The following is an 89,402-nucleotide window of genomic DNA, read 5'->3' on the forward strand; positions in this document are numbered from 1 at the left end:
TCTCGATTAGTGCGCAAAAGCTTATCCTTTTCCAAGTCACTGGAGAATCACATTAGTGCGATTTGGTACTTCATCCATCACTACAATGCATCATTACCTGTGTAGCACTACCATGAACTTTACTCTTCTATCATTACATCTTGAGCACTACCTGGACTTGTTTTTATGGCTTCTGACTGGGGAGATCGCGAGAAATCTGCTACACCGTAATAAAGAGGTAGGGCATAGCAACCCAACTCCTCTGATGCTGTTCTTGAGGATTTCGCCTTATGTTAGGAAAATTTTTTCAAAAACCAGGCTCAGAGTACAGCGATCGCGTTCCTCCCGGTCAGCACCTCACCAATGGCTTTCCGGTATTGACCTATGGCCAAACGCCGGAAGTGAATCGAGAAACGTGGCAGTTTCGTGTGTGGGGCTTTGCCCAAGAAGTGACTTTCACTTGGGAAGACTTCATGGCCATGCCCCAAAGTGACTTCACGGCTGACTTCCACTGTGTGACTACTTGGTCGAAGCTGGATGTGCAGTGGACAGGGGTGAAGGTGTTGGACTTTATGAAACAGGTAGAGGTAGACCCCAAAGCCGCTCACATTATGGAGCATTGCTATGGCGGCTATACGACGAACATTGCAATAGAAGACTTTCTGCGAGAAGAAAACTTCTTTGCCCACACCTTGTTTGGTGAACCCTTGCCTGCTGATCATGGGGGGCCATTACGCTTGGTCGTGCCTCACCTCTATGCCTGGAAGAGTGCTAAATGGATTAATGGTCTAGAGTTCCTAGACAAAGAGGAGTTGGGCTTCTGGGAACGCAACGGCTACCATAGGCGCGGCGAACCTTGGGCAGTGGAGCGTTATAGCGATCGCTAGTTGTAGCTTTTGCAACGACAGGAACTTGAGCACTGCCTTTAGCCTAAGTAAACTGGGGCAAGGTTTTCCCACTGCCCCTCAACCAAATTGCTATCCAACGTTTTGCTGGAAAGAATACGGTGAGTTATCGAATGATCTGCTTGATCCAGCGCAGCTTATCTTTGTAGGGGGCGTAGCGTAACTTCAAGTCTAGGAAGAAAGGCTTCTTCAGAATGCTGCGCTCATGGGAGAAGGTGTCGAAGCTAGCCTTACCGTGATAGCGGCCCATACCGCTAGGGCCAACTCCGCCAAAGGGTAAATTTGGGATGCCAACTTGCAAGATGGTGTCATTGATGCAAACCCCTCCGGAACTGGTAGCTTGCAAAACTTGAGCTTGGCGTTGTTGGTTTTGGGAGAAAAAGTATAGGGCTAAGGGTTTGGGACGCTGATTGATCTGCGCGATCGCCTCATTCAAGTCTTCATATTCTAGAACGGGCAGGATGGGACCAAAAATTTCCTCCTGCATCACAGGGTCTTGCCAACTGACGCCATCAATCACAGTAGGGGCAATGTAGTGCTCGGTGGGGTTACTGTCTCCGCCAACGACAACTTGCCCCGATTGTAGGAGTGGGGCTAGGCGCTCAAAGTGCTTTTGATTGACGATTCTGCCGTAGTCGGGGCTGCTAGCTGGGTTGTCGCCGTAAAACGCTTGGATATTTTGAGCGATCGCCTGCAAGAGCTGAGGCTTGATTGAGCGATGGACTAACAAATAGTCGGGAGCAATACAAGTTTGGCCCGCGTTTGTGAACTTGCCCCAGGTAATTCTGCGAGCGGCCACATCAATCGGCACGTCGGCATCTACCAAGCAAGGACTTTTGCCGCCTAATTCCAGGGTGACGGGGGTGAGGTGTTCTGCTGCTGCTGCCATCACCCGCTTGCCAATCGCAGTGCCGCCCGTAAAGAAGATGTGGTCAAATCTTTCGGCTAACAGTTGCTGACTGGTTTCTACGCCACCTTCAATCACCGTAATGAAAGCTGGATCAAAGTGTTGGCGAATTAAGTTAGCGATGACTTGAGAAGTATGAGGAGTTAGCTCCGAGGGCTTGAGGATGGTGCAGTTTCCCGCTGCGATCGCCCCGATTAAAGGAGCGATGCATAACTGAAATGGGTAGTTCCAAGGGGCAATAATCAGAACCACGCCCAAAGGTTGCGGGCAAATTTGAGCGGTAGCGGGCAAAACTGTGACGGGGGTTGCCACTTTGCGCGGTTTCGTCCAAGCACGCAAATTTTTGATCGCGTAGTTCAGCTCATCTATGATGCCGATTTCGGTGAGATAGGCTTCAAAGACGGGTTTGTGTAAGTCTGCTTTTAATGCATCCACAATGCTGGTTTGCGCTTCCAGAATCGCTTGCTTCAGCCGCTTGAGTTGCTCCAACCGGAAATCAACCGATTGGGTTTGGCCAGACCTGAAAAAAGTGCGCTGCTTTTCTAAAGCGTCAGGAATTAGCATCAGGAATTGCCTGCATAACAGGATTAAGGTTGTTTGGCTGGCAGACGGACGATAAAGGTACTACCTTTGCCTAACTCCGATTCTAGGTCAACAGTACCTTGATGAGTCTCAATAATGCGGCGTGACAAGTAAAGACCCAAGCCGCTGCCAGAACGTCGATGCTGACCTTGGCGAAAACGCTCGAACAGCATCGCCTGGTCTTCTGGGGAAATCCCAGTACCTGTGTCCTTGACTGTAATCACCGCCCAAGTTGGAGCCGAGGCAGTAGCCGTTCCGGGTGGTGGCGTAGAAGACAATCCGATAGTGATAAATCCACTGTCTGTGAACTTGATGGCGTTGCCTACCAAGTTGGTCAAGACCCGATGGATCTCCAAGCGATCGCCCGAAACATGGGAGGCGACAGGATAGCCTAGGTGGTCACCTACATCCACTTTCAACGCGATGTTTTTGTCAGCAGCTAGCGGTGCCAGTTCTTGAGCAACTTCTGTAACTAGATCTCGTAAATCTACGGGGCTAAACGAAAAGCTTTTCCGCCCTGCTTCCAATCGGTACACCTCTAAGAGTGTGTTGACCATTTGGAGTAGGTTTTGATTGCTCCGAGCCATCGTCACGATCGCGTCGTTCATGTCTGGAGAGAGTTCTCCTAAAGCGCCTTGGCGAAACAAGCCCATCATGCGATCGGCGGCGACGAGAGGAGTGCGGAGGTCGTGGGCTAAGCGGGAAACAAAGTCTTCGCGCTGGCGGGCAATATGATCGCGCTCGTCCACGCTGTGTTTTAGGCGGAGCAGCGATCGCACCCGAGCCAGCAGTTCGTCAAACTCTACAGGTTTGCGAATAAAATCATCAGCTCCTGTGTCCAAGCCTTTGGCCACGCTGGGCTGGTCGTAGGCTGTGATCAGCAAGATAGGAATAAAAGGTAATTTCTGGTTGTCTCGAACCCGCCGTGTCACTTCATAGCCATCCATTCCGGGCATCATGACATCCAGCAAAATCAAGTCGGGAGGAAATTCATCAATTTTGGCTAAAGCTGCCATACCGCTATCGGCAATGTCAACCTTGTAATCCTCTTCCTCTAAAATTGCCTGGATTAGAAATGAGTTGTCAGCGGAATCATCTACAACAAGAATTCGATCAATTCTTGGAGACTGGGCAAAGGGCGAATTGTTCATGAAGTGTAGAAATGCAAATAATGAGAGTTATTAAAAATTAGTTAAATTCTCTCAATTGGCTAGAGAAACACCTCTTTCGAGAGGGGGATTCTGTTTAATTTAGCCACAAATGCAAGAAAATAACGTCTATCCAAGTAGAGAACTTGAGTCTGACGCTTGAACCAATTCGATTCAACGGCAAACTCCTCCGATCAGGAGCAAACTATTAAGATCTAACTTAAGTTAGATCCTGACGCCTCACCCTATCCTGCTTTACTGACAGCGATCGCAGTTGTACAGGAGTCATGGACAGAAGTGGTAGCAGGCTCCTTGTTGTTATCCTACGGCAACGAGTGCCCTGAGCGATCCCTAAGCAATCGAGGGCTAATTCTAACGCAAAACAAGTTCGATGCTACCGACTGAGGCTGTCGCGATCGCCTCTCACCCTGAGTCAGCGAACTGGTTTAGAACAAACTGGCTTAGAACAAAAAGTAGCGCTGAGCCATTGGCAGGACCGTCGCAGGTTCACAAGTTAGCAACTCACCATCGGCTCGGACTTCGTAGGTTTCCGGATCAACTTCCATGTGCGGCAACAAGTCATTGAGCTTGAGGTCACGCTTGCTGAGTTGGCGGGTATCGGAAACTGCCACAGCAGGTTTTTGCAGCTTGAGCTGAGCGGGAATGCCTTGCGTAAGAGCAGCTTGTGAGACAAAGGTGAGGGAAGTGGCCGCGATCGCCCCGCCAAAGCTGCCAAACATCGGACGCATGTGGACAGGTTGTGGAGTCGGGATGCTGGCATTGGCATCGCCCATTTGAGCCCAGGCAATCAGGCCACCTTTAACCACGACTTCTGGTTTGACGCCGAAGAAAGCGGGCCGCCAGAGACAGAGATCTGCTAGCTTGCCTGCTTCAATAGAGCCGACATGAGCCGCAACCCCGTGAGTAATGGCGGGATTGATCGTGTACTTGGCAATGTAACGCTTTGCCCGCAAATTATCGTTGCGATCGCTGTCGCCATCGAGCGGTCCCCGCTGCACTTTCATCTTATGCGCTGTTTGCCAAGTACGGATGATTACCTCCCCTACGCGACCCATTGCCTGAGAGTCGGAAGAGATCATGCTGAAAGCTCCCAAGTCATGCAAAATATCTTCAGCCGCGATCGTTTCTCGGCGAATCCGCGATTCAGCAAAAGCAACGTCTTCGGGAATGCTGGGGTCGAGGTGATGGCAAACCATCAACATATCCAAATGCTCGTCTAAGGTATTGAGCGTATAGGGACGAGTGGGATTGGTGGAAGACGGTAGCACATTGGCTTCACCACATACTTTAATGATGTCTGGAGCATGCCCACCCCCTGCGCCCTCGGTGTGGTAGGTGTGAATCACCCGATTTTGAAAGGCCGCGATCGTATCTTCAACGCAGCCCGCTTCGTTGAGGGTGTCTGTATGGATGGCAACCTGCACATCATATTCATCCGCTACGCTCAGGCAAGTGTCGATGGTGGCAGGAGTGGTGCCCCAGTCTTCGTGCAGCTTTAGCCCCATTACCCCCGCTTCCACCTGTTCCCGCAAGCTTTCTGGTTTGCTGCTGTTACCTTTGCCCAGAAAGCCCAAATTCATCGGGAAGGCATCGGCGGCTTGCAACATGCGGTAGATGTTCCAGGGGCCAGGAGTACAAGTGGTGGCGTTGGTACCCGTCGCAGGCCCAGTGCCACCACCAATCATGGTCGTGATGCCAGATGCGATCGCGGTTTCAATTTGTTGGGGGCAAATGAAATGAATGTGGCTGTCGATGCCGCCTGCGGTGAGGATCATGCCTTCTCCCGCGAGCACCTCGGTTCCGGGGCCAATGATGATGTCTACGTGGTCTTGGATGTAGGGGTTGCCTGCTTTGCCAATTTTGGCGATACGCCCATCTTTAATTCCCACATCGGCTTTGACAATGCCCCACCAATCCAGAATTAGTGCGTTAGTAATGACTAAATCCACGGCTCCATCGGCATTAGTAATGGGAGATTGCCCCATGCCATCCCGAATGACTTTGCCACCTCCAAACTTAACTTCGTCTCCGTAGGTAGTGAAGTCTCGCTCTACTTCAATGATCAGCTCGGTATCTGCCAATCGCACGCGATCGCCCACGGTAGGCCCAAAGGTCTCGGCATAAGCCCGACGATTCATGCGATAGCTCATAATTCTAATCCTTGAAGTTAAACATGAAATTTAAGCAAGCTAATTCTAGCTTTTGAGAATTTCAAAGATAGTCAAAATACTTTGCCATAACTAATTTTGCAAAAACTCGTCATGCCACTGTTGAGCTACTTGATCCCAACCCCAAAATGGTTTTAATGCTGTAACATTTTGGCGCATCGACTCTTGCTTCTCAGGATGTTTGAGTAAATCAATCACTGCTGCCACAAAGGCTTTGTTAACATCTGGCTCCCCGCCACAGCCATCAATCTTAATTCCCGACTGGATCGTTTCAGCAAGAGCTGCATAATTGGTAACAACCGGAAGACAACCACAGGCTTGTGCTTTTAACCCTGAAATACAGAAAACTTCAGGAAAATGACAGGGATAAACATAAATTCCTGATTTGTACAGCTCCGAGATTAGTTGAGTATGTCCTATCCTGCCATGCTCATACACATTTTCTTGTTGTAGTAGTGGTAGTATTTGCTCTTTTTTACCTTTTAATTGTGGGAATCTCTCGATGAGTGGTGATTGAACTAAGGCATCATAGGTTTGCCAGCCATAAAAGAGATGTAGTTCCGCATCAGGAACTTCCTTTAGGATATCTGGCCACTGAGTTAAAAGATGCTCAATGCCGCGCAAATAATCACTAATATATATCAATCGCTTAGGATTTCTTGGGGGCTGATCGACATTAAAATCAGGTAGATTAATGCCATTCTTGGTAATAAAAATTTTATCTTTAGGAATCCAATCTGGCAGAAGAGATTGATGAAAATGAGACAACACAAATAATTTATCGAAGCTAGCTAAGAACTCACTATGCTTTATCTCATCTACCTGAGGCAGAATGTGAGGATTATCATGCATCCAAACGGCGGTTTTATTTGCCTGAGCTTTCATCATCATGGGTTGGAGCCAATTCCGATGAAAAATTAAGACGTTAAAGTGATCGTGAGGATTAAACTTTTCAACAGCTTGGTAGAGCACACCATTATGCTCTCCCTCCATATCACCGCAGGAGTTGAAAACAGTTACTTGATATCCTAATTTTGCAAGTTCTTGCCCTAGGTAAATGACTGCCTCCTCACTACCGCCAACCCCTGTCTTCACAGAGGGAGGAGCCCAACTCTCAATACGAATTGGCAAGTTGGAATAAATTACAAGCGAATTGTCTGGCCATTTCATAGCAATGCTCTTACATGGTGATGATTAAGCAGGGGAATCGTTGCTGCGTTGATATACATCCTGTCTAAAGAGAGAAAAGTTAAACTTTTGCCTATCTCTCCCCTCCGTGAAGGAAAAGGGCTGGGAGTTAGGTTCTATCTAGGGGACCGTTGATTTTGGCGTTAAAGCCGTAGACTTGGCGACTGCCCACGAAAGGGACAAGCTCTACTTCTCGCTCATCTCCGGGTTCAAAGCGCACAGCGGTTCCGGCGGGAATATTTAGGCGCATCCCTCTGGCCTGTTCGCGATCGCAACTCAGGGCAGGATTGACTTCATAAAAGTGGAAGTGAGATCCTATTTGGATGGGGCGATCGCCTGTGTTGGCGACTTTAAGCTTAATGGTAGGACGACCCGCGTTCAGCTCGATGTCTCCGTCTTCTACAAACAGTTCTCCTGGAATCATCTTGCTCTCCTTTTGTCTCAGCGAACCCGATTTAGCGGATGGGATTGTGGACGGTGACGAGTTTGGTGCCGTCGGGGAAGGTAGCTTCTACTTGTACTTCGTGAATCATTTCGGGTACGCCTTCCATGACCTCTTCTGTAGTCAGGAGGGTGGCCCCGTAGCTCATTAGATCAGCCACGCTGCGACCGTCACGCGCTCCTTCTAGGATGGCGGCTGAGATGTAGGCAACTGCTTCCGGGTGGTTTAGCTTTAAGCCTCTGGCTTTGCGGCGTTCTGCGAGCAAAGCAGCAGTAAAAATCAGTAGTTTATCTTTTTCTTGTGGTGACAGTTGCATGCGATCTCCGTTTCAGATTTGCCAAACTCGCGGTGGACAAGCGGAACGGCCTAAGTAAAGTTGGCGTAGAAGTTGCCACACTTGCATAAACCAGCTACGGGCCGCTTGGCTAGAAGGCCCGCGATAACGGCAGAGTAAGCCTTCGGTGAGGCTGGTGACTCCTGCTTCGCCAGGATACCCGCCTGCTTGCCACAGCGATCGCGCCTGGGTAATTAGCTCTAGTTCTACCGCTTTTCCTACTAAAGCAAAACTGGCAATCACCGGATGTCCTGCTAGGCCATGCGGACTGTTCACGATCACTGGACTGCCTGGAATCCATTGGGGGTCAATCCATAAGGGTTGGTCTTGCCGCCAAACTTCGGTGCGCGATCGCCAGTTGCCGCTGAGAAATTGTTCGCCCCTAGCGCTGCGGCCTAGGCGGGTGATTTCCCAGCCGATCCAGGTGGCGTTGGGTTCTAGTTCCACTCGGAGATTTTGTTGGTAGTTTGCGCCATCAAACACAATCGTTTCTTGCGGTAGCCATTCACAGCAAGCGCCCTCGGCAATTTGGACTTGAGCCGTTTGTTGCGCGACTAAGCCATTACTTCGATAAACCTTGGTGGCAGCGGCACTGGTGATTAAGGCATGGGCTTGGGGTTGCAGGCGGAGATTTAGGCTGAGGCGATCGTCCCCCACGACACCTCCAGCTGTGTGCAACAGGATGCAATGACAAACCTCTGGCCCTTCCGGATAGAAGGGGCGTTGCAGCTTCAAAGGGGCTTGACTGCGGCTATAGCTGAGATGGGTAGCGCGATCGCGAAAGGCAAATTCTAACTCCAGGCTGCCCTGCCATCCTGCACTCAAATTCAATTGTCCTGGGGCAGCATCAGCAGTCATGAGGGGCCAAATCGAAACGGCTTAGCGAAAATCATACCGCTATCGGCAAGGATGTGGCTGCCTGGGGTAGATCAATCGTCACTTCTGTACCTGCTCCAGGAGTCGAGATGACGTGAATTTGGCCTTGGTGCCGCTCCAAAATTTGATAAGCCACAGTCAAGCCCAGACCTGTACCTTTGCCCACAGGTTTGGTGGTAAAGAAGGGGTCAAATAGCTTCTCTTGGATTTCTGTCGGAATACCAGGGCCATTGTCGCGGATGCTCACCTGTACCTGATTATCGGGACACATTTGCGTCTGAATCACAATTTGCTTGTCTGCGCGAGAGCAGCTTTCCAGCGCATCGATCGCATTGCTCAAGAGATTCATAAAAACTTGGTTGAGCTGTCGGGGATAGCACTCAACTGGCGGTAGCGGGCCGTATTGCTTAATCACTTGAATCGAGCTAAAGTTATGCGCTTCCTCATTCAGGCGATGCTGCAAAATTAGCAAGGTGCTGTCAATGCCTTCGTGAAGATTGGCTGGTTTCATCTCCGCTTCGTCCAGCCGCGAGAAGTTGCGTAAAGACAGAATAATTTGGCGAATGCGATCGGCTCCGGTTTCCATTGAAGTGAGGATCTTGGGCAGATCCGTGGTGATGAAATTAAACTCGATCGCGTCTTTGCGTTGTTGAATTTCTGGATCGTGGCCGTAGCGCTGGGTGTATTGTTGCACCAGATCGAGTAAATCGCGGCTGTAACGGCTGATGTAAGGTAGGTTGCCGTAGATGAAATTGATCGGGTTGTTGATTTCGTGGGCGACTCCTGCCACCAACTGCCCCAAACTAGACATCTTCTCCGTTTGAATTAACTGGGCTTGGGCTTTTTGCAAATTGCGTAACGCGATGCTGAGTTGCTCAGCTTTGGCGGTGACTTCAGTGTTCAACCGCTGCAATTCGTCATGGGCTTGCTGCAATTGTTGATGTTGTTGTCGCACTTCTTCGGTGCGTTCTTGTACTCGTTCTTCTAAAGTTTGCCGCGCCAGTTCCAATTCTTCGGTGCGTTCGGCTACCCGGTGCTCTAGGTCATTAATCAAGGTTTTGAGCGAGCCAGCCATCTCCTGGTAAGAACAGGCGAGTTGGCCGATTTCACCGCCTGCGGTCATGCCTGGAATGGGACTGCTTAAGTCTCCAGCGGCTAGGGTTTGGCTGCGTTCTGCTAGTTGCTTGATCGGTTGGCTGATTTGTTTGGCCAGGAAATGAGCGATCGCAATCGAGAGCAATGTTGCCAGCCCTAAACCACCCCAAAGCAATTGGCTGAGGGCCGTGAGGGCTTGGCTAAAGTAACCAGAAACGATCTGAATTTTGGCGATCGCCACAGGCCGATTGCTCGACATCAGCGGTGCATAAACCGTGTTGAGTCCTGATTGAGGCTCGATGCGATAGACAGATTGACCCTGACGAATTTTGGGCAAAACTTCGGTGCTGAAATGATTGGCTTCCCAAACATCTAGCTTCAGATCGCTATGACTCGCGACGACAGGCTGACCTTGCAGCGAGAAAATCTTCAGCTTGGTGGTTGGTTGAGAATACGTGAGAAATTTCTGTAACCAAGCCGCATCCAGAACTTGCCCCACAATGAGCGTGCCAGGTGAAGCTCCCTTGCCATCACTTTGATAAATAGGCGCGACAGATAGCATCAACACTTGACGTTGAGGGCCTAGCTTTGCAGCAGAATTGCTCTGGGTCTGAGGCGCTACATCAGTCTGAATTAAGTCTTGGGTGGTTTTTCCAGTTTTAACCAAACGACTGATGCGCTCTTGCACCGCAGGCAACTGTAACTCTGCCCCCCGACTGCCTAAAACATCCCCAGCTTGACTTGTAACTTTTACCGCATCTACGTCCGTGGAGAAAACCAATTGATCGCTGACTTCCTTAGTGATCCAAGCTCGGTTGCGCTGTTGTACCGCATCGTACAAGTCAGTCCAGAAGGCATAACCTGCGGATAAATCTTGTAATCCTTTTTCGCTAGCGGCGGTATAACCTCGAAAGGCTTGGACTTGATCATTCAACCGCACTTTCTCTAAATCCTTGAGTGGCTGATGCCCAAATTGCCAAGCAGCACCCACTAGAAAGATGACGGGAACTAGCGAGGCTCCAAAGGTAAACACCAAAATTTTGGGTTGGAGGTGATGCAGTCTCTCCACCCATCTGGATTCAGCTTGTTTGAGTCGAGAAAATAGCAACTTACTTAAATGTGTTGAAGAATACGGCTGACAAACTGTTAATAAAATCCCACGACTCACACCCTGTACCTACAAATTCACCCTGTGGAGCATCTGACCACGTAAGTCCTTGATGTTTCAGAACTTTCCGTCCACACTGTACTCCTACTGATCAGCCCGCAACTCACGAAAAAGGGTGAAAGCTAAGCCAAGCCTAAAGTCAAATCTTGGAATGAGTCAAGGCCAATTCAGTAAGTTGATGGCTTTTAGGATTCGTAGCGAATTTTCAAAATCAAATTAATTGATGACAAAACAAAAGTGACCGAGTTAGCAATAATCACAGGCAAAGACTGGATATAAACACCATAGATCAACCAAAGAAAAACTCCGGTGGAAAACGTAATCAGCATCCATAGCGAAACATCTTTGGCAGATTTAGAGCGCCAAGTTTTGAGCAATTGTGGCAGAAAAGCGGTAGTCGTTAAGGCGGCAGCTACGAGACCCAGCAATGTCACAGCATCCATCGGGCTTTTTCCCTCAAACACATGAATTCTCCCCATGCCTGATCATGCCAGCCTGAGGAGAATCTGCGTCGTCTAGATTGAGGAGCTTAGCTTACACGGCCAAAAATTGTTGAATTACGTCGTTGCTGAGTTCTTGCGTAGAACCAGAAGCGACAATGCCACCTTTTTGCATGGCGTAGTACCAATCGGCTTGGCGGACAAAGTGGAGATGTTGCTCAACTAGCAGCACCGAGATCCCCGTTTCCGCTATGATCCGCCGTACTGCCGCTTCGATTTCCAAAATGATCGAGGGTTGGATGCCTTCAGTGGGTTCATCTAAGACGAGTAAGCGGGGTTTGCCCATCAAGGCACGGGCGATCGCCAGTTGTTGTTGTTGACCGCCGCTTAAATCTCCTCCTTGTCGAGAGAGCATGGTCTTAAGCACTGGAAACAGCTCAAAGATTTCGGCAGGAATTTCTGCTTGCTGCCGAGTTTTGCGATCGCTACAAGCTTCCAGACCCAACAACAAGTTCTCTTTCACGGTCAAGCGAGGAATAATCTCCCGCCCTTGTGGCACATAACCAATACCGAGTCTGGCTCTTTGGTCGGGGGATTTGGAGTTAATCACATTTCCTGCCAAATAAATGTTGCCACTACGTGGTGGCAGCAAACCCATGATAGTCTTGAGCAGGGTGGTTTTGCCCACACCATTGCGCCCAATCAAGCAAACCATCTTGCCCACCGGAACACTAAGATCAACCTGGCGCAGAATGTGGCTCTCGCCGTAGTAGACGTTAAGGCCCGCAACCTGAAGCATGGGAGACGGAGTTGTGGCGATTTCTGGGGCGATCGCGGTGTTAGCTGAATTCATCATGTAGCGCTGATCTCCTCTTTAACCGCTGCAGCAGGCATCTCTGACTGTTGACCTAGATACACTTCAATCACACGCGGATCGCTCTGTACTTCTTCGATGGTGCCTTCGCAGAGCACCGACCCCTCGTGCAGAACGGTGACCTGCCGAGCAATCTGGCGCACAAATTCCATGTCGTGCTCGATCACCAAAATCGAATGACTTTCAGCCAATGCCAACAGTAGATCCCCAATATTGGCAGTTTCTTCGTCGGTCAGACCTGCCACAGGCTCGTCTACCAACAACAAATCGGGAGATTGCGCCACGAGCATGCCAATTTCTAGGCGCTGCTTTTCACCGTGGGAGAGCAACCCCGCCAAGCCATCGGCCTTGGTTGCTAAGCCAATGGTTTCTAGCAACCCGCCAATTCTACGCCGCTCTGCCGTAGAGGCTCGCCCCCACAAAGTCGAGAAGACAGATTTGGCCCGACTGCCCGCGATTGCTAAGTTATCTCGCACCGACAGATTGAGGTAGATGCGGGGAGTTTGGAACTTGCGGCCTACACCGAAACGGGCAATCTGATGCTCCGAGAGCGATCGCAGGTTGCGGCCCTTAAACAGTACTCGCCCTTCAGTGGGTTTGACTTTACCTGTAATGACATCCAGAAAGGTGGTTTTACCTGCACCGTTGGGGCCAATCACCACTCGGAGTTCGCCAGTGTCCATGCTGAAGTTAAGCTGCTTCAGAGCTTTGAAGCCATCAAAGCTAACGGTGAGATTCTCAATTTCCAGAATTTTGCTGTTCATGGAAGGGTTGGGTGGGAGATAGGGAAGGAGGCTGGGGGGTAGGTCTAGATGGATAGCGCCTAATCATGTTTGCTAAGCTTTTGACGTTCTTGCTCAACGTCGGGATCGGTTTCGAGACTGGGATAGGTCATGACAGCGGGGCGGCGGCCTAAGAGCGATCGCAGTTGTTGCATGCCTTGGTGGCGCAACCAACCGACCAAACCGTTGGGCAACACCATCACCACCAGGAGAAACAAAGCTCCTTGGAAAAAGAGCCAAATATCCGGAAAGCGTTCGCTCAATAAGCTTTTGCCGTAGTTAACGAGGAGAGCACCCAGTACAGCACCGACTAGAGAAGCGCGGCCTCCTACGGCAACCCAAATCACCATCTCAATCGAGAAGGCAATATCCATAGCTTTGGGTGAGATGATGCCTGTTTGCAGGGTAAACATAGCTCCCGCCAAACCTGCCAGACCTGCGGAAACTGCAAAAACCAAAACCTTGAACCCGGTGGGATCATAGCCAGAGAAGCGCACCCGGCTCTCGTCATCTCGAATCGCCACCAACAAGTTACCGAAGCGACCTGTAGTGAGCCAACGGCAGAGGGCGTAAGCGGTCACCAATAGGAGAACCGTCAGGACGTAAAAGACAAACTGAGTTTGTGGAGCGCTAACCGTGGCTCCAAACAAAGTGCGGAAGTCTGTGAGGCCGTTGGTGCCATTAATAAACTTCTGCTGGCCGTTGAAGAGATTGAAAAAGATAATCGTGGCAGCTTGGGTGAGGATCGAGAAATAAACCCCCCGGATGCGATTGCGAAACACTAAATATCCCAGTACCGCTGCCAGCAACCCCGGAATCAGCACGATCGCGAATGCTGTAAAGGGAAATGAATAAAAGGGTTGCCAAAACACAGGAAGCTTGGTGACGCCATACAAACTCATGAATTCGGGTAACTGAATGCTGGCATCGGGTGGAATTTGCAACTTTAAGTGCATGGCTAAGGCATAGCCACCTAAAGCAAAAAATACTCCATGCCCCAAGCTCAGCAAGCCTGTGTAGCCCCAGATTAGGTCAATTCCCAAAGCCGCGATCGCCAGCGCTAGAAATCGCCCTAACAAATTCAACCGGAAACCAGTCAGTAAAAGCGGCATCACTAAAATGAGGCCCAGTGCGATCGCGCCCACAATGCCAATTTCCATCAACAGCTTGCGATGCCTGCGCCAATCTATCCTTCGATTCCCAATTGCTGTCTCCACAACCCCAAGCCTCTCACGTCACCCAGCCAAGCTCAATCCAAAATCTAAAATCGGTAATCCAAAATTGCTATGCATCCACCGTTCGTCCCTTCTGCGGAAACAACCCTGCCGGACGCACTTGCAGAAATACCACAATCAATGCGAAGACCATCACCTTCGCCATACTGGTGCTAGAGAAGAAAGTGAAAAAGTCAGCCAACGGGGGCACCGCCGTCAACAAAGGACGAAACGCATCGGAGCCGATCAGATAAGTTAAGGTGCCGATCGCCATTGCCGCCACAATGCTGCCGACCAACTTGCCAACACCACCCACAACGACCACCATGAAAGTATCCACAATGTAATTCTGTCCAGTGTTGGGGCCAACGGAACCAAGTAAGCTCAGGGCACAGCCCGCGACACCTGCCAGCCCAGACCCCAGCGCAAAGGTGAGCGCATCTACCTTCTGAGTGGGGATGCCCAAGCAAGCACTCATGCTGCGGTTTTGCGTTACAGCTCGGATGCGTAGACCCCAAGGCGATCGCTGCAAGAACAGATAAATGGCAACGACGCAGAAAATAGTCAAGGCCACAATAAAGAGACGCACCGAGGAGACTTGAAAGCTCCCCAAAGAGAAGCCACTGCGAAGCCACTTAGGCGCGGTGACATCTACGTTTTGTGCCCCAAACCAAGGTTTAGTTACAGCCAGCTTATAAGTTTGGCTGAGGATATTGCCTGTGACCGCCGCAATGCCAAAAGAGAGCGGTAAAAGTAGCGCGATCGCCCAACCCCGCAGACGGTGCCAATCCGCACGACGAGACAGCAGCCACATTCCACCGAAAAAGAAGAGGCAAAAGAGAGCTAGACCAATCACCAGCACCCAATTCACACTCCGCACAAACTGCTGCAAGATCAGGCTCACGCCCCAGGTAGCCAGCAAAGTTTCTAGAGGACGGCCATATAAATACCGCACCACCCCTCGTTCCAAAATTAGCCCCATTAAAGCCGCGACTAAAAAGGCTAAAGGGAGAGCAAAGAGAATGTAGGTTTCTAGCCAGTCACCCCCCAGGCTCTTGAACACATTCTGAACTACGAAGGTGGTGTAAGCCCCCAACATCATCAATTCCCCGTGGGCCATGTTGATCACACCCATGAGGCCGAACACAATGGCGAGTCCCAGTGCTGCTAGCAACAACACCGAACCGATGCCAATGCCACCCAAAATCCCATCTACCAATCCCGTCAGCAAATCTCTCCCTCCTGCGAGCTGGGATTCTGAAGAAGAACTTGGTTAATTCAGCTCCAGAATCCTTTAGCGAAGTGGCACGTAGTGCTATCTAAAATCTCAATCTCTAGGTGGTCTTGTACTTGCCACCCTTGGCTGGGTCAGACCAATCACAAGCGAAGCCCTTGGTTTCAGCTACATACTGGTTCCAAGGCACAGGAGCTACGGCTTTGTCAGTAGAGGAGACAATCTCAAACAGACCATCGTCCCGCACCTCACCAATCCGCACCACTTTAGACAAGTGATGGTTGGCAGCCAAGCTGACCTGTCCTTGCGGAGCATCAAAGGTTTGGCCGATCGCAGCAGCCCGTACCTTCTCCATGTCATCTGCTGTAGCGGCCTTCTCAACCGCTTGCTTCCAGATGTAAACCATGATGTATGCTGCTTCCATCGGGTCGTTGGTGACGCGATCGCTGCCATACTTGGCTTTGAACGCCTCCACAAACTTCTTGTTGGCAGGAGTGTCCACGGTTTGGAAATAGTTCCAAGCGGCATAATGACCTTTGAGATATTCCGGTCCGATCGCCTTCACTTCTTCTTCCGCAATGCTGACGGACATAGAGGGATATTTGTCTGGTCCCATCCCTGCGCCCTGCAACTGCTTGAAGAAAGCTACGTTACTGTCTCCGTTCAGCGTGTTGTAGATCACGCCACCGTTGGGTAAAGCTTGCTTGATTTTGGCAATAATTGGCGTAACTTCAGTGCTACCTAGCGGCAGGTAGTCTTCCCCGACAACTTTGGCACCTTTGGCTTCTAGCTGGGCCTTGATGATGGTGTTGGCGGTGCGAGGGAAGACATAGTCAGATCCCACCAAGAAAAATTCTTTGCCCTTGTTTTCCAGCAGCCAATCGACCGAGGGTTCAATTTGTTGGTTGGGAGCGGCTCCGGTGTAGAAGATGTTTTTGGAACATTCTTGCCCTTCATACTGCACTGGATACCAGAGCATATGATTCTTCTGCTCAAAGACAGGCAAAACTGCTTTGCGGCTGGCAGAAGTCCAGCAGCCAAAGATAGTCGCGACCTTATCTTGGTCAATTAGTTTAGTTGCTTTCTCAGCGAAGGTAGGCCAGTCAGAAGCACCATCTTCTACAATCGCTTCAATTTGTTTGCCTAAAACACCACCTGCTTGATTAATTTCTGTGATCGCTAATTGTTCAGCATCTACCACGCTCTTTTCACTAATGGCCATGGTGCCGCTTAGCGAATGGAGAATCCCAACCTTGATGGTGTTGCCGCTACCAGCGGCGGCAGGGGATGCTGCTGTCGTAGGGGAAGCACTCTCGCCTGCTTGAGGGGTGGGATTATTGGCGCAAGCTTTTAGCAGAATGCTAGTACCAAAAGTGGCTGAGCCGTAAATCAGAAACTTGCGCCGCCCAAACTGCCTTGCCATGTTGTTATTATTCTCCTCACTCAATCTGCTAACCGGTGTCGGAAGTTACATGATTAAAGTGAGATATTATGGCGGAGCTTCTGAGGCTAATTGTATTAGCTTATACAAAATTCCGATGGCAATAAATGTTCTTAGTCTCAAACCCTAATCTTTGCGTGGGTTAAGTCAAAATAACCCCATGATGGAAAGTTCAAGGCGATCGCCAAACTCTACATACTTCTACATATTCTCTGTAATAAAATTAATCACCTGGTCTAACCCGGTCTGAGTTTTCAGATTGGTGAAAACAAAGGGCTTCTGACCTCGCATTTTTGTGGCGTCTCGCTCCATGACGCCTAGGTCAGCCCCGACGAAGGGAGCCAAATCAATTTTATTAATCACCAATAAATCTGATTTGGTGATTCCTGGTCCTCCCTTGCGAGGAATTTTGTCTCCTGCGGCCACATCAATTACGTAAATGGTGAGATCGACTAATTCAGGGCTGAAGGTAGACGCGAGATTATCGCCCCCGCTTTCCACGAACAGTAAATCTAAGCTCTGGAAGCGTTGTTCCAGTTGAGCGATCGCCGCTAAGTTGATCGAGGCATCTTCGCGAATTGCAGTGTGAGGGCACCCTCCAGTTTCTACCCCAATGATGCGCTCTTGCTCCAATGCCTGATGCTTGACTAAAAACTGCGCATCTTCTTGGGTGTAAATGTCGTTGGTGACTACCGCAATATTGTATTGCTGACGTAGAGCTTTACACAGCGTCTCTACCAAAGCAGTTTTGCCAGAGCCTACTGGACCTGCGATCCCAACCCGTAGTGTACTCATCTGGAATTCTCCTAGCCAGATTAAAATTATATTCTCTAGATAAATTAAATCTTTAGTCTAAGTATTGTCTGTCGTTGCGAATTGTGACTGCACCCAGTCCGAAATGGCTGAAAAACTTCTGAAGAGCATTAAATTTTGCAGCACGAATTATAATCTCAATCCTCCGGCATCAAAAATTTAAGATCAGGGCACATTTATGTGTATGAGAGCAAAATTTGGGCAATGTCGGTAACCGACCAAAACTTTAAGATAAGGTTAATTTGTATATTAGATAACCATATGTATCAGTACCCCATCAAAGTGCTGTTGGTTGAAGATGACGAGGACGACTACGTTCTCACGCGATCGCTCTTCTCAGAAATTGAGGGTGATAAGTTTACCCTGGAATGGGTTCAGACCTATGAAGCGGCGCTGACTTTGATGGGGCAGCATCGGCATAACATTTATTTAATCGACTACCGCTTAGGGCTCCATGATGGCTTGGAGCTGTTGCAGGCAGCGATCGCTCAAGGTTGCTGCGCTCCTATTATCCTGCTCACCGGACAAGGTGATCAAGAAATTGATGTAGCGGCGATGCAAGCTGGTGCGGCGGACTATCTAGTTAAAGGTCGAATTGATGCTGCTTTATTAGAGCGAGCCATTCGTTACGCGATTGAACGGAAGCGCACCCTAGAAGCCCTCCGAGCCAGCGAGTCGCGTCTGGAAGGAATTTTAGCTTCCCTCGAAGATGTAGTTTGGTCGATTTCGGCTACAACCTTTGAGACCATCTATATTAGTCCTGCCGCTGCCGCGCTCTACGGTCGTCCTGTAGCGGAGTTTTACCAAAATCCCCAGCTGTGGCTGGAAGTGGTGCATCCAGAGGATTTGGAGCAGGTCAAAGCCGCATCAGAGCATCTGCTCAAAGTAGGTTTCAAGAATTTAGAGTACCGAATTCTCCAGCCTACAGGCGGAGTGCGATGGATTCATGACCGGGCGCACGTAGTCTACGACGGAGGCAGCCAAGGCGATCGCATTGATGGCATGGCCATTGACATTACCGAGGCAAAGCAAGCCGAAGCCTCCCTCAAGGCAATTGTCCGGGAAAACAGCCAGTTGGCTTCTGCGATCGCCAATATGACGATTGGGGTGGTGATTACGGACCCCAACCTGCCCGAAAACCCAATTATTTTTGCCAATCCCGGATTTGCCAAGATGACGGGCTACACCCCTGAGGAAGTCTTGGGCCGTAATTGTCGGTTCTTGCAAGGCGCTGACACCAATCCAGTTCATGTCGATGAGATGCGGCAGGCGATCGCAACCCATCGATCTATTACGCAGGTGTTGCTGAACTACCGCAAAGATGGCACCCCCTTCTGGAACGAACTCACTATCAACCCCGTGTTTGATGGCGATGGCAAACTGATCAACTTCATTGGCTTGCAAAACGATGTCACTGGCCGCAGGCAAGCCGAAGCAGCATTACGAGAAAGCCAAGAGCGCTACGCCCTAGCAGTTCAAGGAGCTAACGATGGCTTGTGGGATTGGAATCTAAAAACCAATGAAATTTACTTTTCCCCCCGTTGGAAATCGATGTTGGGTCATCAAGAAGATGAAATTGGCAGTTGCCCAGAAGAGTGGCTGCATCGAGTTCATCCCGAGGATATAGAGCGCTTGAAGGCTCAGATCGATCTGCACCTAGAAGGGCTGTCACCCCACTTTGAAAGCGAGCATCGGATGCAGTATCAAGATGGTTCCTATCGTTGGATGCTGAGCCGAGGACTAGCTGTGCGGGATGCCGATGGCAAGATTTCGCGCATGGCGGGGTCTCAAACCGATGTCACCAGTCGCAAGCAAGTCGAAAAACAACTTCTGCATGACGCCTTCCATGATGTCTTGACAGGGCTTCCCAACCGCGCCCTGTTTATGGATCGCTTGGGGCTGTCGATTGAGCGCTCGAAGCGACCAGGCAATAACTTGTTTGCCGTCCTCTTCCTAGATCTAGACCGCTTTAAGGTAATTAATGACAGCTTGGGCCACATGATTGGCGACCAACTGTTGATTTCGATCGCTCGTCGTCTGGAGGCTTGTCTGCGGGGAGGAGATACCGTGGCTCGCTTGGGTGGAGACGAGTTCACCATTCTGCTAGACGATATTAGCGATCTCGATGACGCGACTCGGATTGCCAACCGCATTCATCACGCCCTCCAGTCTCCCTTCAATCTGCAAGGCCAGGAAGTTTTCACCTCGGTCAGTATTGGCATTGCTTTAAGTGAAACCGGGTACGATTGGCCAGAAGATTTGCTGCGAGATGCCGACACTGCCATGTATCGGGCCAAATCTCTGGGCCGCGCCTGCCACAAAGTGTTCGATCGCACCATGCACTTGCGAGCTGTAGAGTTGCTCCATCTAGAAACCGATTTGCGACGGGCGATCGAGCGGCAAGAACTGCGGCTGCATTACCAACCCATTGTCTCCCTCACCACGGGTAGAATTCACGGCTTTGAAGCCTTGATTCGCTGGCAGCATCCAGAGCGCGGTTTAATGTCGCCTGCCGAATTTATTCCGGTAGCCGAAGAAACAGGATTGATCGTTCCGGTGGGGCTTTGGGTGTTGCGTGAAGCTTGTCAGCAAGCGCAAAAGTGGCAAAAACAGTTCTCTACCAGTTTCCCTCTCACCATGAGCGTGAATTTGTCTGGAAAGCAATTTTCGCAGCCCGACTTGATTGGGCAAATTGAGCAGATTTTGCAAGCCACCGCTTTGGATGCGCGGAGCTTGAAGCTGGAAATTACAGAAAGCGTGATGATGGAGAACGCTGAATCTGCCACTAAAATGCTGCTGAGGCTCAAAGCCTTGGGTGTGCAACTACACATTGATGACTTTGGCACTGGCTACTCATCGCTGAGCTATCTACATCGCTTCCCCATTGATCAACTCAAAATCGACCGCTCTTTTGTGAAGCGCCTGGGAGCCGATGATGAAAGTGCCGAAATTGTGCGGGCGATCGTGACCCTGGCGCATAACCTGGGTATCCATGTGACGGCAGAAGGAGTGGAAACCGCCGAACAACTGACGCAACTGCGGGCCTTGGAATGTGAATACGGCCAAGGTTATTTCTTCTTCCAACCCCTCACAGAGGCAGTTGTGGAGAAACTAATTTTGACAGAGCAGCAGTGGTCTGAAAGTTGTGAATGCCTAACTTCGGAGTTGGGACAAAACACCCACCGCGATCCAGCCTTGTGCCGATCGGCAAATTTAGCGTTACCTGGAATCAATCCAGAAGTGCTACGAGTCAACCCAGAAGCAGTGCCAAAGCCCTTTATCTAACACTGTTCCCAATCCTAGCTGCTGCAGCTCAGTCTTCTGAGGGCAACTCGACAATTTCAAACCAATATCGGCCCAGAATTTTCATCACTTCTACCAACGACTCAAAAGTAACAGGCTTAGTAATGTAAGAATTGGCTCCTAAATCATAGGTGCGATAAATATCTTCCTCGGCTTGAGAGGTCGTAAGAACTACAACGGGGATTTGGCGCAGTTCTGGATCAGCTTTAATCTCTTGTAATGCTTCCCGACCATCTTTGCGCGGCATGTTGAGGTCTAGCAAAATTAAACCCGGACGCGGCGACTGAGTTTGGGAGTCAAACTTACCCCGATGATAAAGATAGTCCAATAGTTCCTCTCCGTCTTGAACAAAATGGAGATTATTTGCGAGGCGACATTCTTCTAGAGCTTCACGCGCCAGCATGCGATCGTCTTCATCATCGTCGGCCATCAAGATGGTGATGGGTTTACCGGGGAGATTGCTAGCGCCTTGCTTCATAGAGTTTGTTGAATCGGGATCGTGACAATAAAGGTGGTGCCTTGGCCCAGGCTACTTTTAGCTGTGATACTACCTCGGTGGCGTTCAGCAATTTTGCGACAAATGGCGAGTCCTACCCCGGTACCTTCATAGTCGCTGCGGTTATGCAGTCGCTGAAACACAGTAAAGATGCGATCGAGGTACTTTTCATCAAACCCAATGCCATTATCTGTGACGAAAATTTGACAGAGCCGATTACTAGGAGCCTGAAGCGGGGTTGGTGAGTCGGCAGCCTCTAGGAGCTGAGCTGAAATGCTGACAATCGGACGGCGATCGCTTTGATGAAACTTCAGGGCGTTACTAATCAGATTTTGGAATAATTGCCGCATCTGCAAGGGATCAGCTTCTATCGTCGGTAAATAGTCAGCTTCGATACATCCGCCAACTCGCTGGATCTGCACTTCGATATCAGATAAAACTTCTTGGACGATGGTGCCGAGGTCTACAGGAATGAAGGGCTGGGCTTTAGTCGTCACTCGTGAGAAGGCTAACAAATCGTTGATCAGCGTTTGCATCCGCTGAGCGGCATTTTGCATTCGCTCTAGATAGTCTTTACCTTCGGGAGGCAGAGAATCAGCACATTTCAGCTTCAAGCGATCGCCAAACGCTTGGATTTTGCGGAGCGGCTCTTGGAGGTCATGGGAAGCGACAGAGGCAAAATCTTGCAGCTCTCGGTTGCTTTGCTCCAACTTAGCTACCAGTGTTCCCAGTTCCTTTTCAGCTTTGCGGCGTTCACTAATTTCTTCCGCCAGTTCAGTGTTAATGGCGACGAGTTGCTGGGTACGCTCCTGCACTCGCTGCTCTAGCAGTTCATTGGCGCTTTTGATTTCCCAAAATTTTTGAGTGAGGCTCGCCGCCATCGACTGAAAATTTTGCACCAGCGAATCTAACTCGGTTACAGAGCTACGCGGCCACCGAGTCAACTCACTCTCCAGCAACCTGTAAGGCAAATTGGTTGTAACGTCAGCAAGTTTTGAGAGGGGATTGATTAAGCTCTGACTGATCAAGGTGGCAAAGATTAAGCCTGTTCCGGAAATGAGTAATAAGATGGTCAAATTTTGGGTATGGACTTGCTCAATCCGGTGAACTTGAGGTTTAGCAGGTAGTTCTACAATCAAGGTCCAAGGCAGTTGGAGGGCGATCGGAGTTTCTTGCACAAAGAACGAATTGCTCCACCGCACCATGACTAAAGGACTGCCAAGGACAGGAAACCACTGGTAGGTTCTAGGCCCAATCGCTTGCACTTCTCCTTGCTGCTTCCGATTGAACTGTGGTGTGGCGACTCGACTGGCATCCGTGCTAGCAACCACGCTCTGAGCCGCATCCACTAAAGTCACCTGGAGCCCTTGCTCGGTCACATGCGATCGAATCATGGCACCCACCCCAGTGTCAGCATCAATTTCACCCAAAACAAACCCAGAGAGAACCCCACGCTGCTGAATGGGAGCACAGAGCCAAAGATGAATGCTGCCAGGGGTTTGCTGCTGAGTGCCAAGGGTGAAAAGCTGAGGCTGAGATGTAGCCTGAAGCTGGCTGAGCGACAGCGTGGGGGGCAGAGCAGAATAGGTGGTGTCTACTTGAGCTGTAGCGCTGAGCGTGCTCAGAATCGGTATGCCTGTCCGATCTACTACCGACAAATTAAGAAAGTCAGGGAAAATATCTTGCGTGAGTTCCAAGCTTTGCCGCAAAGCTGGAGTCGTAGCGTCAAGAGGAGTGCGGGCAGCCAGTTGGGCTAGCTGTGTCACCGCGGTGAGGCGCTGGTTGTACCAAGCTCGGACCTCAACCACCAGATTAGTAGAAGCAACGCTTAATTCCACAGCAGATGAGGTTCTGATGTTATCCATGACTTGGCGGCCATCTAGAACCATCAGCATTAGGGTAGGGAAGAAAACGAAGGCAACTAATAAGTTGAGGAGGGTTTGTTGGAGAGAGAGGGTGCTAATGGCTTGGGGGCGACCGACCCAGCGATGAATCGGTAAGTGAGTCAGTATCAAGTTGGCAATTAAGGCATTGAAAATACCATTGGCGGGCTGCTTCAGCAGAATGATGGTGGTTTGAATGGCATCCAACTGTAGGAGGTTGCCGTAAAACAACCAAACCAACGGCATGCCAATCAGTATCCAGAAGAGAGCGTCCAGTAAGACGATGTTTTGTCGCCGTCGATGAAAGAAGATGCCTACAAATAAAGCTTCAGCAGTAAACGTGATGATGGAATAGGGATGGTGCCAAAGGATATAGGTGCAGAGACTAGCCACAAAAGCGGCAACAGTGCCCCAGATGCTGCCATATAGACAAACGACTATCCAAGTGGCAATGCTGCCAAACAAAAAGTCGATATTGAAGAAAAAAGACCACCGCCAATAGTTGCCGAGGTAGCCCGCAATCACCAAAAAGAGGAATCCCAGGATGCCTCGATAACGGATCGCCCATTGTTTCAAATAGGAAAGTTTGTGCAGATCCATAGCTCCTACCTTATCGTCCTACAGAGTTGAGGAGAGTCGGCAGCGTTAGCCCAGCAGACAGCTACATCAGCTCATATCCACTTAGTAATTCCTAATCTTGTTGAATTTGTACCTAGTCTTAGCTAATCGTTACTGGTGATCACAAGGAATTACTGGTTACACAAAGTTGTAACTTGGAAGAACTTCTAGCTGCGAAAGAGACGGCTGTACTGCACTTCATGAGCCATACTGGCGATCGCTAGGCCCCAGCCACAACTGCATAAATCCTCATCCTTCAAGGCTAAAATTTCCCCTGTGGCATTACTCAAACAACTCTGTAGCTCCACTAGAAGTCGCTGGCCCGCCGTTTGTCCTAAGGGAATTAGTTTGACGCCTGCATTCATCAGGTTGGTAACCCAACTGTGGAGATAGCCTAAAATTGCTGCTTCGGGGTCAATCTGCCAACTGGCAGCGGCAATGCCAAAGGCGATCGCGAAATTACAAGGTTCGCCACAGGCCTGAATTACAGGTGCTAAGTCTGGCTGGAGTTCTTGAAGTAAGCGGCCTAAAGAGTAGCCCATCTGCCAGCTTTGTTGGCGCAGCTCTTCTGTTTCTCTGCTGGCTGAGAGCCAAGCGTTCCAATGACGCAGGGCAGGGCGATCGCTTGCTTGGGTGGCATGGTAGGCGTGGAGCATGATTGCTGCTTCGAGTCGAATGGCCCCTACTTGCAATTCCTGTTGTAGCCAGTGTTCTAGACTCAGTTTGTCTTTAATGATGCCTGCCTCTACGAGTGCTTCCAGACCTTCTGAGTAACTGTAGGCTCCTACAGGTAAAGCAGAACTAGCTAGTTGGAGCAAACTCAGTAGTGCTTGAGGTTGCAGACTAATGGGCATGGCTAGGTCCACTGTGCCCATAAGCGCCAACTTCTGGTTGAAAGGCTGCGATTTCTGCGCTTACCTGTAATCCCAGATGCTCCAGCATCGATTGGAGGACTGGATCGGGAGAGAGACGCAGATAATCCGCCGTGATCTCTAAAGCAACATGACGATTTCCTAAGTGGTAGGCTGCTCGCAAAAGCTCTAGAGAAGTCTGCGCTTTCACAGTCAAGACGGGTTCAGGCTTAGCGGCAATCCGCACCAAGACATCCCCAGTTTCGGCTTGCAGCAGATCTCCATGATGTAGCACTGTGCCGCGCGGCAACTGCAATCGCACGCTCTGCCCCGCTTCTGTGGCAAGTTGATAGCGGCTGCGGGCACGCTCCTCGGCGGTGAGGGCTAGGGTGAGATCAACGGCGATCGCAACATCAGCAGATAAACGGTGGGTCAACGTCAGCATGACTCAGAACAGTGTTTCCAGGAGATCAACCTCACTCCTGCTTACTATAAACCGCTAGGTTGATTGCTTTGAGCCGTTGCCCTCATTTTTTCGGGGTGGTACAAAGTCAATCGAGATCCGGTTAATCGACATTCTGACGGATCAAAAAATGCCGCCTCTATGACAGAGAACAGCATTTTAAGTCTCAAATTGATGCAGTTATCAACCAGGTTTATCTTAAGGATTTCTGAAGCAGGTGGAAGGGCTAAATTTTGGCTGGGAGGGGATTGGGACTTCAGGCCAGCCTCGATCCCCTCTCTAAAGATTGTTCATCTTCGGCGCTACATCTAAACCATCAACTGGGTGAACATTTGCCGTTCTGAAGTCATGCAGCAGAGGTGAGTTTTGTTGCTGCTCAAAATTTATCTAGATGGCTTTTGTAGCTCCAATAACTCCGCTTGAACCCGCTTCTCTAGATTTGGATCACTCTGAACATTCACGGTAATGGCGTTGAATTTGTCGATCGTCAGGCCGTTGCTCTCAACAATTTTTTTAGATTTGTTGCAATACTCAACTGCAATTCCGCGAACGTTTTGGGCCAATCCTTGTAAGCTCTTGGGTCTATGACAAGCGATCGCCGGAATGCCGCCAGAGCCGACAAGTTTTTTAATGTCTCTGTAAGAGACCTGGCGCACTTCTTCTACCGCCAACACAGCGCGAGCGTAACTTTTGAGTTCTGCTGCACTGGGTGCCGCTTGAGCCACAGCAGCCGTACTAAACATTTGCTCTGGAGAGCGCTCTGATAAGCTAGGAACCCAGCCAGAAGCAAGGCCAACAGCGGCTAAGAAACCAATCGCGAAGGACTGTGAAACCAGTTGCATCCGAGGCTGTTGCAGTTTAGCAGTCAAGGTACGAAGCATTTGAGGGTGAAATGGCACGAGGGAACGGCAAGAGTTCATCATAATCCGATGTGACAGAACAAAAACTAGAACAATCCCAAATCTATTCTTGTTGAACTATTTTATATAGGCTAAGTTCCAGGTGTGGGATAGACATTTGAGCAATGTTGCCTCCTCACAAACCAGACAATTAAACCCAATGGATGGCATCGCTTAGCGCTGGTAAATTTGACAAAGTTCAACCACTTTAGTTTGTAGAGCGGCGAGCTCTTCTGCGCCTTGCTTAAGGCTCAGTTCTAGTTCCAACAACAGGGGCAATGTTTGCTGGAGTTGCTGAGAGGACAGGCTGCGCACTTCTTGTTGGAGAAAATAAATCCGTTTGGGATTGCTGACTTCGGCGGCTTGAGCGATCGCCCGCTCATCGCGTTCCCCAGCTTCCTGCATCAATTTGACCCACAACCAAGTGCGAAACTGGCCGATCAAAGTCGCTACAACCCGCAGCGCTGGTTCATTGTGACTGAGGAGACCTGCCACGAGTTCCAACGCTTCACCGACTTGGCCTTGGCGGATCGCGGCGGCCAGTTGCAAACTATTTTGGGTATTCACCACGACTAGTCTGGCTACTACCTCTGCTTCTAGGGGTTGAGCGCGATCGCCCGCATAGAGCCGTAATTTTTCTAGTTCACTATAGAGTTGTCGGGAGTTGTTACCGACCGACTCTGCCAAGAGCTCCATGCTGGGCTGCGTTAGCGTCACCCCTACTGTTTGAGCCACTTGGCGGACCTGCTGGAGCAGTTGATCTGTTTTCCAAGGCGGAATTGGCGAGAATTCCTTGATCTCGGCATATTTCTGGAGCAATTTGGTGGACTTGAGTCGTCCGTCTGGTTTGTTGCGGGCTGTCAGCAGCAACACCGAGGCGTCTGGGATGGCGGGTAAAGTGCGCTCTAGCTCTGTTAAAACGGTTTCTGGACATTGCTGCCCTAGGGTAGTGTTTTCGAGCCAAACTAACCGTTTCCCCATCCCAAACGGGGGTGTCATTGCTTGCGTGAGCGCCTGAAGAACGGCATTGCTCTGCTCTGCTGAAATCTTGTCGAAGTTAAAGCTGGTCCAATCTGGATCGAGGGTGCGATCGCGCAGGGTTGTAACAGCTTTTGCGATCGCAAAGTCATCTTCTCCCCAATAGAGGTAAATTGGCATACAGAGCACCTGAACGCGCGAGGCGATCGAGAGTTGGACGATAATTATCAAACTTATGTGAATCGAGTGCTACGGCTACCTCTGCCAGAGACTTATAAATCTCAATTGCAAAATATTCAAGAGTCTCCTAAGTTCCAACTGCAAGAAGTGGGAGGCGAGCGGCAGGCAGTAGCGTTTCCGGGTTACACCATAGTCACCCCACCAGGGGGCGAAGAAACTGAAAATCAGGCTTTCTACGCTAATTTGCAGGCGCTCCAAGCGCAACTCCAGCAGCAGCTTGATCCTAATCTATTCGTGCCTCTACCGCCGGACAGCTTCCACCTCACCGTGGCAGACCTGATTTGGGATCATGCCTATCGTGATGCGGCCAAAAACCCAGAGTTTGAGCAGCAACTCTGCGATCGCATGGCTCAGAGTTTTCAGCAGTACCAGCGGATGCACCCGCAATCCCACCCTGTACGCTTACAAGCGGTGGGCTTAATTGTGATGCCACGAGCGATTGGAGTTGGCTTGGTTCCCAAGGAAGAAGTCGCCTACGAGCAACTACTGCAACTCCGCCGAGCGATCTACCAAAATCCTGGCTTGATGGCTTTAGGAATCGAGCAGCAATATCACTTCACGGCCCATGTGACTCTAGGCTACTTCGGTAGCATTCCGCCTGAGCTAGACCGCGATCGTCTCAGCGAGCAATTCACCCAGTTGAATCAGCAGTGGATCACAGGTGTGCCTCAGGAGATGTGGGCCTACCGCGCCGAACTCCGAAAATTTGATAACATGACACGCTATTATCGAGAACCGGATTGGCCCAGCCTCGAAATTTAGCCTTGTAATTTAGCCCTCTTACTGAGCTACCTATGAATTTGCCCATGCATCCCATCATGCAGCAGAGCTTTGCGGTGATTGACCAGGAAATCGGGGATCACAGCTTTAGCGCGACTGAATATGCGATCGTGCGACGAGTGATTCATAGTACGGCTGACTTCGACTTCAAGCAACTGCTCCGGTTTAGCCCCGGAGCTATTGCGACTGCGATCGCGGCTCTTCAACAGGGCTGCCCGATCATTACTGATGTCGGCATGGTGAAACAGGGTGTCGCCAATATGGTGGCGCAAACCTTCGGCAATCCATTGATCAGTGCGGTGGAGCAAGTGACAGAGGCTCCCCCTGGGAAAACTCGCACAGAAACTGGATTGCTTGAATGTTTGCAGCGGTTTCCCCAGGCGATCGTGGTGATTGGGAATGCCCCCACCGCTTTGCTAGCGCTCTGTCAGCAGCTACAGGCGCATTCAGGTACTGCTGGTTTAGCGCCTGCCTTGGTGATTGGAGCCCCCGTTGGGTTTATTTCTGTGGTGGAGTCGAAAGTAGCGCTAGCCGCCACCCCAATCCCGCAGATTCGTGTGGAGGGCCGCAAAGGTGGTTCTCCGGTTGCAGCAGCGATCTTAAATGCCTTGCTGGTGTTGGCTTGGGAGCAACAGCCTAAACCGCTAGAACCAAGCCACGTTCTGGAAGCGCTAGAACCAAACTGCGATCGCGCCCTCTTGCCGACTCATTCGACTAATCAATCTCATTAATTAACGAGCCAATGACTCCCATCCATGTAGTCGGAATCGGCTTAGATGGAGCCGCTGGTCTCAGTCCTGCCGTTCAGAAAATAGTGGCTGAAGCGACGCTGCTGGTCGGAAGCGATCGCCATTTAAGCTATTTTCCAGAACACTCAGGCGAAAAACTGAAGCTAGGAGATTTCACCCAAGCGATCGCGACAATCCGCCAACATTTAGCAGCAACTGCAACCGCAACGCCTCTTCCTAGAATTGTAGTCTTGGCTTCCGGTGACCCCCTCTTTTTTGGCTTGGGACGGTTGCTGCTAGCCGAACTACCAGCTGAACAATTAACGTTTTATCCGCATCTCAGCTCCGTTCAACTTGCCTTTAATCGCGTCAAAATTCCCTGGCAAGATGCTCGCATTATTAGCGCCCACGGACGTTCCTTAGAGGAGCTAACTCAAGCCATTCAACAAGGCGTAGCCAAAATTGCTGTCTTAACAGACAACACCCATTCACCCGCCACGATCGCCCACCTGCTGCAAAGCCTCGACCTGCCCCAGCGCTATCAAGTTTGGGTGTGTGAGAACTTAGGTAGCCCTGAAGAACGAGTGCAAGCCTGGTCTCCAGAAGCGTTGCGATTGGAAGCCTTTGCTCCCCTGAATGTCGTAATTTTGCTGCGCTCCGGAAGCCATACAGAACCTTTAGACCTCAAAACTTTACCTCTGTTCGGTCTGCCAGATTCAGCATTTATCAGCTTTAGCGATCGCCCCAACCTCATGACCAAGCGTGAGGTGCGGACTTTAGTGCTCGCCGAACTGGCACTCCAACCCGGGCAAGTGATTTGGGATATTGGGGCAGGCACAGGCTCTGTCTCCATTGAGATCGCCCGTCTCATCCCAGATGGTCAAATTTACGCCATCGAAAAAACTGCGATCGGAATTAGCCTAGTGCAACAAAACCGCGATCGCTTTCAGTTAGAAAATATCGCTGTTATTCACGGCCCCGCTCCCGCAGCATTGCATTCACTCCCCGCTCCCGATCGCATCTTTATTGGTGGCAGTGGCGGCAACCTGAGCCAGATTCTGGATGTCTGTGCAGCCCATTTAGCGCCTCAAGGTGTCTTGGTTCTAGCCTTAGCCACCCTGGAGCACTTGACTCAAGCCCTGGCTTGGCTAGAGCAGCAAAACGCCCCAGCTCAACCGCCAGCTTGGCAGCATCATCTAATACAAGTCCAACTCGCGCGGTCAGTCCCCGTCGGTCCTCTCACCCGCTTCGCCCCTCTCAACCCAGTCACCTTAATCACTGTCAGTCGCATTGCTTAGTAGCGGTTGGCAATGAAGCCCCCAGCACCCAACCACCAAAGCCCTACCCCAGTTCCAACCAGAAACAATAGACCCATCACTCCTGCCAGTGGCTGCTGGCCTAACCCAGTCATCCAAGTTGGCCCCTTACCCGTATAAGCGATCGCCTGAGCCGCATCTAAGCTCGCAATGCCCCAAATCCACCCAGCATGTAAGCCACAAGCGAGTCCCAAACTGCCACCATCCACTTGGCGGGCCAGCACCAGCACCATGCCCATGAGCCAAAGTCCGGGTAATTGGGGAATATTCTCAGGCCCTTCCCAAACCAAGTGCAGGACCGCAAAAATGCTACTAGCGATCGCGCCTGCCAGCCAAAGCGAGTAGTCTTGCTGCAATTGATTCAGAAGAAACCCGCGAAAAATTAGTTCTTCAGTCACACTCACCCAAATTCCTAATACCAGCGTTGGTAGCCAGATGCGCCAACTCCAGCTGCTAGTTTTGCCAGCTTCAGAAACAGAATTTTGTCGTGAAATTTGAGAGGATAGCGGCCACTGAATCCAACCTAAAGCTACTTGGAACCCGAACAAAACTGCTAAGCCTAAAACACCTAAAATCAGTCCTAATCCTAAAGAGCCGAAGAAGGGAACCGTTCCAGTTAAGCCATAACCTAAGAAAGGCACTCCTTGAATTCGAGCAAACCCCCAGAGAATTAGAGGGGCAATTAAATAAAGGGGAGCGAGTAAAGGTAATTTTTGTGAAGGAGTAATGGGTTGAGGGGGTTGCCACTTGAGCGCGATCGCTAGCGGAATTCCCAAGGGCAACCAAACCACAACCCAAACGATAAAAAAAACAACTGCCTTAATGATTGCTGATGCTTCTATAAAAGACGAAATCATCAGGTGAGTTGCTTGATCTAACATAACTAGGGGCACGACGAAGAGAAACAATAGAACTTGGGAGTTCAGCGTTAGTGAGGAGCAAGGGCATGACAGGTAAATGTCTCAATCCATCGTTAAAAAGATGTATTTTTTAAGCTCATGAAGCTAACAGATTGGCAGAAATCTTGAATTTAATGACTTGTGCACTACCAATCCTGACGTTTCTCGATCCGCAACCCCAGGTCTGAGTGGCTTCATGTCATTGATTAATTGACACCTCAGACAGGGTTAAGCAGAAATTTACCTGTTAACTCCCGCGATCGCTCTATTAATTGTCTTCATGCCTGAAGCAAACTAGAAGAAGTATTTATTCCTCGTCTAGCTCATCATCATCGACTGCCCTACCACCATTGCGATCGGCATCTACCTGAATCAGATGAATGTGTTTGTAACCAAGTTTGATTTCAAACTCATCACCTGGCTTTAATCCCATTGCCTGGGTGTAAGTTGCACCAATGACAATTTGGCCATTTTTGTGCACACTAACGCGATAGGTCGGTTCTCTACCACGGCCATCCTTCGAACCTTCAGGGCTTAAAGGAATACCCCTAGCAGCCAGAAGTGCATCATAGAAATCAGTCAAATTAACCCGAGTCTGGTCATTTTTTGTGACCGTGTAGTAACCGCAGCGCTTTGCCGTTTCCCGCCGAGGTAAGTGAGAAAGTTCTTTTACTTTTTGCAGTAGCGCTTTGCCCGTCAATGGGGCTGTTGGCGTTTCAGTTTCAGTCATCACTTTGCAAAATATCCTTTGCTCTCTAGGAGGGTAAATAAGAAATGCCAGTGTGTGGCTTTATAAAAAATATATCCTCTAATCTATATGTTTTGACAAGACTTTTACTAATTAGTTTTATCACTAATATTTGGAGGTTCACTTTACAGATTTTTGTGTCAATGCTTAACCTTTGCTCAGCCAAAATTTCCGATGACGAGTATTTTAGAAGATTTTATAATTGGATGCACGATTTCAATGAGCTGTCAACCTGAGAAGTGTTTATACAAGTTATGATCCCGACTCCTGCTTCTCCTCTGGAAAGCTCACTAGTCGCTCTAATTAGCAGGAAAGGACAGTTCGTCACAAACTTCTAAACTATGTTTTCTCAGGAAAATTTCATCTTTGCAATGTCGAATGCACATCGCCTAGAGCAGAAATTGCAAAGGTAAGGGTACTCTACGGATCGTGATGCCGGTAAAGCACTGTTGGGGTCGCCTAGGTTAGAGAAGTTCAGGATTAAACTAGAGTTAGGGCAGGAAAGCTACTCATCAACAAAGTAGTGAACTGCAAGTGACGAAGCAGGCGGAAATCTTCTTGCCCAAACTCTAAATTTCAGTGATTTCTTACTTTACCCTGCAAATTTCAAGGCTTCGGTTTTAAGCATGCAAGTTCTCTTTAAAGTAGACCGACAGAGCCAAAATGCTCCAGCTTGGGTGCAGACTTACACTCTTGATGTTGATCCTGGCATGACAATTCTTGATTGCTTAAATCGCATCAAATGGGAGCAAGACGGTAGTTTAGCTTTTCGGAAAAACTGTCGCAATACAATTTGTGGCAGTTGCTCAATGCGAATTAATGGCCGTTCGGCGTTGGCTTGTAAAGAAAATGTGGGTCATGAATTAGCTCGACTGCAACAAATTGCCAGCACAGCAGCATTAAACTCCCAGCCTGCTGAGAGTTTGCCAGAAATTACGATCGCGCCGATGGGCAACATGCCTGTGGTGAAAGATTTAGTGGTCGATATGCAGAGCTTTTGGAGCAATTTGAAAGCCGTTGATCCCTACGTCAGTACTGCGGCTCGGCAAGTCCCAGAACGGGAGTTTTTGCAAACCCCGGCTGAGCGATCGCGCCTCGACCAAACGGGCAACTGCATTCTCTGTGGCGCTTGTTATTCCGAATGCAATGCCCGCACCGTCAATCCTGATTTTGTCGGCCCTCACGCCTTAGCCAAGGCTTACCGCACCCTGGCAGACTCTCGCGACGATCAAACCGCAGCGCGCCTTGACCAATACAACCAAGGGACGCAAGGGGTATGGGGTTGTACTCGCTGCTTTTTCTGCAACTCGGTCTGCCCGATGGATGTGGCTCCAATGGACCAGATTGGGAACATCAAGCGAGAAATTCTAGCCAACCCTTCTGTAGAAGATAGCCGCCCCATTCGGCACCGCCGCACCTTAGTAGATTTGGTCAAGCAAGGAGGCTGGGTAGATGAGCGCCAATTTGGTCTGCGGGTCGTAACCAACTCCTTCCGGGATCTCCAAGGTTTAGTCACGATGGGGAAACTGGGTTTACGGATGGTGCAACGAGGCAAGTTCCCCTTTACGTTCCACGCTTCTGCTGGGACTCCTCAAGTGCGATCGCTGATTGAGTCAGTGCAAAATTTAGCGGTAGAGTCAAAGCAGTCTAATTCCCAGCCCTAATCTGCTGATTCATCACATTCTTGCTATGAACGAAACAACTTCTACTCCCCCCCAGCCCACTGGCCCCCAAGCCACCCTAGACGCTGACAACCGTTTTGAACCTGCCTTCGGCTGGACCTTCTATGCGGAGCAAATCAACGGGCGATTTGCCATGATCGGCTTTGTCGCCTTACTAATTCTGGAATTCTTTACGCATCAAGATTTTTGGACTTGGTTAGGCTTGCGGTGATCGCGGCTTTCTTGCTTTGGCTGTCCTGAGGAAACGCTTAGGGATGAGCTAACTCCTCACGATTGGTTTTGAGTTGTGAGGTAATCAAAGGAACCTTAGGAGCTAAGAAAAAGCCGATCAGACTAGCGAACAACACCGGGGTCAAGGTACTAACTCCGGTTAATTTTGCCAACAAGATCGCAGTACTGACCGGGGTGCGAGTGACAGCTGCATTCATGCCCGCCATCGTACAAATCATGGCTAAAACTGGATTGACACCTGGAACTAACAAGGCGATCGCTTTGCCAATACAGGTGCCCGCAAAGAAAATAGGGATAATGAAGCCGCCCCGCCAGCCTCCGGTGACTGTAATGCTAATAGCGGCCATTTTGGCGCAGGCTAAGGCTAGAAGGGCTGTTGCAGTGAATTCAGTGGTGATGACGACACTGAGCTCGTGGTGGCCAAAGAAGCGGGTGAGGGGAAACAAAGTGGCGATCGCACCCAGTCCCAAACCTGCAATGGTCGTGCGGACGTAGATCGGTCCTCCTAAGCGGGCAAAGAACTGGTCACACAGCCGAAAAATGGTGATTAGCAGCCATCCTGCTACTGCGCCAACAGCGCCATACAAAATGGCTAAAGCAAAATCGTCAATTTGGTCCAGGTTGTACTGGGGAAACTCCCAAGTTGGGGCCAAGCCTAAATGGGTGATCCCGGCGAACACAATGTAGCTAGCGCAACTAGCCACGATCGCTGGTAAAACCGCTTCGTAATACTCCGCTACGTGCTGATGGTGCAAGATTTCTAGGGCAAACATGGCACCACCCAAAGGCGCACCGAATAAAGCAGTAAAGCCAGAGGCCATGCCAACTAAGCTCATGGTGCGGAGGTTTTCGCCTTGTAGCTGCCAGCGATCGCCCAGCCACGTCCCGACTGACCCAGTTACTTGCACTAGCGGAGCCTCTGGACCCGCACTCCCCCCGCTGGCAATGCTTAAGAGAGAAGACAAAATCATGGCAGGATTACGGCGCATATCCAGGCGTCCGCCTTGAAAGTGAATATTGTCCACAATCACAGCAATTTCACCTGGATTGCCTAGCCAGTAAATCACCAAACCAATTAGCAAACCCGCCAGAGGCATGATGAACAGAAGCACGGGACCTGTGAAGACCTCTAGGGCATGGGTCAGGAGTTCTAAAACATTCCAGTAGAGTGCCGCAAAGAGGCCCCCAGCCGCACCCACTGTCATCCATAGCAGTACCCAGCGAGACATTGTCAGGGGGTTGCGCTCACTCAGTTGAGCCAGCCAAGGTACTGCCCAATATGGCTTGATTGTCCCTGTCGATCGCCGCTGAAATGGCACCGCTGCTTCCTCCTGAAGAAACGCTTAAAAATGTTCAGTAGTAACCAAAATAGCGTGAAGCGGGAGCAGTATGGTGACGGCTCCCGCTTCAGGGCTGGTTGATTAGATTTAATTCAGGAATGGAGGACCCTGTCGCTTAATCGAAGTTGGAGGAGTTATCTCCCTCATCATCTGGGAAGTTAATGGGTTGGTAATCTACATAATCGCTCGGCTCCGCATCTACGTTCGAGCGTCTTGAAGCACCCGAGTTTTGCGGAGGACGAGGTCTACGAGTTTTTGGCCCTCCATTGGTATCCCGATTGGCAGGACGGGAGGAGCCGTTGCTGTTGGGGCGCGTTGGCCTTCTAGCAGGGCGATCGTCCAAATCTACTGAAGTGTCTGAAATGTCGCTGTCCTCAACGGGTCGGCTTTCTGGACGAGGGCGAGGTCTTCGGGAACGCTCTCCGGGTCCTAGCCTCTCATCTCGGCTTGGACGAATGGGTTGACGACGAGGCAGATCCTCTTCGTACTCATCTTCACGGGTCGCATAGCTGTCTCTAGAGCCGCGAATGCGCCGCCGATTGGCCCACTCTTCGTCGAATTGCGTTACGTCATCCAACTCAGCTTGATACACCCGACTCACGGGGCGCTCGTCATCCACAATCGGAGTACTGCGTTTCGCTTGCTCAGTCGCAACACCCCGTAACCGAATGCTCTCTACAGCAAAGAAAATGGTTGTCCCAGCTAATAGAAACTGACCAAATTGTAGAATCGGGTCTTGTCGCCAGCCCTGGAAAAAGAGAATACCACCGCAAAGGAGCCCCACGGCGGCAAAGAAAATATCATGATCGCGGGCTAGACCTGGACGTACTGAGCGCAGAAAATAAAGCGCTGCTCCAGCGATAGCAAGAGCAATGCCCACCATGCTGCTCCAGCTAAGTCCGACGTTTACCATTGCCTTTCTCCTAAGTCAGTCCTATGTTAGCGAGTCTTGCTAAAAACCTCCGCCCTATGCTAGGTAAGCTGATTTTGGCTTGCCAGCGATCGCTGAGGGCTAACACTCGTAGGGTAGCGAACTTGTCTTGATTCTAGATTGGGTGCGATGTCGCACTAGGTTGCACTAGTTATCTCTAAGGTAATCCATAGCTGAGCATAAAAAAACCTCAGTCTGTTAGCGTCAGACAACTTAAAGTTGCCTCTAACAGGGCTGAGGTTGAAATAGGCTAGCTTGAACTGCTGAAGCAGTGTGAGGGAAAGTTTCAAAAAATGCTTGAAATCTTAGCTTTACAAATGAGTTCAGCCAACTAAGAGCGCTGAATTTTATCTTTCTGGCTGATGACGATCAGCCCTACGGTCGCGGGAATGACTACGATGGCAGCACCCCAAACCAGGCTCCATAAGAAATTAGCGAGTGAAGGAGTCATAGAGAGTCCTCGTCCTTGATTACAACCATGAGTTAGTTTTCATAATTGTAATGGTTTGTCATACCTTAGAGAAGTCACGCGCCGCTTTTGGCACTTTGCTCTTAGCAGTTTAAGCACGTGCCTAGAAGCAATTGGATCAGCTAAAAGCACTCTGGTAGAGGCGATCGCTGCCTCAGACGGGCTCACCTACAGGTAGAATTAAGGAGTGAATTTAGTTACAAAGCTTAAAAATCCTCTACTCAACTCCGCGCTTATGACTTCTGCTGCACTTGCCACCTGGACGCTTGGCCCCTTATTGGGGTTAATGATCTTTTTATTTATCTTTCGGATTGTTCTAACTTGGTATCCCCAAGTTAATTTGAATCAGTTTCCCTTCAATGTAGTGGCTTGGCCCACCGAGCCTTTCTTGTTGCCTTTGAGAAAGCTTGTACCCCCAATTGGGGGAGTAGATATTACCCCGATTATTTGGGTGGGAATTTTTAGCTTGCTGCGCGAAATCCTGCTAGGCCAACAAGGACTCGTCACCATGATGTTGCACTAGTTAGGTTTCTAGAGCTTTGGTTTCGCCAGATAAATGTTGGTTTGGTACGCCAGTTGGACCAGTCCGTGAGCATCAGCCCAGTGCTCATGTAGCTGTTTCAAGTTAGAAAGTAATTGCTCTTTTGCCTCTCCGGAGCTAGGAGCGTAGGATACACTTTGCGCCCGACCCAACAACCCTGCTAAGTCCAAACTTTGTTGGTAGGGCAAGGTGTGGTGCTGGATATGGGTGAAGTATGGACTGGTCAGTAGCGGCTCAACAGTTCCTAGTTTGGCTTCGGCTGGATGGTGATTTGAGGCTTCCCGCATCAAACGGCTGTATGCTCCCGTAAATTCATCTGAGCGGTCGCGCTCATTCCACACCAAAGCCAGCCGTCCTGCAAGCTTGAGAATCCGGTGGAACTCGGCTAAGCTCTGCTCTGGTTGCAACCAATGGAAGGATTGGAAGCAGGTGACGAGATCCACTGTAGCGCTAGGTAAGTTGCTTTGTTCAGCCGTAGCCGTCCGAAACTCAACTAAAGCATGGGGAGTTGCAGCCTGTTGCATGTCAGCATTGGGTTCAATGGCGAATACATGCACGCCATGCTCTGCTAACAAGCGAGAGGAAATCCCTGTGCCTGCTCCCATATCGACTGCTACTAGTTGGGACGGCTCTTCCAGTCCTTGTAAAAGTAGGGCGATCGCTGCTTCGGGATAGCTCGGTCGATACTTGGCATAGTCAACCGCCCTGTCCGAGAAACGGCTTAAGGGCTTGAGTGTATGGAGCGGGGTGTCCATTACTTCGAGTTTTGCATTACATCAAGCACAAAGTTGGTGTAAACCTCGCCTCGGTTGAACTCTGGGGTTTCCAAAATTCGCTGATGGAAGCCGATGGTAGTGGGTAGGCCTGTCACAGCGCATTCCCGTAATGCCCGTTTCATGCGTCTAATGGCAGAGGGGCGATCGGGTGCCCAAACAATCAACTTGCCAATCAAGGAGTCGTAGTAGGGCGGAATGTCATAGTCTGTATACACATGCGAATCCATCCGCACTCCGGGACCTCCTGGTGGCAAGTAACCACTGATGCGACCTGGACTGGGCCGGAAGTTAAAGTCTGGATCTTCTGCGTTTACCCGACATTCGATCGCATGACCTTTGAGTACCACCTGCTCTTGGGTCAGTCTGAGTTTTTCCCCCTGAGCGATGCGAATTTGCTCCGCAATCAAATCGAGTCCAGTAATCATCTCTGTAACTGGATGCTCTACCTGAATGCGGGTATTCATTTCCATGAAGTAGAAATTCCCCGTTTGGTCTAGGAGAAATTCAACCGTACCCGCTCCCACGTAATTAATCGATTGAGCTACCCGAACCGCTGCCGCTCCCATCTTCTCGCGGAGTTCTTGGCTTAGGGCGGGACTTGGCGCTTCTTCTAACAGCTTTTGGTGGCGGCGCTGAATGGAACAGTCGCGCTCGCCTAAATGGATGACATTGCCGTAACTATCAGCCAAAATTTGAAATTCAATATGGCGGGGTCGCTCAATAAATTTCTCTAGATAAACTCCACCGTTACCGAAGGCTGCCTCAGCTTCACCTTGAGCGGCCATGAACAGTTTGTTCAGCTCGCTTTCCTCAGGGACTAGTCGCATCCCCCGACCGCCACCCCCCGCAGTGGCCTTGATCATGACGGGATAGCCAATTTTGCGAGCGATCGCTAAGGCTTCTTGGTCATCTGTCAGCAGCCCATCGCTACCTGGAACCGTAGGCACACCAGCGCGCTGAGCGGTCTCCTTGGCAGTAGATTTGTCGCCCATCAAACGAATCGCCTCGGGCGAAGGCCCAATGAAGGCAATTTGGTGATCCGCGCAGATCTCAGCAAAGCGGGCGTTCTCTGCTAAAAAGCCATAGCCTGGGTGGATGGCGGTAGCATTTCGAGTCAAAGCTGCCGCAATAATATTGGGGATGTTTAGGTAACTTTTGCCACTGGGTGGTTCGCCAATGCAAACAGCTTCATCTGCTAACTGCACATGGAGCGCATGGCGATCAACCGTAGAGTGAACCGCAACTGTCGCAATCCCCATTTCTTCACAAGTTCGGAGAATGCGGAGGGCGATTTCCCCTCGATTTGCAATCAGAATTTTTGAAAAAAGCATCTTCCAGCTTTAAGGTCAATAAATGAGTAAAATAAAGCTTTCTGAGGCGCTCTGGAAGACACCTTGACGGCGAAACCAAACCTAGGAACTTACACGAAAACCTCAGACCGGAAACTGATCGTATCACGCTGGGGTAGCTTAACTAAAGCGAAGTGCGACTAGAACTTCAGGATAGAGTTGCATTTCCTTCATCTGCACTGGGTTGCGATCGCCTCTGAAGAAAATATTTCAGAGTTCTCCAATAATTTTGATCCAAAAGCAAGTTTATGAGCTATTCTAGGTAACCGGAGGAAATCAAGGGCATTCGCACCTTGGCAGCCTCTAAAACCACGCGGATGTGGTGGAATTGGTAGACACGCACGCTTGAGGGGCGTGTGGCTCACGCCTTGCGAGTTCGAGTCTCGCCATCCGCATACTTAATCATTCTGTGTTTTGGAGTTTCAGCTCTCTATTTCTCGATTCTTTGCCTCCTAAGCATTTCCTGTTTATGATCGAGGGAAGAATGAAAAGATTTGTAAAGAGCTTTGACTTCCACTATTAAACCTAACAAAAGCGTTACTCTACCAGCGCCCTGGTATGCTCTAGATCCTCTTTGGCAGGATGAGGGCGTGGGCATTCAACAAGGATTGCCGCATGCTCAGTTAGCTCCTGCTTGGCAGATGCTTTTGTTGGGAGACGGTTCTCCGACCAAACATCTACAGTTGCTAACGGGTGAGCCTACTGAAGTAGATGTGATTGACATGTCCTTGATTGGTATGGACTCGGATGGAGCGCCCGCTCAAATCCAACTGATTCCAGGACCTCGTTTAAGGCGACAAGTTTGGTTGCGCACATCTTCCGGGCAAAGACTGGCCTATGCGGCTTCTTGGTGGGAGGCGAGCCATGTAGACGAGTATCTGCAAAATCGCTCACTGCCGATTTGGGCGAGTTTGGCCCGCTTACGCACTGAGTTATATCGGGATGTGCAAGGAGTTTATTACGGTCATTCTGCAGTTTTAGAGGCTGCGTTTGAGCAAACGGGGCCTTTTTGGGGACGTCACTATTTGTTCTGGCATCATGGGCAGCCGCTAACGCTGATCTATGAGGTGTTTTCGCCTTATTTACAGCGCTATTTGGGAGCTATGAAGCTGGGCTAACTCCGCCCGGTGGCCTTGATTTTCTTGGTTACTGAGGGACGGATAACCGCCCGAAATGTAGGGTTACCCTGCGTCTGCTCGGCAAGGAATGGGAACTCTGGGGGTTGAGTTTAGAACTAGTCCGCGTTCACAGCAATTCCCTCTCCAGTACTTGCCACCATGACTCAAATGCCCCTCCAGTGCCACAGCCTGCCAGAACAGGTTGATTCTCTGCTGCAACTGTTGCATCACGAACCGTCGTTACGTGCCCAGCAAGATATCACCGTCATTCAATCGTCCCTGAAAAAAGCGATCGCCCCTAAATTTGAGATCGTGTTTGCGGGGGCGTTTAGTGCTGGGAAGTCGATGTTGATCAACGCCCTGCTAGAACGCGAGTTGCTCTACAGCGCTGAAGGCCACGCCACCGGAACCGAGTGCTATGTCGAATATGCCGAGCCAGAGCGAGAGCGAGTCGTGCTCACGTTCCTCAGTGAAGCTGAGATTCGCGAACAGGCAAACGCGCTGTGTCAGAAGTTAGGTTTATCGGCAAGAGACAATATCGATCAGCCAGAAGTGGTCGGTTTACTGCACCAAGGCTGTCAGGCGATCATTCAGCAGGAAGGTGGTGAAAGTAAATCTGAGCGAGCTAAGCAAGCCAAAGCGCTGATTTTGCTACTGGAAGGGTTTGCGGCTAACCGCGATCGCCTGCACCCCACTAACCACGCGACTTACTCAATGGAGCAGTTCAACTTCTCCAGCCTCAAGGAAGCCGCCAGTTTTGCTCGCCGGGGTAGCAATAGCTCGGTTCTGAGGCGGATCGAATACTACTGCCATCACCCCCTGTTGCAAGATGGCAACGTGCTGGTAGACATGCCTGGAATTGATGCTCCGGTGAAAAAAGATGCCGAGCTGACTTACCGCAAAATTGAAGACTCCGATACGTCAGCCGTGGTTTGTGTCCTAAAACCTGCGGCGGCGGGCGACATGACCACCGAAGAAACCGAACTCTTAGAGAAGATGCGGAGCAACATTGGCATTCGCGATCGCGTTTTCTATGTGTTCAACCGCATTGATGAAACTTGGTACAACAGCCAACTGCGACAACGGCTGGATGATTTGGTGTATGCCCAATTCCAAGATTCCAGCAGAGTCTACAAAACCAGCGGTTTGCTGGGCTTTTATGGCAGCCAGATTAAGCCGACCAGAGTAGGCGATCGCTTTGGCCTTGATTCTGTCTTTGCGGAGAGCATCAAAGGCTTGGATGGACAGGAAGAAACGCCGCAGTTTGTGAACGAGTTCAACCGCTATTGCGCCAACTCTGGCAAGCTGGCCTCTAGCCGCTTCCGGATTTCGGTCAACAGCTACGAAACGCCCAACGAGAACTATGTGCGAATTCTGCAAGAGTCGGGTGCGCCTCTAGTTGAGCAGTTGATTCAAGACAGCGGCATTGAGGAATTCCGCACAGCGATCACCCGCTACTTGACTGAAGAAAAGCGACCCCAACTGTTCGCGAACCTAGCCGATGATCTGCAACCACTCTGCATCAATCTCCGCAATCACTATCTCGCAGCTCGGTGGGAGCTAGACAGCCAGCCCCGCGCGATCGATGCGATGAAAGCCCGTGAACTGGAGCATCTGGGGCATGAGCTGAAGCAAATTGGAGCTGATTTTTCTCAAGCGATCGCCCAGGAAGTGAATGCGATCGCCGGAGATGTGACCAACGCCACATTTGAGGCAGCGTTCATTAAGCTGAAAGCTCGGATGGTTAGTCGCTTAGATGAGTTGCTGAATACGTTCTCGGTGGCGGATGCTTACAGTCGCGCCACGCTCAGCCATCCTCGCAATGCCACAGCTCCTCTAATGGCAATTTTGGTGGAGGCGTTCTATTACTTGGCGAATGAGCTAGAAACCGTTTTAGTCGAGGCTTCGCAAGCGGTGGTTGTGGCCTTTTCCCAATACTTGACGGAGCAGGTTCGCAAGTCAGACTACTACCGCAAGCTCTACCGCTTGTTGGGCAATGATGGCGGCATTGAGCAGCAACTGAAGCACCTGGAAGCCCAAGTAAGACACGCGATCGCCAACCAAGCTCGGATTGAGTGCGATCGCTATGTGCGCGAAACACCGCAGTTCTTTGGTGATTCGCCTTTCTTTTTCCAACTGCGGCAAACGTTGCAGCAAACTTCGCAAGGGTATGACTGCGAGAGTATGGCTGAGGCGGAACCTGCAATTCGCCAATTGCTGAAGCTGGATTTTGAACCGAAAGTGTCAGCCACAATTCGCCGCAATTTCCGCCAAACGCTCAACCAAACGCTGAAAACTCACCTGTTGCCAATGGCGGAGCAACAAGCGGATGCGATTTTCCAGCAATATGACCATGCGCGTGCTTATTTGGAGCAAACGCTGGAGAAGGAAGCGGAAGAAAAAATTCTCCGCAATCAACGTCTATTAACAGAAGTTGATCACAATATTGCTACCTATAACCAAGCAGTTGAAGCGATTAATAGCTGCTTACAAGCCATGCAATTACGCGATCGCCAACTTCCCCTCATCTCTACTCCTGACTTCGATCAAACGGTTCCTGCTGCTTACAACTCAGAAACTTTTGGTTTCGGTTCAAGTAATGGGACTCAAACTAGTGTGACTGAGACCAACGCTAATTTGGCCTAAGTGTAGAAGGCCCCACTAGCCCCCCAAATTTGGGGGGGGACTGGATTCTTAACTTTCTCAAAGGAAAAACTAGATTCTTAGCTTCCCCCAGAATTGGGGAATTGAGGGGGCCAGTGCAGAGTCTCTAAAAGTACAGTCAAGACCACTTAAAGCAACATCCGACACCCGTCTCCAAGAACTTTAGGAGTTAAGAGCTACATGGAAAACCAAGATTTTCTATCTGAGTTTGGTAATGAAGATGTGATTGCATTTGGTTCTGTTTTGCATAAAACAGGTAAATTCAAAAATGTCGTAAAAAACACATTCGTGGATCGAAATTGGGTGCCAATAAAATTTAATACCAATCTAGGAGTTTCTTCAGAAAAGTGGCTTGAAGAAGGTGTATCTTGCGAAATTTTGAGGCTTGGCGATAAATTTTGGCAGAAGGGAAAAATCAAAATCAGAGTCAGTGTAGAATTCTGCCCCGATGAGCCTGAAATAACAGAATCACCACTCGATGATATTCGGCAAGCGATCGCAGAACATTAATAGACAAATTCAGAATATGAGTAACTGGTACGACCTAAAAACCTTTGACAGCAAAGATATTGTTTCTTTTGAATCTCAAATCTTCAAAACAGAGAAACTTATTGAAGCCGTCAACAAGTCTTTCAATTCAAGTAATACAGGCTATTATCTAAGCGAAACTCTGGGACAACAAAAAATCCCCATCAATGTCCGAAGCTTTAGCCAGTCTTATCAAGAGGAATGCAATGAATGGTGGTTTAGTGAAGGGGGAGATTGCGAAGTTCTCAGACCTGGCCCTCAAGGTTGGCAAAAGGGGAAAATCAGAATCAAGTTGAAAGTCGATGTGGAGTTTTGTCTTGATGAACCTGAAAGTGATCAAGCAGAATCACCACTTGATGATATTCGTCAAATGATTAACGAATAGCTCCTACCATGTGAGCAATATATATTCGACAAAACGTCCCCTTCAACTTGTCACTACTTTTTAGAATCGAAGTTCCATGAACAATAACTTTCAAGAACTAAATGTCCAATCCCTTGATAAAGATGCAGCATTAGCTTTTTCTAAATCAATGTTTAAAGTGGGGGAGTTTTCAACAAAAGTCAAAGAGGCTTTTCATCCTCATGGACATAATGTCTTAGTTAACACCTTAGCTTCACGCGGAGGAATACCATCCGATGATAAAGCCTGGTTTGAGCAGGGAATCAGTTGTGAGATTTTAAGACCTGATGCTAAAGGATGGCACAAAGGAAAAATTAGAATCAGAATAGCAGTCGAGTTTTGTCCTGATGAATTAGAAGAGGCAATTGAAAACGTTGATCTATTGAATGGCAAGGCAGAATCACCCCTAGATGATATTGCCAGACGCAATCTCACCAATTTACATAAACGAATCTAGGAACAGAAAAGAATGAATGATCAATTTCAAGTCTTATTTGATGCCGAAGTAATTTCTGTAAAGGAATCCGACCAAATAGTAGTCTCACATACAACTTTCAAGACTGGTGAATTTCTAGAGCTTTTGAAACGGAATCACCTATACTCTGACAAGGCTAAAGAGTGGCTGGGCAAAGGCGTTAGTTGTGAGGTTTTAAGCCCTTCTAAGGGTTGGCGCAGGGGAAAGGTCAAGATAGCTTTGATTTTTTGTCCAGATGAACCAGATTCACCGCTTGATGATATTCGTCAACAAATCTCAGAAGAAGGCGATCGCGATTAAGTTATGGAAAATAGCGAGAACAATAAATTTCAAGCCTTGAAATATGATGAAGTTCTTTCTATTTATTCTGAGGACATTTCAGACTATTTAGAATTACCGCGTACTCTCAGAGCGATTGAATTTATCGAAGCGATCGCCGAAAAATCTTTACCTTCCGATCAAGCAATTAGTGTCTTTGCTGAAGGCATGGAATGTGAAGCCCTCAAGTTTGATGGACAGGGTTGGCGTAAAGGCAAAATCAGAGTCAGCCTAGAATTTCTTCCTGATGAAATAAAGTCACCCCTGGATGATGTTCGTCAGGCGATTCCTAACGATGTTTGGCAGGACCATTCGTGAGCAACAAGCCGTAAGCACAACATCATGAGCAAAACTCCTCGCATTCGGATTCCGCCAGAAGTCCGGAAATATGTGTTTGAGCGCGATCGCTATCAATGCCGAAGCTGTGGGCAGACTCAATTAGAGGTGCATCTCAGTATTGACCACATTATTCCACTGGCGCGAGGCGGGTCTAACGACATTAGTAACCTGCAAACGCTCTGTCTGCCTTGCAATCATCAGAAACAGCATTATCTCGATCCGCGATTCCAGCGCCACTTCAACCTCTAGATACTCCAGCAGAGACAGCCATGATCCAACCTCAATCTTCTCTAGTGGTACCGATGCTAGCTCCTGAGGCAATCGAGTGCCTAGAAGGAGAGTTGGTGGCTGAAACCGAGGAGTTTGACCCCGCATTTGACTTTGCCGCGATCGCCAAAACAGTTTTGAAGTTGAGCGAGCCAACCGCCATTGAGGGCAACTCGCAGCCACTAGTTTTAGCTCAGCCAGTTGCTCAGCCCGTTGTAGAAGCGATGCAGCAATTGGTGGCAATTGTAGCCAAGTTGCGATCGCCCCAGAGTGGTTGGCCGAGCGACTTAGAAGCAACCATCGAAAACTTAATTCCTTACGTCACAGAAGAAGCCTACGAAGTTCTGGAAGCGCTACAAACCAGCTCTCTAGGTTCATCTTCTGGGTTAGTCGCACCCGCTGCAACTGCGACCCTACCAGACTATTTCTTGATTGAAGACTTAATTCCTCAGTGGCTTTGGTACATCGCCAAAAGCTCCTATGACTTAATGCGCTTGCTTTGTGGCGTTGAGGCAAAAGTGTTTCAGCCTGGACAAGGTTGGCAAACGGGAGCTTTACGTCTTGTGGCCTTGCTAACGCTGAAGTTACCCCATGAAGAATGGGCGTTAGATTTAGCCACCAATCAGCCACCTGCCAACAACCTGACTCATCAAGCCCTGATTCAGACTGAGGGCGAAAATTTCTGCAATCAACCCACTGGGGCACAGCGCTTTACCCAGCAGTTGCTCCAGCAAATGCAGACCGTGACGCCAGAAATGCAGCGTTTTACTGAGCCTACCGCAGTCGATTGCCTCCAACCCGGACAAGCTTGGCAGTCTGGCACTGTACAGTTACAGTTTGCGTTTGAATTTACCGAAGGCACAACCCTCACTGATCTCACAGCCCCCAACGGGATATCAGCTTTTGGGACAGCCTTAAAAGGCAAGCTAACTGAGCCAGCGATCGCGCAAGCCTACTTCCAAACTCAGCTACAACCCCTTAGTGTGGCGATCGCTCATGCAACTGCTGCGCCTGAAGCCGATCCAGCCTCTACTGATCTCTCTGCTGTGCTGCTATCGAGTGTTGTGGCAACTGCTGAGGCGATCGCCAAGATGATACCCAATGCTACTGAGCTAGCACCGGATGGGCCGCTTCAGCCAGAAATTTGTGTGGATGGCTGGCTCCCTCAATTGCTTTGGCAGCTCACCAGCAGTTCTTATCAAACCATGCACCTTGTAGGCGGCGTACCAGCGGAGGTACTGCAACCTGATGAGCCTTGGCTGACAGGAACTTTGCGGTTGTTTGCCGTACTCGAAATTAGCGCTCCTCACTTAAACTGGCTATTCGATTTGTCAACTGGACAAGTACTCAAAGCCCTTCCCAATGCTTTGGCGGCCCAAACCTTACTTCGAGTCAATTCCAGCGCAGGTAGAAAAGACTTGCAACGCGCAGCCACATTCCTCACCCAACTACTTCAGCCGATTGAGGTTAATACACCCCTCCTTCAACAACTCCTTCAAGGCACTCCCATCGCCCTACAACCACCCGTGAGCGATGATTGGTCCGTCGGACACCTGCAACTCAAAATTGGTTTTGAGTTGATTTCAGATTCCGTCACCTAGGGGCTTAAAGTGGATAAATAGAGCAGGAAAATGCCGCCTTTGTTCACCACGTCCTGCCTGAAGTAACCTGGCTGCTTCAAGCTCGCCTAGATGCCGATGTACACCTATGCTTTCCTCAATACACCCACAAGTGCCATCGAACTACCATCTGGAATTGTGAGTGCTTTGGAGCTAGTGACTTGCGATCGTCTCTCTGCCCTAATCGAACCTGAGTTGTCTTTTGAAACGCTACAAGATCATGACGCTCAGCTAGTCCAAGCAGTATTGACACACGATCGCGTGATTCGAGAATTGTTTGAGCAGACCGCTTTACTGCCCCTGCGGTTTGGCACTCGGTTTTTATCAACTGAAGGGTTGCTAGCTCATTTACAAACCCACAGTCAGGAATATCTGGAGAAGTTAGCCAGGGTGACTGGGAAAGCCGAATACACCCTGAAGTTAACCCCCTTAGTTTTAGAGATCGAAGCCACCTTGCCCACAGAGGCTCAGGGACGAGAATATTTTTTAGCCAAAAAACGCCGTTTCCAAAGTCAGTACGAGCAGCAACAGCAACAGACCGCTGAGTGGCAAACTTTAGTGCAAGCGATCGCCCAAATCTATCCGGGTCCAGTCTTGGGTGAAGCTCAAGATGGCAGCCAACGAGTGTATCTGTTGGTAAGCGCTCAGGAAGGCCCCCAACTTTACGAACACTTGCAAATCTGGCAAATTCAATGCCCTCATTGGGAGCTGACTCTCAGTGAAGCACTCCCTCCCTATCATTTTGTCTAGCTTGAGCTTTAGAACAATAACTCAGCCGCACCTTGAATCCGAGCGAGGGGACTAACTGAGCGGGGCAAGACTGGCAGATGAATCATGGTGTGTTGAGGCAAGGCATCAGCAGTCAGTTGGAGTTCTGGTGCAAAGCGGTTGTGCACCACGTAGCGTTGAGGCACCCCCATCTTCGTCAAGGACTGAGCTAAACGCTGGCCCTCCGCCACAATGGCCGATTGTGCTTGTAACACCAAAATAAACTCGGTGTATTTCGGGTCTTGAAGCCGTTTTTGCGCTTGCATCACTCGTTGCCGTAGCGATCGCAGACGACCCATAAACTCAGTTCGCCCTAACACATCCTGATATTTAATCCACAGCTTAAAAATCCAGGCAAGCCAATCTCCGAGAGCGGTAGGCATTTCTAGAAATCTAAGCAAATGTCCGGTCGGAGCCATATCCAAAATAATCAAATCTTGCTCTTGCCGCTCCAGCAAATCGATCACTGTGATTAGCGATAACATCTCATCAATACCTGGTAACGCTTGAGCGGCAATCCGTCGCCATGCTTCGGGGCCGTAGGCAATGCTCAGCGTGCGATCGCCCTCGGCACTATCCCCACTCATCATCTCCGCCAGTTCCCACAGGTACTCCTCCCGAAACTGATCCAAAACTTGGCTGGCATCAATCTCTTGTCCAGTTAAGTTGGAAGTTAATGCCGTCGGTTGGTGTCCTAACGGTTGCCCAAAGGCATCGCCTAAAGAATGAGCGGGGTCTATGGAAATCACTCGCACTTGGCGATCGGGATGTCGTTCAGCCATGCCCCAAGCGATCGCGGCGGCGACTGTGGTTTTGCCCACTCCTCCTTTGCCCCCAACGAGTAAAAGTTGCCGACCTGCCGCCATAAAATCATCGAAACTGGGAGAAACTTTGGTAGGCCATTGCACCACCACGGGCGGAGTGGAAGCCACAACTTCTAAAGGCGCGATCTGGGCTAGAAGCTGATCGAGCGGGACTGAGCCGACAGGTTCCTCAAGTTGCTGAGGCACGGTAAAAATCGGCTGCTCACCCAGAATTTGAAACTTGCCTAAAATCTCTTGCTGCTCATAGTAGCGATCGCCATCCTCAAGCGGCGTGAGAATATGATTCACCAGCAATCCACCCAGGGGAATTTGGAGTTGGTTCAGTGCTTCTAGAAACCGCTGAGTTTCCAAAAAGCTCATCGGCTCAGCGATCGCCACTACCAAACAAGCGGTGCAGTCAGGTTTTTGCAAAAGCTGTCGCCCAGCCAATAGCTCTGCCTTCATCTCGTAGAGAAAAGCATCAGCATCATCGTCGGTGTAACGTCCGGTAAAACTTTGGCTTAAAACTCGATGTTTTTCTTGAAACAGTTCTAGGGCTGCCAGCAACTCATCCAAGAAATCCATCAACTTAAACAAGTTAATTGTGTGGCCGCTAGGTGCCATATCCACCACCACGCGATCGGCTTCTCCTTCCCGCAGTAAGCGTTGGATTTCTAGAATGCCCATCAACTCATCCAGCCCTGGCCAACTTAGGTTCCAAACGGGAGATAAATCTTCTCCCTGGACAAAACTGCCTCGCTCCACTAAAAGCTCCAAGACTTGACCGTACCGAGCTTTAAAATCTTGCAGGAGGACAGCCGCATCCAGCGATCGCACTTGTAAGTTGGGCAAATCGGCTAAGGGATGGGACGTATTACTGGCTTCTACTTGCAGCACATCGCCTAAGGAATGAGCTGGGTCCGTGGAAACTAAAAGAATTGTTTGCTCAGGAAACTGTTTGGCCCAGCGGCGAGCGAAACCGCAAGAAAGTGTGGTTTTACCAACACCACCTTTGCCGCTAAAGAGAGCGAGTTGCAGGGAATCATACTGATGCATAGGCTCGTAAAGATTGTTACACCTGAATCAATGGGCCTGGAACCGATCGCTATCTCGCATCACCTCACTGGCATCACTCAACTGGCAGCACAAGCATGGACAACTTATTCAAAGGGTTCGAGCAACTGATAGAACTCGCCAAAGCCCTAGAAGAAAAGGCAGAACAGGGAGAAATCAAAACAGATATTCAGTTTCGCTCCCGCAGTTTAAGTAGTATTCCCCGCCAAGGAAACATCCCCTCAGGTATGGGCGTGCGTCGTGGGCCTGTCACTTCTCCTAGCGCTGATGCGACATCCACTCCAACCCCCGAAGTCACCGTCACGCCACCGACCCGTGATTCTAAAACTCCACCATTACAAACCGTGGGTGGGTTAGCACCTGTCCTCAAAGAACTGCGAGAACTGGTAGAAATTCCCCTCAAGCGTCCAGAATTATTACAACGATTAGGCTTAGAACCCACCAAGGGAGTTTTGTTGGTAGGGCCACCGGGAACAGGCAAAACTCTAACGGCTCGCACCTTAGCCGAAGACTTAGGTGTCAACTACATCGCGATCGTTGGCCCAGAGGTGATGGGCAAATACTACGGGGAAGCCGAAGGTCGATTGCGAGCCATTTTTGAAAAAGCCGCCAAATCAGCCCCTTGCTTGGTATTTATTGACGAAATTGATAGCCTTGCTCCCGATCGCAGCAAAGTCGAAGGGGAAGTAGAAAAGCGTCTGGTCGCGCAACTATTGGGCCTCATGGATGGCTTCGCCAAAGCCGAAGGTGTAATTGTCCTCGCGGCTACCAATCGCCCCGATCATCTTGATCCAGCGCTGCGTCGTCCCGGTCGCTTCGATCGCGAAGTCCAATTTCGAGTGCCCGATCGCGATGGCAGATTGGAGATTTTGCAGATTCTCACCCAGTCCATGCCCTTAGATTCAGTGGACTTAGGGGCGATCGCTGACTTAGCAGTTGGCCTAGTGGGCGCAGACCTCAAAGCCCTTTGCCAAAAAGCTGCTTACAGTGCTTTACGCCGCTTGGTGCCTTCTTTGGATGAACCCCTGCCCGAAGAAATGACCCTGACGCAGCAGGACTTCTTGCAAGCCATCAAAGAAGTCAAGCCCGCCGTGCTGCGCTCGGTAGAGATTGAGTCGCCAGACGTAGCTTGGGATGATATTGGCGGACTAGATGACCTGAAGCGAACGCTACAAGAATCCGTGGAAGGGGCACTGCTTTACCCAGAACTCTATCAACAAACGGGAGCCAAAGCGCCACGCGGCATTCTCCTCTGGGGACCACCAGGTACAGGTAAAACTCTCCTCGCCAAAGCCGTGGCTTCTCAAGCTAGAGCCAACTTCATCGCCGTTAATGGCCCAGAATTATTGAGCCGTTGGGTCGGTGCTGCCGAACAAGCAGTGCGGGAACTCTTTGGTAAAGCACGTCAAGCGGCTCCTTGTGTGGTGTTTGTGGATGAAATTGACACGCTAGCTCCCGCAAGAGGCCGCTTTAATGGAGACTCCGGGGTTAGCGATCGCGTCGTCGGCCAACTTTTAACTGAACTAGATGGCTTGCAGGGCTGCCCTAACGTGTTACTGATTGGAGCGACCAATCGCCCCGATGCCCTCGACCCAGCCCTACTGCGAGCGGGACGCTTAGATTTACAGCTCAAAGTAGATCTACCGGATCAAGCCAGTCGCCTCGCCATTCTGCAAGTTCACAACCAAGATCGACCTCTGCAAGGCGTAGACCTAGCATCTTGGGCCGCCCAAACGGAAGGCTGGAACGGTGCAGATTTAGCCCTCCTGAGTAATCAAGCCGCTTTAGAAGCCATTCGACAGTACCGAGCCACAGAACTTGCCGATCCTACCCAAATCCGGATTAGTAACGATGAGTTTGCCGCTGCTTATCAAGCTCTCGCTGCCCAAAGACAAACCCCATAACTCTTTTCGCTAGCTCCATACCCTTTCGTATAGGTTCTCAGGAGCATGGAGCGCAGTTTCCCAAAGAAAGCAGGTTCCTATAGGCAGCATTTTAATGATGAAGTGCTGCTTATTTTTGAGGTGGGAGCGATCGCATCCCTGAATCAATTCATTGCAAAAGCTTTTCCGAGCTTCACGCACTGTCCTCAGTACTTCTCTCAACAGCAAAAATTGCTGAGGCAGATTTTCCGTGTTTATGCTGGCCTTTTTAATACCTTAAATACTTATTCTAGCCTTGTACCCACAGCTCCATCAAACCCTTGCTATGAGAAGGCTGCGGCGTGTCAAGCCCCAGAAATTTACCAATTAATACACTTAGGAAATCATCATGGCTGTTGAAAAAGTAAACTCCTCCTCTAGCTTGGCTGAAGTAATTGATCGCATCCTCGACAAAGGCATTGTCATTGATGCTTGGGTTCGCGTTTCCCTAGTAGGAATCGAACTGTTGGCAATCGAAGCACGGGTTGTAATTGCTTCCGTTGAAACCTATCTAAAGTATGCCGAAGCAGTGGGTTTGACCACTCAAGCTGCGGTTCCTGCTGCTTAGTAGCTAGCTTGGGGGGTCTTGACTGACTCCCCATTTTTCCATTTCAGTTCATCTCTCAGCTTGTAGAAGGAAACTCTCGATGGTTGCTCTGAGAAACTTATGGCAGGAACAGCGGCAAGAGCGCCAGCAGCAGCTTGCTCAGCGCCAGCAACAAGTACAAGCAGATTTAGCGGCAACGCGGCAACAACGTCAAGTACGAGCAGCTCAGGTCCACCGCAACCTCGCTGCGTTCCGTGCTGATCTAACTGAAGAGAGTGAACTTCGGCAAACCAACCAACATCTGTTCCGGCTGCAACTGCAACAATCAGTCCAGGCGTTGCAACAAGAAACCCAGAATTTTTTGGCTTACAGTCGCTTAGAGCGTCAAATCCAAGCTGAGGAGCTAGCTGAGCAACTAGATACTTTTGTACAGCAGCTCCAACAGCAGACGGCTGAGTTTTTATCACTGACTGCCATAGAGCGATCGCTGATGGCTGAGCAATTAGCCCAAGAACTACGCCAATTCCACTCCAAGCTAAATGCCAGTGTTGCCCTGCTGCGCCAGGAGATCCAAACGCAAGTTTCTACGCTGCAACAAGAAACTCAAGCGCTCTTATCAACCAGTCAGCATGAACGGGTCTTGATGCGAACCCAACAAGCAAAAGAACTCACTACCTTTGTCGAGAAACTCAGTGCTGATGTGCAGCGCTATTTGTGGGAGTTGGAGCTACTGCGAGAAGACCGAGCCCAACAACTACAACAAACACTCAGCCAAAGTAGAAGCGATCGCCAAGCCCGTGTTGCAGCTCTATTCCAACGCTTCGCCACCTTTCGCACTGAACTACAGCAATATTGCACTCACTTGCGAACTTCTGTTTGGGGCGCAGATTTAGAAAATCAATTAACTCAAAGCCAAACCTCTCCCCCATCCCCTCTCCTACAAGAGAAGAGGGCCACAGACGGGCAGAGGTCAAATCTAGAGCCTAATAGCGCTCCAATTCCCCCTGCTCAACCCACACCTGTAGACATCGAAAAAGAAGTTTACAACTACATCCATCAAGTTCAAGGAGCTCGTTTAGCAGAACTAGAAACTGCTTTAACGATTAATCGAATTCAAGCCGTCGATGTGCTCCGCTCCTTAATCACCAAAGGTTTAATTACGCAGCGCGATCGCGTCTATTACACCCAAGAGGAATTTAACCTGTGAGTACCGTTCTACAAGCCCGCCCCCGTCGATTTGTCAGCACTCCCGCCGTCGAGCGTGTGGCTGCTAGAGCTTTGCGCTACCTGCAATCTGGATTTTCCGTGCATCTGCGTGGCCCTGCTGGCACAGGTAAAACCACTCTTGCTTTACACTTGGCTGATCTTTTGACTCGGCCCATTATGTTGGTCTTTGGCGATGACGAGTTCAAAACTTCAGACCTAATTGGCAACCAATTGGGTTATACCCGCAAAAAAGTTGTAGACAACTTCATCCACAGCGTTGTCAAAGTCGAGGATGAACTCAAGCAAAACTGGGTAGACTCGCGCCTCACCTTGGCTTGCCGCGAAGGCTTCACCTTGGTCTACGACGAGTTCAACCGCTCTCGTCCCGAAGTCAACAACGTTTTACTCTCTGCTTTAGAAGAAAAGATTTTGGCTCTGCCACCCAGCGGCAATCGTCCCGAATATGTGCGAGTCAATCCTCAATTCCGGGCTATCTTCACCTCCAATCCAGAAGAATACTGCGGGGTGCATTCTACCCAAGATGCCTTGATGGATCGTCTGGTCACAATTAACATGCCAGAACCAGATGAGCTGACTCAGCAGGAAATTTTGGTACAGAAGACCGAGATCGAGCGAGAAAGCGCCATCTTAATCACCCAGTTGGTCAAAGCTTTTCGGCTCAAATCAGGGGCTGAAAAATCTTCTGGTTTACGCTCTGGCATTGCGATCGCCAAAGTTTGCCAAGAGCATAATATTCCTGTCATGGCAGAAGATGCTGACTTCCGCGATATCTGCATGGACATACTGCTTTCTCGCACCAGTTTGCCCCTCCAGGAATCTACCACCCTGCTTTGGGAACTCCTCAACGAACTCGTTTGCCGCGAACCTAAGGCGATCTCACCCACACCCGCAACTGCACCGCCACAAACAGAGTATGTCGATCGCGCTGTGACCATCACAAATACCTCAGTTGCAGTCGAGACAGCCACTGTAAAGGCTGCTGAACCCCAGGCTACTCCTCAATCTGCCACTGAACCTGTCGCTGCGATCGCGGAACCTGAAATTAACGACCAAGACCAACTGGGGTTAGATGAGGCAGAAGTCTATACCTATCTGCGCCAAGCTGAGGGAGCAAGAGTCTCAGAAATTGAAGCAGCTTTAAGCATGAATCGATTTCAGGCGGTGAATGCGTTACGTTCCCTAGCTCAAAAGGGAATCCTAGCTCAACGCAACAATCGCCTCTACGTCACTTCCTGAGGAAGCCCCACTGTGACTACTTTCCCCCAAATGCCCGCCCCTAGCAGTTCTAACCGTGGTGCGATCGCCACTGCTACTCAAGGCTCAACCTTAGCCGATGTTCTAGAACGAGTTTTAGATAAAGGCATTGTGATTGCGGGAGACATTTCCGTTTCAGTTGGCTCTACCGAACTGCTAAGCATTCGGATTCGCTTGCTAATTTCTTCGGTAGACAAGGCGAAGGAGATTGGCATCAATTGGTGGGAAAGCGATCCTCATCTCAGTAGCCAAACCCACAGCCTGATGGAGGCCAATCAGCAACTCCTCCAACGGATCGAGGGGCTAGAAACAGAATTGCGAGCCTTACGCACCACTCCCGCCTCATTACCCACAGCTCCCGCTTAAAAACATAGTTTTTCCTTTGCCATAGACTCTCCCTCTCCGAGTGGGCTTCATGCCCACTTTTTTGTGGATAAGAGTTTTATGGAGCAGGGTGAAATGGGAGGATGGCGGTCGCGCTGGGCATACTAAACTCGTAGCCTTAGGGTCAAGCCATGCCATTATCAGACCCCCCGCCCCCCTTATTGCTAGAGCCTCAGCGATCAACTAAAGATGCTGGTTTAGCGCCGTTGCTGCTGACTGTGGTCGAGCTAGTGCGGCAACTGATGGAAGCTCAGGTGATTCGGCGGATGGAAGCAGGACGCCTGAGCGACGAGGATTTAGACCGAGCTGCTGGCAGTCTCCGTAAGTTAGAAGAACAAGTGGTTCACCTTTGCGAAATCTTTGAAGTGGATCCCGCAGACTTAAATATTGACTTGGGAGAAATTGGCAATCTGTTGCCTAAAGCTGGAGGCTACTATCCGGGCGAGACTTCTACTAATCCCTCAATTCTAGAGTTGCTGGATCGCCTCCTAAATACAGGTGTGGTCGTTGAAGGCAGCGTAGATCTAGGACTGGCTCAACTGAATTTAATTCAAGCCAAACTCAAGCTAGTGCTGACCTCACAGCCGCTATAAAAAATAGTATTCATTGCACTTAATCCTTAAACATTGCAATAGGTAAAACAGATGGGAACTGGATTGTATTTGTATGGAATTTTCCCCACCCCTGGCCCCCAACAATTAGAAGCCCAGGGTTTAGATAAACAGCCTGTTCATACCCATGTTTTAGATGGATTCACGTTTCTCTACTCCGAGGCCCAGCAAGAGCGTTATTTAGCCAGCCGGCGCAACTTGCTAGACCACGAGAAAGTGCTAGAACAAGCAATGCATACAGGCCACCGAACTTTGCTCCCTTTGCAATTTGGTTTAATTGTAGAAGATTGGCGCACCGTCACAGAACAACTCACTGCAACTCAGGGGCCCAAATTAGAACAACTGTTCCAAAAACTTGATGGCCGCAGAGAAGTTGGTGTAAAAATATTTTGGGACGCTGAGGCTGAGGTACAAGCTCTGTTAGCTCAAGATGAGCAGCTACGCTCCGAGCGCGATCGCTTAGAAGGTAAATCCCTCAGTATGGATGAGGTAATTCGGATTGGTCAGGCGATCGAACAAGCCGTAGAAGCTCGCAAGCAAAGCATTATTCAAGTATTTCGATCTACCTTGAATCCTCTAGCTAGCAGTGCATTGGAAAATGATCCGCTAACAGAAGCCATGATCTACAACGCGGCTTATTTGATTGCTTGGGATGATGAAGCTGCATTTAGTGAAAAAGTGGAAGCACTGGATTTGCAGTTTGAGGGGCGGTTACGCATCCGCTACAACAACTTCACCGCTCCCTATAACTTCGCCCAACTTGCCAATTAAATTAGGCTGGCTATGTTTTTTGACTTACTATTAGCACCGATTACTGGTCCCCTCGCAGGTATAACCTGGCTGGGCTCACAGATTCAAGAACGAGTGAATGCTGAGTGGGACGATAAAGAAAACCTCAGTAAGCGACTGCTCACTCTGCAATTAGCCTTTGATATGGGCGAAGTGTCGGAAGAAGACTTTGAAGCTCAAGAAGAAGAGCTGTTGTTGGCAATTCAAGCGCTGGAAGACGAAGCAAAAGCAGCTCAAACCGAGGATTGAGTATCACTTTCGTTGTCTGTAGGTTCTGGAATGGTCAGTGCTAGTTGGTAGAGTTGGCGACGAGGTAAGGCAGTTTGTTGGGCAAGTTGGCGGCTGGCTTGCGATCGCGAAATTCCCTGCCCAATTAGCACTTGTAGCTCTGCTTTTAAGGCGTCTTCGGTCAGTACCAGTTCTGTTGGCTCTGCACCCATGACCACTAGCGTAAATTCTCCGTGAGCTTCGCGGGTGCTGTAGTAAGCGATCGCCTCGGTCATGGTGCCACGCCAGATTTCTTCGTGGAGCTTCGTTAATTCTCGCCCTAAAGCAATCTCGCGATCGCCGCCGAAGGTCGCTGCAAAATCCTGGAGGGTTTGTTGCAGACGATGGGGAGCTTCGTAAAAAATCAGCGTGCGGGATTCCGGTTTTAAGGTTTCTAGGCGGGTGCGACGTTCTGAGCCTTTCGCAGGCAAGAATCCCTCAAACACAAAGCGATCGCTCGGTAGGCCAGAAGCGCTCAACGCGGTAATCGCAGCACTGGGGCCAGGAATGGGCACCACTGGCACCCCCTCCTCCGCGCAAGCTTTGACCAACTCATAACCAGGGTCAGAAATTCCGGGCATTCCCGCATCCGTAACGAGGGCGATCGCTTGGCCTTGCTGTAACCGACTAATCATCTCTGGGAGACGGCTGAGGCGATTGTGGTCGTGATAACTAATCTGTGGCGTTTTGATCTGAAAGTGCTGGAGCAGCTTTCCGGTGTGGCGCGTGTCTTCAGCCGCGATCGCGCTCACTTCTTTTAACACCTGAATTGCCCGGAAGGTCATGTCTTCCAGATTGCCGATGGGTGTCCCAACGATATAGAGGGTTCCAGCTTTGATTTCCATTTGGCCATACTATCTTGTGGAGTGAACATCTTGCCTGTGTCGCTAGGTAAGCAGCAGGAAAGATCAATCAGGAGACAATATGGCTCAGCGGGGATTGTTTGTGGGCATGGTGACTTTGGATATGGTTTATCTAGCTGCGGCACCACCGACCAACAATCAAAAATTGGTGGCATCAGACTACACGGTATCTGCTGGAGGGCCAGCGACCAATGCTGCGGTGGCTTTTAGCGCTTTGAACAATCAAGCCACGATTCTGGGAGTGGTCGGTAGCCACCCGATTACCAACTTGATTCGAGCCGACTTAGATAGTTGTGGTGTAGCGATCGCTGACCTTGACCCCAACCGTACCGAACCACCCCCGGTCTCCTCGATTATCACGACGGAAACCACAGGTGAACGAGCGGTAGTGTCGATCAATGCCAGCAAAATCCAGATGGCACCCGATCGGATTCCCTCAAATATTTTGCGAGATGTGGATGTGGTGCTGATCGATGGGCATCAGATGGCAGTTGGAGTGGCGATCGCTCAACAAGCCAAAGCGCAAAATATTCCAGTTGTAGTCGATGGTGGCAGTTGGAAGCCAGGATTTGAGCAAGTGTTGGCACTCACAGACTACGCAATCTGTTCAGCGAACTTTCATTCGCCCGATTGCCATAATTCAGCAACAGTTTTTGCTTACCTGACTGCTTTAGGCGTTCCCCAAATTGCTATCACCTGCGGGGGGCAACCGATTCAATACAGCACGACCGATGAGATGGGTGCGATCGCAGTACCTCCAGCGAATGTGGTAGACACATTGGGAGCAGGAGATATTTTTCATGGAGCATTTTGCCATTTTGTTTTGCAAGCTAATTTCCAGCGTGCCCTGGCTGAAGCGGCTCAGGTTGCCGCTCGGTCTTGTGAATGTTTTGGTACTCGTGGCTGGATGCAGAAGTCTTAAAATGAAACGGTGTTCGCCCGTTCTTGTAATGCCATGATGCTCAGTCTTTGCATGATTGTCAAAAACGAAGAAGCTACTTTGCCGCACTGCTTAAAAAGTGTGCAAGGAGTCGTTGATGAGATGATCGTCCTAGACACAGGCTCTAGCGATCGCACCCCAGAGATCGCCAAGAGCTTCGGTGCTAAAGTCCATTCCTTTGAGTGGAGCAATGACTTTTCAGCGGCTCGCAATGAGTCGCTGAAGTATGTCCAGGGCGATTGGATTTTAGTGTTAGATGCTGATGAGCGTTTAGCGCCCGGTATTGTGCCCGCTCTGCGTCAAACTATTGGCAGTGAGCAACCTTATTTATTGATCAGTTTGGTACGACAGGAAATTGGTGCAGAACAATCTCCTTATTCGCTGGTTTCGCGGCTCTTTCGCAACCATCCTGACATCAGTTTTGTGCGGCCCTACCACGCGATGGTAGACGAAAGCGTATCCCTGATTCAGAGCATGGAACCGCATTGGCAAGTAGGATATTTGCCAGAGGTCGCGATTCTCCACGAAGGATATCAAGCAGGGGCGATCGCGAGTCGAGACAAATTTACCAAAGCTCGCACGGCAATGGAGGGTTTTCTCAAACATCACCCTAGTGATCCTTATGTGTGCAGCAAATTAGGGGCGCTATATGTGCAAATGAATGAAGTGCCCCAAGGCATTGAGTTGCTAAAGCGGGGTTTAACCTCCAAAGCAGCCGATGCTTCTGTGTTGTATGAGTTGCATTATCACTTAGGCATTGCTTACAGTCGCTTGCAACAATGGGCAAAAGCCGAGCAACACTACCAACTGGCTTTGCAGCAATCAATTATGCCGAAGCTAAAACTCGGTGCCTACAACAATTTGGGCAACCTCTTGAAGGCAAAAGGAGATCTGGTGGGAGCCAAAGGAGTCTATGAGACAACTCTCAAAATTGACTCTACGTTTGCACCGGGTTATTACAACTTGGGCATGACTTTCAAAGCCCTAGGAGATTTGCCGCACGCGATCGCCGCATATCGAGAAGCACTGTTTTTGCAACCCAACTACGCTGATGCTCACCAAAATTTAGGCGTAGTCCTATGGAAATTGGGTCAGGTGCAGGAAAGCTTAACCGCCTTTCGGCAAGCGATCGCGCTGCATCAGCAAAACAACAATCCTCTTGAAGCGCAAAGATTACGTCAGGGGTTGAAGGAGATGGGGTTTGAGCTGTAACTAAGGAGATGGAGGGAAAGGGTCAGAATCCAGAATTCAAGAGTGTTTGTGGAATCTGGTGATCACAGTTTGTTGTAATAGTACGGGCACTAAATAAAATAGGTCTCAAAACTAAAATTGTCACAAAGTTTGAGAGCTATTGAATTAAGTGCTGTGTTGTGACAATGGCTGTCGTGATGAATTATAATTTGCTCTCTCGCGTAGGGCTGTTGCTAGGATTAGCAACCTTAACAGCCTGCAAGCTTCCCTCCAATCAGTTAATAAACGCTCAAAAACCTAATCAGGGCGATCGCCCTGCTAACATTCAGCAAACTAATTTAATCGGTCTTTCTCTTGTCAAAAAAGATAATCTCACGAATGAATACAGAGGAGAGATTTATCCGATCGCGCTTTTGATTAATGGTCGTTATGTCGATGTCAGCACAGACGTAACAACTTCTGTTCGAGATAATCTCTCAGAAGATGTGTTGCTCAGAAACTTTGGTAATCAATCTCTTTTGAGCGCGGTGCAGAATTTTACGGTTTTGAACCAAGGTGAGAAATTAGGAGAATTTCAGGTTCAGAAGTTGGGCATTAGCCAATTTGCTTGCTCCACAAAATTGACGGGACAAGGAAATTTTTCTGGTGAGCGATCGCTAGAAGCAGTATTCAATAGCTTGCCGGAAGATCAAGTCGGCGGCTTCAGTGGCTCGATTGGAGACAAACAATTTGATGAATCTTGGCGCTGGACGATCGCGCTGAGTCAATACAATCCAGCCAAAAATGCGATCGCAACCCCAGATGCTACGGCTGAAGCCAAATATCGCCAAGACCTCACCAGCACAGCCAATGCTTTTTTCTCCATAGATCCACAAGTGAAGAATGTGACTGGTGAAACCGTGGTGGAAGAGATTTCAGTGGTAGATCTCGATCAAGACGGTCAGCCAGAAATCTACGGCTTGGTGCGGAAGGGAGCCGATCCCAAAAATGAGTCTTCCAGGGGTTCGAGAAATGGTGGTGTGGTGGGTGCTTATGCCAATGTTTGGTTAACTTATGATGGTTCGCAGCCCAGACACCTAGCTAATAAATTAACGCCCTACAGCGCGATCGCGGCTCGACCTGCCTACGACTTGATTACCACGGTTGATATCAACGGTGATGGCATTCAAGAAGCGATCGTGAGAAACATAGGTTACGAAAGCACCAGCTTTGGCATCTACGAGTACCAAGGCAACCAACTCAAACAGGTGTTTTCAGGTGCGGGCTACGGTTGTTGACTTAATCGGGTGGTAGTTCCAAAGCAATGGAGCCGAGGATACCTTTGCGGAAGTCATTTAAAATTTGTCGAGCCGTGCGCTCCACATCATTTTGGTATTTTTGCTCTGCTAGAGCATGGAGATAAGATTCGCCTGTAAATTCGGCTGGGTCTAGCTCGTAGCGCGATCGCAACGGGTTGCCTGAAATGGCTTCGGGGGTAGTGGCTTGCAAACCTTTGATCAAATCAATCAGAGTTGAGGTAACCCGCTGGTTATCGTAGGCGGCTTCCCCAATGTCATCACAGATGGCGAGCTTGAAGGCCGCTTCCTGGTCGTTGAGCTTGGAGGGCAAAACCCCAGGAGCATCCAGCAGTTCAATCTGATCTGAAATTCGTACCCACCGGAGTTGCCTAGTTACCCCTGCTCGCCGCGCGCTCTCTACCACTCGCCGTTTAAGCAACCGATTAATCAGGGCTGACTTGCCGACATTAGGAAAGCCCAACACGACAGCTCGCACCGGACGAGGTAACATGCCGCGATCGTGCCGTCGTTGATTCATTTGGGCACCTGCATTCTGAGCCGCCTGAGCGATCGCCTCAATCCCTTTGCCATGTTGGGCATCGGTAAACAGGGCTTCTTCTCCTTGCGCTTGGAACCACTCCGTCCAGCGATTGCGCATCGGGGTTGGAATCATATCCATCCGATTCAACACCAATACTCTCGCCTTGTTGCCAATCCAGTGAGGCACTTGTGGGTGATGTGTACTGAGGGGAATGCGGGCATCGCGCACTTCGAGCACTACATCGACCAGCTTAAGTTGGCTCAGCAGCGCTTTCTCGGCCTTGGCGATGTGACCGGGATACCACTGGATGGCAGGAGTTGTCATAATTCAGCGAGCCAGATTTGTTAACGCAGATTCACTATTATCCTAGCGATCGCGCTTTATGGCGAACTCGCTCTACAACGGTGCGGACGGTTTCATAAGGCTGAGCGCCACTGAGCAAAACCGCTTTTTCTAAGGGTTCATCGGCTTGGTGGATGAGCAGGGCTGGCACGCCGGAAATATTCAACTTGTGAGCCAGAGATTGATCGCTGACTACTCGTTCGGTGTACTGTCCAGCTTCTAGAGCGGTGCGGAGAGCGTCACGATCCAACCCTACGGATGCGCCAACCTCTAGCAATATGTCGATATTGTTCAAATCCAAGCCGTCTTCAAAGAAAGCGTGGAATAGGGCGTGATGCATCGCTTCAAAACAGTCGCGATCGCGAGCAAACTCTGCCGCTTCTAAGGCTTTGCGACTACGAGGTTGCACGGGTGGTAAGCGCAAAGTCACTCCCCGCTCTTTTGCCATTGGATAAACGGCACGCTCCCAAGTAGTGCGGAGATATTCGCCTTGGGGGTCTAGTGTGGGAATCGGGTCAGGACGTAATTCAAACGCACGCCATATAACCTGAACCGTGTCGCCGTATTCCTGTCGCAGTTGCTCAAAAACAGGTTCTTCTAAATAGCAGAAGGGGCAAACGTAATCGCTCCAGACATCAATCTGAACTTGGTTTTCCTCGATCATGACCTCTCCTAGTAGTAATCTCTTTCAGGGTAGACCTCGACGTTAGGAGTAACAGCAGTCTGAGGAAATAAGGCGATCGCAACCAAATAGCTCATCATAGAAAATGAGGGATTTAAAGTTGGGGGAAACTATGACAATTAGAGAACTAATTCAAGCAGAAATCAATCAGCTTCCTGAAGAATCTCTAGAAGATGTCTACCGCTTACTCAAACGTTTTACGCAAGCGAGACAACAGCAAACACAAAGCCTCATGTCTAAGCTCAAAAGCATCAAAATTGATGCACTAGAAGACTTCTCGACTGATTATGGGCTATACATAGCCGGGAAAAGGGTGACGAGTTAAATCATTGTTGACACAAGTTTTGTGATTGCTCTAACTAATCAACGCAACCAGCAAGCCGCTACATCAGTTTCGTATCTCAACCCAATACTTAATAAATAAAATAACGTCATGATTAAAGTTTTAATAAATAAAGTCATCTTTATTTGACAAATAATATTTTCAACAAATACCATGTCTTTAAGCTAAGTATAAAAAGTGGCTACCATGGGATTCTTAAAGGGATTGGGACAGATCGCGGGCAAAGTCGTTGGTGGTGCGGTAGGTGGAGCTTTGGAAATTGCTGGAGAAGTTGCTGATAGCGAAACTTTGAAAAAAGCTGGCAAAGGTGTCTACAATGTGACTGCTGCATCTGGGGAGATTCTAGGTAGCCTTGCTGATGGCGCTGTTACGACGGTTCATGGTGTTGTAACTAAGGATGGAGAAAAGGTAAAGGAAGGATTGGGTGATGCTGGTCATGCAGCTATGCTTACTGCTGAAGGGTTAGGTCACACAGTTAAACACACTGCAATTGGTACTGCTCATCTCGTCAAAGAAATTATTAACCAAAAGGAATCAAGCTCTATTAACACCAAAATAGAAGAGCAGAATTTACCATCGACAACATCAGTCGTAGATAATATTAATTCAAGTGCTGATGAAAATATTTGATGGTATAAGACTGAGAGAGTTTCGCCTCTGATAATGAGGAATTGGTATGCCATGGTTTATGTTAATAATATAGTCTAAATTTACTGAGATAATATTGGTATTAATTCGAGTCCTTGTAGAAGTAATTACAGATGCCAGTCAAGCTCCAGTTTTGTGAAGGTAGGTTTGTACCTCGTATTATCTGCGATCACTGTGGAGCGATTGTCGCGCAGGCTAAACAAGCAAAGGTTTTACATTATGGGGCTTGAAAGAAATTTGCCAGCAAATTGAGTGTTGTCTGATCGCGATCGCCATGAAAAAACTTGTTGAGTACTTGCTCAAAAACTGACCCTTCAGGTGACACGTAGGCAAACAACGTCGCACAAGATTTGAGCTTCATATCATCAGGCGAACCAAAAATTTCGTGTGCAGTTCGCCCCTCTACACTCAGCGCCGCTTCAGCGCACGCTATCAGTCGTGGCCCCAGAATCGGATGACTCAGGTACGCCTTGGCTTCTGCAACACTCTTGATCGCGTATCGTTTCGATGTTGCACTGAACCCTAGCCCATCGAATTGCGGGAAGATGTACCACATCCAGTGCGATCGCTTCCGACCATTTTTGACCTCAGACAGCGCCCGTTCGTAATCACGCTCCTGGGCTTGCACAAAGCGGTTAAGGTCATACGGATCGCCTGCGTTCCCAGATTTCATCTCTGCCATCAGTCGTCTCCTACGAAATGCAAGTCAATTATTACAATCTGTAGCGGATCAGCCTAAATTCCCGCTGAAAGCGATCGCCCTCACAACTACCAATCTCCGAAGTGGGTACAATCAACGAGAATCCAGTATTGAGGCAAACTTTTCAGTTCTCTCAAGACTGGTATACAAACTATAAGCAGTCGTACGTGTTCACTGGCAGAATCAGGGGAAGTAGGAGGGTCACATGGATGTAGATCGCGATCGAGAACGGTGTTTAGAGAGCTTGACTTGGGCTATAGAACAGCTCCAAGGCAAAGTAGACATCGCCAAACTCGACAAGATCGCAGAACTGATCATCCAAGCCATGACAGGACCCTGGCGCTACTTCCACACCCCAGAGCATATTTTTGAAGTGGGCGATTCTGGCGACGCGATCGAAGTTTTGGCTGCCCTCTTCCACGATCTGGTCTATGTGCAAGTAGACCAAGGCATCAGCGTCAACATCAGCCGCTTCATCGCCCCCTTCATTAAAGAAACCCCAGGCCACCTCGCGATTCTGGATGCAGAAGACTTACCGAGCGATCGCAGCTTCAGCTTAGTCCTCACAGTATTTGGTTTTGCCCCCAGTCAGCGACTGTCCCCAATGGCGGGCCAAAACGAATTTCTCAGTGCCGTGATTGCTGCCAAAAGCCTAGAATCCCTACTTTCCTACAGTCATCTAGCCCAAATTGCTGCTTGTATTGAAGCCACCGTTCCCTTCCGACCCAAATCTGCCGAAGGCATCACTAGCGACGAGGCCCTATACCGAAGACTCTTAAGCATCAGTCAGGAGTTCGACTTAGGTTGGACAGAAGCGGAAACCCTCGAAATCACGAAACGATCCGTACGCCTTGCCAACCGAGACGTAGAAAACTTCGCCTTTCCTAGCTCCGCCCATTTCCTCGACAATACCTGGAACCTGATCCCGGAAACCAACCACGACCTGAAAAACACCAACGCTTACAAAGTGCAAGGCTATCGCCTGTCGATTCAGAAGATGGAAGGTTTCATGAACTTCCTCAAGCCAGAAGTCGTGTTTCGCCAATTCCACGGTGAACCTAACGACGAAACCTATCAACGGCTAATCAACAACACCGCAAAAAACTTAGAAGTGGCTCGGCTGTATCTGGGGGCAAAACTCGTCTCGATCGCCATTATTGAAGCGTTGGCGTTTCGGATTGGCCGCGATGTCCCGATCTCTACCATGATGGGCGAACTGCCATCTTCAGGCTTTTCAACGGTGCAATTAGAGCATTTCTTACCCAAAATCTCTAGCTATAGGTTGCCAGAAACTCCAATCGAACATGATGCGCTAGAACTGCTCGAAAAAGGCCGCAGTATTGATTCGTTCTACGATGTGAAAAACTCGCCGACCGCAACTTTTATCGTGAAGTCGATCGGTTTCGCAGCCTTACGGCAGTTGTTGAAACATGCAAAAGCGTTCTTCCAGGATGAAATTTCTGCTGAAGAGTTTCTTTCTTACTGCGATCCAGTCGTTGTAGAGACGGTGACGAAAGGGGTGATTCAACTCTTCGAGAGCCGCAAACTCGCAATGCAACAAGAATCTCTCAATCGTCATTCTGCGATCGCGTCGTAAAAAAACTAACCCCCAGCCCCCTCCCTACGAGGGAAGGGGAGCCTAGGATTTATTCCTTAGCGTTGCACTTTGTCAGAGTAACCTTGACGGCGCAGTTCATTCTTGTCTAGGTCGCTAGCGCTTCTGTCAGCGGTGTCAGGATAAAGGCCACCAAAGTCTTTCACAGCTTCTGTAGACTCTTTGGCAATTCTTTCGAGCCGACCTTCGCCATCAGCAGAGTTGATCTCACGCGCTTCGCGATTCCATTCGCCTGTGGTTTTGGGGCGGTCAGAATCATTCTGATGAGCGACGGTGTTGATTCGGTCACTAATCGCTTTAGTGCTAGCGCTGTTGGGCTGAGCGTTGGTGGTCAACAAGATAAAACCAACGAGAGCGACGGCCAAAAAACGCTTAACTTGTAGTTGATTAAACAAAGAGCTAACTTGAGCGATCGCTCCAGAAATCAAATTTTTCATCAAAGTACTCCACTAATTCATTTTCAATGCTTTTCATATTTCGAGAAACTATTGAACTCATCCCGAAGGACGCAAACCAATTAATTCTCTCGACAAAATTAAGACTAACTAGTAAAACAAAATTCTTCCTCTAACAGAAGTCATAACTCGCGATCGCTTACGGGTTGCTAAAGATGGACGGACACATCTATCAATGGTAGGGGTTGCTTACTAGCCGCAGCGAGCGCGCTCCTTGTGGCTCAAGAGCTTCGCGATCGCCCTCTGCGTGAGCTATTGTTCCTACATCTGCTGGTTGCCGCAACGAACTGAGAATTGATCTAGGGGCTGGTAAAACCCATGCTTGATGCAGTTTCTCCCTGCCGCTTTGGCTGCATACAACGCTTGATCAGCTAAGTGCAATAGACAATCAATCGTTCTCCCCTCTGGAGGAAAGGCACTAACGCCCCCAGAGACAGTGGACTGGATTTGCTGGTCGCCAAACTCCACAAGGGTAGCTTCCCAAGCCAAGCGAATTTTCTCAATCCGTCGGTAGGCAAGGTCTGGCGGCATCTGCGGCATGACTAGCACGAATTCCTCACCCCCATAGCGACAAGCAATATCGCTAGAACGGCTGTGACAACGCAGCAGTTCACCAAAGGCTTGCAACACGCGATCGCCTGCTAGATGCCCAAACGTATCGTTGATCTGCTTAAAGTGATCAATGTCCATGAGCGCGACTGCAATGGGATACCCTTCGGAGGTTGCTCCTGCTAACTCTCTAAGAAAGGTTTCTTCCAGATAACGACGATTGAACAAACCCGTGAGGACATCTCGAACTGATTGCTCTCGCAACTGAGTTTGCAACACCTCAATTTCTAGTAACTGGTTTTGTAAACGGTGATTTGCCTGTTGCAGATCTAGCTCTGCTTGGTGGCGTTCGGTTACATCTCGTAAGACAATCAATCGCCCGGTTAATTGCTGGGTGCGATCGCTCAGAGGCGTTGTGCGTAGCTCTATATAGCGCAGTGGCTTGCCCTCTCTAGCAATTGCCAGCCTATGGTCGCCGCTATCGTAGCAACGCCGAGCTATATCTTGCCATTGCAATAAGCTTTTTGCTGCGGGCTGTCCAACACAGGCAACGGTTGTGCCTAGCAGCTCTCGTGCCGCTGGGTTAATATCCACGATGCGATTTTGCTGATCTAAAACCAGGACTCCATCACTCATGCTCTCAACCAACGTATCGCGAGCCACTGGCACTAGATCAAACAATTGAAAGCGAAAGAGATTGGCAGAATAAATTAATCCGCTGAGCATAAAACTCATCGGTGTAATGTTCAATCCCGGAGGCGTGAGCTTGAGCATATAGGCACTACCCCCGATTAAGGGGATCATGGCTGAAGCTAAGGCCATGATGGCTTGCCGCCGATACAGGAGAGAGGGGCGGAGGGCTGCTTGTAGTAAGAGAAAGGCCCCAGCCAAGGTATAAGCATAAACACAAGCCATGATCCAGAAGAATCCGGGGCCATGCTGGTAAATGAGCAGGTTGCTTCTGGCAGAGCTCCATAAAAATCCAGTCCAAACCCAATGATGCCAACTGTTTGTCATGACGAGAATGACATTCAAAATTGGCACAACCCAGAGCCATGCCAGAGCTTTGGGAGTCAGCCAATTTTTTCGGTGGGTGAAGTGGGTCGCAAAGATCAAAAAGAGCGTAATCACGCTGCTAGAGCCGACATACTCTAGCTTCGACCACAGTATTTTGCTGGATAACGTTCTCGCGGCTGCCTCTAATGCTGCAACAGTGGCATACCCCGCGATCGCCAGCATCATTAAAAGAAAAGGTTTGCTAGCCGGAGCCGTAGTTCGTCGCTGCCAAGCTGCATAGGCAGCCACCAGAGAAATTAGAGCAGTGAGCCCTAAAAGATAGCAGTAAGGATTGAGGTGGGGAATACCAACATTATGATGCAGCGTGGGGAAACCCATCTCTAGCACTACGTACAATTTAGTATGTACCCCTTAGTATGCATAAGCCGCCGCAGTCTTACTTCCGCTGAGTTACTTAAGATCCCTTGTATTCTGCATAATATTCTGTACAGAACTGTAGTCAGCGTAAACTGGGCGAAACCAATAGACGAATAGATCCAATGGGATTGCGATCGCTCCTTGGCGATTTAACAAAGCGATTGTGCCTCGAAAAGGCAACTCTACAATAAGGACATTGAGGTTGAGCGATCGCCATGCACATCCCAGAAATAGACCCAAAGGCTACCGTTTCTGAACCAAACCTCTATAACAACGACTTCTACGCTTGGACGCAGGAACAAGCTGCTTTACTCCACCAGCAGCAATGGAGCCAGCTTGACCTACCAAATTTGATTGAGGAAATTGCATCTTTGGGTAAACAGCAACGCCAAGAACTCCGCAATCGCTTGAGTTTGCTAATTGGGCATTTACTCAAATGGCAGTACCAACCCGAACGTCGTAGTCGTAGCTGGCTAGCCACGATTCGCATCCAACGCCTCGACATCTCCGAATTACTAGAAGACAACCCCAGCCTCAAGCCCTATCTAGAAGAAGCATTGCAGAAAGCTTATCTAAAAGGTGTAGAACTGGCAGTGAGTGAAACTGATTTACCCAGCCGCACTTTTCCTCCAGAATGTCCCTATGGTTTAGCGGAAATTCTAGGCGATCGCTTTTATCCCGGCGAACCCAGCAATTTAGTTGATGAGTTGGGGTGAGCAACGCTACAAAACCTTGCTTTTTACATGACCATCTCAATCGATCTTGTCGGGAAGTTAGCCCAGCGATCGCAAGCACCTCACCAAATCCTGTTTGCCCACGACGTAGACACCCGCAATCGGGTTCTGCTCAACTTCAACCCTGGCTTGAGAGAAAGCTACAACTGGGGTGACAAAAGTTAAGCGCTTCAACTTTTTCATCGCAACAGCTTGGCGCTTGGCTTGGTTCAAGAAATCCTTTTCAAAGGGATATTGCGATCGCCCGTATTGACGGTATAGCTGCTTGCCATTGCTCCGCACCTCGCCCCGATGCGATTTGACATCAATCGTGTAGGCTCGGCCTTGAGGCGACAGTAGAAATACGTCTACATCTCCCACTGAGCGATCGCGCACGCCATATTCAATTTGCCAGCCTTCATTTTGTAGAGGTGTGAGGACTGCCGCGATCGCTTCTTCTCCAGCCGCACCTTGGTCAGCCCGATTGGCTTTACTCCATAACTGTTGGGCTTGGAAGTAGCTGAAACTCGCTGGAACTAAGCAGCCCAAATAGACCCAACCAGATAGTGAGAGCACCATCGTTGGGAGGAACCACGGTAGCACCCAGGGTAGCAGTATCCATAAGCCAGCGATCGCAAACCCCAACACTGCTTTCGTGCGGCGTTGTCTAGCCATCACCCGCACATTTTGTCCTGCCCGTGGCACTGGTGACTCTCTTCGTTAGTTCTGGAATTTACTCAGGCTATTTAGTGTTAGGGCACAATTAACACGGGGCAAGGAGCCAGGTTGATCACCCGATTGGTGACGCTGTCGGCTACTCCCTCCTCGGTGAGTCCTAGACCTCGGCAACCCATAATAATTAGGTCAGCATCCAGTTCATCGGCGACATCACAGATGGTGAAAGCTGGTTTTCCTTCCCGTTCGACCAGTTCGGTATCAATACCTTGATCTGAAAAGAGATTTCTAGCGGTTTTGAGTAATTCCGCGATCGCCTCTGAGGAGGCCATTTCAGCACTTGGGGCTTCTTCTCCTGGCTCTGGTGTTTCCACTACAGACACGATCACTAAACGGCTGTGATGAAACTTGACAAGCTCTGCCACAGTATCGGCAGCTTGGCGCGATTCGCGGCTTTGATCAATCGGAAACAGAACAGTTTTAAACATGAGCGCAACTCCGGGGCACAGAGCTAGGTAAAATGTGGACGGCGCATAATACGAACCCAACGACAGATTCAGGTTGATCAGTTCAGGCTTTCTAGCTTAGTTAGGTAGAAATACCTGCAACAGGTCACGGCTTGTTTTAATCTAATTAATAGGTACAAAGGCTCATTCAGGAGATTTTTCTGTGTCCAAAAAAACTGTAGCAAATTTATCGTCGTCCGATTTAGCTGGCAAGCGGGTTCTAGTCCGCGCGGACTTCAACGTACCCCTCGATGACCAAGGTAATATCACAGACGATACTCGCATCCGGGCAGCTCTGCCAACCATCCAAGAGTTGACCTCGAAGGGAGCCAAGGTAATTTTGTGCAGCCACTTTGGACGGCCCAAAGGTGTAGACGACAGCCTCCGTCTGACTCCTGTGGCTAAGCGTCTCTCCGAGTTGCTGGGTAAAACCGTCGTCAAGACCGATGACTGCGTTGGCGACGAAGCTGCGGCTAAAGTCGGCGCATTGCAAAACGGTGATGTCCTGTTGTTAGAGAACGTCCGCTTCTACAAGGAAGAGGAAAAGAATGATCCTGAATTTGCCAAAAAGCTAGCTTCTCTGGCCGATTTGTACGTGAATGACGCTTTTGGTACCGCTCACCGGGCGCACGCTTCCACGGAAGGTGTGACTCACTACCTCAGTCCTTCGGTCGCTGGCATCCTGATCGAAAAAGAACTCAAGTACCTGCAAAATGCGATCGAAAATCCTCAGCGTCCCCTAGCCGCGATCGTGGGCGGTTCCAAAGTTTCGAGCAAAATCGGTGTGATTGAAACCCTGCTTGACAAGGTAGACAAGCTGTTCATCGGCGGCGGCATGATCTTCACCTTCTACAAAGCTCGGGGTCTGAGCGTCGGTAAGTCTCTGGTCGAAGAAGACAAGCTAGACCTCGCTCGTGCCCTGGAAGCGAAAGCCAAAGAGAAGGGAGTTGAGTTGTTGCTGCCTACTGACGTTGTGGTAGCTGACAACTTCGCGGCTGATGCCAACGCCCAAACCGTCAGCATTGAGAATATTCCCGATGGCTGGATGGGTCTGGATATTGGTCCTGACTCGATCAAAGTTTTCCAAGACGCGCTGGCTCAGTGCAAGAGCGTGATCTGGAACGGCCCAATGGGTGTGTTTGAGTTCGATAAATTTGCTCAGGGCACCGAAGCGATCGCCCATACTTTGGCAGGTCTAACCAAGCAAGGCGTAACCACCATCATCGGTGGTGGGGACTCTGTAGCTGCGGTAGAAAAAGTTGGCGTGGCGGATCAAATGAGCCACATTTCTACGGGTGGTGGTGCCAGCCTCGAACTGCTCGAAGGTAAAGAGCTTCCTGGTATTGCTGCTTTGGATGAAGCGTAAAACGCAATCACCATCATCTTAATGGCACCTTAATGGCGTTCTTCGTGGGGGGCAGGCTGAGGTCTGCCCTTTCTTTTGTGCGATCGCATTTGTGCTACTAGCGCCCATAAAAAACTGGCAGCTCCAAGGTTGTAGTCAGGAGTGCCAGCCTAGCGTGCATGGATTGATGTGAACTCTCTTTATAGTGTGACCCACCTCGCTCAGCAGCAACATCCTCCAGTCAGGTGGTTTGCTTAGGCTCCTGCAAGATTGGTTGTAGGTTGGACGTTATGGCGCTCTTCTCGAAATAATCTGAGCGCGTAAGCAGCGGCTGGCATGGCCTGTAACTTTGCAACTTGCACTGCCATCTCCGGAGGCAACTCCTCAAATTCAAGTAGTGGGACGCCATACTCTTTCGGCATTAAGACAGGAGCCGCGAGAGCTGCGAAGGTTAAATCAGCAGCCGTGAAAGTATTGCCAACCAGATAACGACGACCATCCGATAGCCGCTGGCTGACCATTTCAAAAATATTCTTCGTTTCGTTGAAAGCTGTTGTTTCTGACTCAGCGTTGACATCTAGCGCCTGCGTGATCAACTGGCGAGTCAAGGGAAACAAGGTACGGGATAAGCGCTGTTCTAAAGTAGGCGTACCTTCACACCACATTTTCAGCGTCAAATCTTTCCTGGGTAGCAAGTGGAAGTAGACCCAGCAGCGCAGAGACACTCCCAAGCGCGCGTCAAACAATTCCTCCAGCTCCTCAACCTCTCGTCGCAAATCTGGGTCGCTAGGATATAGCTTGTGTTCAAGGGTGAAAACCTGATCTACGTACTGCAAGATTCGGGTTGAGTCAGCCACAACTTCTGTCTGCGTGACTAAGACTGGAACTTGGGCTCCACCTCCTAACTGCCAGGTAGCAAGACGACTGAATAAGGGAGCATGAGCTTCTTCCACGTAATCTACCTGAAGCCGATCCAGAGCCCACCGAGCTTTCTCGCAATAATGGCTCACTGGAATCGTGATTAGACGGAGGGTGGGGCTTTCAAGGGATGGGTTCATGTGGTTGATACCTGATGCCAACTTCAGCCGCCTATAACCTAGCTAGTTTCAGCCATAATTGCCATTAGTTCTGACTTAATCCAAAGGCGATCGCGCGGGAACAGTACCGTCCTATCTAAAAACTATGCGAGTGGTTATTCAACGAGTGAAATCTTCTCAAGTTACGGTTGCGGGTCAAGTGATTGGCAAAATTGGCCGCGGGTTAAATTTGCTAGTAGGAATTTCCAGCACCGACACAGAAGCTGAACTCGATTGGATGGCCCGAAAATGCTTGGAGCTGAGATTATTCCCTGACTGGGAAAGGGGCAATGGTCGCTTTGATCAATCGGTGCAAGAAATTGGAGGAGAACTCCTAGTGGTTAGCCAGTTTACGCTGTACGGAGACTGTCGCAAGGGGCGTCGTCCTTCCTTTGACCAAGCGGCTGCCCCGGCGATCGCCGAACAACTCTACGAGCAATTTGTGGCTAAGCTCCGCCAAAGTGGCCTCAAAGTAGAGACTGGCAAATTCGGAGCCATGATGGAAGTCGCGATCGAGAATGATGGCCCAGTGACGATGTTGCTAGAGCGTGAAGCGCCTTGAATGACATACGAGCGGTGCGTTGCAACGCACCCTACAGGACTGCGCCTGCTACCATTCCTGCTAGCAAGATAAAGCCTAACCAAACATTCTGGCGGAACATTTGGCCGTAAGCGGTTACAGGGAGTTGATGCTGTCTCAAACGGATAAACTGCCAGGCCCAACCTGCTACGGCGATCGCCCAGGTGAGCCAAAAGCTGAAGTGTAACTGCATCTCTAAGCCCAGCCAAGCCAGCAATAGCGCTGTGCCGATGTAGAACAAGCCAATGGCAGCAGCAGTTCTGGGGCCAAAAAATAAGGCACTGGAGTTGACTCCAATGCGGCGATCGTCTTCGCGATCGGGCATGGCGTAAACGGTATCGAAGCCTAGTGTCCAAAGGACGGTGGCTCCCCATAGCAGCCAGGCAGGGAATTCTAAGCGTCCCGTGACGGCGCTCCAGCTAATTAGCACCGCGAAACCCCAGGCGATCGAGAGAATCAGTTGGGGGACCGGGAACACCCGCTTGGCCGAGGGATATAACAGGATGACTGGAACCGCGGCGACGCAGAGCCAAAAACTCAAAGGGTTGAGGTACAGGGCTAAGCCCCAAGCACAAAGCAAGGAAACCAGTAGCACCACAAACCCTGTTTTGACGGAGAGGGCACGGGAAGCTAGGGGACGGTTGCGGGTGCGCTGCACTTTGGGATCAATATTGCGGTCCCAGAGGTCATTCACCACACAGCCAGCTGCACTGGTCGCCAAGCTGCCTAAGATGATCACGCCGACTAGGAGAAGTGGGGGTGTACCCCGTGCCGCCAGAAACACCGCCCACAACGCCGGAAGCATGAGGATCAAGCGTCCTTCTGGTTTATCCCACCGCAAAAGCCGAATCACAGTTAGCCAGGTGGGTTCAGGTCGTTGCTCAGGCTGGGTCAGCATGGGTTGAGGGGTAAAACTTGTTACAATTCCTAATCTTTTAGAATATCGCTGTTCTAGGTGCAGCAATTCGCTTTTATTAGCGAAAAACTGCCGCGATCGCCCACTTCAACTCTTAAAGCAGGGAAAAGCAGCAGAGGGCAACGTGCCGCGATAAGATCAGGGCGATCGCAGATTCAGCGCAAAAGGCAGAGGCAGTTCGGTGAGCGTTCCCATCTCGGCTGAGCAAGACCGCATTCTTGCGGCCATCGATATTGGCACTAATTCTATTCACATGGTCGTGGTCCGGGTTCAGCCCACTTTGCCCGCCTTTAGCATCATGGCTCGCGAGAAAGACACGGCTCGGCTGGGCGATCGCGACCCCGAAACCGGAGACCTCACCCCTGCGGCGATGGGACGGGCGATCGCGGCGTTGAAGCGTTGTAAAGATATTGCCACTTCGCTCAATGCCGAACAGATTATTGCCGTGGCCACTAGTGCGGTACGGGAAGCGCCCAACGGCAAAGACTTTGTCAAGCAAGTGGAAGCCGAGGTTGGCATCATCGTCAACTTGGTTTCGGGGCAGGAAGAAGCCCGACGCATCTACTTAGGCGTGCTGTCGGGGATGGAGTTTGATAATAAACCTCATGTGATTATTGATATTGGGGGTGGTTCTACCGAGTTGATTTTGGGTGACGGGCACGAACCACGCACGCTCAGCAGCACTAAGATTGGAGCCGTTCGCTTGACGGCAGAATATGTCAGTACTGACCCGATTAGCAACGCAGAGTTTCAATATCTGCAAGCTTACATTCGGGGCATGATCGAGCGTCCGGTGGGGGAGTTACGCGCTCACCTCAAGCCTGGAGAAGTGCCGCGTTTAGTTGGCACCTCTGGCACTGCGGAAACGGTAGCGATGCTGCATGCCCGCGAAAAGCTCGGCATCATTCCCGATCCATTAAACGGGTATCAAGTCTCGCTGGCCGATCTGCGAGAAATTCTGGCGCGACTGCGGCGGCTTAGTTTTACGGAACGGCTGACGCTACCGGGGATGTCCGAGCGTCGGGCTGAAATCATTCTGGCTGGAGCCTTGATTTTGCAGGAAACAATGGCTTTCTTGGAAATCGATAGCTTCACTATCTGCGAACGGGCTTTGCGTGAAGGTGTGGTCGTCGATTGGATGCTCACTCACGGTCTGATTGAAGATCGGTTGCGCTACCAAAGTTCGGTGCGGCAGCGGAGTGTGAAGCGGGTGGCGCGGAAGTATCAGGTGAATCTGGACTATAGCCAGCGCATCGCGGCCTTTGCCACCAGCTTATTTGACCAAACTCAAGGTTGGTTGCATTTGTGGGGTGAGGAAGAAAAAGAACTGCTGTGGGCTGCGGCTATCTTGCACAACTGCGGCCACCATGTGAACCATGCCTCCCACCATAAGCACTCCTACTACTTAATTCGCAACGGCGATTTACTCGGCTATACCGAAATCGAAGTTGAAACGATCGCGAACCTAGCTCGCTACCACCGCAAAAACACGCCGAAAAAGAAACACGAAACCTACCGCAATCTCACCAGCAAAAAACATCGGCGCGTCGTTGAGCAACTCAGCCCTCTATTGCGCCTAGCAGTCGCCCTCGATCGCCGCCAAATTGGGGCAGTGCAACAGATCCGCTGTGAGTACCGGGCCGAGACGAAAGAATTGTATCTCTGGCTCCAACCGACTCAACCCACCGATGACTGTGCTTTGGAATTATGGAGTGTGGATTACAAGAAAAGTGCCTTCGAGGCAGAGTTTGGCATTAAGTTAATCGCCACGCTGGAAGCGGCTCCGGTTCAAGTTCCCTAGCGATCGCCTTGCTCTTTGTAAACCCGTACTGAGTCAAAAATTTTACTAAATCTATTTAAACATACTCAGTTATCCTCATTCTGCTGGGGCATCCTAAAAGATAGCCATTACGACCCAGCAGGATTTGTATGCAAGGCCCCAATCAGCCGCTAAATCAGAGTTGCTGTTGCTACATCCATTGCTGTAGAAACGATTCTAGAGACCAAGCGATCGCTGGGACAAAACAAGCTCAACCGGAAGGCGATCGCACTCATATAGAAACAGCTTTACGAGAAAGCGAAGAACGGTATCGCCAACTGGTAGAGCTTTGTCCTGACGCTATTTTTATTCAGCGTGGTGGCAAATTTGTGTTTCTTAATCCAGCCGCTGTCCAGTTCTATGGCGGCACCTGCGCTGAAGATTTAATCGGCACTTTTGTATTACAGCGTGTCCATCCCGATTATCAAGCTTTAGTTCGAGCTCGTATGCAGCAGCTCCAACTAAGTGAGATTCCTGCGCCCCTAATGGAACAAAAACTTTGCCGCTTGGATGGCACAGTAGTGGATGCTGAGGTCACGGCTATTCCACTGACCTACCAAGGTGAACCTGCAACTCAAGTAGTGCTGCGAGATATTACAGAACGCCGAAGAGTCGAAGCTGCCCTCAGAGAGAGTGAAGCTCAGCTCAAGCTAGACATCCTTGAGCGGCAACAGACAGAAGAGCTACTGCGACAGCAAAGCCAGAGAGAGCGGTTAATTGCGAGCGTTGCCCAGCAAATTCGCCAATCTTTGCATCTCGATACCATCCTCAGCACCACGGTTGAAAATATTCGTCACTGCTTAGAGAGCGATCGCGTCACGATCTACCGTTTGGATGGCAGCAGTCAAGGGCGATTTGTGGCTGAATCTGTAGGCCTAGAGTGGCCTTCGCTGCTACGCACCACCATGCGCCAATCCTGGTTGAAACACTATCTCGACCAGTATCAACAAGGATTGGTTTCTGTCTTCGTGGATGTGCAACAGGCAGAGTTTTCACCGGGAATGAAACGGTTTTTGCAGCGTTACCAAGTGCAAGCGGGTCTAGCAGTGCCAATTTTGCAAGGGCAAAAGCTCTGGGGATTGCTCATGGTGCATCAGTGCCGCACCTCCCGTGATTGGCAAGCCCACGAAATCGATTTGCTGCAACAGTTGGCAGCCCAAGTCGCGATCGCCATTCAACAATCAGAACTGTTTCAGCAGGTGAAGCAGTTGAATGCTGTATTGGAAGATCAAGTCCAGGAACGGACCGCTCAGCTTGCCCAAGCCCTCAACTTTGAAGCGCGGTTGAAGCGAATTACCGATAAGGTGCGCGACAGCCTAGATGAAGACCACATCCTCACCACCGCAGTACAAGAATTGGCCTTGGGTCTAGAGGTGCGTTGTTGTGATACTGGAATCTACAATGCTGCCCACACAACTTCTACGATTACTCATGAATATAGTGATAGCTTGTCAGCCGTTGGTCAAACTATAGAGATGACTGCTAGACCAGACATTTACCAGCGGCTTTTGCAAGGCCAGCATCTGCAATTTTGTATCTGCGATGGCTTGCTCATTCGATCGATCCAAAATTCCTCAATGATTCTGGCTTGCCCCATCGTTGATGACCAAGGCGTACTGGGAGATCTCTGGCTCTTTCGCCCCAACACGGATACGTTTAATGAGCTGGAAATTCGCCTAGTGCAGCAGGTGGCAAACCAATGTGCGATCGCGATTCGGCAGGCGCGGCTGTATCAAGCGGCTCAAGCGCAAGTTGCCGAGCTAGAGAAATTGAATCGGCTCAAAGATGATTTTCTCAGCACCGTTTCTCATGAATTGCGGACTCCAATGTCCAGCATCAAAATGGCAACTCAGATGCTAGAAATGAGTTGGGTCAAGGCAGGGAAACTCGTTTCTGATCCGTCCGATCGCACCTCACGATACTTTCAAGTTCTAAATGATGAATGCGATCGCGAAATTAAACTGATCAACGATCTGCTCGACTTAACTCGTTTAGATGCCGAAACCGAACCACTCCTCTTCACTGCCATTAACCCGCATTGTTGGATTCCCAGCGTAGTCGAGCCATTTTTAGAGCAGGCCCGCCAGCAAGAACAACAGTTGCAAGTGCAGTTGCCTGCGGAATTGCCAACTTTGCACACCGATCTCGACATTTTGGAGCGCATCCTGACTGAGTTGCTCAGCAATGCCTGTAAGTACACGCCTCGGCAAGCGGCGATCGCAGTGACAGCTCAGGTCAACTTAGAATTCTTTTGTCTCAGTGTGCAAAACTCTGGCGTGGAAATTGCCGCCGTGGAACTAGAGCATGTCTTTGATAAGTTCTACCGCATCCCCAACCATGATCCTTGGAAGCATGGTGGCACAGGCTTAGGACTAGCTCTAGTGAAAAAACTAGTAGAGCATTTGAGCGGTACCATCCAAGCAACGAGTCAGGCGAATCAGGTCAGTTTTACGGTGCAACTGCCGATCGCACCTCCCCGTTTAGCTGAAGTACTGTAGCTATTACTCCGCCTTTCCCAAACGTCGTTGCAGTTGCCTAAAAGCTTGGTACATTTCTGGCAACCGCTTGTAAATGGCGGAAGCTTTCAAATAGATTTTGTTGTCTACGGCTGGACTGCCCGACACGATCGCCCCTGGCTCCACATCCCCATGAATCCCAGATTGCGCCGTCGCGATCGCCCCATCTCCCACCGTAGATTGGTTGGCAACTCCCACTTGGCCCGCCAAGATGACGCGATTGCCAATTTTGACTCCGCCTGCCATGCCTACTTGAGCTGCCATCGCGCACGCTTCTCCCACGTTACAACCGTGAGCGATATGCACCATATTATCGAGCTTGGTATTGCGGCCAATCCGGGTTTCCCCGACAGCAGGACGGTCAATTGTGGAGTTGCAACCTACCTCTACCCCATCCTCTAGCACTGTGTAACCCGACTGCTCCATCTTGTACCAACCTTCTTTGGTCGGAACAAATCCAAAGCCTTCTGAACCGATCGCTGCGCCAGAGTGAATTACACAATCATTGCCAATGCGGGTGCGCTCATGAATCACACAGTTGGCATGGAGTGTGGTGCGATTCCCAATCTGCACTTCTGGATAAACCACCACATTCGGATGAATGCACACATCATCGCCAATCTTTGCGTTTGCCTGAACCACCACATGCGGCCCAATGTAAGCGTTCTGTCCTACCTGAGCCGACGGATGAATCACAGCGGTAGGATGAATTTCGGAAGTGGGACGGAAGGGCTGGTAGAACAGGGCGATCGCTTGAGCAAACACCAATCGCGGTTGGGATGTGGCAATCCAGGCAATGCCTCGTTCTGTTGCTTGTGCCTGTAATGCTTCGTTCGGTGGCAAAATTAAAGCACTCGCCGCTGTTTTTCCTACTTCAGCCGCAAACTTGTCGCCCTCAATGTAACTGAGCTGACCAGCCACCGCTTCCTCTACTGCCGCAACGCCTTGCAGCTCTGGGTCGCAGGTGAGGTTGCTGGTCAAGCTATTACTAGTCGCAACAGCACTGAGGGGTTGAATAATTTGACTAAACTTCATCGCAAACAGGCAACAAGAGGTGGCGTAACGCATGGTAAGCCGTAATTGAGGCGATCGGCAACTTTTGCAACAAGACTCATACAAGCCAAAACACCTAAAACCCCTCTAGCTGCAGTCTAGAAGGGGCTTTAGGTGTTTAACCTAGGTTATTAACGATCGCTTAAAGCAAACTGATTTTGTTATTGAGCAAAGACAACGACATCTCCGCCACTCAACACCTCAATTGCCACCACATCATTAATGGCAACATCATTATTGTTCAATACGTTCTTGATAACTTCGTTGTTGTTAAGTGACCGACGCAGAACATCAATCTCTACGTTATTACGATTTAGCGCGTTGTTAAGTGCTTCAACATTATTGCCGTTAAGCACATCTTCAACATTCACAACCCGCACATTTTCAACAGTTAGGTTGTTCAAAGCTTCCAAATTGGTAATTTGAACTGCAATGTTATTCAGAGCAGAAATGAGATTGCCAACAGTTGCTTGTGTAGCTGTCTGGGCGCTTGCGGGCTCTTGCATGAGAGTAACTGCGGGAATACCTAGCATGAGGATGCCAGCACTCAGCATAGAAGCCAATCGTACTTGTTTGTTCTGCATATGGAACCTCCTAAGGTTTTTTGCCTAAACTAGAAGTTTACGCAGTCAACTGAGCAAAACACTGCCTGTAGGGCCAAGCTTAGGAGCTGAACTCTACTTGTAGTGTTTTGGTGTTGAAGCACGCAACTGTCAACTACGTTACAGTTTGATTTTTTTAGCCACGTCTGTCATATGAGTTACTTTTTTCTATCCAGATAAATACGCCTTTGGTCTGAAGGATAAACAGTTCCCCAAAATGGAAAAAACTTTAGGACAGATGCAGAAGGAAGCTTTGGTCGTTAAGATTTAGGGTCATGTGTATCTAGGGCCGTGAGTCTATAAGCCTGCAAACGCAGAGGGATAAATTACTTTGCCTGGGTATCCCTGTTGTTCCGGTTGCAGGAATGTCACCATAAAGAACTCCGCCGGAACTGGAAAAGGGGATTCAATTCCATAGGCTACAGATGCTTCAAAGCCAAAGCGGCTATAGAATGAAGGATGTCCTAAAACAATGGCGATCGCCTCTCCTCGCTCCTCCGCTTTCGCCATTCCTGCCTGAACTAAAGCACTGCCAATTCCCTGGCGTTGATATTGTGGATGTACCGCTAAAGGAGCTAAACCTAAAACAGGCAGTGTTTCCGCACCTACCAAGTCGATGTAGCTAAAAAGGATATGTCCGACGACTACTCCCTCTTTCTCTGCCACTAAAGCCAGTTCAGGGATATAGCGATCGGACAATCGAATCTTTTCTACTAGGCGGGCTTCCTCTCCCTGCTCAAACGCTGCAAGTAAGAGGTCTGCGATCGCCGCATAGTCTGCGGGGGTTTCAGTGCGGATATGCATCTCCAGCCATCAAGATTGACGCTCTAGAAATGCTGCACATTCTACGTGAGCTGTTTGCGGGAAGAAGTCGGCAGGTTGAGCTTTGACCAAGCGATAATTGCCTTCCTGACAGAGGATCTTCAGGTCACGGGCTTGAGTGGCGGGTTTGCAGCTCACATAGACAATCCGCTGGGGCTGTATTTGCAGCAACGTCTCTAACACCGCGCGATCGCAACCTTTACGAGGCGGATCGAGCAGCACCACATCCGGTTGCACAGACAGCGTGCGTAACACCTGTTCTACTGGACCCGCTTGAAACGCCACATTTGTGATGCCATTTAGTTCTGCATTCAGTTGGGCTTGCGCGATCGCTTCCGGCTGCAGTTCTAGACCGATCGCCTGCTTCACCCGTTTTGCCAACGGCAACGTGAATGTTCCCACCCCGCAATAGGCATCGATCAAAGTTTCATGGCCTTGCAAATCTAATTGGCTAATCACTTTTCGTAACAGCGCTTCTGCTTGCTCGGTATAGACCTGAAAGAACGTCGTGGCATGGATTTGAAACTGCAAACCCCCAAACTTTTCATTCAAGTAAGACTGGCCCGCAATGCAGCGAGTTTCATCCCCAAAGATTGCGTTGGTTTTGTGTGAGTTGATATTGAGGGAGACACCGACTAACTCAGGGTAGCGATTCAACCAGTCCTGTGCTTGGTCTTCCAAACCGGATAAGTTGGCATCCTTTGCCACCAAAATTAGTAAAATTTCCCCAGTGCGGCGACCAATCCGCAATCCCAAATGGCGAACCTTACCCCGGTGCTGCTTTTCGTCATAAATGCCCCAACCCCGCTGATAAATATCTTGCTTGACTTCAGCTAGCAAAGGATTCAAACGAGCATCTTGGATCGGGCACTGATTCAGGTTAACTAGATGATGACTGCCTTTTTGGTAGTACCCTGCCTGCACTTGCCCTGCCTGCGATCGTCCCAAAGGATACGTCGCTTTGTTGCGGTAAGCCAAATCTGCTTCTGCACCTAAAATTGGCTCTACAGGCGGCTCACTAAAACCACCAATCCTTTCTAAGGCTTGAATCACTTGGTTGCGTTTGGCTTTGAGCTGATAGGCATAGTCAATATGCTGCCACTGGCAACCGCCACATTTATCCGCCACAATGCAACGAGGCCGAATGCGGTTGGGCGATGCTTCGATGATCTGCATCAATTTGCCCTGAGCATATTGCGGCTTCACAAGTACTAAGCGCACCGAGACGCGATCGCCAGGAACGGTATCGGGCACAAATACCACTCGCTCACTAAAGCGACCCACACCTTCCCCACCATCGGTTAGGTCATAAATTTCAATTTCTACCAACTCCCCTTGCCGCCATTGTTCGGTCGTAGGATCAGTGGCATGGTTTGCAGGTGTGGTTCGGGGAGTAGACACAATACTTTCCTTAATAAGTCAAATCACTGCGATCGCAGCAACCTTTCTATTTTGACGTGTAGAAACCCCGTTGCGTGCAACCCACGTGAATTCTAAAAATGCAGAATTGCGATCGCTACTGTTTTTGCACTTCCGCCAGAAACCAAGCACCCACTTGGCTATTATCCGTCTGGCGGCTACGCTGTAGAGCTTCTTCTAGGAGAGCGATCGCGAGTCCTGGCAATACCTGAGATTGAGCAATGCGTTGGCTGGCACGATCGGGCAAAATTCTAAAAGCTGTAATGCTTGCTTGCTGCACATCTACCACCCAATATTCCGCCACACCTACATCTTCGTACAGCAGCCGCTTCACTCCTAAATCATCAGCCAAAGACGTACCGGCAATCTCGATCGCTAAATCCGGAGCAGGTGTGCTGTCCAAATCCACCACCGAACTTCCTTGCGGCGATAGTGAGGCGCGATCGCCAATGTAGTAAGACAAATCAGGCTGACACTCCCGCACACCTCTCTTGCGGTACGAACAGTTAGAGAGCGATCGCATCGGTAAGCCTTTGGCAATACCAAACAGGTTGACCAAAATATCAATCAGACTGTTATCGGTTGCATGATTTGGCCCTACAGGTGACATTTCTATCCTCATTTGCCCATTGTGATAGTAGCCCTTGGCCTTCGTATAGGTAGGACTCGCGATCGCCTGCTCATACTCCTCCCAAGTCGCTGATACCCAAATATCGATTGGTAGCGTTGTCTGCACACTAATCATCAGCTTGGCTCACAACAATTTGTAATTGGTAGCGATCGCAAATTCAGAATTACCATAGGCATTACTCATTGAGCATAAATTCATCGCTTAAAGCCTGCTCCAGTTGATAAGGGCAGTCTTCAGGAAAGGTTTCGTAGGGTAAATTAGTTTCTCGAACTGCCAAGTCTAAGCCGTCTTCATACCCTTCTTGCAGAGCTTCCTCCAGATAGGAAGACAGGCTGGGGTTTTGTTCAAGTAATCTTTTAATCTTGCGGCGTTGTTCCCGAATTGTGGCCTGCCAGCTACTTCCTTGAAGGTCGGGTTGGTACTGCCACTTCAGCAGATGTCCCAGTAGAACACCTAGACGATTAACTAGCTCCCGTCGCTCTTGCCTACCCAACGTTTCAATTTCCTCAATCAAATTCGCCACGTCAACCAGTTCCCACTGCTGCGCCCTCAGCAATTTGGCTTGCTCTTGCGTCCAAGCATAGAAATCGGCTTCGTAGAGTGTGTTCATGGTCTTTGGGTCGGCTTCTAACACTCGTTTGTCACTCCTATACTGAGACTCACAATCTAGCTGGTTCTATTTACTCAGTGTAGCGATCGCCCCTCTTGCAGACTCATGGCTTATATTGCTCACTTAGACCTAAGCGGCTCTTTTGCACTGTAGAAGCATTAAATTTTACAAAACTTTTTACTTTCTCATAAAGCCACAAGTTAGGCTCTTCATGGCAGAGCCTATCCCTTACATTGGGAGACTCCTTGCTTTATTTGCGTCCCCAAGAGTCGCTAAACTACGAAGTGATACCTAAGTACCGCAACAATTATGAGTGTAGTTAGCCAAGTCATTCTTCAAGCAGACGACGAACTCCGCTACCCCAGCTCTGGTGAACTCAGAAACATCAGCGAATTTCTCAAGACTGGTGCCCAGCGGATGCGTATTGCTGCCGCTCTCGCTGAGAATGAGAAAAAAATTGTGCAAGAAGCCAGCAAGCAACTGTGGCAGAAGCGCCCCGACTTTATCTCGCCAGGTGGTAATGCTTACGGCGATCGCCAACGTGCCCTGTGCCTACGTGACTTCGGGTGGTATCTGCGCCTTGTCACCTACGGTGTGCTAAATGGCGACAAAGAACCTATCGAAAAAATTGGCTTGATCGGCGTGCGGGAAATGTATAACTCCCTAGGTGTTCCCGTTCCTGGCATGGTGGAATCCATCCGATGCTTAAAGCGGGCATCTTTAGCGCTGCTCAGTGAAGAAGACGCTGTGGAAGCGACTCCTTACTTCGATTACTTGATTCAAGCTATGTCCTGAGCATTGAACTCCGTTTTCAGTATCAGCACAGTTGTGAATCTAACGTTTTTTGTGAATTTTAGTACGCGTTTAGTTTGATTCTCAGTTGGCAAATTGGCTTCCCCGCAGTTGGTGGAAGTTTCTGGCTCATACAGTCGGAAATTTCCACCAACTGTGGGGAAATTTTCATTTTCACAACAGTCTTGCAGAAGGGGAGAGTCTAGATGCAGCTCGGCAAAGTGGTCAAATCCAATTCCCACTGCGACTACGTGGTGCAACTCAACGACGAAATGGGCGTGCAAGCGCCACCCAGTCCCGAAGAATATGGTTTTGGTTGCTTTGTCAAGCTCGAAACTGAGAAACGTCACTGGGCTGTCGGGTTAATCTATAACTCGCAACTCTTTAACCCCAACTTCCTCAATTCAGGGCCACGGCTTTCGAGCGAACCCGACCCGATCTTTACCCCCGATCTAATTAATGAAACGCGCGTTCTCCTGGGCACTGTCTTGATCGGCACGATGGAGCGCCAAGACAACGGGCTTTATGGACAGCATGGCATCCCCAGCATTGTGGTTCCAGTCAATACTCCTGTCTATAAAATGACTGAGAGTGAAATTCATTGCTTTCACCTTAGCCAAGAGGGCCGACCACAATTTCGGTACTACAGCCATCTTTTGCGGGCGGGTGGTGCGTTTGCCTCCCAGCTAACCCATCAAGTTTTAGAAGCTTTGATCAAAAGTGATTTCTTTACGGGACCAGACCAACGGGCACTGCAAATTCTTTGTAAGGAGTTGTCCTGGAAAAATACGATGGGTGCGATTCGCTAACCATTCATCAATTCCAAAGCAATAAAAAACCGACAGAATCCATTGGAAGCTGTCGGCCAGTCGTGTGTTCCCTGTTGATGACTCGGCTAGAGTTGAGTCATTCATAAGTATGTATGTTGTAGGTTGAAACAAGCGCGATCAAGATCATCTAAACTTGTGATCTTCATCACAGATTAGTTAGCCCAAAATTGATCCAGCAATTTTTATGCTGAGCTAACTTCAAAACTGTTTGTTTTTAGGCTTTGGCTATGATGAAATGCAGTCTTGCAGCTTCTATAAAGCCTGCTCCAGAAGCATTAGGTGCACTATTTGTACTTGCATAGGTAGGGCATGTTGCCTTGGTTTGACTGAGTTTGGTATTTCTCGGATCGGTAGTTAGTACTTGTGTTAATGTATTGATTGCTACATTTAATCTTAAGATTAATCTATCGAGAAATTGAATTGAATGCGATCGCTCACTCATTGCGGAAATAGCGACTAATCAATGAATTGGGTCTAAATTAAGCTGTGTCAGCAGGGCCATGATGTTGCAACCGACATAACCAATCACGAGGGGAGATTGCTCTTTTAGGAGCGGCAAAATTTGCTGCAAGACGGATGGAAGGGCTGCACCATAAATACGCCACAATCTTTCTCGTAACTGAATCAAAATGCGATCGCCTTTAATATCGTCTGTACCAGGGCGCATCAGCCAATGGGTTCTCAGCAGTTTGAACCCACGAACATCATGGCTCTGCAAGACCTGTTCAACTTCCTGGGTTGCTTGGGCAATCAACGCTTCTGTGACCAATTTCATGATTAGCGGCTGTAGGGTAAAGGCAGGTTCGTTGGTACTAAAACATTTTTCTAGAAGCGATCGCCGTTCTAGATTTGCCAAGGCTTCTAACACCAGAGACAGGTCAGGGGAATGCAGGAGATGAGTTTGCAGGCGACAGAAGGAGATCGGTTCCTGCCAAATTGCTAGCCAGTAGACAAGTTCTCGCTCTAGGTTCGAAAGCTGGCCGAGTTGCTGATTGAGGACATCTCGCAGGCGATCGTCTAGAACTAAGGTCTTTTGGTTGAGGAAGGCTGCGATACTGCCACCCAAAATAAACTGAATCAGGGGGGTCACTAGTTTGAGGGCGAGAGGATTGCCACTATAAAGGCGGCTTAGAGCTAACAGCTCCATTTGATTGCCCGTGACGCCACCTGCTTTTAATAGCTCTATGGCTTCCGATTGGAGCAGGCCTTGCAAAGTCATAGAGCGCACTGATGCTCTATTTCGGGCCACTTCTTCCAGCTCTGACAAACGTTCTCGGCTAGTCAGCAGAATGCAGCTTTGATGAGTTGCAGGTAGGAGATAGGTGAGGAGAAACAGAGTATATGTGTTCTCCTGCTTCAAGACAGTTTCTAGCCCATCGAGAATAAGTAGACAGCGATGTTGCTGGAGATGCTGGATGAGTTGGTGGACCCGCTGCTGAAAGGTTTGGGGAATAGCTGGATCGAACGGCTGAAGGATACTGTCTAGCAGGTGGTGAAAAGAAGGCGCAGATCGCAGCGATCGCCAAATTACAAAGCTAAACTCCGTTTGAACTCGTTCTGTCAAAGCTAGAGCTAGAGCCGTTTTGCCAATGCCCCCCAGACCTGCGATCGCCACAATTTCACAGCGATCGCTCACAATCCATTGCTCTAACTGTTGGAGTTCTGGCTCTCGTCCGTAAAAAGCTTCGACATCGGGGGCTTCATCAAGGTCTAGGTGAGGAGTGAGGAGTGGGGAATTAGGAGGTGGAGAAGAGAGTTCTAGAGGTTCTGCGATCGCTTCCCAGTCGCTAATTCCTACAGCTTGACAGAGCGCAATAAAGATATCTGGTTGAATGCGATCGCCTTGCCAAAAACGACGGAGGGTGGCTCTAGAAGTATTAGCGTCTTGCCACCAGCGAGCTGTGCTGGTTTTAGTCCAACCACGACGCTGCCGCGCCCGATCTACGATCGCCAATCCTTCACTCGATGCCCGTAGCGACTTCGCCATATATCCATCTCCGTGAGAAAAAATGCTCGTAGCTTTGCTGCTGGTCTGAGTGCCCCTAGTCTTGCAAAGTCTTCATCCTCCTCAACCTGCTGCCAAAATGCCTCTTCATCCTCTGCTGTTCCCAGGACAACCCAAGGGTGACCAAATCGTGTTTCTGCCACCCATAAATCTAGATAGAATCTGCCATGTTCTTGGTGCAGCTCCTCCCCAATCGGAGCATTTTGCAATTCTCCTATCAGAGTGACTACATGGAATTCAGCGCATTCATTAGCTAGCTGCTCTGCTCTATATACTTCGATTAAAGCCTCTCTAATTCGGTCTGCAACCTCAACTACATAGTTATACTCACCTGCATCAGCATTACTAAACGCTGCCTGCTCTACTTTCAGCAGGAGGTAATGGCTACAGTTCGCATCCTCTTGGGCTAATCGATACAGGCTAAATATCTCAAGCGAGATTCCCATCTATCGCAATTACTGGATAACGCATAGGTAATAAAGCCACATATCAGAATTGGAACGCAGTTCAGCTTCACTGGTTATTTGCAACCCAGTCTTCCATGAATAGACTTTAACCTCGCTAAAGTTTGGTGCCAACTGCTGAAGCTGCGTTTCGGGTCTAATGTAATAGGTTTTTAGGCGAAAGTTGTGGGATTCATCGCTGACAATGACATGACTAGATGCTTTTAACTGTTCCAGCGTGAATGAACGATTAATCAAGCGCAGAATGGTGAACATCACCAGATTGACATAGGTGGTAATTGGGTTGAAACTCAGGTGTTTTCTTAAGTCGAATTCTCGTTCTAGTCCCTGAAGATTGTGGCTGGAGAAGAAGAAATGTCCTCCAGGCTTGCCAACTCTACGAATTTCTTGAAAAACCTTTAAGCGATCGCTGTGAGAAACAAAATCAATTCCGTTGAAACTGAACAGAATAAAGTCAAAAGAATTATCTTCAAATCGGCTCAAATCTCTAGCATCACCCACTTCCAATCTGAGGTCTGGAGAAGCTACAAATCGTTTTTGGCAAGCGGCGACCATTTCAGCGGAGTAATCGATGCCAACATATTCTGCGACTACCCGAGCAAAGTGCTGAGTTGTGCGCCCGCCGCCAACACCAAGATCAAGCATTTTCATACTCGACCAGCGATCGCGAAAAAGCTCCAGAATTGTTTCTTCAGCAGGTTGTAGCAGCTTTAACTGGGCATAGTGTTGCACCACGCTAAAGGCTGCGTAGGTTTTCTGATTAATGCCGTCCATCTTCTCTAATTTGCAATACCGTGCGATCGCGGCATCTGAGCTAAAAAATCCTTCACTAGGATATCGGGTTTTTGCCCTTAGCCAGAGCGTTGACGATGGATTCTAGCTCGATTGAGCCAATAGCCTTTGCGATCGCCCGCCGCCCCTTTAGCCGAAGTTATACTGAGAGCATTCCCTTGATTCTCTACGGATGGCTGTGTTTACAATCAATCTGGAGCCAGTAATTCACATTACGGATGAGCAGTTTTATGAGCTGTGTCAGGCAAATCCGGATGTGAAGCTTGAGCGGAGTGTGGCTGGAGAACTGATTGTTATGGCACCCACGGGAGGAGAAACGGGCAGTTATAACTCGGAAATCAATGCTGATTTTGTGATTTGGAATCGGCAAACTCGGCTAGGTAAGGTTTTCGATTCTTCGACTTGTTTCAAATTGCCTCAAGGTGGAGACCGATCGCCCGATGTGGCTTGGGTGGCGCTGCAGCGGTGGAATGCCCTAAGCCCAGAACAACAGCGCAAGTTTCCACCCATTGCCCCAGATTTTGTCTTGGAATTGCTCTCTCCTACGGATAGCCTAGAGAAAACTCAAGCCAAGATGCAGGAGTATATGCGTAGCGGTGTGAGATTGGGTTGGCTGATTGACAGGGACAATCGTAGGGTTGAAATCTACCGACCAGGCCAGCCAGTGGAAGTTCTGGCAGCACCCAATCAACTCTCTGGAGAAGATGTTTTACCTGAATTTATACTGGATTTAAAAACAGTTTGGTAACAGGCGATCGCCACATTAATAACGATGGGCGACATCATCTTATTACAAGCCCTGTTCTTGATACATGACTTCTCTTAAAACTCGAATCGCAAGAAACGCCATTTTTTCTAATTCTTTTTCATAATATTTAGGTCTTTCTAGCAGGTCAGCATCCTCACCAGGATCATTCACGTGAACCCATTTATTGCGATATTTCCTTAATTTATGTAAGTTCACCTTCAAACTTAGAGAAAGCGGGGACTGTTCTATAAGAACATAGGGCGTTGCTGAAAAAGTAATGCTGACTTTGGCACAATGAAGGTATGAAATGTCCTCAATGTCACTCCACTCACACGGCTAAAAACGGTCACCGTCGCGGCAGACAGTGCTATCAGTGCAAGCAGTGTGGTCGCCAATTTC

The 89,402-nt window shown here is 49.6% G+C and carries 90 protein-coding genes, 1 tRNA gene and 1 pseudogene; 43 read left to right on the top strand and 49 right to left on the bottom strand.

Annotated features, from left to right (window positions below):
• Both NDA01_RS20675 and NDA01_RS20680 read left to right on the top strand, forming a co-directional pair.
• Positions 1 to 105, top strand: a pseudogene (locus tag NDA01_RS20675) (IS1 family transposase); the annotation flags it as partial.
• A gap of 164 nt (positions 106 to 269) precedes the next feature.
• On the top strand, positions 270 to 866 hold the full coding sequence (locus NDA01_RS20680; protein ID WP_348229436.1) for a sulfite oxidase-like oxidoreductase: 597 nt from the start codon (positions 270 to 272) through the stop codon (positions 864 to 866).
• A 124-nt stretch (positions 867 to 990) separates the two neighbouring features.
• On the opposite strand, the gene NDA01_RS20685 is transcribed toward NDA01_RS20680, so the two are convergent.
• From NDA01_RS20685 to ureG, 15 genes are all read right to left on the bottom strand, one after another.
• Positions 991 to 2,355, bottom strand: coding sequence for an aldehyde dehydrogenase (locus NDA01_RS20685; protein ID WP_348229437.1), 1,365 nt, complete (start codon positions 2,353 to 2,355; stop codon positions 991 to 993).
• Between the two features lie 23 nt (positions 2,356 to 2,378).
• A complete protein-coding gene (locus tag NDA01_RS20690) occupies positions 2,379 to 3,524 on the bottom strand; it encodes an ATP-binding response regulator (RefSeq protein WP_348229438.1) in 1,146 nt (381 codons plus the stop codon).
• A gap of 458 nt (positions 3,525 to 3,982) precedes the next feature.
• Positions 3,983 to 5,692 carry an urease subunit alpha gene (gene ureC, locus NDA01_RS20695; RefSeq protein ID WP_348229439.1) on the bottom strand — a complete coding sequence of 570 codons (1,710 nt, stop codon included), beginning with the start codon at positions 5,690 to 5,692 and terminating at the stop codon, positions 3,983 to 3,985.
• A 90-nt stretch (positions 5,693 to 5,782) separates the two neighbouring features.
• Complete coding sequence (locus NDA01_RS20700; protein ID WP_348229440.1) at positions 5,783 to 6,880, bottom strand: glycosyltransferase family 4 protein; 1,098 nt, start codon at positions 6,878 to 6,880, stop codon at positions 5,783 to 5,785.
• Between the two features lie 127 nt (positions 6,881 to 7,007).
• Entirely contained in the window at positions 7,008 to 7,322 is a 315-nt protein-coding gene (locus NDA01_RS20705; protein WP_348229441.1) for an urease subunit beta, read from the bottom strand.
• A gap of 31 nt (positions 7,323 to 7,353) precedes the next feature.
• Positions 7,354 to 7,656: an urease subunit gamma gene (ureA, locus tag NDA01_RS20710; protein ID WP_190432612.1), complete on the bottom strand. Its 303-nt coding sequence runs from the start codon at positions 7,654 to 7,656 to the stop codon at positions 7,354 to 7,356.
• A gap of 12 nt (positions 7,657 to 7,668) precedes the next feature.
• Positions 7,669 to 8,532 carry an urease accessory protein UreD gene (locus NDA01_RS20715; protein ID WP_348229442.1) on the bottom strand — a complete coding sequence of 288 codons (864 nt, stop codon included), beginning with the start codon at positions 8,530 to 8,532 and terminating at the stop codon, positions 7,669 to 7,671.
• 31 nt (positions 8,533 to 8,563) lie between these two features.
• On the bottom strand, positions 8,564 to 10,714 hold the full coding sequence (locus tag NDA01_RS20720; RefSeq protein ID WP_348229443.1) for an ATP-binding protein: 2,151 nt from the start codon (positions 10,712 to 10,714) through the stop codon (positions 8,564 to 8,566).
• A gap of 284 nt (positions 10,715 to 10,998) precedes the next feature.
• Positions 10,999 to 11,256, bottom strand: coding sequence for a SemiSWEET transporter (locus NDA01_RS20725; protein WP_190553860.1), 258 nt, complete (start codon positions 11,254 to 11,256; stop codon positions 10,999 to 11,001).
• A gap of 91 nt (positions 11,257 to 11,347) precedes the next feature.
• Entirely contained in the window at positions 11,348 to 12,109 is a 762-nt protein-coding gene (gene urtE, locus NDA01_RS20730; protein ID WP_431193476.1) for an urea ABC transporter ATP-binding subunit UrtE, read from the bottom strand.
• Entirely contained in the window at positions 12,106 to 12,891 is a 786-nt protein-coding gene (gene urtD / locus NDA01_RS20735; RefSeq protein ID WP_190432618.1) for an urea ABC transporter ATP-binding protein UrtD, read from the bottom strand. Before urtD ends, urtE begins: the two co-directional genes overlap by 4 nt.
• 59 nt (positions 12,892 to 12,950) lie before the next feature.
• Positions 12,951 to 14,126, bottom strand: a complete 1,176-nt coding sequence (gene urtC, locus NDA01_RS20740) for an urea ABC transporter permease subunit UrtC (protein ID WP_431193477.1) — start codon at positions 14,124 to 14,126, stop codon at positions 12,951 to 12,953.
• Positions 14,127 to 14,193: 67 nt separating this feature from the next.
• Entirely contained in the window at positions 14,194 to 15,354 is a 1,161-nt protein-coding gene (locus tag NDA01_RS20745) for an ABC transporter permease subunit (RefSeq protein ID WP_348229444.1), read from the bottom strand.
• A gap of 103 nt (positions 15,355 to 15,457) precedes the next feature.
• On the bottom strand, positions 15,458 to 16,780 hold the full coding sequence (gene urtA, locus NDA01_RS20750) for an urea ABC transporter substrate-binding protein (RefSeq protein WP_190553714.1): 1,323 nt from the start codon (positions 16,778 to 16,780) through the stop codon (positions 15,458 to 15,460).
• A 219-nt stretch (positions 16,781 to 16,999) separates the two neighbouring features.
• On the bottom strand, positions 17,000 to 17,593 hold the full coding sequence (ureG, locus tag NDA01_RS20755; RefSeq protein WP_348229445.1) for an urease accessory protein UreG: 594 nt from the start codon (positions 17,591 to 17,593) through the stop codon (positions 17,000 to 17,002).
• A 279-nt stretch (positions 17,594 to 17,872) separates the two neighbouring features.
• Between ureG and NDA01_RS20760 the strand changes: the two genes are divergently transcribed.
• Positions 17,873 to 20,896 carry an EAL domain-containing protein gene (locus NDA01_RS20760; RefSeq protein WP_348229446.1) on the top strand — a complete coding sequence of 1,008 codons (3,024 nt, stop codon included), beginning with the start codon at positions 17,873 to 17,875 and terminating at the stop codon, positions 20,894 to 20,896.
• Positions 20,897 to 20,924: 28 nt separating this feature from the next.
• Here the strand turns inward: NDA01_RS20760 and NDA01_RS20765 are convergent, their stop codons facing one another.
• The 6 genes from NDA01_RS20765 to holA all read right to left on the bottom strand — a co-directional run bounded on the left by NDA01_RS20765 (position 20,925) and on the right by holA (position 27,282).
• On the bottom strand, positions 20,925 to 21,392 hold the full coding sequence (locus tag NDA01_RS20765; protein WP_199296007.1) for a response regulator: 468 nt from the start codon (positions 21,390 to 21,392) through the stop codon (positions 20,925 to 20,927).
• On the bottom strand, positions 21,389 to 23,893 hold the full coding sequence (locus NDA01_RS20770) for a sensor histidine kinase (RefSeq protein ID WP_348229447.1): 2,505 nt from the start codon (positions 23,891 to 23,893) through the stop codon (positions 21,389 to 21,391). The genes NDA01_RS20765 and NDA01_RS20770 overlap by 4 nt, the downstream gene beginning before the upstream one ends.
• 185 nt (positions 23,894 to 24,078) lie before the next feature.
• Positions 24,079 to 24,786, bottom strand: coding sequence for an urease accessory protein UreF (locus NDA01_RS20775; RefSeq protein WP_348229448.1), 708 nt, complete (start codon positions 24,784 to 24,786; stop codon positions 24,079 to 24,081).
• Positions 24,755 to 25,207 carry an urease accessory protein UreE gene (gene ureE / locus NDA01_RS20780; protein ID WP_190432629.1) on the bottom strand — a complete coding sequence of 151 codons (453 nt, stop codon included), beginning with the start codon at positions 25,205 to 25,207 and terminating at the stop codon, positions 24,755 to 24,757. Before ureE ends, NDA01_RS20775 begins: the two co-directional genes overlap by 32 nt.
• A 401-nt stretch (positions 25,208 to 25,608) precedes the next feature.
• Positions 25,609 to 26,148 carry a DUF4168 domain-containing protein gene (locus tag NDA01_RS20785; RefSeq protein ID WP_348229449.1) on the bottom strand — a complete coding sequence of 180 codons (540 nt, stop codon included), beginning with the start codon at positions 26,146 to 26,148 and terminating at the stop codon, positions 25,609 to 25,611.
• Positions 26,149 to 26,298: 150 nt separating this feature from the next.
• Complete coding sequence (holA, locus tag NDA01_RS20790) at positions 26,299 to 27,282, bottom strand: DNA polymerase III subunit delta (protein WP_348229450.1); 984 nt, start codon at positions 27,280 to 27,282, stop codon at positions 26,299 to 26,301.
• A gap of 33 nt (positions 27,283 to 27,315) precedes the next feature.
• Here holA and NDA01_RS20795 point away from each other — a divergent pair, with 33 nt between their 5' ends.
• Genes NDA01_RS20795 through cbiE form a run of 3 tightly spaced genes read left to right on the top strand, consistent with a single transcriptional unit; the run spans position 27,316 to position 30,148 of the window.
• Positions 27,316 to 28,104: a DUF1868 domain-containing protein gene (locus tag NDA01_RS20795; RefSeq protein WP_190555790.1), complete on the top strand. Its 789-nt coding sequence runs from the start codon at positions 27,316 to 27,318 to the stop codon at positions 28,102 to 28,104.
• A 32-nt stretch (positions 28,105 to 28,136) separates the two neighbouring features.
• Positions 28,137 to 28,853, top strand: a complete 717-nt coding sequence (locus tag NDA01_RS20800) for a cobalt-precorrin-8X methylmutase (RefSeq protein ID WP_348229451.1) — start codon at positions 28,137 to 28,139, stop codon at positions 28,851 to 28,853.
• 11 nt (positions 28,854 to 28,864) lie between these two features.
• Positions 28,865 to 30,148, top strand: a complete 1,284-nt coding sequence (gene cbiE / locus NDA01_RS20805) for a precorrin-6y C5,15-methyltransferase (decarboxylating) subunit CbiE (protein ID WP_348229452.1) — start codon at positions 28,865 to 28,867, stop codon at positions 30,146 to 30,148.
• Here cbiE and NDA01_RS20810 read toward each other — a convergent pair.
• Together NDA01_RS20810 and NDA01_RS20815 are read right to left on the bottom strand one after the other, a co-directional pair.
• Positions 30,145 to 31,023, bottom strand: coding sequence for a CPBP family intramembrane glutamic endopeptidase (locus tag NDA01_RS20810; protein WP_348229453.1), 879 nt, complete (start codon positions 31,021 to 31,023; stop codon positions 30,145 to 30,147). The two genes, cbiE and NDA01_RS20810, sit on opposite strands and share 4 nt — an antisense overlap.
• Positions 31,024 to 31,372: 349 nt before the next feature.
• Positions 31,373 to 31,795, bottom strand: coding sequence for an AbrB family transcriptional regulator (locus NDA01_RS20815; RefSeq protein WP_190432641.1), 423 nt, complete (start codon positions 31,793 to 31,795; stop codon positions 31,373 to 31,375).
• Between the two features lie 644 nt (positions 31,796 to 32,439).
• Between NDA01_RS20815 and NDA01_RS20820 the strand changes: the two genes are divergently transcribed.
• Together NDA01_RS20820 and NDA01_RS20825 are read left to right on the top strand one after the other, a co-directional pair.
• On the top strand, positions 32,440 to 33,477 hold the full coding sequence (locus tag NDA01_RS20820; RefSeq protein ID WP_348229454.1) for a succinate dehydrogenase/fumarate reductase iron-sulfur subunit: 1,038 nt from the start codon (positions 32,440 to 32,442) through the stop codon (positions 33,475 to 33,477).
• A 25-nt stretch (positions 33,478 to 33,502) separates the two neighbouring features.
• The gene (locus NDA01_RS20825; protein ID WP_348229455.1) at positions 33,503 to 33,706 is read left to right on the top strand and encodes a chlorophyll a/b-binding protein; all 204 of its coding nucleotides are present in this window, start codon (positions 33,503 to 33,505) and stop codon (positions 33,704 to 33,706) included.
• Positions 33,707 to 33,743: 37 nt separating this feature from the next.
• Here NDA01_RS20825 and NDA01_RS20830 read toward each other — a convergent pair whose 3' ends face one another.
• The 3 genes from NDA01_RS20830 to psbX all read right to left on the bottom strand — a co-directional run bounded on the left by NDA01_RS20830 (position 33,744) and on the right by psbX (position 36,448).
• Positions 33,744 to 35,045, bottom strand: coding sequence for a chloride channel protein (locus tag NDA01_RS20830; RefSeq protein WP_431193478.1), 1,302 nt, complete (start codon positions 35,043 to 35,045; stop codon positions 33,744 to 33,746).
• Positions 35,046 to 35,181: 136 nt separating this feature from the next.
• A complete protein-coding gene (locus tag NDA01_RS20835; RefSeq protein ID WP_348229456.1) occupies positions 35,182 to 35,979 on the bottom strand; it encodes a Ycf66 family protein in 798 nt (265 codons plus the stop codon).
• Between the two features lie 349 nt (positions 35,980 to 36,328).
• Positions 36,329 to 36,448: a photosystem II reaction center X protein gene (gene psbX / locus NDA01_RS20840; RefSeq protein ID WP_190432648.1), complete on the bottom strand. Its 120-nt coding sequence runs from the start codon at positions 36,446 to 36,448 to the stop codon at positions 36,329 to 36,331.
• Between the two features lie 253 nt (positions 36,449 to 36,701).
• Here psbX and NDA01_RS20845 point away from each other — a divergent pair, with 253 nt between their 5' ends.
• Positions 36,702 to 36,989, top strand: a complete 288-nt coding sequence (locus NDA01_RS20845; RefSeq protein ID WP_190553727.1) for a YggT family protein — start codon at positions 36,702 to 36,704, stop codon at positions 36,987 to 36,989.
• Positions 36,990 to 36,997: 8 nt separating this feature from the next.
• Here NDA01_RS20845 and NDA01_RS20850 read toward each other — a convergent pair whose 3' ends face one another.
• Both NDA01_RS20850 and accC read right to left on the bottom strand, forming a co-directional pair.
• Positions 36,998 to 37,762 carry a class I SAM-dependent methyltransferase gene (locus NDA01_RS20850; protein WP_348229457.1) on the bottom strand — a complete coding sequence of 255 codons (765 nt, stop codon included), beginning with the start codon at positions 37,760 to 37,762 and terminating at the stop codon, positions 36,998 to 37,000.
• On the bottom strand, positions 37,762 to 39,114 hold the full coding sequence (accC, locus tag NDA01_RS20855) for an acetyl-CoA carboxylase biotin carboxylase subunit (RefSeq protein ID WP_348229458.1): 1,353 nt from the start codon (positions 39,112 to 39,114) through the stop codon (positions 37,762 to 37,764). Before accC ends, NDA01_RS20850 begins: the two co-directional genes overlap by 1 nt.
• Positions 39,115 to 39,445: 331 nt before the next feature.
• Here accC and NDA01_RS20860 point away from each other — a divergent pair.
• The 11 genes from NDA01_RS20860 (at position 39,446) to NDA01_RS20910 (ending at position 47,613) form a co-directional block, all read left to right on the top strand.
• Positions 39,446 to 39,527 (top strand) — tRNA-Leu (locus tag NDA01_RS20860).
• A gap of 111 nt (positions 39,528 to 39,638) precedes the next feature.
• Positions 39,639 to 40,250 carry a chorismate lyase gene (locus NDA01_RS20865; protein ID WP_348229459.1) on the top strand — a complete coding sequence of 204 codons (612 nt, stop codon included), beginning with the start codon at positions 39,639 to 39,641 and terminating at the stop codon, positions 40,248 to 40,250.
• Between the two features lie 159 nt (positions 40,251 to 40,409).
• Positions 40,410 to 42,896, top strand: a complete 2,487-nt coding sequence (locus tag NDA01_RS20870) for a dynamin family protein (RefSeq protein WP_348229460.1) — start codon at positions 40,410 to 40,412, stop codon at positions 42,894 to 42,896.
• A gap of 198 nt (positions 42,897 to 43,094) precedes the next feature.
• A complete protein-coding gene (locus NDA01_RS20875; protein WP_348229461.1) occupies positions 43,095 to 43,424 on the top strand; it encodes a KGK domain-containing protein in 330 nt (109 codons plus the stop codon).
• A 16-nt stretch (positions 43,425 to 43,440) separates the two neighbouring features.
• The gene (locus NDA01_RS20880) at positions 43,441 to 43,827 is read left to right on the top strand and encodes a KGK domain-containing protein (RefSeq protein ID WP_348229462.1); all 387 of its coding nucleotides are present in this window, start codon (positions 43,441 to 43,443) and stop codon (positions 43,825 to 43,827) included.
• 76 nt (positions 43,828 to 43,903) lie between these two features.
• The gene (locus NDA01_RS20885) at positions 43,904 to 44,302 is read left to right on the top strand and encodes a KGK domain-containing protein (RefSeq protein ID WP_348229463.1); all 399 of its coding nucleotides are present in this window, start codon (positions 43,904 to 43,906) and stop codon (positions 44,300 to 44,302) included.
• A 12-nt stretch (positions 44,303 to 44,314) separates the two neighbouring features.
• The gene (locus NDA01_RS20890) at positions 44,315 to 44,620 is read left to right on the top strand and encodes a KGK domain-containing protein (protein WP_348229464.1); all 306 of its coding nucleotides are present in this window, start codon (positions 44,315 to 44,317) and stop codon (positions 44,618 to 44,620) included.
• A 3-nt stretch (positions 44,621 to 44,623) separates the two neighbouring features.
• On the top strand, positions 44,624 to 44,956 hold the full coding sequence (locus NDA01_RS20895) for a KGK domain-containing protein (RefSeq protein ID WP_348229465.1): 333 nt from the start codon (positions 44,624 to 44,626) through the stop codon (positions 44,954 to 44,956).
• Between the two features lie 24 nt (positions 44,957 to 44,980).
• Positions 44,981 to 45,226, top strand: a complete 246-nt coding sequence (locus NDA01_RS20900) for an HNH endonuclease (RefSeq protein ID WP_190553735.1) — start codon at positions 44,981 to 44,983, stop codon at positions 45,224 to 45,226.
• A gap of 20 nt (positions 45,227 to 45,246) precedes the next feature.
• A complete protein-coding gene (locus NDA01_RS20905) occupies positions 45,247 to 46,845 on the top strand; it encodes a hypothetical protein (RefSeq protein WP_348229466.1) in 1,599 nt (532 codons plus the stop codon).
• A gap of 90 nt (positions 46,846 to 46,935) precedes the next feature.
• Positions 46,936 to 47,613, top strand: a complete 678-nt coding sequence (locus tag NDA01_RS20910; RefSeq protein WP_348229467.1) for a GvpL/GvpF family gas vesicle protein — start codon at positions 46,936 to 46,938, stop codon at positions 47,611 to 47,613.
• Between the two features lie 8 nt (positions 47,614 to 47,621).
• Here the strand turns inward: NDA01_RS20910 and NDA01_RS20915 are convergent, their stop codons facing one another.
• Positions 47,622 to 49,490: an ArsA family ATPase gene (locus NDA01_RS20915; RefSeq protein WP_348229468.1), complete on the bottom strand. Its 1,869-nt coding sequence runs from the start codon at positions 49,488 to 49,490 to the stop codon at positions 47,622 to 47,624.
• A 95-nt stretch (positions 49,491 to 49,585) separates the two neighbouring features.
• Here NDA01_RS20915 and NDA01_RS20920 point away from each other — a divergent pair, with 95 nt between their 5' ends.
• The 8 genes from NDA01_RS20920 (at position 49,586) to NDA01_RS20955 (ending at position 56,491) form a co-directional block, all read left to right on the top strand.
• The gene (locus NDA01_RS20920) at positions 49,586 to 51,412 is read left to right on the top strand and encodes an AAA family ATPase (RefSeq protein ID WP_348229469.1); all 1,827 of its coding nucleotides are present in this window, start codon (positions 49,586 to 49,588) and stop codon (positions 51,410 to 51,412) included.
• A 367-nt stretch (positions 51,413 to 51,779) separates the two neighbouring features.
• Positions 51,780 to 51,998 carry a gas vesicle structural protein GvpA gene (gvpA, locus tag NDA01_RS20925; protein ID WP_190553740.1) on the top strand — a complete coding sequence of 73 codons (219 nt, stop codon included), beginning with the start codon at positions 51,780 to 51,782 and terminating at the stop codon, positions 51,996 to 51,998.
• A gap of 79 nt (positions 51,999 to 52,077) precedes the next feature.
• Positions 52,078 to 53,184: a gas vesicle protein GvpC gene (gene gvpC / locus NDA01_RS20930; protein ID WP_348229470.1), complete on the top strand. Its 1,107-nt coding sequence runs from the start codon at positions 52,078 to 52,080 to the stop codon at positions 53,182 to 53,184.
• The gene (gene gvpN, locus NDA01_RS20935; protein WP_348229471.1) at positions 53,181 to 54,440 is read left to right on the top strand and encodes a gas vesicle protein GvpN; all 1,260 of its coding nucleotides are present in this window, start codon (positions 53,181 to 53,183) and stop codon (positions 54,438 to 54,440) included. Before gvpC ends, gvpN begins: the two co-directional genes overlap by 4 nt.
• Before the next feature lie 12 nt (positions 54,441 to 54,452).
• Positions 54,453 to 54,824, top strand: a complete 372-nt coding sequence (locus tag NDA01_RS20940; RefSeq protein WP_431193479.1) for a gas vesicle protein — start codon at positions 54,453 to 54,455, stop codon at positions 54,822 to 54,824.
• A 149-nt stretch (positions 54,825 to 54,973) separates the two neighbouring features.
• A complete protein-coding gene (locus tag NDA01_RS20945; protein WP_190432667.1) occupies positions 54,974 to 55,435 on the top strand; it encodes a gas vesicle protein K in 462 nt (153 codons plus the stop codon).
• A gap of 51 nt (positions 55,436 to 55,486) precedes the next feature.
• Entirely contained in the window at positions 55,487 to 56,224 is a 738-nt protein-coding gene (gene gvpF / locus NDA01_RS20950) for a gas vesicle protein GvpF (protein WP_190432668.1), read from the top strand.
• A gap of 12 nt (positions 56,225 to 56,236) precedes the next feature.
• Positions 56,237 to 56,491, top strand: coding sequence for a gas vesicle protein GvpG (locus NDA01_RS20955; RefSeq protein WP_190432669.1), 255 nt, complete (start codon positions 56,237 to 56,239; stop codon positions 56,489 to 56,491).
• Here NDA01_RS20955 and rsmI read toward each other — a convergent pair.
• Complete coding sequence (gene rsmI / locus NDA01_RS20960; RefSeq protein ID WP_190432670.1) at positions 56,476 to 57,354, bottom strand: 16S rRNA (cytidine(1402)-2'-O)-methyltransferase; 879 nt, start codon at positions 57,352 to 57,354, stop codon at positions 56,476 to 56,478. The genes NDA01_RS20955 and rsmI overlap by 16 nt on opposite strands.
• A gap of 79 nt (positions 57,355 to 57,433) precedes the next feature.
• On the opposite strand from rsmI, the gene NDA01_RS20965 reads away from it, so the two are divergent.
• The 3 genes from NDA01_RS20965 (at position 57,434) to NDA01_RS20975 (ending at position 60,780) form a co-directional block, all read left to right on the top strand.
• Entirely contained in the window at positions 57,434 to 58,294 is an 861-nt protein-coding gene (locus NDA01_RS20965; RefSeq protein ID WP_348229472.1) for a PfkB family carbohydrate kinase, read from the top strand.
• A gap of 33 nt (positions 58,295 to 58,327) precedes the next feature.
• Positions 58,328 to 59,524, top strand: coding sequence for a tetratricopeptide repeat protein (locus tag NDA01_RS20970; RefSeq protein WP_348229473.1), 1,197 nt, complete (start codon positions 58,328 to 58,330; stop codon positions 59,522 to 59,524).
• 176 nt (positions 59,525 to 59,700) lie between these two features.
• Positions 59,701 to 60,780 (top strand): hypothetical protein, encoded by a 1,080-nt coding sequence (locus NDA01_RS20975; protein WP_348229474.1) that lies wholly within the window; start codon positions 59,701 to 59,703, stop codon positions 60,778 to 60,780.
• 1 nt (position 60,781) lies between these two features.
• On the opposite strand, the gene ylqF is transcribed toward NDA01_RS20975, so the two are convergent.
• Together ylqF and NDA01_RS20985 are read right to left on the bottom strand one after the other, a co-directional pair.
• Complete coding sequence (gene ylqF / locus NDA01_RS20980; protein ID WP_348229475.1) at positions 60,782 to 61,645, bottom strand: ribosome biogenesis GTPase YlqF; 864 nt, start codon at positions 61,643 to 61,645, stop codon at positions 60,782 to 60,784.
• A gap of 37 nt (positions 61,646 to 61,682) precedes the next feature.
• A complete protein-coding gene (locus NDA01_RS20985) occupies positions 61,683 to 62,327 on the bottom strand; it encodes a DsbA family oxidoreductase (RefSeq protein ID WP_348229476.1) in 645 nt (214 codons plus the stop codon).
• Positions 62,328 to 62,457: 130 nt separating this feature from the next.
• Here NDA01_RS20985 and NDA01_RS20990 point away from each other — a divergent pair, with 130 nt between their 5' ends.
• Positions 62,458 to 62,670 carry a hypothetical protein gene (locus NDA01_RS20990; RefSeq protein ID WP_348229477.1) on the top strand — a complete coding sequence of 71 codons (213 nt, stop codon included), beginning with the start codon at positions 62,458 to 62,460 and terminating at the stop codon, positions 62,668 to 62,670.
• A 204-nt stretch (positions 62,671 to 62,874) separates the two neighbouring features.
• Positions 62,875 to 63,318, top strand: coding sequence for a hypothetical protein (locus tag NDA01_RS20995; protein WP_348229478.1), 444 nt, complete (start codon positions 62,875 to 62,877; stop codon positions 63,316 to 63,318).
• 235 nt (positions 63,319 to 63,553) lie between these two features.
• Here the strand turns inward: NDA01_RS20995 and NDA01_RS21000 are convergent, their stop codons facing one another.
• A complete protein-coding gene (locus NDA01_RS21000) occupies positions 63,554 to 64,018 on the bottom strand; it encodes a DUF1810 domain-containing protein (RefSeq protein ID WP_348229479.1) in 465 nt (154 codons plus the stop codon).
• Positions 64,019 to 64,241: 223 nt separating this feature from the next.
• Here NDA01_RS21000 and NDA01_RS21005 point away from each other — a divergent pair, with 223 nt between their 5' ends.
• A complete protein-coding gene (locus NDA01_RS21005; RefSeq protein ID WP_348229480.1) occupies positions 64,242 to 65,633 on the top strand; it encodes a hypothetical protein in 1,392 nt (463 codons plus the stop codon).
• Between the two features lie 56 nt (positions 65,634 to 65,689).
• Here NDA01_RS21005 and NDA01_RS21010 read toward each other — a convergent pair whose 3' ends face one another.
• Both NDA01_RS21010 and NDA01_RS21015 read right to left on the bottom strand, forming a co-directional pair.
• Entirely contained in the window at positions 65,690 to 66,088 is a 399-nt protein-coding gene (locus tag NDA01_RS21010) for a hypothetical protein (RefSeq protein ID WP_190553754.1), read from the bottom strand.
• Positions 66,089 to 66,367: 279 nt separating this feature from the next.
• Entirely contained in the window at positions 66,368 to 68,050 is a 1,683-nt protein-coding gene (locus NDA01_RS21015; RefSeq protein ID WP_348229481.1) for a histidine kinase N-terminal 7TM domain-containing diguanylate cyclase, read from the bottom strand.
• 254 nt (positions 68,051 to 68,304) lie between these two features.
• On the opposite strand from NDA01_RS21015, the gene NDA01_RS21020 reads away from it, so the two are divergent.
• Complete coding sequence (locus tag NDA01_RS21020) at positions 68,305 to 68,805, top strand: DUF29 domain-containing protein (protein ID WP_348229482.1); 501 nt, start codon at positions 68,305 to 68,307, stop codon at positions 68,803 to 68,805.
• A 57-nt stretch (positions 68,806 to 68,862) separates the two neighbouring features.
• On the opposite strand, the gene NDA01_RS21025 is transcribed toward NDA01_RS21020, so the two are convergent.
• Positions 68,863 to 69,507 (bottom strand): nuclease-related domain-containing protein, encoded by a 645-nt coding sequence (locus NDA01_RS21025; RefSeq protein ID WP_348229483.1) that lies wholly within the window; start codon positions 69,505 to 69,507, stop codon positions 68,863 to 68,865.
• A 47-nt stretch (positions 69,508 to 69,554) separates the two neighbouring features.
• Positions 69,555 to 69,965, bottom strand: coding sequence for a universal stress protein (locus NDA01_RS21030; RefSeq protein WP_348229484.1), 411 nt, complete (start codon positions 69,963 to 69,965; stop codon positions 69,555 to 69,557).
• A gap of 181 nt (positions 69,966 to 70,146) precedes the next feature.
• Here NDA01_RS21030 and NDA01_RS21035 point away from each other — a divergent pair, with 181 nt between their 5' ends.
• On the top strand, positions 70,147 to 71,349 hold the full coding sequence (locus NDA01_RS21035) for a phosphoglycerate kinase (RefSeq protein ID WP_348229485.1): 1,203 nt from the start codon (positions 70,147 to 70,149) through the stop codon (positions 71,347 to 71,349).
• Between the two features lie 233 nt (positions 71,350 to 71,582).
• Here NDA01_RS21035 and NDA01_RS21040 read toward each other — a convergent pair whose 3' ends face one another.
• A complete protein-coding gene (locus NDA01_RS21040; protein WP_348229486.1) occupies positions 71,583 to 72,386 on the bottom strand; it encodes a glutathione S-transferase family protein in 804 nt (267 codons plus the stop codon).
• Positions 72,387 to 72,510: 124 nt separating this feature from the next.
• Between NDA01_RS21040 and dtd the strand changes: the two genes are divergently transcribed.
• Positions 72,511 to 72,966 (top strand): D-aminoacyl-tRNA deacylase, encoded by a 456-nt coding sequence (dtd, locus tag NDA01_RS21045; RefSeq protein ID WP_348229487.1) that lies wholly within the window; start codon positions 72,511 to 72,513, stop codon positions 72,964 to 72,966.
• A 31-nt stretch (positions 72,967 to 72,997) separates the two neighbouring features.
• Here dtd and NDA01_RS21050 read toward each other — a convergent pair whose 3' ends face one another.
• Positions 72,998 to 73,882 (bottom strand): 4-hydroxybenzoate solanesyltransferase, encoded by an 885-nt coding sequence (locus NDA01_RS21050; protein WP_348229488.1) that lies wholly within the window; start codon positions 73,880 to 73,882, stop codon positions 72,998 to 73,000.
• A 199-nt stretch (positions 73,883 to 74,081) separates the two neighbouring features.
• Between NDA01_RS21050 and NDA01_RS21055 the strand changes: the two genes are divergently transcribed.
• Together NDA01_RS21055 and NDA01_RS21060 are read left to right on the top strand one after the other, a co-directional pair.
• Positions 74,082 to 75,701 carry a Ppx/GppA phosphatase family protein gene (locus tag NDA01_RS21055; RefSeq protein ID WP_431193480.1) on the top strand — a complete coding sequence of 540 codons (1,620 nt, stop codon included), beginning with the start codon at positions 74,082 to 74,084 and terminating at the stop codon, positions 75,699 to 75,701.
• Positions 75,702 to 75,829: 128 nt separating this feature from the next.
• Entirely contained in the window at positions 75,830 to 78,217 is a 2,388-nt protein-coding gene (locus NDA01_RS21060; RefSeq protein WP_348229489.1) for a GAF domain-containing protein, read from the top strand.
• A 3-nt stretch (positions 78,218 to 78,220) separates the two neighbouring features.
• On the opposite strand, the gene lpxD is transcribed toward NDA01_RS21060, so the two are convergent.
• The 6 genes from lpxD to NDA01_RS21090 all read right to left on the bottom strand — a co-directional run bounded on the left by lpxD (position 78,221) and on the right by NDA01_RS21090 (position 83,372).
• Positions 78,221 to 79,303, bottom strand: coding sequence for a UDP-3-O-(3-hydroxymyristoyl)glucosamine N-acyltransferase (gene lpxD, locus NDA01_RS21065; protein WP_431193481.1), 1,083 nt, complete (start codon positions 79,301 to 79,303; stop codon positions 78,221 to 78,223).
• Positions 79,304 to 79,449: 146 nt separating this feature from the next.
• A complete protein-coding gene (locus NDA01_RS21070; protein WP_348229490.1) occupies positions 79,450 to 79,872 on the bottom strand; it encodes a hypothetical protein in 423 nt (140 codons plus the stop codon).
• Positions 79,873 to 80,187: 315 nt separating this feature from the next.
• A complete protein-coding gene (locus NDA01_RS21075; RefSeq protein ID WP_348229491.1) occupies positions 80,188 to 80,694 on the bottom strand; it encodes a GNAT family N-acetyltransferase in 507 nt (168 codons plus the stop codon).
• A 9-nt stretch (positions 80,695 to 80,703) separates the two neighbouring features.
• Complete coding sequence (gene rlmD, locus NDA01_RS21080) at positions 80,704 to 82,113, bottom strand: 23S rRNA (uracil(1939)-C(5))-methyltransferase RlmD (RefSeq protein ID WP_348229492.1); 1,410 nt, start codon at positions 82,111 to 82,113, stop codon at positions 80,704 to 80,706.
• Between the two features lie 115 nt (positions 82,114 to 82,228).
• A complete protein-coding gene (locus NDA01_RS21085) occupies positions 82,229 to 82,876 on the bottom strand; it encodes a Uma2 family endonuclease (protein ID WP_348229493.1) in 648 nt (215 codons plus the stop codon).
• 61 nt (positions 82,877 to 82,937) lie between these two features.
• Positions 82,938 to 83,372, bottom strand: coding sequence for a DUF29 domain-containing protein (locus NDA01_RS21090; RefSeq protein WP_348229494.1), 435 nt, complete (start codon positions 83,370 to 83,372; stop codon positions 82,938 to 82,940).
• A gap of 309 nt (positions 83,373 to 83,681) precedes the next feature.
• Between NDA01_RS21090 and NDA01_RS21095 the strand changes: the two genes are divergently transcribed.
• A complete protein-coding gene (locus NDA01_RS21095; RefSeq protein ID WP_190432299.1) occupies positions 83,682 to 84,167 on the top strand; it encodes an allophycocyanin subunit alpha-B in 486 nt (161 codons plus the stop codon).
• A gap of 203 nt (positions 84,168 to 84,370) precedes the next feature.
• On the top strand, positions 84,371 to 84,973 hold the full coding sequence (locus NDA01_RS21100) for a DUF8166 family protein (RefSeq protein ID WP_348229495.1): 603 nt from the start codon (positions 84,371 to 84,373) through the stop codon (positions 84,971 to 84,973).
• 481 nt (positions 84,974 to 85,454) lie between these two features.
• Here the strand turns inward: NDA01_RS21100 and NDA01_RS21105 are convergent, their stop codons facing one another.
• The 3 genes from NDA01_RS21105 to NDA01_RS21115 are packed head-to-tail and all read right to left on the bottom strand — an operon-like array spanning position 85,455 to position 88,237.
• A complete protein-coding gene (locus NDA01_RS21105; RefSeq protein ID WP_348229496.1) occupies positions 85,455 to 86,981 on the bottom strand; it encodes an NB-ARC domain-containing protein in 1,527 nt (508 codons plus the stop codon).
• Positions 86,936 to 87,445 (bottom strand): hypothetical protein, encoded by a 510-nt coding sequence (locus tag NDA01_RS21110; protein WP_348229497.1) that lies wholly within the window; start codon positions 87,443 to 87,445, stop codon positions 86,936 to 86,938. The genes NDA01_RS21105 and NDA01_RS21110 overlap by 46 nt, the downstream gene beginning before the upstream one ends.
• Before the next feature lie 9 nt (positions 87,446 to 87,454).
• Positions 87,455 to 88,237 (bottom strand): class I SAM-dependent methyltransferase, encoded by a 783-nt coding sequence (locus tag NDA01_RS21115; RefSeq protein ID WP_348229498.1) that lies wholly within the window; start codon positions 88,235 to 88,237, stop codon positions 87,455 to 87,457.
• A 190-nt stretch (positions 88,238 to 88,427) separates the two neighbouring features.
• On the opposite strand from NDA01_RS21115, the gene NDA01_RS21120 reads away from it, so the two are divergent.
• Positions 88,428 to 89,003, top strand: coding sequence for a Uma2 family endonuclease (locus NDA01_RS21120; RefSeq protein WP_348229499.1), 576 nt, complete (start codon positions 88,428 to 88,430; stop codon positions 89,001 to 89,003).
• A gap of 42 nt (positions 89,004 to 89,045) precedes the next feature.
• On the opposite strand, the gene NDA01_RS21125 is transcribed toward NDA01_RS21120, so the two are convergent.
• Positions 89,046 to 89,174 carry a hypothetical protein gene (locus NDA01_RS21125; RefSeq protein WP_348229500.1) on the bottom strand — a complete coding sequence of 43 codons (129 nt, stop codon included), beginning with the start codon at positions 89,172 to 89,174 and terminating at the stop codon, positions 89,046 to 89,048.
• A 131-nt stretch (positions 89,175 to 89,305) separates the two neighbouring features.
• On the opposite strand from NDA01_RS21125, the gene NDA01_RS21130 reads away from it, so the two are divergent.
• A partial coding sequence (locus NDA01_RS21130; protein ID WP_431193408.1) for a transposase-like zinc-binding domain-containing protein occupies positions 89,306 to 89,402 on the top strand: 97 nt, incomplete at its 3' end.

The organism is Trichocoleus desertorum AS-A10 (assembly GCF_039962155.1).
Classification (GTDB): domain Bacteria; phylum Cyanobacteriota; class Cyanobacteriia; order FACHB-46; family FACHB-46; genus Trichocoleus.

Coding starts and splice junctions, on each gene's coding strand:
- NDA01_RS20680 (WP_348229436.1), top strand. CDS start 270: ATGTTAGGAAAATTTTTTCAAAAACCAGGCTCAGAGTACAGCGATCGC.
- NDA01_RS20685 (WP_348229437.1), bottom strand. CDS start 2,355: ATGCTAATTCCTGACGCTTTAGAAAAGCAGCGCACTTTTTTCAGGTCT.
- NDA01_RS20690 (WP_348229438.1), bottom strand. CDS start 3,524: ATGAACAATTCGCCCTTTGCCCAGTCTCCAAGAATTGATCGAATTCTT.
- ureC (WP_348229439.1), bottom strand. CDS start 5,692: ATGAGCTATCGCATGAATCGTCGGGCTTATGCCGAGACCTTTGGGCCT.
- NDA01_RS20700 (WP_348229440.1), bottom strand. CDS start 6,880: ATGAAATGGCCAGACAATTCGCTTGTAATTTATTCCAACTTGCCAATT.
- NDA01_RS20705 (WP_348229441.1), bottom strand. CDS start 7,322: ATGATTCCAGGAGAACTGTTTGTAGAAGACGGAGACATCGAGCTGAAC.
- ureA (WP_190432612.1), bottom strand. CDS start 7,656: ATGCAACTGTCACCACAAGAAAAAGATAAACTACTGATTTTTACTGCT.
- NDA01_RS20715 (WP_348229442.1), bottom strand. CDS start 8,532: ATGACTGCTGATGCTGCCCCAGGACAATTGAATTTGAGTGCAGGATGG.
- NDA01_RS20725 (WP_190553860.1), bottom strand. CDS start 11,256: ATGGATGCTGTGACATTGCTGGGTCTCGTAGCTGCCGCCTTAACGACT.
- urtE (WP_431193476.1), bottom strand. CDS start 12,109: ATGATGAATTCAGCTAACACCGCGATCGCCCCAGAAATCGCCACAACT.
- urtD (WP_190432618.1), bottom strand. CDS start 12,891: ATGAACAGCAAAATTCTGGAAATTGAGAATCTCACCGTTAGCTTTGAT.
- urtA (WP_190553714.1), bottom strand. CDS start 16,780: ATGGCAAGGCAGTTTGGGCGGCGCAAGTTTCTGATTTACGGCTCAGCC.
- ureG (WP_348229445.1), bottom strand. CDS start 17,593: ATGAGTACACTACGGGTTGGGATCGCAGGTCCAGTAGGCTCTGGCAAA.
- NDA01_RS20760 (WP_348229446.1), top strand. CDS start 17,873: ATGTATCAGTACCCCATCAAAGTGCTGTTGGTTGAAGATGACGAGGAC.
- NDA01_RS20765 (WP_199296007.1), bottom strand. CDS start 21,392: ATGAAGCAAGGCGCTAGCAATCTCCCCGGTAAACCCATCACCATCTTG.
- NDA01_RS20770 (WP_348229447.1), bottom strand. CDS start 23,893: ATGGATCTGCACAAACTTTCCTATTTGAAACAATGGGCGATCCGTTAT.
- NDA01_RS20775 (WP_348229448.1), bottom strand. CDS start 24,786: ATGGGCACAGTGGACCTAGCCATGCCCATTAGTCTGCAACCTCAAGCA.
- ureE (WP_190432629.1), bottom strand. CDS start 25,207: ATGCTGACGTTGACCCACCGTTTATCTGCTGATGTTGCGATCGCCGTT.
- NDA01_RS20785 (WP_348229449.1), bottom strand. CDS start 26,148: ATGATGAACTCTTGCCGTTCCCTCGTGCCATTTCACCCTCAAATGCTT.
- holA (WP_348229450.1), bottom strand. CDS start 27,282: ATGCCAATTTACCTCTATTGGGGAGAAGATGACTTTGCGATCGCAAAA.
- NDA01_RS20800 (WP_348229451.1), top strand. CDS start 28,137: ATGAATTTGCCCATGCATCCCATCATGCAGCAGAGCTTTGCGGTGATT.
- cbiE (WP_348229452.1), top strand. CDS start 28,865: ATGACTCCCATCCATGTAGTCGGAATCGGCTTAGATGGAGCCGCTGGT.
- NDA01_RS20810 (WP_348229453.1), bottom strand. CDS start 31,023: ATGATTTCGTCTTTTATAGAAGCATCAGCAATCATTAAGGCAGTTGTT.
- NDA01_RS20815 (WP_190432641.1), bottom strand. CDS start 31,795: ATGACTGAAACTGAAACGCCAACAGCCCCATTGACGGGCAAAGCGCTA.
- NDA01_RS20820 (WP_348229454.1), top strand. CDS start 32,440: ATGCAAGTTCTCTTTAAAGTAGACCGACAGAGCCAAAATGCTCCAGCT.
- NDA01_RS20825 (WP_348229455.1), top strand. CDS start 33,503: ATGAACGAAACAACTTCTACTCCCCCCCAGCCCACTGGCCCCCAAGCC.
- NDA01_RS20835 (WP_348229456.1), bottom strand. CDS start 35,979: ATGGTAAACGTCGGACTTAGCTGGAGCAGCATGGTGGGCATTGCTCTT.
- psbX (WP_190432648.1), bottom strand. CDS start 36,448: ATGACTCCTTCACTCGCTAATTTCTTATGGAGCCTGGTTTGGGGTGCT.
- NDA01_RS20845 (WP_190553727.1), top strand. CDS start 36,702: ATGACTTCTGCTGCACTTGCCACCTGGACGCTTGGCCCCTTATTGGGG.
- NDA01_RS20850 (WP_348229457.1), bottom strand. CDS start 37,762: ATGGACACCCCGCTCCATACACTCAAGCCCTTAAGCCGTTTCTCGGAC.
- accC (WP_348229458.1), bottom strand. CDS start 39,114: ATGCTTTTTTCAAAAATTCTGATTGCAAATCGAGGGGAAATCGCCCTC.
- NDA01_RS20870 (WP_348229460.1), top strand. CDS start 40,410: ATGACTCAAATGCCCCTCCAGTGCCACAGCCTGCCAGAACAGGTTGAT.
- NDA01_RS20875 (WP_348229461.1), top strand. CDS start 43,095: ATGGAAAACCAAGATTTTCTATCTGAGTTTGGTAATGAAGATGTGATT.
- NDA01_RS20880 (WP_348229462.1), top strand. CDS start 43,441: ATGAGTAACTGGTACGACCTAAAAACCTTTGACAGCAAAGATATTGTT.
- NDA01_RS20885 (WP_348229463.1), top strand. CDS start 43,904: ATGAACAATAACTTTCAAGAACTAAATGTCCAATCCCTTGATAAAGAT.
- NDA01_RS20890 (WP_348229464.1), top strand. CDS start 44,315: ATGAATGATCAATTTCAAGTCTTATTTGATGCCGAAGTAATTTCTGTA.
- NDA01_RS20895 (WP_348229465.1), top strand. CDS start 44,624: ATGGAAAATAGCGAGAACAATAAATTTCAAGCCTTGAAATATGATGAA.
- NDA01_RS20900 (WP_190553735.1), top strand. CDS start 44,981: ATGAGCAAAACTCCTCGCATTCGGATTCCGCCAGAAGTCCGGAAATAT.
- NDA01_RS20905 (WP_348229466.1), top strand. CDS start 45,247: ATGATCCAACCTCAATCTTCTCTAGTGGTACCGATGCTAGCTCCTGAG.
- NDA01_RS20910 (WP_348229467.1), top strand. CDS start 46,936: ATGCCGATGTACACCTATGCTTTCCTCAATACACCCACAAGTGCCATC.
- NDA01_RS20915 (WP_348229468.1), bottom strand. CDS start 49,490: ATGCATCAGTATGATTCCCTGCAACTCGCTCTCTTTAGCGGCAAAGGT.
- NDA01_RS20920 (WP_348229469.1), top strand. CDS start 49,586: ATGGACAACTTATTCAAAGGGTTCGAGCAACTGATAGAACTCGCCAAA.
- gvpA (WP_190553740.1), top strand. CDS start 51,780: ATGGCTGTTGAAAAAGTAAACTCCTCCTCTAGCTTGGCTGAAGTAATT.
- gvpC (WP_348229470.1), top strand. CDS start 52,078: ATGGTTGCTCTGAGAAACTTATGGCAGGAACAGCGGCAAGAGCGCCAG.
- NDA01_RS20945 (WP_190432667.1), top strand. CDS start 54,974: ATGCCATTATCAGACCCCCCGCCCCCCTTATTGCTAGAGCCTCAGCGA.
- gvpF (WP_190432668.1), top strand. CDS start 55,487: ATGGGAACTGGATTGTATTTGTATGGAATTTTCCCCACCCCTGGCCCC.
- NDA01_RS20955 (WP_190432669.1), top strand. CDS start 56,237: ATGTTTTTTGACTTACTATTAGCACCGATTACTGGTCCCCTCGCAGGT.
- rsmI (WP_190432670.1), bottom strand. CDS start 57,354: ATGGAAATCAAAGCTGGAACCCTCTATATCGTTGGGACACCCATCGGC.
- NDA01_RS20965 (WP_348229472.1), top strand. CDS start 57,434: ATGGCTCAGCGGGGATTGTTTGTGGGCATGGTGACTTTGGATATGGTT.
- NDA01_RS20970 (WP_348229473.1), top strand. CDS start 58,328: ATGATGCTCAGTCTTTGCATGATTGTCAAAAACGAAGAAGCTACTTTG.
- NDA01_RS20975 (WP_348229474.1), top strand. CDS start 59,701: ATGAATTATAATTTGCTCTCTCGCGTAGGGCTGTTGCTAGGATTAGCA.
- ylqF (WP_348229475.1), bottom strand. CDS start 61,645: ATGACAACTCCTGCCATCCAGTGGTATCCCGGTCACATCGCCAAGGCC.
- NDA01_RS20985 (WP_348229476.1), bottom strand. CDS start 62,327: ATGATCGAGGAAAACCAAGTTCAGATTGATGTCTGGAGCGATTACGTT.
- NDA01_RS20990 (WP_348229477.1), top strand. CDS start 62,458: ATGACAATTAGAGAACTAATTCAAGCAGAAATCAATCAGCTTCCTGAA.
- NDA01_RS20995 (WP_348229478.1), top strand. CDS start 62,875: ATGGGATTCTTAAAGGGATTGGGACAGATCGCGGGCAAAGTCGTTGGT.
- NDA01_RS21000 (WP_348229479.1), bottom strand. CDS start 64,018: ATGGCAGAGATGAAATCTGGGAACGCAGGCGATCCGTATGACCTTAAC.
- NDA01_RS21005 (WP_348229480.1), top strand. CDS start 64,242: ATGGATGTAGATCGCGATCGAGAACGGTGTTTAGAGAGCTTGACTTGG.
- NDA01_RS21010 (WP_190553754.1), bottom strand. CDS start 66,088: ATGAAAAATTTGATTTCTGGAGCGATCGCTCAAGTTAGCTCTTTGTTT.
- NDA01_RS21015 (WP_348229481.1), bottom strand. CDS start 68,050: ATGGGTTTCCCCACGCTGCATCATAATGTTGGTATTCCCCACCTCAAT.
- NDA01_RS21020 (WP_348229482.1), top strand. CDS start 68,305: ATGCACATCCCAGAAATAGACCCAAAGGCTACCGTTTCTGAACCAAAC.
- NDA01_RS21030 (WP_348229484.1), bottom strand. CDS start 69,965: ATGTTTAAAACTGTTCTGTTTCCGATTGATCAAAGCCGCGAATCGCGC.
- NDA01_RS21040 (WP_348229486.1), bottom strand. CDS start 72,386: ATGAACCCATCCCTTGAAAGCCCCACCCTCCGTCTAATCACGATTCCA.
- dtd (WP_348229487.1), top strand. CDS start 72,511: ATGCGAGTGGTTATTCAACGAGTGAAATCTTCTCAAGTTACGGTTGCG.
- NDA01_RS21050 (WP_348229488.1), bottom strand. CDS start 73,882: ATGCTGACCCAGCCTGAGCAACGACCTGAACCCACCTGGCTAACTGTG.
- NDA01_RS21060 (WP_348229489.1), top strand. CDS start 75,830: ATGCAAGGCCCCAATCAGCCGCTAAATCAGAGTTGCTGTTGCTACATC.
- lpxD (WP_431193481.1), bottom strand. CDS start 79,303: ATGCGTTACGCCACCTCTTGTTGCCTGTTTGCGATGAAGTTTAGTCAA.
- NDA01_RS21070 (WP_348229490.1), bottom strand. CDS start 79,872: ATGCAGAACAAACAAGTACGATTGGCTTCTATGCTGAGTGCTGGCATC.
- NDA01_RS21075 (WP_348229491.1), bottom strand. CDS start 80,694: ATGCATATCCGCACTGAAACCCCCGCAGACTATGCGGCGATCGCAGAC.
- NDA01_RS21085 (WP_348229493.1), bottom strand. CDS start 82,876: ATGATTAGTGTGCAGACAACGCTACCAATCGATATTTGGGTATCAGCG.
- NDA01_RS21090 (WP_348229494.1), bottom strand. CDS start 83,372: ATGAACACACTCTACGAAGCCGATTTCTATGCTTGGACGCAAGAGCAA.
- NDA01_RS21095 (WP_190432299.1), top strand. CDS start 83,682: ATGAGTGTAGTTAGCCAAGTCATTCTTCAAGCAGACGACGAACTCCGC.
- NDA01_RS21100 (WP_348229495.1), top strand. CDS start 84,371: ATGCAGCTCGGCAAAGTGGTCAAATCCAATTCCCACTGCGACTACGTG.
- NDA01_RS21105 (WP_348229496.1), bottom strand. CDS start 86,981: ATGGCGAAGTCGCTACGGGCATCGAGTGAAGGATTGGCGATCGTAGAT.
- NDA01_RS21110 (WP_348229497.1), bottom strand. CDS start 87,445: ATGGGAATCTCGCTTGAGATATTTAGCCTGTATCGATTAGCCCAAGAG.
- NDA01_RS21115 (WP_348229498.1), bottom strand. CDS start 88,237: ATGGACGGCATTAATCAGAAAACCTACGCAGCCTTTAGCGTGGTGCAA.
- NDA01_RS21120 (WP_348229499.1), top strand. CDS start 88,428: ATGGCTGTGTTTACAATCAATCTGGAGCCAGTAATTCACATTACGGAT.